Origin of the sequence: Trinickia soli, assembly GCF_002879855.1 — a bacterium.
GTDB classification, from domain to species: domain Bacteria; phylum Pseudomonadota; class Gammaproteobacteria; order Burkholderiales; family Burkholderiaceae; genus Trinickia; species Trinickia soli.
In genome coordinates this window covers 112,626-227,968 of record NZ_PNYB01000004.1, presented here as the reverse complement: position 1 = coordinate 227,968, position 115,343 = coordinate 112,626, and the positions used below count along the sequence as shown (strand labels likewise).

Here is a 115,343-nt window from a genome sequence, read left to right as displayed (position 1 = left end):
TATAAGAGATCTCCCCGGGTGGCAACCGTTTGCAGCGTTCGCAAGGCGACCGCATGTCCAGTCGCCTCTTGCGCGATGAGCCGGGCAATTCTCAGCGCGTTGGCCTGGATCGTTAATGTGGGATTCAATCCGCCGGGATAGGGCATGTAGCTGCCGTCCGCGACGTAAACGTTTTCCAGTGAATGAAGCCGACCGTCCCGATTTACTACCGATGTCCGAGGGTCGTTGCCTGCGCGGCAAGTGCCGTGCAAATGTGTGCTACCCATCGTAAAATTCGAGGCCTCATGTCGGATATCGCGCGCGCCGGCTGCCTTCAGCCAATCGGCAGAGCGTTCCACCATATAGGCCAATCGTGCCAAATCGCGCGAGTCCGCCGTATAGTCGATCATGATCCTCGGCAGCCCCCAAGGATCCTTGCTACTGGAAAGACGCACCCGATTTCCGAGAGACGGATGGTCCGCGAGAATGGTCTCGACGCGTAACACGAGGCCGTCGACTTGCAAAGAGCGCCAGTCATCGTGTTTGGCTTCGTAGATCAGTCCGCCGACACCGTTCGGACAGTGTCCGTCCAGATAGTGGTCGAGCACGCAGACGGTCGAGAACGGGCCGCGATAGCCAACGGGGTGAGCGTCGATTTGATGTCTGTCCACATTGACAATGCCCTGTGAATATTCGCTGAGCTTCATACAAAGGCCTCGGCCGACAACGTCATGATCGTTCCCAAGCCCGCCAGGCGCATACGGCGTAACCGAACGCAGTAGCAACGCGGCCGTCTGAATGGCACTGCAGGCGAGTACGAAACGATGCGCGCGAAAGGAGTGAGTCCGGCCGGTCCCGGCATCCATACATTGCACCGCATGAGCGCGATTGCGCGTCTCCTGCGTCAGCGCTACCGCCTTCACTCCGGTCAGTAGCATCAAATTGGGCGCATCGGCCAGCGGGCCGAGCATGGTGCTTACCACGTCTCGCTTGGCGCCTCGGGTGCATTGTGTCGAGATGCATAGCGAGCAACGGTTGCACAGGGCGCGGTCGACGGCTACGGGGGTTGGGCGAGGCGAAAGGTCGAGTTGGAGCGCGCCTCTCCAGAGGTGCTCCGCCGGCAGGCTCAAAGATCCCGGCGCCGCGGCGGATTCGGACGTGAACGCCGCATGATCGACGCAAAGACGCGATTCCATTTCCTTGTAGAAAGGCGCGAGATCGTCGGCACCGATAGGCCATTTCGTCGGCATGCCATCGACTCGAATGCGCTCGCTCGGATCGAAATCGAATTCGGTGTAACGGAAAGAAGCACCGCCATAGAAGACGGTGCCGCCCCCCAGATTGCGGGTGGTCCATGGCCACCCCTGCTGGTTCCACCCCTGTGTGTCATTGCCTGCGAACGCGGTAATGGCGTCCGTGTCCACTGCCGCATTCGCCGCGTCGGCCTTAAGCCTTGCGCCTTCTTCCAGCAATAGCGTGCGAAGGCCGGCGCGAACGAAGGTCTCTGCAGCGACGGCACCCGCGGCGCCGCTGCCGATGACGATCACATCAAACGGATCCTCCAGCGAAGCGTGTGCTCGAAGTCCGTGCATATGCGACGCGCCAAGGGCGCGCACTTCTACGAATGGCGCGAATGAAGAGGTCATCGGATGGATGGTCCTTTAGCGTCGTTGCATCCCGGCGTGCAGGGGCGAAACGTCGCTGCTGCCGTAATCGAAATGTTCGGCCTGTTGCTACGGCCATGGGCAACACGTGTGTTGCCTGATTCGCGCGATAGCAATCTCCGTCACATCGCTGGCCTAAATCCTAATGAAGTTATTTTGATGGCGAAACGTAAATCAGTCTGAAAATATGCAATTGATGTGCAATTTCGATGATTTGTGGCTGACTATTCGGCACCCCGCTGGTCCTTCGAATTGTAATGGTCGGGAATTCATCGAATGAGTTGGTGGGATTTAATGGTCGATGTACTCGATGTAGTGATGCCATTGAAAAGGTGGAAATGTTCTATGCGCAACTTGCAACTCCGATTCGAAAACGAATGCTGCCCGGTATGGATCGGGGCCCGCTGCGTGGATGACGTTATATTCAAATTGTGCGAGCTCGATGCATCGAGCTATCACGTGGTTACTGACAAGACTGTCTCCCGATTGCACGCGTCGGGACTATTCGAACGGATCGCGGCGAAGGCACCGGCCAGGTTGTGGGTCGCGGACGACGGCGAATCAACAAAGTCCATTGGAATGGTTGAGCACCTCGCCCAGGAAATGGTACGTGCGGGCATCGACCGGCGAGGTGCGATCGTTGCGGTCGGTGGCGGCGTTATCGGGAACCTCGCCGGGTTGACCGCCGCTTTGCTGTTTCGCGGCATCCGCCTCGTGCATGTGCCGACGACGCTGATTGCTGCGGCTGACTCGGTGGCCTCGCTTAAACAGGCGGTGAATCTTCCGCAGGGAAAGAATCTTCTGGGCTGTTTTCACACGCCGACTTCAATACTTATTGATCTCAATTTCCTGCAGACGTTGCCTGTTGCGCAAATGCGGTCGGGCATGTGCGAAATGATCAAGAACGCATTGACCGTGGCGACGGAGAACATCCCTTTACTTGAAGATGGATTGAAGCCGGCCGCGAACTATTCGAATGCAGAGCTGATGTCCATCGTCGAAGCCGGTTTGCTTGCCAAGCAGAAGATCATGGTTGGCGATAAATGCGAACGCGGGCAGGCTATTGTCTTCGAGTACGGCCATACGGTGGGGCACGCCATTGAGCTGGCGGCGAATGGGCGCGTGCCGCATGGCGAAGCGGTCGGTCTCGGGATGATAGTGGCGGCGGAAGTGGCCGGTCGACTTGGGCGGCTGAGCGAGGTCGACGTGCAGCTTCATCATCGGCTGCTGAAGCGCAATGGACTGACAGCTCTGTTGCCGCCGGGCGTCACCGTAGCCGCGGCCATGGCGCTGCTGCGCATGGACAATAAGCGCGGGTATGTATCCGCTTCCCCGGACCAGGTGGCTATGATCTTGTTGGCGGGGCCCGGGATTCCTTGCGGGCCGGCCGATAGACCATTGACGCTGGTCGACCTCTCGCTGGTTCAGTCTTGCATTGAGGCCCATTTGACCGGCGGCGCGAACGTTGCACTTGAGGAAAGCCGCCTGTGACAGCCGAGACCGGGCAGCCGACGCCGATGAGGTCTACCGGGACGATGTGCATCGACGTCGGGCAAATTCTCGGCCGCCTATGCACCGCGGCTGGCCAGAAACCCCTGGACCGATATTTCGTAGCGTGTGCCGCCGTGCAGTTCTGGGCCGACCTCCTTGATGCGCACGAATCGGATGCGGCCGCATCAGCCTCGACGACGGGCCGGATCAGCGAAGCGCTTCGTCTTGCCACGCGTGAGGCCGATCACGCTGGGCAGGTGCTCCTCGGGCAGAGAGCGGTACCGGCGATGGCCGATGTGCCGGCATTGGCGTGCGCCCCGCTCTTCGGGGACTCGAGGGCCGTATCGCTAATCAAGGCGCTTCGCCTGCCGATGCCGGAGTGCTGCGGTTACAACCTTGCGGACATTGAGTTGATTGCTGACGATGCCCGGCAGCTGATCGGGCGGGTCGGCGTTGACCGCCCCATGTTGATCGTCGGGGTACGCACAGGCGGTGTCTATCTCGCGCCGCTCTGGAAGGCAGTGTTGACTGGCTTCGGCGTCGCCGATGCGCACTGGTGCACTGTGCGCCCGCAGGCCGGGCAGGCCGCGTCAGTTGGCCAGGCGACCACTCTTCAGGCCTGGTTCGGGAGCAGGCGTACGTCGGTCGTTGTAGTGGTGGACGACCAGCCGGATACCGGGGTGACGATGGGGCGCGTTGCAGCCCTGTTGCACTCGCCCGGCATTGACTTGTGGTTCGCCAGCGTTGGGAAGCTTTGGCGCGGTCCTGAGCGGTTTCATGCGCCTTCGTACTCGTCATTGTCCGTGGTGTGTGACCGTCGAAACCCACGGCTTTGGGAGTGTCTGTCAGCCAACGAACATCCAAGGTTTATTGAGCGGTTGCAGGAGGCACCGGGTCTACCCGCGATCCCCGAGGACGTTCGATTGCAATTCCGGTGCCCCCAAGGGGAATTGCGGTACGGGTTGGGCTGTGCCTGGTTGCCGTGGAATGACGCACGCGTTATGTCGGGCAGGCGGCCATTGGTCAATCCGCGCAAGACACCGATAGCAGTCTGCGATTCCCGCGGTCAGGCGCTGATGCACTTGCGCTTTATCGGAGAGGGCGTGTTCGGTCGAGCCGAGCTGCAGCGCGTGCAAGAGATGGACTGCACGCGTCCTGCCTGGTTTATTGATGGCTATGCCGTAACCGTCGACATTGGACGCTCACAATCTTTCCGCGAGCAGTTTCACGAATCGAGTCCGTCAACGCGGGCGGACCTGCTGGCACAAACGGCGAACTGGTTGAACGTTCTTGCCGGACAGGTCACCGCGCGCGCACACAACAATTCTGTCGTTACCGCACTCGGCCCCCGATGGGAGTCGGTCTTGGCTGCTATGCAGGCGCGCTGCGGCGAGCGGCCGGCGTTGTCGCGGCAATTGGGAGAGTTTCTGGCGCAGCCCGTGCCGTGGCTGGGACAGACCGGCAGGGCGATTCGTTCGTCATTGCGCTATGCCTGCGGCGACTGGCATTGGCAAGTTGACGAGCAGGGGCGTCTTCATCGTTTCCAGTTGGAGACGAACTGGGGCGATGTCAGCTTCCCCGAGCTTGAACTGGGGGCCTTCCTGGTGGAAAACCGCTTGGCGCGCACGGACGCTCATCACCTCGCGTCGCTGTGCGGTTTGGTCTATTCGAGTGTCCGAGAGAGTTTATCGCTGGCCGCAGTAACGATCGCCGAGGCGCGGCTGCGAAGCGTGAGGACACTTAGCGAGCGCGGCCGCATCGCGTTGCGCCGAGACTTCGACGAGTTGCTTGCAACGGCCTCTGCGTTGGCGGGGTTCGAGACATCTTTGGCAGAATGAAATGGACAGACCGAGCCACATTGTCACCTGTATCTGCACCGCACGGCCGGGGCTACGCGCCGTCAGCTCCAGAGGCGCGAGGGTCACGCTCTCGGATGGGACGCAATACATCGACCTGATGAACGGTAAGGGTTGCATCACGCTTGGGCACCACCATCCCGTGGTGAATGCAGCGATCGCGCGCCACCTCCAGAGTCAAGTGGCTTGCGCGACTTGTTGGAGCGACCAGCACGACGAACTCGCAACCAGGATTATCAAAGACGTTGGTTTGGGCGAGGCGCGTCTGGCCTTTTTTAGCACGGGCACGGAGGCCTGCCGAGCCGCTGTCCAGGTTGCGCGGATGTTTACCGGACGGCGTGTCATTGCCAGCGCCGGCTATCACGGCTGGGGCGACTATTGGGTCAGCCCCGACCGCCTGCTGACTGCTAACGCCAGCGGCATCATCGATTTTTACTTTGTGCCGGAACTGCTTGAACGCGTGCTCGAACGGCACCGGGGGGACGTGGCGCTCGTGATGCTGTCACCGGACTATGTTCACCTGAAACCGGACACGCTGCGTAGGCTGGCAGAGATCGCCAAGCGCGAGGGCGTCCTGCTGTGCTGCGACGATGTCAAACAAGGCTACCGTTCGGTGCGTGCTTCGAGATTTCCCAAGGCTGTCGGCTTTCATGCGGATCTGTACACCTTCGCCAAGGGGCTGGCAAATGGCTTGCGACTCTCATGCCTGATTGGCAGATCCGATGTGATGGCGTCGGCGAAAGACTTCACCTATACCGCCTATTTCGACACGATCCCGATCGTGGCCGCGCTGGCGACGATGGATTACATGGCGGACCAGGACGGTTATCAGCAACTGGTCCGGTGCGGCGCCGCCCTCGCCGCGGAAATGCGAAATGCGGTGCGGCGCACTGAGCTGCCAATCGAGATCTACGGCGACGGCCCGCTGCTGCAGATCGTCTCAGCAAGCGAGCCCATGGACCAAGTCTTGTACTCGAACTGCGCCGCAGCAGGTTTGTTGCTTTATGAAGGTGACAATCAGGCGGTCTCGTTGGCGACAGCAGACGTATTTGACGAACTGATTCACCGCTTTGAGGTTGGCTTGGCCGCCACTTCCCGGCAGCTGGGGCCGACCGAACCCACGTCGGTAAGCCTGCACAGACGCTTCCAGGCAGCCTTCAGCATGATGGACGGCGCCACCGACATCGTTCCCGCCCAGCAAGCAATCGAGTGGATCGCGGAGGAGCGATGCTCTCCTTAACTTTGAACTCGTTGGTCGGGAGGCGGATCCTGTTGCTGTCGCCGCACGCGGATGATGTCGCCTACTCGATCGGCGGCATCGTGGCAAACCTTTCCTTGCGGGCGGACATCCTGCTGATGACGATCTTCGGGCGCAGCGGGTGGGCGCTTGCGTCGAATTTGCGCGAGGCGTCCGTGGATGTCATATCCGCGGTGCGGGAGCAAGAGGACCGGGCCTACTGCGAGCGACGTAGGATCGACTACTCGATTCTTTACTGCCCTGACAGCTTTGTAATGGGCTACGACGAGGCTACGGAGCTCAGCGTTGTACCTGACGATGATCCGAGGACGGCGGACGTCGTAACGCTGATTGGCGACACAGTGGCTCGTCTGGTCCCCGATGTCGTCGTCGCGCCTTGTGGCCTCGGCGGACATGTCGATCATCGGATCGTGCGGACAGCGGCGGACGCACTGCATCAGGCCGATATCTTCTACTACGAGGACATTCCGTACAGCGCGAGCCTGCGGCTGTCCGAACTTGACAAGGAGCTCGCCACCCAGGGCCTCGCGCCAGCTGGGACGGTCGACATCGAACTCGTTGTAAGGAACAAATGCGAGGACATGTGGAGCTACCGTTCTCAGACCAGCGCGCTGACCGTCGCCGAGATGCTGCAGCACGCCGGTCGGATTGGTGCGAGCACCGGGCGTTACGCAGAACGCGTGTGGCGTAGGACAAGTTGAATGTTCATGCCACCACGCATATGTCAAATCTAGCGCTCGACGAGCCTGGCCACGGGTCGGTGCAGGTTCAAGCCTATGTGGACGGGGCTTTGCCAAACATAATCTATGGAGGGATGCAGGGTGGATACGCTTGCAATTCATGGTGGGCGTGCTGTCGTTGATCGGCATTGGCCCAATTGGCCGCAGAATACTGAGAACACACGGCGCAACATTGCTGCCGTGCTGGAAAGCCACCGATGGTCCATCAGCGGGCCATATCGCGGACAGGCATCGTGGGAAGAGCGTTTCGGACAGGCGTTTGCCGCGTACACAGGTGCTGCCTTCTGTGTGCCGTGCGCGACGGGCACTTCCGCTCTGACCATGGCGCTGGAGGCCTGCGAGGTTGGCGCGTACGACGAGGTGATCGTGCCCGGTGTAAGCTGGGTCGCTTCTGCATCAGCGGTACTCGGTGTCAACGCTGTTCCCGTACTGGCCGACGTCGAGGCAGACACCGGCTGCCTCGATCCTGTCGCGCTTGAACGGGCCATTACGCCGCGCACACGGGCCATCACAGTGGTCCATCTGGGATCTGCGGTCGCGGACCTACATCGCATCGTGGCGGTCGCCCACGCGCGGTCGATCCCGTTGATCGAAGATTGCGCCCAAGCGCATGGAGCCCGCTATGCGGGGCGGCATGTCGGGGGCTTTGGCGCGGCGGGTACGTTCTCGATGCAGCACAGCAAGTTGCTGACGAGCGGCGAGGGCGGGGCCGTGATCACAGATGACATCAGGTTGATGCGCCGCTTGGCGCATCTTCGGGCCGATGGTCGCACACTCGCTGCACAGCCGCCCGGGATGGACGAGATGATGCTGGTTGAAACCGCAGAAATCATGGGCAGCAACTACTGCCTCTCGGAATTTCACGCGGCCATCCTGACGGCGCAGCTGGATATGCTCGATGAGCAACGGGCGTTACGCCATCGCAACGCTGTCATCCTGGACAGCTCGCTGATTTCACTTGGGTTTTCACCGCAAGCGACTGCCATAGGTACCACGGCGCGGACGTACTACTCCTACGTGGTTCGACTACCGCAGTCAATCGTCGATGCGGCGGGCGCCGAGCGATTCGCCAGGGCACTGGCCGCCGAGATTCGATTGCCCTGTAAAACGATGTACAGCGCGCTCAATCAGAATCGTTTGTACAAGCCTTTCTCGCGAACGCGGTTCGCGCTGGGTGACGGCTTTGCCGATGCGGTCGATCCGTCCCGTTACCACTTGCCCGCAGCGCAAGCGTTCTCTCGATCCTGTATTGCTCTGCCTCACCGCATGTTGTTAGCCGATGCCGACGCGATGGCGCATGTGGCAGCCGCCTTCGAGAAAGTGGCGCGGTTGGTTGCTCATCTACGTGGCTGACAACGTTTGCGAACCGCCCGTTCATCGCTTGCGCTTGGCAAGCATCTGCGACCTCCGTGTCTGGACGCGCGTGCGGCCAAGGTTGCAGAACGCCTGGGAGACCAATACCTTGTTCAGCTTTTTCGAAAAACGGCTTCACCCGTTTCCCGCGGACGAACCCCCCGTGCCGCCTGAAGGGATCTTCCCTTTCCTTTGGGCTTGCACGCAACGCGTGCGCGGCAAGATTTTGCTGATGGCAATACTTGCCATCCTCATGTCGGCTTTCGAGGCGTTGCTGTTTGCAATGCTAGGGCGCGTGGTCGAATGGCTCAGTATGCAGGCACCATCGCGCCTGTGGGCCGAGCGCGGCAGCTCCCTGGTTTGGCTGGCAGCGCTTCTCGCGAGCAGTGTCGTAGTGCTCGCCTTGCAGACCGTCGTGAAGCATCAGGTACTGACGGTGAATTTTCCGATGCGGCTGCGCTGGAACTTCCACCGGCTGCTGCTGGGCCAAAGCATGGTCTTCTATCAGGATGAGTTCGCCGGCCGCCTTACGACAAAAGTGATGCAAACCGCGGTCGCCGTGCGCGAAGCCATCTTCGTCCTGGTCGACGTTCTCGTTGCCATGGGCGTGTATATGGCAACCATGATCGTCCTGATCGGGGTGCTCGACGCGCAATTGGTTTGGCCGTTCGTGACTTGGCTCGTCTTCTACATCACCTCGCTGCTGTATTTCGTGCCGCGCCTGGGCAAGGTCGGTAGAGCGCAGGCCGATGCTCACGCACAGATGACCGGCCGCGTCAGCGATGCCTACACCAACATCACTACCGTCAAGCTGTTCTCCCACACGCAGCGCGAGGCGGGCTTCGCGCGCGAGGCGATGCGGGAATTTATGCATGCCGGTTACAGCGAGATGCGTCTCGTCAGCGCCTTCGACATCGTCAGCCACATGCTGAGCATGGGACTCACGGCCGGCATGACGGGTATGGCGCTATGGCTGTGGTCACGCGGCGCGGTAGGTGCGGGGGCTGTGGCTGCGGCAATCGCTATTGCGCTGCGGCTGCAAGGGATGTCGCACTGGATCATGTGGGAAATGACGAGTCTGTTCGAGAGTATTGGCACGGTACAGGACGGGATGAAGACGCTGTCGCGACCGCACGCTGTGCTTGATGCGCCGGATGCCACTGAGCTCGATGTACGGCGCGGCGAGGTGTCGTTCTCGCAAGTGAGCTTTCGCTATGCATCTGTCGGTCGCCACGTGATCGACAACCTCGATTTAAACATCGGACCCGGCGAGAAGATCGGCCTCGTTGGCCGATCGGGCGCGGGCAAGTCGACTCTGGTGAACCTGCTGCTGCGCTTTCACGACCTTGAGCGTGGGCGGATTTCAATCGATGGGCAGGATATTGCATCCGTCACGCAGGACTCGCTGCGCAGTCAGATTGGCATGGTCACCCAGGACATCTCACTGATGCACCGCTCTATCGCCGAAAACCTGGCCTACGGGCGCCCGGATGCTACGCCGGAGCAGATAAAGGCGGCAGCGTTGCGCGCCGAGGCGCACGACTTCATTGTCAACCTGAGCGACGCGAGTGGTCGGCGCGGCTACGCGGCACACGTAGGCGAGCGGGGCGTCAAGCTTTCCGGCGGCCAGCGTCAGCGCATTGCTATCGCGCGTGCGATGCTGAAAGACGCACCGATCCTGCTACTCGATGAGGCTACCAGTGCGCTCGACTCCGAGTTGGAAGCTGCGATCCAGCAAAGCCTTTACCGGTTGATGGAAGGTAAGACCGTGATCGCTATCGCGCACCGGCTTTCCACCATCGCAGCGATGGACCGGCTGATCGTGCTCGATGAGGGTCGTATCGTCGAGCAAGGCAGCCATAAAACATTGTTGACACAAGGAGGCCTCTACGCGCGGTTGTGGGCTCACCAGAGCGGCGGAATTCTGCGGGAGGCATCGGACGAGGGGGCACGACCCATCGACGAGGCTGCGCAGAGCGCGCACGTTGACGTCAGATGCGGTGGTGTCGGCATCGGTCCAACAGATCGCCAGGCCTCTCGCGACACCGCGGTGCGTCGTAGTCGCCAACTGTCTTCGCCATTGGAAGCACTGAGACAAACGGGCGAGTAGCTGTACCAGGTCATGCGTTGACCTCTTAAGTTCGACAAACGCAGAGTGATCGAAACGGGCATTCGTCGAACCGGATCTCTACGTCGTTCATTGAAAACTGCTCGCGCTTATCGCGCGGTGTGGTCCCATCTATCAGAGCTCGCAGAGTTCGGATATCCACCCCCTATGTATAGAGACAATCATTCATCGTACGGGCCGAAGTTGGATCGGCTCCTGCGCATTCGCGCAATCGACTCACTGGCCGGACTGGTCCCGCCGATCTTTCCCGTCGCCGCGCTGCCGCTCGTAGTAACGGATGACACGGCGCCGATGGTGAAGATCGAATCGGCGTATGCCGCTTCATTGGCACAAGCGTTTCCCCGGCTTAGGCAGGAGGTGGCGCAGGTCTGCGGTCCGGCGCCGTGGATCGTGCGTAGTGCCGGCATTGAGGATTTCACGGATCACGTCAATGCCGGGGGCTACGAAAGCCTGATCTGCTTTGCGCCGGAAGATCTGCTGCAGCAGATCGCCACCGTAGCTCTGAGCGGATTGACCGAGCACGCTCGGCGACAGTTGACGCTTTCAGGGCGAGCCACCCGTTTCGAAGCCGTCTCGTGCTTTGTGCAGCCGCTGCTAAAGATCGATGTAGCTGGCGATGTTGACCTCGATCACTCCCCCTATCTCGACTCCGCGGTCTTGGACCAATTGGAGGCCGTGTGCGCCGAACTCATGGAGGCGTTCGAGTTCTCCGCCATTGATTGCGAATGGGGTCTCGATACGGCGCTGGGCTTCGTATCCATCACGACCGTCATGCCGCGCGATCGGCGCGTGATGAATGTTGCCCATACGCTCGGCTTCGGCTTCGCCAGCGCTCAGAGCGTCGGCTCGCGGGCAACGACCCTTGTCTTGCGCCCGGCCTCGGCTGACATCAGGCTCTGGCGGGGACGACATCTGCGAGAAACACAGGTGCGACGATTGCATCTCCTGCAGGCGCGGCCGGCACATTTCGATGCCGCTTTTCGTGAGCGAGCGGCGTTGACCGACGATTGCTACGAGGCGCTGAGCCGGCACTACGACGTTGTGGACGGCGAGCTATTGCTGCTAGGCGCGAAGTCCTTCGGTCGCGCGTTGGCGGCGCCCGACCTCATGAGCGCGTGGCGTCAGTATCTTGGCCTGGATGCGCGGGAGCAGGCCGAGGTGGCAATCGTGCTGGTGGACGAGGGTAGCGCAGAGGAACACGCAGGCATCATGTTTCGCCAGCAGAAGATCACTTGTGTAAAAGCGGACACGCCGCGTGTGCCCGCCAGCGCGGATTGCGCTGCGTATGATCGTGGCACCTGTATTCTGGGTGACTCGACGATGCTGCGATCAATTCGGACAGCGGTTCGCCGAGAGCTGGTCTTACCGGACGGCTGCGCCGCCGTCTTTACGGATGAGGTGCTTACTGCCAAAGGTGAACTGGCCGCGCATTGCACCGAGACTCTGTCTGAATTGAATCGGTTGCCGCTGGCCAGAGAGGCCAAAGAGCGATTGCTTGCTCGTACCGAGCAGCCGATGGCGTCGTTGTGGATGCAGCGGGTCGACGACACAGTGGAGTCACCGTCGTTGCTCGCACAGATCGGGCGGTCGCGGTATCCGTCTCCGGGGTACGCTGGCGAACTCTGCGCGCGCACCGGATTCGCCAGAGCCTATGCCCGCGCGATCCAGATTTCGAGAGGCGAGTCGCGGCTCGAGTTGCCCACGCTGTTCGCGTTGTCATCTGCGGTCCGTCTACTCGTGAAGAGTGGCGACCTGCGGCTCATTATCGCTTTGCTGGATTGCGAAGAGGCATCATCGTGGGTACGGCCACCCACGCTGGCTTGCCTGATCGATTCGGCAGCCAGGCAATTGATCGAGCATCAGCGGGATAGTGCCGTGCTGGTGCTCGGCAGCGTATCGCTCGTCAGTGCGGAATGTACTCGGCTGCCGTTTTATGAGGCGGCTGAAATGGCTTCCTACATCGATGCACTGGCGCACGCCTATGAGCGCGGCTTGTCGGCCAGGTCGCTGACGCCCCTACATTCGTTGGGGCTGCCGATTCCGAGTGTCGCCCAATTGGTTCCGCTGGCGCTGACTCACCGCACCGTCCTCGAATCACTGGAGGCCTTCCAGCATGCAATGGTCTCGTTCAGGGGCATCGCCTTCGGCGCGGATGCAGTCGCGCAGCTTTCGGAGCAGGTGAATGACGCCCACGCGAGCTTACAAAGCGCACTGTGCGAAGTGGGAATGGGGAACGTCGCCGAGCAGCTCAAGGGGGCGTTGATCGAGGCTTATGACGCCTCACTGAAAGGACTGCTGGCTCGTGCGGTGGAGCGGGGCGATGCGGACTGCTACCGTCGGTACCTTTTGGTGATGCAGCAATGGATTGCACATCTTCGCAAGGGGTCGCTGTCTCTTCGCGATGATGTGGTGCTACTCCGGTTTCAAGGTTGGATGCACGAGTGGCTCGACGAGGAGATGCCCCGCTCGTTTGAAATCGAGGACCGCAATTGGCGTGCCGAGTTTGATACCGTCGCGGCTGCCCGGCAGGCCGCGCTTCGCTACGAAAACCCCCATGTTCTGCACAATCTGCTGCACCAATGGTCATTGGCATCGCTGTGCCTTGAAACCCGGTCGTTGCCGAAACGCGTGCAGGCCGTTGAGCGCTTTTGCTCGACATTCAGCAGTCGCGCGACGAAGGTCCTGCGCTTTGAGCGAGAGCTACTTGAAATTCAAATCCCGATGGGGACGCACAAGGCCAGCTATGTATTTACGCCCCGCCAGATCACGGTGGAATGGACCGAGCCACCGGATTGCTCCGGTGGCGAGATCGCGCGAGTCCTCGCCTTCGAGGTGTTCCTGGAACGAATCCGCCGGTGGATGTTTCCCGAGTTGGTGATCCGGCGGGAGCAGGTGTTGGGCACCTGGACGCTATTCATTCGGCTCGGTGCGCCGGCGGCGGGCCTTTGGCAACATGAGGATCTCACACGCTTTGTGGCTGCCACACGATTCCTCTTCGATGCCTCCTATGATTTTTCGTATGTCGAGAACGGCGCGATCGATGGTTTTGCTCAGCGCTTTAATGGGCCCGCCTGGAAATCAGTGGTCGCCGCGCTTGTCCAGTACCGCACGGTTCTTGACGATGCGTCGCAGTACGTAGCCTTGCATACCTTGCCGATGTCTTCCACCGTCAGCGCGATCGCGCAGAGCCGTGTCGTACGCGGGCTGATACTGCACTGCCTGCGCGGCGGGGTAGGCCGCTGCTGGTCCCTGATAGACAGGTACGCGCATTGGTTGGCGAACTGTGCGCAGGACGATGCGCGGTGGGGCGACCGCTATGAGTGTCTCAGACAGGCCAGCCTGTTCCTGGCGGCAAACTGGCCCCGTCAGGCGTTGGCGAGGCTCGTCGGGCGGAACGGGTTTCATATCGGTCATGACCTGGTCGCGGCCTGCTTGTGCAAGCGCTCGGATCTGAAAGGTGAACTGCAGGAAATCGCGGCCGCGAGCGGCGCAACGCTGTCCGGCGTCTACGCACTGATTGTGCGACACGCTCCCGAGGTCGCTGTGGCTCACTGCGGCGCCGCGCCACTCTTCGCGTTACTGGTTGACACCGGCGCCCGGTTCCGGCGCGCCAAGCATTTCTTGACGGCTCATTTCGCCGACCAGATCGAGCAGTCCTTACTCGGGCGTTTGCTCCAGGGCATGGACACTGTACCGTGGGGACATAGTGTCGCGGCAGAGCAAGCCATCCAGGCTCATATTTCGACACGCGAGTCCATTTGCCGATTTCGATTGGAGCGAGGTGTCGACTGGACAATGCTGGACTCCTGGACAAGGACGCGTACGTCTTGCCCATGAAGATCGCAGACTATTGCAGGTCTAAGGCAGCACTGTCGCATGTACCCGTCGACGGGCACGTGTGTGCAAAACGCGAACACGTGCGGCACGAGCCTCCTGCAGGCTTACTTCGCCCCTGCGCGCCGGGCCGGCGCGTTGACGAGCACGATGCCCGCCAGAACGAGCCCAGACGCCAGCACGAAACGCGTACTGAACGATTCCCCGAGCAGTGCGACGCCGAATCCGACGCCGAACAGCGGGGTCAAAAACGAGAACACGGACAGGCGCGACGCCATATACCGGGTGAGCAGCCAGAACCACGTCAAATAGCTGACGAATGCGACGGCGACGGCCTGATAAGCGAGACTCGCTACGGCAAGCGGCGTGACATGAACGCGATGCTCCTCGCCGAGGATGAATGCCAAAGCGAGCAGCACGACGGCGGAGACGGCGAGCTGATAGAACAGCGTCTTGCTCGCGCTCGTGTGCGAGAGCGAGGTGGCGCGCACGACGACCGTTGTTGCCGCCCACATCACGCCGCCGAGCACGCCCAGCGCATCGCCGACGATACCCGCGAGCGCAGAAGCGCCAGGGGCCGGGGCGCGCGCGAAGCCGTCGGCGAACGCGAGCGCAATGCCGACGAACGCCACAGCCACGCCGCACCATTGCATGCGGCGCATCTTTTCGCCGGCGACGAACGCGTGCAAGCCGAGCGCCGTGAAACACGGCGCCGTGTAAAGAAAGACGGCCATGCGCGAGGCGCTCGTCAATGTCAGTCCGGCAAAGATACAGACGAATTCGCCGGCGAATAGGACGCCTGCCAGCAGGCCGGGCGCGAGCGTGCCGTCTTGCCGAAAGAGTGGCGTGCCGCGGAGGCGGGCCCAGCCCAACACGAGCACGGCCGCGATCGTCGAGCGCAAGCCGGCTTGAAACATCGGGCCAAGTGCACCATTGGTCGTCTTGATTGCGACCTGCTGGAGTCCCCAGATCGCACAGAGCAGCACCATCAGCGCAATGGCGAACGTATCGGGCGTGCGGCGGGCGGGGACGGGCGCGCCGATTGCAGCGGTAGCGGTGTTCATTCGAAGAATGGTATCGATGCGAGGTTGGGCACGTGCCGGGGGCGACCGTGTACTGTCGTTTGCTGCCGTTGCTGCGGGCGCATCGCAATGGCCGATGGCGCGGCGGTCCACGTACCATACCAAAACGGCGTCCCCCTCTGCGCCCTTCGGGTCAATAACCCTCTTCGCATCAGGGCGAGCGGCTTCGGCGGATTCTTGTTAGATTTCGCTTCCTCGCTTTGTTCGCAACCTTGTAATGGAACCGGAGACTACGATGCGCTTGCTGCACACGATGCTACGAGTCGGTGACCTCGACCGCTCGCTGAAGTTTTACACCGAGTTGCTCGGCATGAAGTTGCTGCGCCGCCAGGACTATCCCGAAGGCCGCTTCACGCTCGCCTTTGTCGGCTATACCGAAGAAAGCGAAGGCGCGGTCATCGAGCTCACGCACAATTGGGACACGAAAACCTACGATCTCGGCGCAGGCTACGGCCATATTGCGATCGAAGTCGAGGATGCCTACGCCGCGTGCGAGAAGATCAAGGCGCAGGGCGGGACGGTCGTGCGAGAGGCGGGGCCGATGAAGCACGGCACGACCGTCATCGCATTCGTCACGGACCCGGACGGCTATAAAGTCGAGTTCGTCGAGCGCAAGACGCGCTAAGTGGCCGCCTCACCTGCTGCGACGGCCGGTGGCCGGTGCAGCATGCAGGCGAAGTACGCCGTCCGCGGGCAACCGCGGATCCCTTGGGGCATGGATGCGCGGCGCGCTCAGAGCGTCGGCAGCAACTCGGGCGGGTGGTGCTTCAGCGTGTGCCGCGCTTCGCGAAATTCGGGGAAGATCGACTCGACCGTTTGCCAGAACCGCGGGCTATGGTTCATTTCGCGCAGATGGGCGAGTTCGTGAGCGACGACGTAATCGACGATCGACAGCGGAAAGTGGATCAGCCGCCAGTTCAGGCGAATGCGCCCGTCGCTCGAACAACTGCCCCAGCGCGTCGCTGCCGACGACAGCGCATAACCCTTGTACGCCACGCCAAGCTTGTCGGCGTAGTAGGCAAGCCGCTCGCCGAACACGCGCCTGGCCTCGGTTTGCAGCCAGCCCTGCACGCGATCCTTGATTTGCTGCGCGTCGGCGTGGGTCGGCAGCGCCAACGCCAGCGCGCCCGCCTGCGCATCGAACGCGAGCGCCGCGCTCGTCGAGGCGAGCCTGATTTGCACGGGCTTGCCGAGGTACGGAATGGATTCGCCCTCGCGCCACTCGATCCGTGGCAGTGCCCGCTGCTCCGTGCGCGTTTGCCATTCGGCTAATTTCGCGAAGATCCAGCGTTCCTTGCCGGCAATCGCCGTTTCGATATCGGCGAGCGTGACCCAGCGTGGCGCTGTGATCGTCAACCCGCTGCCATCGATCGAGAACCCGATCGTACGCCGTGCCGACCGTTTGAGCCCATATTCGAGGGTGCGCCCGCCTAGCGTCAGACGTCGCAGCTTCGCGCCGTTCGGCGTCGGATCGGGCCGCGCCGGCGAGGCCGGAGCGCTCGGCGCGAGTGCTTGTTCGTCGGCTGGCCCGGCAAAGAGCGGCAGATCAAGCTGACGGTTGTCGTGTGAGGTCGCTGAAGGAGGCTTGGCGGATTTGGGCATCGTGCTGTGCATCGATGACGCTAACGTCAGCTGCGCGCGGGATCGGCGCGATCGGATGCGGTTCGCGCACCGGCGGGCTTGCCGGCCCGCAGACCGGCGCCGTTGGCGTCCCCGGCATCGCTATAGGCGTTGGGGTCGATCCGGCGCATCTCCGCTTCGATCCAGGCTTCCACACGCGTATTGAGCTCGTCGGGGGTGAGCCCTGCCGACGCAATCGGCTTGCCGATCGAAACCGTCACTGTGCCTGGGTATTTGATGAACGAATTGCGCGGCCAGACGCGGCCGGCATTGTGCGCGATCGGCACGACGGGCGCACCGGAGTCGATCGCAAAACGCGCGCCGCCCGTCTTGTACTTGCCCTGCGCGCCCACCTTCGTGCGCGTGCCTTCGGGGAACATGATGACCCAGGCGCCTTCGCTCATGCGCTTGCGCCCTTGCCTCACGACCGAGGCGAACGCGTATTTGCCTTCCTTGCGGTCGATATGAACCATCTTCAGCATGCCGAGCGCCCAGCCGAAGAACGGCACGTAAAGCAGTTCTCGCTTGAACACATAGCAGAGCGGGCGCGGCATGATCGCCGGAAACGCGAGCGTTTCCCAGGCCGATTGATGCTTCGAGAGCAGCACGGCCGGGCCTTGCGGCAGGTTCTCGGCGCCTTCGATGCGATAGCGGATGCCGTTCAACCAGCGCACGACGAAGACGGTGCTGCGGCACCAGCCGACGGCCATCCAATAGCGACGGTCGGCGTTCAGGAACGGAAAGGCGATGAAGCAGGCTGTCGCGTACGGGATCGTATAAACGATGAAGTAAATGAACAGCAGCAGCGAGCGGAGGAAGCGGGTGAATGGCATCAGTGTCTTCGGTCAGTTGGCGTCAAGCGCGCAGGCCCGCGCTTACTCGTCCTGGCTCGTAAGGAAGGTCAGCGCGAACGCTTTCAAGTCGTCATGCACCTTCGTGCCGGCCGGCAGGCCGCCGGCCGCCAGCGTCTTCCTGCCTTTGCCGGTCAGCACGAGGTGAGTCGGGAAACCGAGTGCGGCGCCGGCCTGCAGGTCGCGCAGGGCGTCGCCGACCACGGGCGTCACGGCCGGATCGACTTCGAAGCGCTCGATGATCATCTGCAGCAAGCCGGGCTTGGGCTTTCGGCACTCGCATTGGTCTTCGGCCGTGTGCGGGCAGAAGAAGACCGCATCGATACGGCCGCCGACGGCCGCCGCGGCGCGATGCATCTTTTCGTGCATTGCGTTCAACGTCGCCATATCGAACAAACCGCGGCCGATGCCCGATTGGTTCGATGCAATGACCACGCGATAGCCCGCCTGATTCAACCGGGCGATCGCCTCGAGGCTGCCCGGAATCGCCACCCACTCGTCAGGCGATTTGACGAACGCATCGGAGTCGACATTGACGACGCCGTCGCGATCGAGGATGACGAGTTTCTTGCCGAAAGTCATACGTGTCTCTTTCTCGTTCGCTCGTTATGCCGCCAGCTTCGAGATGTCGGCCACGCAATTCATTTGAGCGTGCAACTCGGCCAACAGCGCGAGGCGATTCCTGCGGAGCGCAGCATCTTCGGCATTGACCATCACATCGTTGAAGAACCTATCGACGGGGTCGCGCAACGCTGCCAGCGCCGATAGCGCGCGCGTATAGTCGCGCTGATCGAGCTGCGCCTGAACGGCAGGCGCGACTGTCTTCAATTGCTCGCTCAACGAGCGCTCGGCCGGCTCGACGAGCAGCGCCGATTGCACGGTGAGCGCCGCACCGTTCGCTGTCGAGCCGCCTACGCCTGGCGTCGCCAGATTCGCTTCGGCTTCCGACTTCTTCAGAATATTCGTGATGCGCTTGTTCGCCGCGGCGAGCGCGCTGGCTTCGGGCAGCGCCGAGAACTCGCGCACGGCGTCGAGCCGCGCGACGACATCGTCGAGTTTGCCCGGCTGCAGGCTCAGCACGGCTTCGATTTCGCTGGCCGCGTAGCCGCGCTCGCGCAGCAGGCCACGCAGACGGTCCATGAAGAAGGCGTAGAGCGCTTCGGTGCAGTCGGCTACCTGCGGCGTTGCGCGGAAGCACCCGGCCGCGTCGCGCAGCAACGCGACGAGATCGATCGGCAACTGCTTTTCGATCAGGATGCGCAGCACGCCGAGCGCATGGCGACGCAGCGCGAACGGATCTTTTTCACCGGTGGGCACGAGGCCGATGCCCCAGATGCCGGCCAGCGTTTCCAGCTTGTCGGCGAGCGCGACGGCCGTGCCGATGCGCGTCGCGGGCAGCGCGTCGCCCGAGAAGCGCGGCTGATAGTGCTCGGTGCAGGCGAGCGCCACTTCTTCCGCCTCGCCGTCGTGGCGAGCGTAGTAAGTGCCCATCGTCCCTTGCAGCTCGGGAAACTCGCCGACCATGTCGGTGAGCAGATCGGCCTTCGCGAGCCGGGCCGCGCGCGCGGCGATCGCGGGATCCGCGCCGACGAGCGGGGCCACGATGCGCGCGAGCGCTTCGAGCCGCTCGACGCGCTCGAGCTGCGAGCCGAGCTTGTTGTGATAGACCACGTTGGCAAGCAGCGGGACGCGCTCCGCCAGCGGTTTCTTCTTGTCCTGCTCGAAGAAGAACTTGGCGTCGGCGAGGCGCGGGCGCACGACGCGCTCATTGCCTTCCACGATTTCGCCGGGCGTTTGCGTGGCGATGTTCGAGACGATCAGAAAGCGCGAGCGCAGCTTGCCGGCTTCATCGGTCAGCGCGAAGTACTTTTGGTTCGTTTGCATCGTCAGGATCAGGCATTCCTGCGGCACTTGCAGGAACTGATCGTCGAAGCGGCATTCGTAGACGACAGGCCATTCCACGAGCGCACTCACTTCGTCGAGCAGCGCCTCGGGCATCACGACGCGATCGCCCCGTGCGTGTGCATTCAGTTGCTCGACGATGCTGGCGCGGCGCTGCGCAAAACCGGCCATCACATGGCCCTTGCTGCGCAGCGTCGGCTCGTACTCGTCGGCGTGCAGGATGGCGACGAGCCCGTCCGACAGGAAACGGTGGCCGAGCGTCGTATCGCCGGCATCGATGCCGAATGCCGTCACGGGCACGACTTCCGAACCGTGCAAGACAGTGAGACGCTGCACCGGGCGCACGAACTGAACGCTTGCGCCGTCGGGGCGCTGGTAGGTCATCACCTTCGGAATCGGCAGCTTGCCGAGCGCGAGGACTTCGTCGAGTGCGGCTTGCAGGCCGTCGGCCAGCGTGGCGCCGGGCGCGGCATAGCGCAGGAAGAATGCTTCGGCTTTGCCGTCGGATGCGCGTTCGAGATCGGCGAGCGGAACATCGGGGAAGCCGAGCGCCGCGAGCTTCTTCGCGAGCGGCGCGGTGGGCTGGCCGTTCGCATCGAGTGCCACCGAGACGGGCAGCACCTTCTCGCGCACCTGCTTTTCAGGGGCGAGCACGCGCACGTTGTGCACGACGACTGCGAGACGGCGCGGCGTAGCAAAGCGCTCGAACGAGGGTTCGCCGGCGATCAGATCGCGCGCGGCCAGCCGTTCGACGAGGCTTTCCGCGAAGGCGTCGGACAGCCGCGCGAGCGCCTTCGGCGGCAATTCCTCGGTCAACAGTTCGACGAGCAGTGTGGCTTGGTGAGCTTGAGTCATATTCTTTGGATTCTCGTCATTCCTTGTCGATCGCGCGCTCGACCTTCAGCGGCGGCGCCCACGAGGGCATGGCGGCGTCTTGTTCGTCCGTCGTCAAGCCCGGCACACCGTGCACGGGATTGCCGAGCATCGGGAAACCGAGCTTTTCGCGCGACTCGTAGTACGCCTGCGCGACGAGGCGCGACAACGCACGAATGCGGCCGATGTACGCGGCGCGCTCCGTGACCGAAATGGCGCCGCGCGCATCGAGCAGATTGAACGTGTGCGCGGCCTTGAGCACGAGCTCATAGCCGGGCAGCGCGAGCTGCGTTTCGATCATGCGCTTCGCTTCGGCCTCATAGCTGCTGAAGAGCGTGAACAGCAGGTCGACGTTCGCGTGCTCGAAGTTGTAGGTCGACTGCTCGACTTCGTTCTGATGGTAGACGTCGCCGTAGGTCAGGCGCCGCAGTTCGGGGCCGTTCGGTCCCGCTTCTTCCCACTCGGTCCAAATGAGGTCGTAGACGTTCTCGACCTTTTGCAGGTACATCGCGAGCCGTTCGAGCCCGTAGGTGATTTCGCCGAGCACGGGCTTGCAATCGAGCCCGCCCACTTGTTGGAAGTAAGTAAATTGCGTGACTTCCATGCCGTTGAGCCAGACTTCCCAGCCGAGGCCCCACGCGCCGAGCGTCGGGTTTTCCCAGTCGTCTTCGACGAAGCGCACGTCGTTTTGCTTCAGATCGAAGCCGAGCGCCTGCAGCGAGCCGAGGTAGAGATCGAGGATGTCTTCCGGCGCGGGCTTGAGCACCACCTGGTATTGGTAGTAGTGCTGCAGCCGGTTCGGGTTATCGCCGTAGCGGCCGTCCTTCGGGCGGCGCGAGGGCTGCACGTATGCGGCGCGCCACGGCTCGGGGCCGACCGCGCGCAGGAACGTGTGCACGTGCGAGGTGCCGGCGCCGACTTCCATGTCGATCGGCTGAAGCAGCGCGCAACCCTGTTTGTCCCAATAGGATTGCAGCGTCAGAATGATTTGCTGAAACGTGAGCATGTCGTGCCTTTCGAGGCAGGCGGCGCGTGCGCGCCGCTGCGATGCCGGAAAACGGGCGGAATCGGGGCTCCCGTCGGGCCGGCTGGTGCGCGGGCCGCGGGCGGTCGCCGCCGTCTGCGCGGTGAAAACGCTAGATTTTACCGGATCGGGGCGGCCTTGCGGCCGTTGGGGGCAGGAGGGGTCGCGTGCGGGCTGCGGGCATGAGGTCCGTAGCGGCGGCCCCGCCTGATCATCGGCGACCGCTGTCCTGCCGGCGTCCCCCCGTGCCGCGGCCCGTCCCGAACGCAAAGCCGAAGGCCAGCAGCGCCAGCGAACCCAACAGCACGAGCGTATTGCCTACGGTGATGTAAGGCGTACGGCCTGTCATGGCCTGTACTTTCGCCTCGATTTGCCCCGTCGTAAAAGGCGGCAGACGGTGCGTCACGTGTCCCCGCGCGTCAATGACAGCCGTGGTGCCCGTATTGGTCGCCGCCAGCAACGGCCGGCCCGTTTCCAGCGTGCGCATGCGCGCCATCTGCAAATGCTGATCGAGCGCGATCGTATCGCCGAACCAGGCGAGGTTCGACGCGTTTACGAGCACGCCGGCCGGGTTGGCCGCTTTGCGCAAAGTCCGCGCGATCTCTTCGCCGAAAATATCTTCGTAGCAGATGTCGACGTCGATCGGCTGGCCGCGCACCGTAAAGGCCTGCTGCACCGGCGCCCCGCGCGCGAGATCGCCAAGTGGAATATTCATCAGCTGCACGAACCAATGAAAGCCCCACGGAACGAATTCGCCGAAGGGCACGAGATGGTGCTTGTCATAGCGGTACAGCAGACGCGTATTCGGCGTGATGCCGAAGAAACTGTTGGTTTCGTCGGTGTATCGGCCATCCGGCGTGACCGTCGCGCCAAGCGCCCCGATCAGCAACGAGGAGCCCGTGTTGTCGGCGAACGTGCGCAGCGAACGCGCGAACGTTTCGGGAAATTGCTGCGGCAGCAGCGGAATCGCCGTCTCCGGCGTGACGATCAGATCGGCAGCATGCGCCGTGATCATCTGCTCGTACTCATCGAGCGCAGCGCGCACGCCGGCCTCGTCGAACTTCATCTCTTGCTTGACGTTGCCTTGCAGGATGCGCACCGTCAACGGTGACTGGCTGGGCTGCGTCCACGCCACGCGCGTGAGCAGCAAGCCGGCCGCGATGACGGCAAGCACGACGCAAACCGGCAGCAGCGCCGACATCCGCCGTTGCGCGCGCCACGCATCAGCGCCTTGGACGAGCAGCGCAGCGGCCAGCGCCAGCACCCAGCCCACGCCGTAGACGCCGCCGATCGCCGCGAATCCCGCGAACGGCCCGTCGACTTGCGCATAGCCGCTGGCGAGCCAGGGAAAGCCCGTGAACACGGTGCCGCGCAGCCACTCGCCAAGCGCCCAGGCGCTCGCGAAAGCGAGCGCACCATGCCAGGTGGGCGAGAAGGGTCGATCGTCACGCGCGGCGGCTGCCGCATGGCCTGCGCAGCACGACCACAACGCCGCCGAGAACGCGGGATACAGCGCGAGGTAGAGCGAGAACAAGACCAACGCGGCGATGGCGAGCGGCGCCGCCATTTCGCCGTAGTGATGCATGCTGACGTAGAGCCACCAGACCCCCGTCACGAGATTGCCGAAGCCGAACGCCCCGCCGGTGAGCGCCGCGCTTTTCCAGCCAGTCGTGCGCGTGAGCCACGCGAAAAGCGCAGCGAAAATGGCGAGTTCCAACCAGCCGCCATGCGGCGTTGGCGCGAACGAGAGCGTGTTCAGCGCGCCGAGCGCCAGTGCGGCGACATAGTGCCAACGGGAAAGCGGGGCGCTCACGGCACGGGTTGCCGCGGCGTTGCCGCGCAGACGGGAGGCGATCGATTCGACCATGGATAAATGCCGTAGCAAAACGGTGGGCGTTTGATTCGATGAGGGCCGGCGCGCGTTTGCACGACGCGGGTTCTCGAGCGGCGCCCGCCGGCGCCGCGGGACCAGGCGCCTGACGCCACAGCTCGCGCCTGCGCTTGCGTGCGGCCGCGCCCGGCTTCGAATCAGGTTTGTATGTGCTGCGCCTCGCGCTCGCGCTGACCCGCGAGCGGGTCGCGCCGCACGAGCAGCATATGCACTTGGCGCGCGTCGCCGCGCAGAATCTCGAACAGCAGATCGTCGATGCGCACGCGCTCGCCGCGATGCGGCACGCGGCCGAAATGATGCGTCACGAGGCCGCCGATCGTATCGACCTCCTCATCGGAAAAATCAGTGCCGAACACCTCGTTGAACTGCTCGATTTCGGTCAGCGCGCGCACACGATAACGCCCGTCTGCCGCGGCGATGATGTTGCCGCTTTCCTCGTCGAAGTCGTATTCGTCCTCGATGTCGCCGACGATTTGCTCGAGCACGTCTTCGATCGTGATCAACCCCGCCACGCCGCCGTATTCGTCGACGACGAGCGCGATGTGATTGCGATTCATGCGGAAGTCGTGCAGCAACACGTTCAGGCGCTTCGCCTCGGGAATGAACACGGCCGGGCGCAACATGCCGCGCACGTCGAACGATTCCTCGGCGTAGTAGCGCAGCAGATCCTTGGCGAGCAGCACGCCGATGATGTTGTCGCGGTTGCCCTCGTAGACGGGATAGCGCGAGTGCGCCTTTTCGAGAACGAAAGGGATGAATTCTTCAGGACTGCGCTCGATATCGATGGCATCCATCTGTGCGCGCGGCACCATAATGTCGCGCGCGCACAGTTCGGACACCTGAAACACGCCTTCGATCATCGAAAGCGAATCGGCGTCGATCAGGTTGCGCTCGTGCGCGTCCTGCAGGATTTCGAGCAGTTCGGCCCGCGAATCGGGCTCGGGCGAGATAAAGTCCGTCAATCGCTCGAGCAGCGAGCGTTTCTCGGTTGGCTTGTCGGTATGGCGTCGACTGGGATAGGCGTCGTTCATGGCGATGCGTCCGGCGCGGCTGGACGCGTGGTAATCGGAGAGTAAAGGATACACCACGCAAAAGCGGGGCCATCACTGCGGACGGCGCTCCTGGCAAAGTGCCCGCTGGCAACCCGGATTCGCCATCGTTTTTCTACCTTGTTTGCGCGAAAGAATTATGTCGGAAGAGTTTGAAGTGCGCGGGCCGCACGAAGCAGCGCTCGAACATACGGGCCACCATCACGGGTCCGAGCACGGCGGCGCTCGGTCGAGCCGTTCGCGGGCCGCATCGCCGTCATGACGGCCGTGCTTCGCTCGCGGCCATCACGCTGCTGACGCGCCGCCTCGCGGGCGACGCCAAAGCGCCGGCGTCACAAGCAGCGCTTGAGCAATGCTTCGAGCGCGCGATCGGGCATGCCGCACTCGCGCAGCGCCGCAACGGTGCGGGCGACGTAGTCGAGCGTGGTCCCGTAGCGGCCCTGGGCGCAGTTCAGCACCGCCGTGATGATTTCATCGGGCAATTTGCCCGTGTAGGTCGGCACGTCGCGTCGCATGACGAAGGCGAGCGCCGGCACGCGGCGCCCGTCGGCGAGCCAGCAGGGCAACCAGGCCGGGCGATAGGAGCCCATCGGCATCTCGCGCCGCCACAGCGCTTCCAGGTGCGGCGCCGCGCCATCGCCCGCCAGGCGGAACGCCATGCCTGTGCATGAGCCGCCGCGGTCGAGCGCCAGCACGAGGCCCGGCTGTTCCGGCGTGCCGCGATTCACGCGCGACCACAGGTAGAGGCCGCGATGGTAGCCGCGCACGCGTGCCCGCACCGTTTCGGCCGCGGGCATGCCGGGGTTCCAGATCAGCGATCCATAGCCGAACAGCCAGAGATCGCTGCGGCCGTCCCAGCCTTTCATCGTGTCGGCGAGCGATTGGGCGAGCTCGGCATCGCTGAGCAGCCGCGCCTCGCCGAGCGCGGGCGGGTACCCGCAGCAGGCGGGCGAGAGCGGGGGAGCGGATGGGATCGTTTCGGACATCGCGCGCAAGCGGTCAGTGGGGACGATCTCCGTACGGATCGGCATAGCCGAGCCGGCCCAGGATGTCCGTTTCGAGCGCTTCCATCTCGTGCGCCTCGTCGTCGGTTTCGTGGTCGTAGCCCTGCGCATGAAGCGTGCCGTGCACGATCATGTGCGCGTAATGCGCCTCGAGCGGCTTGCTTTGCTCGGCTGCCTCGTGCTCGATGACGGGGCAGCACAGCACGAGATCGCCCGCGACAGGATCGTCCTCGCTTTCCGCGTAGGCAAACGTGAGGACGTTCGTCGAATAGTCCTTGCCGCGGTAGGTGCGATTGAGCGTGCGGCCTTCCTCTGCGTCGACGAACCGCACGGTCAATTCGCCGTCGGCGAACAGCGCCGCTTTGATCCAGTCGGCCACGCGCGCTCTCGACAGCAGCGCCTTATGCGCGGGGAAGGCTTTCGCCGCGGGAAACTGCAGCGTCAGCTTCAAGTGCGGCGTGCGTGTTTGCATGTTCATTCGATCGCTTCGTATCCGTTTCGGCGCTGTCGACCCCCGGTCAACCCGCCGTTGACGTTATCGTCCGTCGATGTGCGCGGTGTCGTCCTTCTTCGTGTGCTGGTCGTAGGCTTCGACGATGCGGGCAACGAGCGGGTGGCGCACGACATCGGCACTCGTGAAGCGCGTCAGCGCAATACCGCGCACGTTCGCGAGCACTTGTTGCGCTTCGATGAGGCCGCTCTTTGCACCGCGCGGCAAATCGACCTGCGTCGTATCGCCGGTGACCACGGCCTTCGAGCCGAAGCCGATCCGTGTCAGGAACATCTTCATCTGCTCGGGCGTCGTGTTCTGCGCTTCGTCGAGGATGATGAACGCGTGATTGAGCGTGCGCCCGCGCATATAGGCGAGCGGCGCGATTTCGATCATCTGCCGCTCGAACATCTTCGCCGTCTTGTCGAAGCCGAGCAGATCGTAGAGCGCGTCGTAGAGCGGGCGCAGATACGGATCGACCTTCTGCGCGAGATCGCCGGGCAGGAACCCGAGCCGCTCGCCCGCTTCGACGGCCGGGCGCGTGAGCACGATGCGTTTGACCTGATCGCGCTCGAGCGCATCGACGGCGCAAGCGACGGCGAGGTAGGTCTTGCCCGTACCGGCCGGCCCGACCCCGAACGTCACGTCGTGCGCGACGATTTGCTTCAGGTATTCGCGCTGTGCCGGCGTGCGCCCGCGCAGGTCGGCGCGGCGCGTGTAGAGCTTGGGACCGAGTTCTTCGACGCTGACGTCGTCTTCGCCTACCGGCTCGTCAAACGGGTGATCGGGATCATAGCGGCCGGCGTCGCCGTCGTCGGCTCCGGCTTTCGCCCCGCGGTTGCCCGGGTGGCGCGTTTCGACGAGCGCGAGCTGAATGTCGTCGACGGACAGCGGCTCGCGCGCGCGGTTGTAGAAGGTTTCGAGGGCGCCGAGCGCGACTTTCGCGCCGCGTCCGCGGATCGAGATGCGATGGCCGCGCCGCTGCAGCGTCACATCGAGCGCCTGCTCGATCTGCCGCAGATTTTCGTCGAGCGGCCCGCAGAGGTTGGCAAGGCGCGCGTTGTCTTCGCGCGGCGCGGTGAATTCCAGGGACGGGGCGTTCTTCAAGGCGAGGGAGCGTTCCTTAAGCGATGGAATCGGCCTGGTCGACGAGCACGAGCTCGCCGCGCAGCGAATGCGGATAGGCGCGCGTGATGCGAACGTCGATCATCTGACCGATCAGCCGGGCATGCGAAGCCGCCGGCGCCGGGAAGTTCACGACGCGGTTGTTGGCCGTGCGGCCGGCCAGCTCGTTCGGGTCTTTGCGGGCGGGGCGCTCGACGAGGATGCGCTCGACGCTGCCGACCATCGCTTCGCTGATTCGCACGACGTTGGCTTCGATCGTCGCCTGCAGATGTTGCAGGCGGGCGAGCTTGACTTCGCGCGGCGTGTCGTCGTGCAGGTTCGCGGCGGGCGTGCCGGGGCGCGGACTGTAGATGAACGAGAAGCTCGTGTCGTAGCTCATCTCGTGCACGAGCGCCATCGTCTTGTCGAAGTCTTCCTGCGTTTCGCCGGGGAAGCCGACGATGATGTCCGTGGAGAGCGACAGGTCAGGCCGGATCGCACGCAGGCGGCGAATGACCGATTTGTATTCGAGCACCGTATAGCCGCGCTTCATGGCCATGAGGATGCGGTCCGAGCCGTGCTGCACCGGCAGATGCAGGTGCGAGACGAGCTTGTCGACCTTCGCGTAGACATCGATGAGGCGCTGCGTGAATTCTTTCGGATGCGAAGTCGTATAGCGGATGCGCTCGATGCCGGGAATATCGGCGACGTATTCGATCAACGTTGCGAAATCGGCGATCTCGCTCGAACCGGAAGTCAGCGCGCCGCGATAGGCGTTCACGTTTTGGCCGAGCAGCGTGACTTCGCGTACGCCTTGGTCGGCGAGGCCCGCGATTTCGGTGAGGACGTCGTCGAGCGGGCGCGAGACTTCGTCGCCGCGCGTGTAGGGCACGACGCAGTAGCTGCAATACTTGCTGCACCCTTCCATGATCGAAACGAACGCGCTCGGACCGTCGACGCGCGCGGGCGGCAGATGGTCGAATTTTTCGATTTCGGGGAACGAGATATCGACTTGCGCACGACCGCTTTCGCGGCGAGCGTCGATCATTTGCGGCAGCCGATGCAGCGTTTGCGGACCGAACACGAGATCGACGTAGGGCGCACGCGCGACGATCGCCGCGCCTTCCTGGCTCGCGACGCAACCGCCGACACCGATCAGCAGGCCGGGTTTCGCTTCCTTGAGCTCGCGCACGCGCCCCAGATCGGAGAACACCTTTTCTTGCGCCTTCTCGCGCACGGAGCAGGTGTTGAAGAGGATGACGTCAGCGTCTTCCGGGGAATCCGTCTTGACGAGTCCTTCGGCCGCGCCGAGTACGTCGACCATCTTGTCGGAGTCGTACTCGTTCATCTGGCAGCCGAACGTCTTTACATAAACTTTCTTGGTCATGAGGCTCGCCGTTCGCAGTGGTTGACCTGGGGGCGTAGGTAATTCGAGAGAGCCGGCAAAGGGCGTCGCCGTTTGGCCGTTAAGCGGGGCGCAGGCGCCGCCGCATAACCCGTCATTATAGCCGGTCAGCGCATGAGCCCCGGCAACTCCGCCCAGTCCCGCTCGACCTGGGCGAAGCGCTCGATCAGGAAATCGAGCAGCGCACGCACGCGCGGCGGCCGGTATCGGTTCCGATGGAACAGGGCATGCAGCGGCGAATCCCATGCGTAGCGCCAGTCGCGCAGGACGATGCGCAGGCGGCCGGCCCGCAGATCGGCGTCGATGTCCCAGAGCGATTTCAGCGCAATCCCATAGCCGTCCACGGCCCAGATGCGCGTGACGGCGCCGTCGTTGGTCTCGCGCGAGGCGTCGAGCGGCGCCGCGTAATCGATCGTTTCGTCGCCGCGCACGAAACGCCATTCGTTGAGGGGGCCCGACGCGATCGACAAGATAATGCACTGAAACCGCGCCAGATCGGCCGGCGAGGACGGTTCGCCGTGCCGCTCCAGATAGGCCGGCGAGGCGACGAGCACGCGCCGGTTGGTCGCGAGCCGCCGCGCAATCAGCGACGTATCCTCGCGCGGTGCGCCGAAGCGGATCGCCAGATCGAGGTCGTCGTGCAGCAGATTCGAGACCGAATCGGCCAGCGTCAGCGCAAACGTGACGTCGGGGTGGAGCGCGTTGAATTCGTCGAGCCACCCCATCAGCAGATTTCGGCCGAAATCGGACGTCGTTGAAATGCGGATCTTGCCGCTGACGACGGAGCGGCCCGCCTGCAGCGCGGCGTCGCCGTCATCGAGCGCTTGCAGGGCGCGCATGCAGTGCCGCAGGTAGACCCGCCCCTCTTCGGTGAGCCGCAACTGGCGCGTCGTCCGCTCGAACAGCCGCGTGGAAAGCGATGCTTCGAGCTTGGCCAGGCGCGCGCTGGCCGCTGCCGGCGTGACGCCGAGTTTTCTACCCGCCGCCGAGATGCCGCCCAAGCGCGCTGCTTCGACGAACAAGCGGATGTCGCCCAGTCGATCCATGGATTATTCGATTTTGTTTGAAAATAATTCAATCAATGCGGCAATTATCAATCGATTTGATCGGCTCGACAATGCGAACTCCCGCCAGACCCGCTTTCGTTGCCGGAGATTCGACATGCCTATACCCCTGCTCGCGCTTGCGCTGAGCGCTTTCGCCATCGGTACGACCGAGTTCGTCATCATGGGCCTCTTGCCCGATGTCGCACGCGACTTGTCCGTCTCCATTCCGTCGGCCGGTCTGCTCGTTTCGGGCTATGCGCTCGGTGTGGCGGTCGGCGCGCCCGTGCTCGCCGTTCTGACCAGCAAGATGCCGCGCAAGGCGGCGCTGCAGGCGTTGATGATCGTGTTCATCGTCGGCAATGTCCTGTGCGCCGTGGCGGCCGATTATCGGATGCTGATGATCGCGCGCGTCGTCACGTCCTTTGCGCACGGCTCGTTTTTCGGCATCGGCGCCGTAGTCGCCGCTTCCCTCGTCGCTCGTGAAAAGCAGGCCAGCGCGATCGCGCTGATGTTCACGGGGCTCACGCTCGCGAACGTGCTTGGCGTGCCCTTCGGCACGTTCGTCGGTCAGTCGTGGGGCTGGCGCCTGTCGTTTTGGATCGTGGCGGTGCTCGGCGTGCTCTCGCTCGCCGGTATCACGGCCCTCGTGCCGAAGCGACACGATGCCGCTCCGGTCGGACTTGCCCGCGAGGTGCGCGTGCTCAAAGAGCCGCAAGTGTGGCTGGCGCTGGCAATGACCGTGCTCGGCTTCGGCGGCGTATTCGTCGTGTTCACGTACATCGCGCCCATTCTCGAACAGGTCAGCGGCTTTTCGCCGCGCGCCGTCACGCTGATCCTCGTGCTGTTCGGTGCGGGGTTGACCGTCGGCAATGTGGTGGGCGGCAAGTTGGCCGATCGCGCGCTGATGCCGTCGCTTGCGGGCATCCTCGTCGCGCTCGCAATCGTCATGGCGGCGTTCGCGAAGACGAGCCACGCGGCCGTGCCGGCCGCCGTCACCGTGTTCGTGTGGGGCATCGCAGCGTTTGCGACCGTGCCGCCGCTGCAGATGCGGGTCGTCGAGAAGGCAAGTCATGCGCCGCATCTCGCCTCGACGCTGAACATCGGCGCCTTCAACGTGGGCAATGCGGCCGGCGCGTGGCTCGGCGGGTTTGCCCTGACGCAAGGCGCGCGGCTCGATGCCCTGCCGTGGGTGGCCGTGGCCGTGACCATCGCCGCGCTATTCGTGACGATCCTGGCCGGCTACCTCGACGCGCGCCGGACCCGCGCGCCTCGGGCGGCGACGCAATGCGTCTCTTGAACCGACGGCGGACCGATTGCCCGCGCTGAGGCGAGGGCCTTCGCTGCAGGGCGAGGATCGCTCATGTATGCTCTTTCGCGCCGGCCTGGTGCCGGCTGTGTTTATCAGTGCGTCTTCAGGGCGGGGCGAAATTCCCCACCGGCGGTAAGTCGGCCAGCATCGTATGCGGCGCCGGCAAGCCCGCGAGCGCCTGCTCGAACGGCCCGTCTTTCACGGGCCGGCACGCGCAGGGTCAGCAGATCTGGTGCGATGCCAGAGCCGACGGTCAAAGTCCGGATGGAAGAAGATGCGCAGACAGTCACACTCTGTCTATGAGAAGGGAAGGCGTTCGTTCGCCCGCCCCGGCTTGCCCGTTCCTGACGCGGTCATCTTTGCCGCGCCGGGCGCGGTGACGTTCGTGCCTGTTTGCGATGCCCTGAAACGTTTTTCGCCTTTTTTCTCTTGCGGGGAGCGTTTCACATGTCTTTACCTGTTTCTGTATCCGTCTCCACGGCGATCGCCGAACTCCCGTTTCTCAATACCAAGCCGGTTCCGCCGCGCATTGCCCGAGCGCTCGACGCGCTGCGTGCAGGCCGCGCCGTCGTCTTGCTGGACGACCACGACCGCGAGAACGAAGCCGATCTCGTCGTCGCGGCCGATCGCTTGACCGTCGAGACGATGGCGCTGTTGATCCGCGAATGCAGCGGCATCGTGTGTCTATGCCTGCCCGATGAAAAGATCCGCGCACTCGCGTTGCCGCCGATGGTCCCGCACAACGAAAGCCGCTACGGGACGGCGTTCACGGTGTCGATCGAGGCGCGTCATGGCGTCGGCACGGGGGTCTCGGCCGTCGATCGCGTGACGACGATCCGTGCGGCGATCGCCGAGCATGCGCAACCCGACGATATCGTGCGCCCCGGACATGTGTTCCCGCTGCGCGCGCAGGCCGGCGGCGTGCTTGCTCGCCGCGGACATACCGAAGGCTCGGTCGACCTCGCCGTTCTCGCGGGGCTGGCGCCGGCCGGCGTGCTGTGCGAACTCATGAACGAAGACGGCACGATGACGCGCGGCGCCGACATCGAACGTTTCGCCGAGAAGCACGGATTTCCGATCCTGACGATCGAGGAACTCGTCGAATTTCGTCGCACGTTGGCTGCGGCTGTCGCTGCGGCCGCAGCCTCCGGCCCAGCCGTTGCGGCGCATGAGCGCGAGTGCTGTGTCTCGGAGGAAGCGTAACCGCGGCGGATGACGGGTGACGGTTGGCGGTCGACCCTTGGCGGTGGACCGCCGCCCGATGTCCTCTGACGCGACGGCGCGAAGCCTGCTTCGCCGTCTGTCGTCAGGACTGCAATTGCCCGAATTCGCCTCGCAGTCCGGCGGCGATCAGCGCGGGCAATTGCTCCATGTGTTCGACGATGCGGGTCACGCCCAGATTGCGCAGCACCTGGGCGTAGCCTTGGGGCACATGGCTCGCCCCGACGAACGCGATCGTCATCATGCCGGCGGCCCGGGCGGCGGCGAGCCCGGTGACGCTGTCTTCGATAACGAGGCAGCGCTCCGGGGCAACGCCGAGCTCGCGCGCGGCGTGCAGATAGACATCGGGGTGGGGCTTGGGCCGCGCGACTTGTTCCGCGCTGAAGACGCGCGGGCCGAAGATGTCGGCCAGCCCCACGCGCGCGAGCGACGCGGCGATCCGCGTGAGCCGGCTGTTCGAGACGACGGCGGCCGGCAGCGGCACGGCTTCGAGGGCATCGCGCACGCCGGCGACAGGTGCCAGGGAGCGCTTCAGTTCGGCGTCGACCTCGCGTTCGACACCCGCCAGAAAGCCCGCGGGAATCGTGATCCCGAAGCGGGTTTCGAGGTCGGCAAGAAACGTCGAGGTGCGTTGACCGAAAGCGAGGTGGGCCACGGAGTTGAAATCGACGGTGGGAAATGCGGCGGACAGCGCGCGCAGCAGCGTGCGGTCGGCGATGATTTCGCTGTCGACGAGCACGCCGTCGCAGTCGCAGATGAGATGGTCGAACATGAAGAAGATGGCGCACGCTCGGTGGCCGGCCTAACCCCGTGGCGCACTTTGTTGTGTAATGAGTCGCCCATGATACGGATATTGGCGCCGGTGCGCTCTGCTTCTTGCTTCTGTTCGAATCGCAACCGGTGGGCGCCGCGGCCGCTATGCGGTATGGGGCGACGCCCGGCCGGCGCTACGCGGCATCGCGCCGCGCAGGCCGCGCGTTCAGTGCGCGTGGACGTACACCCACGACGCCATGGCGCCGCCGGCCAGCGGACCGAAAACAGGCACCCACGCATAGCGCCAATCGCTGCTGCGCTTGCCGGGGATCGGCAGCAAGGCGTGCATCAGGCGCGGCGCGAGGTCGCGCGCGGGGCTCATCGCATAACCGGTCGGGCCGCCCAGCGAGATGCCGATGCCGAGCACGAGCAGGCCGACGGGCAATGCATCGAGTGCGCCGAGGCCCACCTGCGGCGAAGCGAGGTACAGCACGCCCAGAATCAGCACGAAGGTGCAGATCATCTCCGTCAGCACGTTGTGCGGCACGCTGCGAATGGCCGGCGCCGTGCAGAAGCAGGCGAGCTTGACGTCGGCGTCTTCGGTCGTCGAAAAATGCTGGCGATAGGCGAGCCAGACGAGGAACGCGCCCGCCATGCCCCCGAGCATCTGGGCGGTCACGTAGCCGGCCACCTTGCTCCAGGCGAATTTGCCGGCCAGCGCGAGGCTGACCGTCACGACAGGATTCAAATGCGCGCCGCTGAACGAAGCCGTCACGTAGACGGCCACGAACACGGCCATGGCCCAACCCCAGACGATGACGATAAGATCCGCGCCTTTGCCTTTGGTGCGCGCGAGGAGCACGTTGGCGACGGCGCCGTTGCCGAGCAGCACGAGCAGCGCCGTGCCTAGGAATTCCGCAATCAGGGGCGACATAGTGTTGTCTCCGGAATGGCTATGTAAATTGAGTGCTGAGTTGAGTCAGTTCGTGTGGCGCATGCTGAGCGGCTCGGCCCGCATGCGCTTCATGTTTGCCGGGTTCGATGGCGCGGCCGATCAAACGGCGTCCGCGTCGGCCCATGCTTTGGCGGCCGTGACGGCGCGCTGCCAGCCCGCAATGCATTTGCGCGCGTCGGCCTGCTGCATCGCCGGCGAAAACCGCCTATCGAGCTGCCACTGACTTTCGAGTTCGCCGACGTTGCTCCAGTAGCCCACGGCGAGCCCGGCCAGATAAGCCGCGCCGAGCGCCGTCGTCTCGCTGATGCGCGGGCGCACGGCCGCGACGCCGAGCAGATCAGCCTGAAACTGCATCAGCAGATTGTTGGCGCAAGCGCCGCCGTCGACGCGCAACTCGCCGATCTTGATGCCCGAGTCGGCTTCCATGGCTTTGAGCACGTCGAGCGATTGATAGGCGATCGAATCGAGCGCCGCCCGGGCGATGTGTGCGCTCGTCGTGCCGCGCGTCACGCCGAACAGCGTGCCGCGGGCGCGTGGATTCCAATGCGGTGCGCCGAGGCCGGCGAACGCCGGCACGAGATAGACGCCGTCGCAATGTGCGACGCTGCCGGCCAGTGCTTCGATTTCCGACGCGCTCTTGATGATGCCCAAGCCGTCACGCAGCCATTGCACCACCGCCCCCGCAATGAAAATGCTGCCTTCGAGCGCGTAATTGACTTCGTCGCCGATCTTCCACGCGATGGTCGTGACCAGATTGTTCTTCGATTCGATCGGCTTTTCGCCCGTGTTCATCACGAGGAAGCAGCCCGTGCCGTAGGTGTTCTTGACCATGCCGGACTTCGTACACATCTGTCCGAACAGCGCGGCATGTTGATCGCCGGCGATGCCGCCGATCGGAATCTTCGAGGCGAAGACGGTCGTGACCGTATTGCCGTAGACCTCCGACGACGCGCGCACTTCGGGCAGCATGCTGCGCGGGATGTCGAGCGCTTCGAGCAGGTCGCTGTCCCACTGCATCGTATGGATGTTGAACAGCATCGTGCGCGACGCGTTCGTCACGTCGGTGATGTGCAACTGCTGCTTGGTGAAATTCCAGACGAGCCAGCTGTCGACGGTGCCGAACGCGAGCTTGCCTTGCCTCGCCTTCTCGCGCGCCCCATCGACGTTATCGAGAATCCAGCGGATTTTCGTGGCAGAGAAATACGCGTCGATCGGCAGTCCCGTTTTCGCACGCACTTGCTGTTCGAGGCCCTGTGCTTTGAGTTGGTCGCATAGGTCGGCCGTGCGGCGGTCCTGCCAGACGATCGCGTTGTAGATGGGTTGCCCCGTCTCGCGATCCCAGACGATGGTCGTCTCGCGCTGGTTCGTGATGCCGATGGCGGCGATCGAGGTGCCGTTCACGCCCGCGCGCGTCACGGCCTCGGCTGCGACGCCGGCCTGCGTCGACCAGATCTCCTGCGGATCGTGTTCGACCCAGCCCGGCTGCGGGTAGATCTGGCGGAACTCCTTTTGGGCGACCGACACGATGTTGCCCTTGCGGTCGAACAGCATCGCCCTCGAACTCGTGGTGCCTTGGTCCAGCGCGAGGATGTATTGATCCTGCATTGTCTCTTCTCCATGTGTTGTCGTGATATGCCGCGCGTCGAACGCGCGGGTCCGGCGGGGGGCCGCGGGTCATACGGGTGCTGCGTTGTGCTGCCTTGTTCTGTTTGTGTCGTGGTTCGCTGCGCGTCAGCTGGCGAGCGCGGAAGGCGCGCGCTGCCGGGTGTCGGCCGCCGGATGACGGGCGAACCAGGCGTCGAGCTCATTTGCGACCGGTTGCAAAATGGCGGGCGCCAGATGCAGACCGATCTTCGACCGCCGCCAAAGGACGTCTTGCGCGCAACGCGCCCACTCGACGTCGCGCAAATAGCGCAGTTCCTGTTCGAACAGGCCGGGCGCAAACTCGCGGCCCAGGTCGGACAAAGCTTTGGCCGAACCGATCAGCGCGCGTGCGCGCGTGCCGTAAGCGCGCGCATAGCGCCGGGCCAGATCGGCCGGCAGCCACGAATGTTCGTTTGCGAACTTCGCGGCGAATGGTTCGAACTTCGCGTGGGCCATATCGCCGCCGGGTAGCGGCGCGCCCGCCGTCCATGCGCCTTTGGCGATCGGCATGACCGTGGACAAACGATCCAAGGCTTCTTCGGCAAGCTTGCGAAACGTCGTGATCTTGCCGCCGAAGACCGACAGCAGCGGGGCCTCGCCGCTGTTCGCGTCCAGTTCGAGCCGATAGTCGCGCGTCACGGCGGACGGGTTGTCGGCGCGTTCTTCTTCAAGCAGCGGGCGCACGCCCGAATAGGCCCAGCAGACGTCGGCCGGCGTGATCTTGCGCTTGAAGTAGCGATTGATCGACTCGCATAGATAGCGCGTTTCGTCCTCGGTAATGGCGACATCGGCCGGATCGCCGTGATATTCGACGTCGGTCGTGCCGATCAGCGTGAACTCGCGCTCGTACGGGATGGCAAAAATGATTCGCTTGTCGGGGTTTTGGAAGATGTAGGCGTGATCGTGGTCGAACAGCCGGCGCGTCACGATGTGGCTGCCCTTGACGAGGCGCACGCTGTGATGCGCGCCGCGCCCGAGCGCGTCATGCAGCAGATCCCCGACCCAGGGTCCGGCCGCGTTGGCGATCGCGCCGGCTCTGACTTCGAGCCGTGAGCCATCGGGGCGCTCCAACCGGGCATGCCATTCGCCGCTGGCGCGGACCGCGCCGACGAGTTTCGTGCGCGTGAGCACGGTGGCGCCGCGCTCGAACGCATCGAGCGCGTTGAGCACGACGAGGCGCGCGTCGTCGACCCAGCCGTCCGAATAGACAAAGCCGCGGGTGATCGAATCGACGAGCGGTTCCCCGGCGGCGTGCCGCCGCATGTCGATCCCGCGTGAGCCCGGCAGCAACTCGCGCCGGGCCAGATGATCGTAAAGGAACAAGCCCGCGCGAATGAGCCAGGCGGGCCGCAGGTTCGGCATATGGGGCATCACGAAGCGCAGCGGCCACATGATGTGCGGCGCGGCGCGCAGTAGCGTCTCGCGTTCCTGAAGCGCCTTGCGCACGAGGCCGAACTCCTTGTACTCGAGGTAGCGCAGCCCCCCGTGAATCAGCTTCGTGCTCGAGGACGACGTATGCGAGGCGAGATCGTCCTGCTCGACGAGCAACACGGACAGACCGCGTCCCGCGGCGTCGCGTGCGATACCCGCGCCATTGATCCCGCCACCCACGACGAGCAGATCGTACCGGCTGCCTTGCGTCACTTGCCCTGTCTCCTATGCCCGCCGATGCCCTGCGGCTATCGTCGGAATAAAACGAACCTATCAATGTTCGTTTGCGAAATTTAACGAACATATTCGAAAAAGTAAAGGGCGGTTGTCGGGTTCGTATTCGAACTATTGAGCGGCCGGCGGCGATGCCGCTCCGATATGCGGCTACCATCTGGAAAAACGACGATGAGGTGCGCGATGCGTGGTTCGATGCGTGGATGGGCGATGGGCGCCGCGTATGCGGTGGCGTTGGGGGGGATGGCCTTGGCGGCAGGCTGTGCGCAATGGCCGGGGCTTGGCGGGGCTTCGGGCTCGTCGCGCTTCGCGGCGCTACAAACGATGTGCGGCGCCGAGACCGACTATGGTGCGGACGCGCAGTCGGTCTATTCGGCACTGTTCGACGCCTACGTGGCATACCGCCACGGCAAGCTGGCACAGGCCGACTATTGCGCGTTCGAAAACGGGATCGCCACGCATTACCGCATGCGCATGACGGGCGGCCCGGATGCGCAGCGCGCATGGGCCGACTACTTCAACGCTCAGCGAGTGCAGGCGATCGACTGGCGCGCGCAGGTCGATCCGACCTTGCGCGGAGGCTGAGCGCGCACACACTGCGCCGCGCCGCCCGAAGGCGGCGCGAAGAAGTGAGAGGTAGCTAAGAGAAGCGTTTGATGGCGCGGATTGCCGAGTCGCCGGACTCGGTCAGGCGCCATTGCTGATGCCCCGACCCGAGGCTTTCGAGCCGCACGAGTTGTTGTTCGAGCAGGGCGTCGAGTTCTTCGCGGTCCATTTCGACTTGATTGGGAGCGTCCTTGACGAGTAGCAACGTGGCGAATTCATGCGGACTCAGCATTGTTCTCTCCATGGGCAATTGGATTGCCTCGGCTGCGTTGTTTCGGCTGCCGTGCGCTCGACCTATCGGGAGTAGGAAAGCGATCGCCTCGGCACACGCACTACGTGCGTGCGTCGGGGAACTGGAGTGTAGTCAAGCGATCGTTCATATCCAAATCGTCCCCTGAAAATTTTCCCTTTGACAACGGGGCGCAGTAGAAGCGGTTCGCTCGTCAGCGCAACTTCGCGAATTTACTTGAACTTTCGCGTGCGATGCAGCATGGAATAAGGCGGCCGCAGGGGTGTCGGCGTCGTCATTCGGCGGCTGCAACATACACCTGCGTACCCGCCGCCGCGAGCGTCTCTTGCATCTCCACCGGCGCGGCCTGATCGGTGAACAGTGCGTCGATCTGGTTCAGATGCCCTTGGCGCACGAGGGCGGGGCGGCCGAATTTGGAATGGTCGGCGGCCAAAAAAACCGTCCGCGCATGTTCGATGATCGCCTCCGACACACGGACTTCCCGCGTGTCGAAATCCCGCAGGGTTCCGTCGAGTTCGATGCTCGAGGTGCCAATGATCGCGAAGTCGACCTTGAACTGCCGGATGAAATCGATGGCCAATTCGCCGACGATGCCCTTGTCCCACGGCCGTACGATGCCGCCGGTCACCAGCAGCTCGCATTCGGGATAGCCGCTCATCATATTGGCGACGTTCAGGTTGTTCGTGATGACGCGCAGCCCGCGGTGGCGATTGAGCGCTCGCGCGACTTCCTCGGTGGTCGTGCCCAGATTGATGAAGAGTGAAGCCTGGTCCGGAATGTGGGTGGCGACAAGCGTCGCGATGCGCCGCTTTTCGTCGTGGAACATGCGTTGGCGCGCCGAGTAGGAGACGTTCTCCGAACTCGTCGGCAGGCTCGCGCCGCCGTGATAGCGGCGCAGCAGGTTCATGTCCGCGAGCCAGTTGACGTCGCGGCGGATCGTTTGCGGCGTGACGGCGAAGTGGGACGCCAGGTCGTCGACCGTCACGAAGCCGTCGCGCTGCACCCAATCGAGCAATTCCTGTTGACGGGCGTTCAGGCTCAGGCGGGGGTCTCGGCTCATGGCTTGCGGCAACGGGGCGGTCAAAGTAGCGCTATTGTAAGACCTTCGTGTAACGGCCTTTTTGCGAAAGAATCCTTTTCAGAACGGAAATGCGACATATGAATCGGTTCAATTGGCACAACCCATACCCCACGCCGCGCCTGCCCGTGTTCGCGCGCAACGTCGTATCGACCTCCCATCCCCTGGCGGCCCAGGCGGGCCTGCGGGCGCTGTGGCAGGGCGGCAACGCCGTCGACGCCGCGATTGCAGCCGCAGCGGTCCTGACGGTGGTCGAGCCGGTTTCGTGCGGCCTGGGCGGCGACGCTTTCGCCCTGGTCTGGGACGGCGCGACGCTGCACGGCCTGAATGCGTCGGGCGTGGCGCCGGCGGCATGGAGCGTCGACTATTTCAAGCGGCGCCACGGTGAGGCGGGCGGCCTCGCCATCCAACCCAGGCGTGGCTGGGATACTGCCACGGTACCGGGCGTCGTGGCGGGCTGGGAAGCGCTGCATGCCAGATTCGGCTCGTTGCCGTTCGGCGATTTGATGGCGAGCGCAATCGACATTGCCGAGCGCGGCTACGCGGTGGCGAACATCGTCGCGGCGAAGTGGGCCGCGGCCGTGCCCGAACTGAAGGATCAACCGGGCTTCGCCGCGGCGTTCATGCCGCACGGCCGCGCGCCGCTCGTGAGCGAACTGGTGCGCCTGCCCGGTCATGCAACGACGCTGCGGCTGCTCGCCGCGCAAGGGCCGCGCGCATTTTACGAAGGCGAGCCGGCCGCGCGCATCGCCGCGTTCGCGCGGGAAGGCGGCGGGGCAATGACCGAAGCCGATCTGGGCGATTACCGGCCGATGTGGGTCGAGCCGATTGGCAAAGACTACCGCGGCTACACCGTCCACGAAATTCCGCCGAACAGCCAAGGCATCGCGGCGTTGATCGCGCTGGGCATCCTTGAGCGATTCAATCTGCGCGATTTGCCGCGCGACGGCATCGATTCGCAGCATCTGCAGATCGAGGCGATGAAGCTCGCGTTCGCGGACGTCTACCGCTATGTGGCCGATCCGCGTGCGATGGAAGTCACGCCGGAACAGATGCTTGACGACGCCTACCTCGCGTCGCGCGCGGCGCTGATCGATCCGAAACGAGCGACGCAGTTCGCCTTCGGCATGCCGCGAGCGGGCGGAACGATCTATCTCAGCGCCGCGGACGAGCGCGGCATGATGGTGAGTTTCATTCAATCGAACTACATGGGCTTTGGTTCGGGCGTCGTCGTGCCGGATACGGGCATCGCGCTGCAAAACCGCGGCTGCGGCTTTTCGATGGACCCGCGCTCGCCGAACGTCGTCGAAGGCGGCAAGCGGCCGTTTCACACGATCATCCCGGCCTTTGTGACCGAGCGCGTCGATGGACGGCGGATGCCGGTGATGAGCTTCGGCGTGATGGGGGGCGATATGCAGCCGCAGGGGCATCTGCAATCGATCGTGCGCATGCTCGACTACGGCCAGCAGCCTCAAGCCGCGTGCGATGCACCGCGTTGGAAGGTCAATCGCGATTTCACGCTCGATATCGAATCGACCTTCGACCGCGGGGTGGCCCGTGCGCTCGAGGCGCGTGGGCACAAGATCAAAGCGATTGACGACCCCTATATGGATTTCGGCTCGGGCCAATATATTTGGAAGCTGTCGCATGACGAGCCCGAGCGGGGATATGTGGCCGCGAGCGATACGCGACGAGATGGGCTGGCGGCGGGGTTTTGAGTGCAAGGGCGGCGCGCTGCTATGCGCGCGCCGCGATCTTTTCATAAATGGACGGAATTACCTTATTGAATAACAGGTCGAAAAAAATACCGGACGGTGAAGAATCTGAATTTTGATTGGCGTCCTGCGTTACGGGACTGGAAGCTCGATTAGAATGCACGGCTCAATAATCGAATATAAACGAGGGGCCGTGGCATGGCGTTCACCGTGCTTTTCGATGCATTGTTCTACGGGAATGCGCAACATCATCGCTTGATCAGGCTCGACACGCCGCTTGGCGAAGACTGGCTCGTGCCGTTACACGTCAAGGGCAAGTCTCGACTCGGGCGTGATTATGAATTCATCGTCGATGTCGCTTCCTCGCAGGGCGATCGAATCGAACTGAAGACACTGATTGCGCAGCCGGTGACGTTGTGGGTTGGGCAAGGCGATCGCTCGTATCTGCCCTATCACGGTTATGTGAAAACGTTCTCGCGTTTGGGTAGCGACGGATTTCTCACGTTTTATCAATTGCGGTTTTCTTCGTGGATATGCTTCCTACCGTTGCGTCGTGATATGCGCGATTGGCAAGAGCAGACGGGCGAGCAGATCGTGGCCGACGTGTTCGACGAACATCCTCAGGCGCAAGGCGCTTATCGCTTCGATTTGCGCGAAGCGATGCCGCGGTATTCGAATCGCGTGCAATGGGAAGACGACTGGAACTTCGTGCATCGGAGCCTGGAAGAGGCGGGAGTATTTGGGCGCTTCGAGCAGGCAGAGGACGGCAAGTCGCACACGCTCGTGCTGATGGACGATCTGTACTTCGTGCCGCAACTTGAACAGAGGACGGTGCGCTTCATTCGGACAGGCTTGCGTGAAGAGGTGGACGGCTTCACGCAATGGAAGGAGCAGCAGCAGATTCAAAGCGCGAAACTGACCACGCGTACGTTCGACTACAAGCGGCCCGATTTGCACAAAGAGATCAGGAGCGCGATCAGCCCCCGTGACGATGTTCCGGCGCAGGGGGAAGTGTATGACTACACAGGTGCGTATACGTGGGGCGTTCGGGACCGAGGCGAGCATCAGAATGCGATGCGTGTCGAGGCGTGGGAGTCGCAGATGACGCGGTTTCACGGCACCGGCAGCCTGCGTTCGGCGAGGCCGGGCTATTGGTTCACCTTGGAGGGCCATCCCATACACGACAAAGAACCCGCGCAAGATCGCGAGTTCGCGATTATCGAGACGACCTGGACGATTAGGAACAATCTGCCCGGCATGGATGATGTGGCGGACTTTGCTGAAAGCCTGCAGTCGGAAGTATTGGCGGCTGTGCAGGCGAACGCGGGCGGCGTCAAGGTTCGTCATCCCGACGGCAGCGAAGGGTACTTTCAAGTCGAGATCGAAGCGCAACGGCGTCGGCTACCCTTTCGCAGCCCGTTCGAACATCAAAAACCCGTGATGGCATTGCAGACGGGGATCATTGCCGGCCCAGAGGGCGAAGAGATTTACCTCGATGCGTTGAATCGCGCACGGGTTTGGTTTCCCTGGAATCGCCGCAACGAAGGCGACGAGCGCACCTCGGTACCGATCCGGGCGGCGTTTCCCGACGCAGGTTCAAAGCGCGGCGGTCATTTCCCGCTGCGCAAAGGGGATGAAGTCATTGTCGGCTTCATGGGCGGAGATTGCGACCGGCCCGTGATCCTAAGCCGCATGCACGGCGGGCCGACCCCGCCGGTGTGGCATACGAACGGATTGCTGTCGGGGTATCGATCGAAGGAGTACGGCGGCAGCGGTTTCAACCAGTTGGTGATGGATGACGCGACGGGCCAGAACCGCATTCACCTGTATTCGACGAGCGCCGATTCCCATCTGCACCTGGGGTACTGGGTCGATCACAGCGGCAACACGCGCGGCGCCTATCTGGGCAGCGGCTTCGATTTGAAGTCGAATGCATACGGCGCGATTCGAGCCGGGCAAGGGCTGTATGTGTCGAGCCATCCGACGTCGGTCAAACAACCGATGGACGTTCGGCAAGCGAGCAGCCAACTCGTGAATGCCGAGAGCGTGATCGAAGCGCTCTCGGATGCGAGTACGGCACATCGGGCCGAAAGTTTGAAGGATGGGTACGACGCGTTAAAGGCATTCGCCGATGCAACGCAAAAGAGCGTGGCGGGTGATGCGATGGGGGCCGGCAGAACCGCGGGCGGGGGCACTGGCAATGCCAATGGTTTTGCCGAACCGATCATGCTGATGGCGAGTCCTTCGGGTATTGGACTGTCGACTCAGCAGTCGACCCAGATTGTGGCGGACAAGCACGTCAATATGGTCAGCGGTGCAAGCACGCACATCGCGAGCGGCAAGTCGCTGATTGCTTCGATCGGCGAAAGGCTGAGCCTATTCGTGCAGAACGCGGGGATGAAGTTGTTCGCGGCGAAGGGGAAGGTCGAGGTGCAGGCGCACTCGGAAGGAATCGAACTCATGGCGCATAAAGGCATGAAGGTGATCTCGACCACTGAGGCCGTCGAGATGGCGGGCAAGCGGGAGATCTTGTTGACGTCCGGGGGCGCCTACATTCGCATCAAGGACGGCAACATCGAAATTCACGCACCTGGCTCGGTTGACGTGAAGGGCGCACGCCGTGTCTTTGATGGGCCGACGCATCTTTCCAGGTCAATGCCAGCATTTCCTGGATCGGCAGGCGCGTACGATCAGGCGTTCGTTGCGCATTGGCATGGTACGGACATCCCGGCGGCTCGCGTGCGTTATCAGATCGTCTCGGGTGACCAACTTCTTGCCGAGGGGATAACGAACGAGCAAGGCGAGACGTCGCTCGTGCGCAGCCACGTGCCACAGGACGCACAGATACGGTTCATGGAGGACGAGTAATGGCGGAGCAGGAACAGCATGTCTTGGGCGAGGGCAGTGCAATCCTTACCCCGACAGACCACAAGGTTCGCCCTGCGGTGCAGGTTGGCCGCTGCATCAAAGAGGTGCCGCCGGCCGCGGCGTCCATCATTGGAAAGTGTCCGTACTACTATCAGCCGCTACACGGGGAGTATCTGGAAACGGTTGAGAAGGTGAGCGTTTCGAGTGTCTGGGAAACGGTGAAGGCTTTCGCCACCTCGTGGGATCCTTGGAAAGATAAGGAGGTCGCGCGTCGGCTGCTGCATCGGCGCGAGCAACTGATCGCGCCGGAGAGCACCGATTCCGATTGGTCGCGCCATGGGAACTTCATGATGCGGCATATCGGGTGCGGGCATAAGCCGCCTTCGTATTATGTCAGTTATGGGTATTACTACTGTTCGCATTATGGAGCGGAACTCTTTCCGAATTTGAGCGCAAAAGGTAAGGCATGGCTTGTCTTGGCGCGACGGTATCTGCAGCTAAACTTGGAAGATGGTCTCAGACAAAATATGCGTGGCGACGTCGTCCAGATTGCTAGCCAGAAGCCTGGTAACGGAGCCTTCTCGATGACCGTCCGAAAGCGTGAGCTCGAATTGAATGACGAGACGTTCCAAACCTTCGCGTTCAAGACGCATCCATTAGCCTACCTGGACGGTGGAATTGCGTATCTTCCGCCGGCAGACCTCATCAACATCATCAGGCAACCCAATCTTCAGGAGTGGGGCAGTCAGGGTACATACGAGCAAGCGATCGCGACCGGCACCAGCTCGATAAAGACTCGGGGCCGCGATGCGGCAGATGCAGTTTCTTCCGGAACAGAAGATCTCGTCAATCGAGTACTCGGTTTCCTGGCGGCCAAATGAACGTGCGCAAGTTCACAAGGGTGAAATTTTTTTGGGGCGGCCTGATCCTGCTCGCCGCCGCAAGCTATGGATACCGGGAAATGACGACACCGCAATGGACGACGATCACGACAGACTTTACAAAGACCGACAAGCCCTACGGAGGTGGCGCATTCCGTATTCGCGGCAACGACGTAATGACACTCAAGATCGCCGGCCCAGAGCTTCGTCATCATATCGTTGGACTAGACAAAGGCTATGACGTGGCGCAAGCAGTGCCGGATGAGCCGTGGATGGATAACGTGGATGAGCGCCTTAACCGCAAATCGGTCAGCGTTCTGCGAGGAAGTCTGGGCGGTGCTCTCGTGCGCAATTTCCAGCAGCAGGCACAAGATGCTGCGTGGTGGTACTCGAAAGACTGGAACACCCTCTACGTCGCCACCGACTGGATGGACTACAAGCTTCCAGAACCGAAGAACGGGATGTCGCCGCATATTGCCAAATTGTGGCGCTCCGGGGACGGCGGTAAAACATGGACCCAATTGAAATGGCCGGAAGAGCGCAACATCAATGGCCTATTCTTCCTTGATCCGCAACGAGGCTATGCAATTGGATGGGGGCCGCACGTATGGCGCACGGCCGACGGCGGTCAATCATGGCATGAGATTGAACCGCCTCCGATGGCAATCGATTCGCATGAACCGCGCAAGATTTTCGGCGCAGCGGATCTGGGCCCGGACGGTGTGCTGCGTATTGCCTATTACGTGCCGACGCTCGGCAAGATCCGGTCGTCTAGCGTGGTGTATCGGCTGCGTTGGGACGCGACGCAGTTCGAGCAGGACGCCGTGCTGCCGGATCAAGTAGTCGTTCAGCTCGGTTCGAGCGACGAGCCGCTTGCGACGACCTACTCGATTTACGCCCTGTCGCAGTTGGGCGCGCCGCGGAACTGGGACGACCCCAGCGACAACGGGCATCGAACCGGCGTGATATCGACGTGGACGAACGATGCGCCGCCAAAAGTCGAGCAACTGCATACGTTCGATCAACGCTACAAGCTCGACGGACTTAGCGTTGGCAGGAACGGCGTGCTGCTCGTCTACGCAACGGACGTGAGCCGGCAAGGCGCCCCGCACGACAACACGTTCTACAGCCGGGATTTCGGGCGATCGTGGAGCGACATCGACGACGGCATCGGCCAAGGCGGCTGGTTCGATCGGCAGACCAACACCCAGTACGCGCTCTACGCTTACACGCTCAAAAAGCGTCAGTTCTGAGCGCGGCTGACGAGACGAAATTCAAATGAGGAAGGTCGTTGGCGGCGTTAGATCGTGCGTGCTGGGGCTAACGACCATTCTGGACGTCGCGTGATGTTCGGCTGCACGATCAAGAAATGGCAATGCGGGGTTTGCTACCGTGCTTATCGCGGCCGATCGCGATGGAAGGTCCCGGTGCTTGCGTTACTCGGGGCATGGACGATCGCTGCAGGCGGAACGCCCGTCTTTGCGAACCGCAGGCTGCGATTCCATCACACTGTACCGACTCGAACGAGGAGATCACCAACGATCAAGGCGTGGTTCTGCCAAATATGGTCAACCATTCTGATATTGACGACCCAGTCGGCAAGGCGCTGGGTCGCTTGTTGGCGGAGTGACATGCAAATTTCAAAACGCTGGAGCTTGCTATTGGCAGGCCTCGCATATCTCGCTGCTTAACGTACGGATATGAGAGCATGACGACACGCTGGGAAACGATCGCGACGAATTTTGGCCCGAACGATAAGCCTTACGGGGGCGGGGCATTTCGCGTTAACGGCAATGAGGTCATCAGCCTCAAGCTGGTAGGGCCGCAATTGACGTTCAAGCCTGCAAGCGAACTCAAGGATCCCGAGACTGCCGAGTTCACCGAAGCGTGGATGGATGACGTTTCCAAACGGCTAAATCGGAGGACTGTGGCGTTCCTGACGGGAACGCTACACGGCGGTCTGGTGCGCACGTTCCAGGAGCGCGGCCAAAGTTCTGCATGGTGGTATTCGAAAAATTGGCTCGCCGTCTACATCAGCACGGGATGGATGGACTAGAAAGCACCGAAATCCTCGAATGGGCTGGCGCCGCAGATTACCAAACTCTGGCATTCCAGCGATGGCGGTCGGACATGGTCGCAACTGCATTGGCCCGAGGACGCCGAGATAGACCAATTGTTGTTCCTCGATCCGCAACGCGGCTACGCCATCGGATGGGGTCCTCACGTTTGGCGAACGAGCGACGCCGGACGCTCGTGGCAGGAAGTCAAGCTGCCACCGCTCGCCAATGTCGGCGAGCCCCGTAAAGCGTTTGCCGCGGTCAATCTCGGTCCTGACGGTGTATTGCGCGTCGCCTACTATGTCGACCACTTGGGCGAGATCAAGACGTCGACGCTCGTCTACCGTTTGGCCTGGAGCGAATCGGACTTCGAACAGGACGTCGTGCTGCCGAATCAAATCGTGGTCGATCTTCAATCGTCGCCGCAAACGACGGGAGGATATTCGTTGTATGCGTGGTCGAAGCTCGGCCCGCCACGCGACATCGACAACGTCGCCGACAACGGGCGGCGCACCGGTGCGCTATCGACGTGGGGCAGCGTTCGACACGCCAGCGTCCAGCAGTTGCAGCACACTTTCGATGAACGCCTGCTGTTCGATGGCCCGAGCGTCGGCAAGGACGGTGTGTTATTGGTTTATGCGACAGACGCCTCAGGCGACGGCGCCCCGCGTGATCTCACCTTCCTCAGCAAAAACTTCGGAAAATCCTGGGAAGAACTGAACGACGGCGCGGCGCAAGGCGGATATTTTGATCCCGAGACGAATACGCAATACGCACTGTTCACGTATACGTTGCAGAAACGGCAGTTCTAGCAGGCCGCAAGCGCGACCGGCGACGCGTCAATGGGCGCTGGGCTAATAGATTCACTGCCGTGCACTCCTACATCGATGACCCAGTCGGCAAAGCGCCTGATCGTTTGATGGCGAAGTAAGATGAAAAAATTGACGTACCGGAAGATTCTATTGGGCTGCCTGGCGTTGCTGGCTGTTTTAGCTTACGGGTATCAGGGCACAGCGACGCATTGGGAGACGATTGCGACCAATTTTGGAAGAAACGACAAGCCTTATGGCGGTGGCGCGTTTAGGATTCGCGAAAACCAAGTCATCAGTCTCAAACTTGCCGAGCAACCAATCACGTTCAAACCAGCTAGCGAACTTAAGGATCCCGAGGTGGCGGAGCCAACGGAAGCCTGGATGAACGATTCTTCCGAGCGATTGAATCGTCGGTCTGTTGTGTTTCTCAAAGGTACGCTTAATGGTGGGTTGACGCGCACCTTCCAGCAACGTGGTCAGAATGCCGCCTGGTGGTACTCGAAGGATTGGGGTACGGTTTTTGTCAGCACCGGCTGGATTGACTATAAGGCGCCCAGACCGGCGAATGGAGCGGTACCACAACTCACCAAACTCTGGCATTCCAGCGATGGCGGTCAGACATGGTCGCAACTGCATTGGCCCGAGGATGCCGAGATAGAACAATTGTTGTTCCTCGATCCGCAACGCGGCTATGCCATCGGATGGGGCCCTCACGTTTGGCGAACGACCGACGCCGGGCGATCGTGGCAGGAAGTCAAGCTGCCGCCGCTCGCCAACGTCGGCGAGCCCCATAAGACGTTTGACGCCGTCAATTTCGGTCCCGACGGTGTATTGCGCGTCGCCTACTACGTCGACGAATTGGGCGAGATCAAGACGTCGACGCTCGTCTACCGTTTGGCCTGGGGCGAATCGGACTTCGAACAGGACGTCGTGCTGCCGAATCAAATCGTGGTCGATCTTCAATCGTCGCCGCAAACGACTGGCGGATATTCGTTGTATGCGTTGTCGAAGCTCGGGCCGCCGCGCGACATCGACAACGTCGCCGACAACGGGCGGCGCACCGGTGCGCTATCGACGTGGGGCAGCGTTCGACACGCCAGCGTCCAGCAGTTGCAGCACACCTTCGATGAACGCCTGCTGTTCGACGGCCTGAGTGTCGGCAAGGACGGTGTGTTATTGGTTTATGCGACAGACGCCTCAGGCGACGGCGCCCCGCGTGATCTCACCTTCCTCAGCAAAAACTTCGGAAAATCCTGGGAAGAGCTGAACGACGGCGCGGCGCAAGGGGGATATTTCGATCCCGAGACGAATACGCAATACGCACTGTTCGCGTATACGTTGAAGAAACGGCAGTTCTAGCAGGTCACAAGCGAGACCGGCGACGCGTCAATGGTCGCTGGGCTAGATTCACTGCCGTGCACGCCTACATCGATGACCCGATCGGCAAGGCACTCGGTCGACTGCTAGAAAAATGACATGCGAAAGTTGAGACACTGGAAACCGCTGGCGAGCGGCCTCGCTCTGTTGGCATTGTTAATCTACGGGTATCAAAGCATGGCTACGGGCTGGGAAACGATTACGCACACCTTTTTAAAAAACGACAAGCCATACGGCGGCGGGGCATTTCGTATACGTGACAAGCAGATCATCAGTCTCAAGCTCGCCGATCCGCAAATCACTTTCAAACCGGCGAGCGAGGCGAAGAATCCGGACGTCGCGGAGCCGACCGAGGCGTGGATGAATGATACGGCCGAGTTTTTGAACCGTGGCACCGTAAGTTTCTTGCGCGGCTCGCTTGACACAGGTCTGACACGTACCTTCCAGCAGCGCGGTCAGGATGCCGCTTGGTGGTATTCAAAAGATTGGCACACGGTCTATATCAGTACCGGATGGATGGATTACAAAGTGCCCAAGGCATCGAATGGGCTACGACCACAACTCACCAAACTCTGGCATTCCAGCGATGGCGGTCAGACATGGTCGCAACTGCATTGGCCCGAGGATGCCGAGATAGAACAATTGTTGTTCCTCGATCCGCAACGCGGCTATGCCATCGGATGGGGCCCTCACGTTTGGCGAACGACCGACGCCGGGCGATCGTGGCAGGAAGTCAAGCTGCCGCCGCTCGCCAACGTCGGCGAGCCCCATAAGACGTTTGACGCCGTCAATTTCGGTCCCGACGGTGTATTGCGCGTCGCCTACTACGTCGACGAATTGGGCGAGATCAAGACGTCGACGCTCGTCTACCGTTTGGCCTGGGGCGAATCGGACTTCGAACAGGACGTCGTGCTGCCGAATCAAATCGTGGTCGATCTTCAATCGTCGCCGCAAACGACTGGCGGATATTCGTTGTATGCGTTGTCGAAGCTCGGGCCGCCGCGCGACATCGACAACGTCGCCGACAACGGGCGGCGCACCGGTGCGCTATCGACGTGGGGCAGCGTTCGACACGCCAGCGTCCAGCAGTTGCAGCACACCTTCGATGAACGCCTGCTGTTCGACGGCCTGAGTGTCGGCAAGGACGGCGTGTTGTTGGTATATGCGACCGACGCCTCGGGCGACGGCGCCCCGCGCGATCTCACCTTCCTCAGCAAGAACTTCGGAAAATCCTGGGAAGAGTTGAACGACGGCGCCGCACAAGGCGGATATTTCGATCCCGAGACGAATACGCAATACGCACTGTTCGCGTATACATTGAAGAAACGGCAGTTCTAGCAGGTCACAAGCGAGACCGGCGCGGCGACGCGTCGATGGTCGCCGGCTACGATTGACGGCTGTATCTACGCGCGCTTATCTGCGGCCCGGCTTTTGCCTCATGTCAGATGTATCCGGCTCGCGGCGGAACGCAAACCAGCGAACGCTGGTCGAGAGGCGGGTTATAGGCGAGCCTCACCCGGACGCAGGCGCATCGCTGCTCCGGCACCATTTTCACCGGAAAGGATCGCCCTCACTTGACCCGCGTAATCGCAGAGATTCGCATAACTGGGATTCGTCGTAATTTTCGGTAATTCGAGCCAATCGTCTAACCGTTTGTAATACGGTCTCGCTTCCCGCCTGCACGGTATTCGGAACCGCACTTCGCCTCGACGGTCTGTGCAGGGCGTAGAGCAGTTTCTTGGCACTCCGGCTAAGATCCGGAGGTATAAGCTTTAACAACATTCACCGGCACCGTATTTCAAATTCCGCAACAGTTTCGTGCGCTGGGTGTCCATCGCACTGCGGATCGAAACATACGGTCTTGGGAGCACAAGGCCATGACCATCGACTCCAAACACGTGATGCCTTGGCGCATCGAGGACATCGATCTAACCCGCATCGACCGCCAGCGCGCCGCGGCCAACGAAGATCTGCTGCTTCTGTTGTGCGCGTCTTCGTTCATCGAAAGCGGCACCGATCTCTACACAAGCAACCTGACCGCCTACTTCGACGGCGATCCCGAAGTCTCGGCGTGGCTCAACCGCGAATGGGAGCCGGAAGAACTGCAGCATGGCCGTGCGCTCAAGGCATATATCGCCCACGTTTGGCCCGAATTCGACTGGGATACGGCGTTTCGAAATTTCTTCGACGAATACTCGAAGACATGCTCGCTCGAAGAATTTGAAAAAACGCGTGCGCTAGAAATGGTCGCCCGTTGTGTCGTCGAAACCGGGACGGCCACGTTGTATCGCGCCATCAACGAATGCTCCGATGAGCCCGTGCTCAAGGAGATCACCGACCACATTCGCAGCGACGAAGTACGCCATTACAAGCACTTTTTCAAATACTTCAAGAAGTACAACCTCATCGAAGGCAATGGTCGCCTCGCCGTGCTCGGTGCGCTGATGCGGCGCGTAATGGAAATCAAGAGCGAAGATTCGGAGATCGCGTTACGGCATGTTTTCGCGGTGCGCTATCCCGATCGCGTCCATGATTCGGCCTATAACCGGCAGCGTGCGGCGCGTATCAGTTCGCTCGTGCGCCGGAACCTGTCGGCCGACATGTGCGTGAAGATGCTGCTCAAACCGCTCGACATTCCGGCGCGCATCCAGCCCGGCGTTCATTACCCGCTCGCGAAAGTCGCGGAACATGTCTTCTTCCGTTGAGCGCGACGCGGCGCGTTCGCTGGATCAGCGTCGATTCGACGAATGGCCCGCGTCGCTGCGCGCGCTTTTCGATGGGACGTCGCTCGCGTCGAAGATCGGCTTCAGCGCGTCGCTGATCACCGGCGACGTCGGTGGACATCTGCGGACGTCGTTGCTCGGCATCGGCGAACTCTATGCCCCCGATTCGCGAACGCTGGCCTTCGCGCTCTGGCCCACATCGCGTGCGGCTCGAACGCTTGCGTCGCCGGATCATTCGGTCACGCACGCGGCCGGCTACCCGGTTTCACATGAGGCTCACGCATGGGCGCCGCGCCACGATTACCGCCGGGCGCATGCTGCGCTGACTTTCGTTCATGATGCGGCGTTCTATCAGGTGCAATTGGCCGTCGAGCCTCTGCAGAACGCCGGCGTCGAGGGGCAGGACGCGGCCGAAGCGGGAAGCGGGCTCGCGTTGTTCCTCGCTTCAATCGATGCCGGTGAAATTCAGCAGGTCGGTTACGCGCGCCTGACAGGCGGCATTACCTTCGAATTGTCGGGCGACGCATCCGGGCACAAGCAGGTGCTCGATCGCTGGCAACGGCAACTCGAACGGTTGCGCAAAGCGGCTCACGCGAGGCTTGCCGCCGATGGCGGCGGGGCCGCTTAGGCGGGCGTTGAGCCTGTAGTCAGAGCGACTATCAGGCGGAAGAACGGGGGAAAATCGGCAGGCGACCAAGCTGCCGATGTATCAACCGCCCTTCGTTCGCGGCGCTGTCCGCCGCTGTGCAATACGCGGCGTGTCGCCGCGCACGGCAGGCGATCAGCCGCGATGAACGTTGCGCGAGGGCGCCTTGGCCGGTTTGCCGCCCAGCAATGCGCCAGGGTCGTTGGGCCGGCGACGACGATCGCCTTGCGCTGCGCTCGTACGCGGCGCATCGCCAGCGCTGCGCGGCTGCGCTGGCGGTTTGCCGCGGCCCGTGCCGTTCTCGGCTCGCGGCCCGTGCTCGCCTTGCGGTTTGCGCTGAGCGTCCGGTTTGCCCGGTTGCTGCTGCGCACGGCCCTGGGAACCCTCGGGTTTCGCCGATGCCTGCGGCTTGCCCGCATTGCCCCGCCGGCTTTGCTGCGCGTTTTGCTTCGGCGCCTGCGCTGCCTTTGCGGGTTGCGATTTTTGCGGCTTCGATGGGCGGCCGCCCTGGCCGTTGTCTGCCTTCGTCTGCTGCTCGCGTCGCGGCTCGGGCGCTCGTGACGTCGGTTGCGCGCCCGCGGAACGGGTGTTCTGCCGGGCCGGCTCGCCGCGCGGCTGACGCCCCGCATTGCCCTGGCCGCGACGTTGCAGAATCGGTTCGGGCCTGGCGTTCGGATCGGGCTCGAAGCCGGGAATCACTTCCTGTTCGATCGAGCGCTTGATCAGCTTTTCGATGTCTTTCAGCAGTTGCCATTCGTCGACGCAGACGAGCGAAATCGCTTCGCCCGTCGCGCCCGCACGCCCGGTGCGGCCGATGCGATGGACGTAGTCTTCCGGCACATTCGGCAAATCGTAGTTGACGACGTGCGGAAGTTGATCGATATCGATGCCGCGCGCCGCGATATCGGTCGCGCACAGTACCTGCAGCGTGCCGTCCTTGAATTCGGCGAGCGCGCGCGTACGCGCCGATTGACTCTTGTTGCCGTGGATCGCCAGCGCGCTGATACCGTCCTTGGTCAACTGCTCAGCGAGGCGATTGGCTCCGTGCTTGGTGCGCGTGAAGACCAGTACTTGGAACCACTTATGCTGTTGAATCAGATGCGTGAGCAATTCGCGCTTGCGGTCCCGATCGACGGGATGGACCTTCTGCGCGACGAGTTCAGCCGTCGTGTTGCGGCGTGCGACCTCGATCATCGCGGGCTCGTCGAGCAGGCTGTCGGCGAGCGCCTTGATCTCATCGGCGAACGTTGCCGAGAACAGCAGGTTCTGCCGCTTCGCCGGCAAACGCGCGAGTACGCGCTTGATGTCGTGGATGAAGCCCATGTCGAGCATGCGGTCGGCTTCATCGAGAACGAGGATTTCAAGGCTGGAAACGTCGATCGTCTTCTGCTGCATGTGATCGAGCAAGCGCCCCGGCGTGGCGACGACGATGTCGACGCCGCGCCTGAGCGCTTCGATCTGCGGATTGATGCCGACGCCGCCGAACAACACGGTCGACTTGAGCTTCAGATACTTGCCGTAAGCCCTGACGCTTTCTTCCACCTGCGCGGCCAGCTCGCGCGTGGGGGTGAGGATCAGCGCGCGCACCATGCGCTTGCCCTGCGCGCCGCCTTGGGGCTGGGCCGCACTGAGGCGCTGCAGAATCGGCAGCGTGAAGCCGGCCGTCTTGCCCGTGCCCGTTTGCGCGCCCGCGAGCAGGTCGCCGCCGCCGAGCACGGCGGGTATGGCTTGTTGTTGGATCGGCGTCGGCGTCGTATAGCCGAGCTCATGGACGGCTCGCACCAGCGGTTCGGACAAGCCCAGGGAATCGAATGACATAGAGAATTCTTCGCAATGCGGTGAGGCGGCCGGCTTTCGTGTCGAGCCTTGCGCGTATTCGGCGCTCGTGGCGCCGGCTGGCCGCTTGGGTTCGGCGCGCGGCAGGTTTGCCGGCGCCGGAAATAAGAAAGGCGCGGCCGCGGTTTCCCGCATGGCCGCGCCCCGTTACATCAGGTGCTTAGTCGAGCGGCGCCGAGCGCAGATCGCTCACTTGCTGCGGCGACACCGGCGTACCGTGGTTGCCCCACGACATACGGATGTACGTGACGACAGCGGCCACTTCCTGGTTCGACAGCGATTGCGCGAACGGCGGCATACCGTACGGATGCGGATTGCCTTCCGTGCTCGGCGGATACCCGCCGTTCAGCACCATGCGGATCGGATTGACCGCGGACGGCATCTGAATCGACTGGTTGTTCGCGAGCGGCGGGTACGCCGGCGGCTTGCCCAGGCCGTTGTCCGCGTGGCACTTCACGCAGTTGTCGCCGTAGATCTTCTTGCCCTGCTGCAGCAGCGCGTCGCCGTATTTCTCCGACGTCTCGTACTGCATCTGCTCGGGCGCTTCGCTCTTTTGCGGGATCGTCTTCAGGTACGTCGCCATCGCGCGGACATCTTCGTCCGACATGTACTGCAGGCTGTTGTGGACGACTTCCGCCATCGGGCCGAATACGGCGCCGCGCTCGGACACGCCGTTCTTGAGCAGATCGCTGATGTCCTTCACGTCCCATTCGCCGAGACCCGCTTCCTTGTTCGACGTCAGCGACGGCGCATACCAGTTTTGCAGCGGGATCAGACCGCCCGCAAATGCGGCCGAATTGACCGGGCCACCCATCATGTTGATGGACGTATGGCACATCGTGCAGTGGCCGAGGCCTTCGATCAGGTACGCACCGCGGTTCCATTCGACCGATTTGGTCGGATCGTCTTTGTACGTGCCTTCACGGAAGAACAGCGTACGCCAGCCAATCAGCAGGTTGCGGTTGTTGAACGGGAAGCGCAGTTCGTGCGGACGGCTCGGCACGGACGACGGCGGCACCGAACGCAGGTAGGCGTAGATCGCGTCCGAATCGGCGCGCGTGACCTTCGTGTAGCTCGCGAACGGGAACGCCGGGTACAGCAGGCTGCCGTCCTTGGAGCGGCCCGTGTGCAGAGCGCGATAGAAGTCATCGGACGACCACTTGCCGATGCCGTTCTGATCGTCGGGCGTGATGTTCGGCGTGTAGAGCGTGCCGAACGGCGTGGCCATCGGCAGGCCGCCGGCGAACTGCTGGCCGCCGCGAACCGTGTGACAGGCGATACAGTCGCCGGCGCGGGCGAGGTACTCGCCGCGCTTGATGAGGGCGGCCTGATCGGCCGGCGTGGCGGCTTGCGCCGTGCCGTTGTGAAGGTTGTCGCTACCCGACCAGAGCACGGGCACGAGCGCGGCCGCGGCAAGGACGGCGGCCGAGAGAGCGAACAGGGTCTTGCGTTTCATAGGTGTGTCTCTCCTCGCGCTTACTGCGGTTCGCTACCGCAAGCAAGCGGAGTCTTCATCGAGCGGGCCGGAGCCGGGACCGGGTTGGACGGAGCGGGTTGCGTCGACAGCCATGCGGCGACGGCGGTCACGTCTTCGTCCGTCAGGCGCGAAGCGATTTCATGCATGCAATCGGGCGCGATCGCGTGACGCGTGCCCGAACGCCAGGCGCCGAGCTGCGCGCTGATGTAATCGCTGTGCAAGCCGACGAGACCCGGAATCGCGGGCTCCATACCCGTCAGCGCTTTGCCGTGGCAGGCCGCGCAGGCCGGGATATCCTTCGATTTGTCGCCGTTCAGGACGATCTGCCTGCCGCGCGCGATGACGTCGTCCGACACGGTCGGCTTCGCGGGCGCAGGGTACGGCGGACGCTGCTGCGAGAAGTACGTCGCGATCTGGTGCAGATAGTCGTCCGAAAGGTACGTGACGAGGTAGTTCATCGGCGGGTACTTGCGCCGGCCCGCACGGAAGTTCTCGAGCTGGTTGTACAGGTAGTCGGCCGGCTTGCCCGCGAGGCGCGGGAAGTAGTCGTTGTCGGTACCCTGGCCGTGCGAGCCGTGGCAGGCCGTGCAACCTTGCACGCGCGCTTCCATCGTATCGGGGGCCTTGGGCTGCGTTTGCGCTTGCGCGCTGCTTGCGACGCCGGCACCGCCAATCAACAGAAGGGCGAGTAGCGGGCGGAAAATGCGTCTGGAAGACACGCGTAACTCCATCGTTATTCGGGGTCCTACCGGGCTGCGATCGGCTCGGTATGGGTCTGTGGCTTGGTATTGAGATTCGATGCGCGATGTTGCAGCGGTCGCGGCAAGGCAGTGGCCGGGCAGGTGCTCGAGAACAGCTTGCTGTCACCTCGCTGTTGCCCCGCCAGGCCCCGACCCTAGTCGGCGGCCCAGGCGCTGCGACGCAGCATTCTATCATCGATGCCATATGCGGGCTATTTGCCAGAAGCGCCGCGGATCGGTCGGGAGGCGACCGCGCGACAATTTGCCGCGCGTAATCAAGCCGCGGCGCGGGTTCGGCTGTCCTGGCCCTCTCGAGCACCACTGTCTCCTTTTTGCACAACCGGCCCCTGCGATGCGGCAATCGCAGTCCAATCCACGCACCGATCGGGACGAACCGGGACGCATCGGGACGCATCGGCACTCATGGCGCACCGAGCGGCACCGGTCTCGTGGCACCCCCCGGGGTAGCCCCTGCACGGGCGGTGCGTTTGCGCGGGCGAGCATGGCTGCGCACGCGGCATGCCGCGTCGCAGCGTCGACGCGTTCTTGTTGACGGTCGCGTGTAGCCGCCTTCGCACGTACACTCTCGCCTGCACCGCGGGCGTCGACGCTTCCGTGCGGCCCGCGGCGCCGCTTGGCGGCCGCACAAACGGCGTCGCGCATTTCAATTTCCTTTCGAACAACTTCCAATGACTCATTTTTTCGCGCGGGGCGCACTTGTCGCGTTCGACGGCTTGCACGGAACCCTCGGCCGATGAACGTAACCGGAATCTCGATCGGGCAGGTCGCTTTGGCCGCGCTCATGAATATCGCCTTCGCCTTCACCATCGGCTCCGCGTTGCTCGAACGCTGGCTCGCGTTCGAGGGGCAGACCGCGCGCGACGCCTGGCAGCGCGCGCACGCGTCGCTCGTCGCCGCGACGTTCGCGCTCGTGCTGTCGGACATCCTGTGGCTGCTTTACGAGGCGGCGTCGATGAGCGGCTTGTCGCTCGCGATGGCGCTCGGCGCCGTGCCGACCGTCATCGCGCAGACGCAGGTGGGACATGGGTGGTGCGTCGCGCTCGGCGGGGCGTTGCTGGCGTTGGCGGCCGCGCTCGCCAGTCGTGGCGGCCGTGTGGGGCAAGGTGTGTTCTGGCTGGCCGTGGTGATCATCGCGCTCGGCAAGGCGTCGATCGGTCATGCCGTGGATGCCGGGCCGATTTCCCTCGCAGTGGGCGTGCAAGCGCTGCATCTGCTTGCAACGGGCGTGTGGGGCGGCATCGTCCTTGCGGGCGGATTGCTCGTGCTGCCCGGGCTCGATACGTCGACGACGCGCGGCGTGCTGATTCGCGTCGCGGTACGCGTATCGAGCGTCGCGACGACAGCGTTGCTCGTGGTTCTTGCAACGGGGCTGTTCAACGCGCAGCGCGGGCTGGGAAGATCGCTTGCGCCGCTATCGGATAGCACCTGGGGTCACGTCTTCACGCTGAAAGTGGCGCTCGTCCTGTTTGCCGTGTTGCTCGGCGGACTGAATCGAACCTCCGCGCTGCCGCGCCTGCGCCGCACGGCATCAACCACCGACGCCCATACGTTCAACAACGTCCTGCACATGGAGGCGCTCGTCATGCTGGGCATCTTCGTCGTCGCCGCCGTACTCGCGCATAGTCCGCCCGGCTATTCGATGATGCGGTGAGTGGGCGGGTCACCCGACCGATGACCGCGACGAGCCGACCAGCCGATGAGCCGACCAGCCGATGAGCCGATGAGCCGACCAGCCGACGCCGGTCGTTCCCGCGCACCGCGTGTCTCACGAATGAGACGACCATGGCCGCCAATGGGCGCGAGCGCTGAGGCGCCTTGCGACGAACGCATCGGCCAGCCGTGCTCGGGAAGGGTTGCGGTGCGCGCGACGCCCTTGTCTCGCCCGGGTGCGAGCGCTTGGAGCAGATCCGCGGGGCGCGAGGATGCAGCCGCTGAAACCGATGCGCTTATTCATAGCCGAGCCTCCGACTGAGGATGGGTGCGCAGAACAACGCAACGGCTGCGCCGAGCACCTTGCCTTCGAACTCGGCCGATGCCGCCGGCAGGACATGGGCGTGCGTGAGCAAATCGACCAGTTGCGGCGCGCAGTAGAGCCCGGCCATGCCGATCACGCATTTTTCGACAATGGCGATCGGCCAGCCGCGGCCACCTCCGATGCGTGCGGCCAGTACGCGGACGAGGGCGAACATGACGAATGCCCCCACCGCGGCTTGTTCACGGATCAAGTAGTCCGGTACGAACTCTCCCATGGCCTGTCTCCCCGCGTTGTCGTTTTACGTCAGGGGATTGCAAGAAGCAGGCCAAGGATGCGGACGGGCGGGCGTCGGCGCGGCGGTGAGCCTTGCCGGGCAAGGCTTCCGACTTGAAAAGCGCGTACGCGGGAAGGCGGTTCGGCGAGCGGGCCGGCGTTTGACGCGCGGCTCGCCGCCCAAAACGTTACGTTTTCGAACGTGACGTGTTACGGCCGGCGAATGGACGAGCTTCGACGGCGACGGACGCGAGGCCGCGCCCGCGTGCTTGTCACCACTCGGCGACGCTGCCGTCGGCGTGGCGCCAGACCGGATTGCGCCAGCGGTGACCGGTCTTCGCCATCTCGCGCACCTTCGCTTCGTTGACCTCGATGCCAAGGCCAGCCCCTTGCGGAATGGCGACGAAACCGCCGTCGTACTTGAATACCTCGGGGTTGTGCAGGTAATCGAGCAGGTCGTTGCCCTGGTTGTAGTGGATCCCCAGGCTTTGCTCTTGAATGAACGCGTTATAGCTGACGGCATCGAGCTGCAGACACGCGGCCAGCGCGATCGGTCCCAGCGGGCAATGGAGCGCGAGGCCGACGTCGTAGGCTTCCGCCATTGTCGCAATCTTGCGACACTCGGTGATGCCGCCCGCGTGCGATGCATCGGGCTGAATGATGTCGACGTAGCCTTCGGCGAGAATCGATTTGAAATCCCAGCGCGAGTAGAGCCGCTCGCCAAGCGCGATCGGCGTGTTCGTCTGATTGACGATGTCGCGCAGCGCTTCAACGTTCTCCGACAAGACAGGTTCTTCGATGAACAGCAGCTTGTACGGATCGAGCTCTTTAGCCAGCACCTTAGCCATCGGCTTGTGAATGCGGCCGTGGAAGTCGACGCCGATGCCCACGTGCGGCCCCACCGCTTCGCGCACGGCGGCGACGTTCGCGATCACCTGCTCGACCTTGTCGTAGGTGTCGACGATCTGCACTTCCTCCGAGCCGTTCATCTTGAGGGCCTTGAAGCCGCGTTCGACGACGGCGCGCGCATTATCGGCCACGTCGTGGGGGCGATCGCCGCCGATCCACGAATACACCTTGATGCGGTCGCGCACGGCGCCGCCCAGCAACGCATGGACGGGCACGCCGTGATGCTTGCCGAGAATGTCCCAGAGCGCCTGGTCGATGCCCGCGATCGCGCTCATGAGGACCGGGCCGCCGCGATAGAAGCCCGCGCGGTACATCACCTGCCAGTGGTCTTCGATATGGCGCGGATCTTTGCCGACGAGATAGTCGGCCAATTCGTGGACGGCTGCCTCGACCGTATGCGCGCGGCCTTCGACCACCGGTTCGCCCCAGCCGACGATGCCTTCATCCGTTTCAATCTTGAGAAACAGCCACCGGGGCGGCACGACGAAAGTCTCGAGCTTCGTGATCTTCATGGGCGCAATCTCCTCCTGTTCAACGATAACGACCGTGCGGTGCGACGGCGACCGGTTCAGGCGATTGCGCGTCGATGGACGCATGGTACAACAACTTTCTGTGAAGTACTATTAATAGTATTAATGAAATTGCGCGCCCGCCTTTTGGGGAGCGCGGGGACGGCCTACTTGCGCTTTGCCGGGCGGCCGCGATAATCGCCCCATCGCGTGCGGCTCGTGCGCGAACCGGACCGATGAATGGCCGTAGCCGGGAATCTGCCGCTCGATGGCACGCCTTCGCTCGGACCGACACCACAGGGAGAACAATGATTCAACGCGATCTGCACGGGCGTGTCGCCTATATGCTGGCGACGGCCATCTTGCGTGGCGACTATGCACCCGGCGCCTTGTTGCCGCGCGAGGCGGAATTGATGGGGACGTTCGGCGTCAGCCGCACTGTTTTGCGCGAGGCGCTTCGGACGTTGACGTCGAAAGGGCTCGTCGAATCCCGGCCGAAAGTGGGAACGAAGGTGCGGCGCCGCAGCGCATGGAATCTGCTCGATGCCGATTTGCTGGAGTGGTATTCGCAGGTCGCGCCGCAGCTCGAGTTCGCGTTGAAGCTACAAGAGGTCCGCGAAATGGTCGAGCCCTATGCGGCCGGACTGGCGGCGCAATCGCACACGCCCGAATCGATCGACGCACTGGAGCAGGCGCACGCGGCCATGGTGGCGGCGCGCAACATCGACGAATGGGTGCGCGCCGATTTGCGTTTTCATCTGGGCCTGCTGGCGGCGTGCAACAACGAGTTGTTGATGCCGCTGGGATCGCTGATCGAACGCACGCTCGAAGCGCAGTTGCGGCTCAATGCGAAGCGCGCCGACATATTCAATGCGGCGCTGCAGCAACATACGGCAGTGTTCGAGGCGATTTGCGCGCGGCAGCCCGAGGCGGCGCGCTCGTCGATGGCCGAATTGCTGGGCGTGACACGCAAGCGGATCGAGGCCTAGGGGCAGGCGGGTCGGGGAACGGGCCAGGCGAAAGATCGGTCGAGCGCGCTTGCGCCAAAGGGCGCGAGCGGCCGTCTTCGCCGGACTATCTGTCGCGACACAACTGCTTGCGCTATCGCCGGCTCGGCGAGCGCGTCGTGTGGAGCTGCAGTCGGCCGGACGGCGGCGACACGTTCGACTTTGCGCCGGATCGCGGGGCTGCTGGGCTGACGTGCCAGATCGACGCCGTACTACAATACGCGCGATTCAAGCCACGTTTCAGCCACGTCACAGCCCCTAAGCCGCCGCTAGTCGGCCGCATCAAGCGCGATGCTCGCAGAACAACGTCACCAACACATCTTGTCGCGTCTCGCCGCCGACGGCGCGCTGTCCATCGCCGAACTCGTGCGCGAGCTCGATGTCTCGCGCGAGACAATCCGCCGGGACCTGCGCGTGCTCGCGGAGCGCGGGCTCATTGTCACGACCCACGGCGGTGCACTGTCGGCCGATCGGCGCGAGCCCGATCTCGATGTCAGAGAAGGCGAGCATGCGTCCGCCAAGCGCGCGATCGGCTTGCGTGCGGCTCAACTCGTGCCGGACGGCGCGTCTGTCGTGATCGACTCGGGCAGTACGACGCAAGCGGTCGCGCGCGCTCTGTTGAGCCATCGGCGGCTGTCGATCTATACCAACGATTGGCGTATCGCGTTGCTGCTCGGTCGACGCAATGAAAATCGCGTGACGCTGCTCGGCGGCGAATTGTCCGATGGCGAAGATGCCGTGTTCGGTCTCGACACGATTCAACAACTGAGCCAATACCACGCGGACTTCGCGTTCGTCGGCGCGGGCGGCATATCGGCCGACGGCGCATTGACCGATTACACGCGCATGGTGGCCGAGGTGCGCGCGCGGATGCTGCGTGCCGCGAGCACCGCTGTCGTCGTGGCCGATCATTCGAAGTTCGGGCGTGTTACGCCGGTACGCATCGACGGCTTCGAACTGGCGCGCTACCTGATCACCGAGCGGATGCCGGCGCGACCGATCGCGAAAGCGATCGCGGCGCGCGGTCCGAAGATCGTCGCGGCTTGAGAAACGGAAGGCGGTGAGGGGGGTGCCCCTATGTGTTTCGTCAAGCGTTAGGTGCGGCTTTCGGTTGGTAAAAAGTGCCGTCGCGCAGCATGGCGAATAGCACATCGCATCGGCGCCTCGCGAGAGCGATGAGGGCCTGATTGTGGCGCTTGCCTTGCTGGATTTTGCGAGCGTAGTAGTCCCTGGAGATCGGATCTCGTAACGCGGCGAAGGCGGACAGGAACAGCGCTCTCTTTAGTACTTTGTTGCCGCGTCTTGACGGGTGCTCGCCGCGAATGGACGAACCCGAGCGTCTGGTGACTGGCGCGAGGCCGGCGTAAGCGGCAAGATGCGCGGCCGACGCGAAGGCTTTGTGTGCGACTTCGGTAAGGAGTCTGGCGGCGGTCCTGACGCCGACTCCCGGCATGCTGGTCAGGACCGGCCAAAGAGGGTGAGCAAGTACCAGTCGTTCGACTTCGGCGGCGACCTCGTCACGCTGTTTGCGCAAGGCGGCAAGTTGCTGCGCCAAGCGGGGCATGACGATGGTTGCTGCTTGAGTGCCGGGTACGGTCACGGCCTGTTCGCTCAACGCCTGAACGATTTCGGCCGCGAGGCTCTTGCCCATACGTGGCGCGAGCTTGGTCAGGCGATTGGCAAGCGTCTTCTCGCTGGCTGCGGCAAGCGAGGCGGGCGACGGATAGCGCTCGAGCAGATCGAGCACGGCCGGATGATCGAGGCGTGGCCCGAGAACCCGCTCGAGTGCAGGATGGATCTGAGTGAGCAAACCGCGAATGCGATTGCTCGTTTGCGTGACTTGGGCAGCTAGATCGTCGTCGAAGCCGCAAAGCATGGTGAGTTCGGCGAGTTGTTCATCGGCCAACCGGAGTGAGCGCAACGTGTGCGGCATCGAGCGGGCAGCTTCGGCAATGATGGCGGCATCGCGGGCGTCGGTCTTGGCTTCGCCGGCATGCAGGTCGGCAATGCGACGCATTGCCAGCCCGGGCAGGTAGGCAACAAGCACGCCTTCATCGCGGGCGACAGCAACCGGTAGCGCGCCGATGGTGGAAGGCTGATCGACGACGAACAGGAGCTGGCCGTGAGTCTTGAGTTCGGCGATAAGGGCACGCAGCTTGGCTTCATCGTTGGGCAGCCCCTTGTTGTACAGGCGCTTGCCGTTTCGATCGAGCGCGACGGCATGATGCTGGCCTTTACCGACATCCACGCCGACGAAGACGTCGACGGCGTCATGTTGTTGAGTGTCTTGCATCGCGGTATGTGCAGAGTGAACGGATTGGCCTGCAACAACGGTGGCAAGTCTCGGCATCCACGTTACGGACGGCGTCGGGATATCCCGGCCAAACCCCTATCAGCGATCACCAGCCACCCACCAGGCCCGGCGACAACACCCCCCGGATCATGGACGACTGGGGGCAGGAATCATACCGGGCCTGGCTGGCCAAAGCCCCGATTATCGGGGCATGAAGATAGTAACGGGGGCGTTGCGGCGCCTATACCGACTTCGCCCTCGGCCGCTACAGCGACAAAGGCGACAAAGGCCCAAAAAGGCGAAGAACTCCTTGCCCCTCAACGCCCACCTACACCCCCCGAATACCGAGCTGCTCGACGACATCGCCGATCGCCGCCACCGCGCGGCGCATGTCTTCTTCGTCGATCGCGCCAATGCATCCCACCCGAAACGTCTCCACCCGGGTCAACTTGCCGGGATAAAGGATATAGCCGGCTTCCCGCACGGCGGCATAGACATCGGCGAACCGCCAGGCCGGATCGCGCGGTGCATGAAATGTGACGATGATGTGCGATTGCACGGCCGGCGGTAGGAACGACGTGAAGCCGAGCGCCTTCATGCCATCGAGCAGCGCCGTGCAGTTGCGCGCATAGCGCAGGGCGCGCGCCGGTTGGCCCCCTTGCGCGATGAATTGATCGAGCGCGCAGCGCAGCGCGGCGACGACATGCGTGGGCGGCGTGAAGCGCCACTGCGTCGTCTTCTCCATATAGGTCCACTGATCGTGCAGGTCGAGCGCAAGCGATGGCGAGCGCCCGGCACATTGCGCGAGCAGCGTTCGCCGCACGATCACGAAACCCATGCCGGGCGCCCCTTCGAGACACTTGCCGCTGGCCGAGACCAGGGCGTCGATGCCCGATCGGCGCAGATCGATCGGCACGGCGCCGAACGAGCTCATCGCATCGACGATCAACCGTTTGTCGTGCCGCGCGCATACCGCGGCGATTTCATCGAGCGGGTTCAGCAAACCGGCGCTCGTTTCCAAATGCACCTGAGCGACATGCGTGATGCGCGGCTCGTCGACGAACGCGGCTTCGACCGCAGCGGCGCTGGCCGGCTCGTCGTCGGCCAACGGCAGCGTGACGCAAGGGATGCCCACGCGTTCGAGAATGCGAATGATGCGCGCGCAATAGGCGCCGTTGTCCGGCACGAGCACGCAGCCGTCGCGCGGGACGAGCGTGCCGAGCGCCGCTTCGACCGCAAACGTGCCGCTGCCTTGCATCGGCACGCAGACGTACTCGCCTTCGCCATGCACGATGCCGAGCAAATCGGCGCACACCGCGGACGTCATGCGGTTGAACTCTCCGTCCCACGAGCCCCAGTCGCGCAGCATGGCTTCGCGCGTGGCGGCGGCGGTCGTGAGCGGGCCCGGCGTGAGCAGGATCGGGGAAGCAGCGGACATCGGCAGGTCTCCATCAATGGCGGGTTGGCGTGCAAGCGATCGGACGAAGGGGCCGACCTGCAAACGGACCGGCGGCCCCCATCAAGCTGAACGAGAGCGGAATACGGTTGCGTAGTTTATTGGCAAAATGTGTCAAAACGTCGCATTTAGATCGTGTGTCATCGCTCTGTCACCAAAGCCTGTGAATCTTCGGGGGCCCGGCGCGAAAGACCGGGGCACCCGACAACATTCTTCCCGCCTCACACCTTTGGAGATCGACATGACACTGAGCCATTGCGCCCGCACCAAGGCAGGCCTTGGCCGCCTGCTCGCGCTAGTCGCGGCGGCCGCTTTGTTCGAAGGGCTCGCGGCGCCGGCCCACGCCGCCGGCGCGGTCGTGCTGTACACGGCCGACGGCCTCGAGAATCTGTACAAGGACGTGTTGCCCGCCTTTGAAAAGCAGGAGGGCGTGAAGGTCAATATCGTCACGGCCGGCAGCGGCGAAGTCGTGAACCGCGCAACGATCGAAAAGGATGCGCCGAAGGCTGACGTCATCGTCACGCTGCCGCCGTTCATTCAACAAGCCGACCAAAACGGCCTGCTGCAGCCGTATCAAAGCGTGCAGTACAAGAACGTGCCGGCGATCGCTAAGGCTCAGAACGGCGCGTGGGCGACTTTCGTCAACAACTACTTCTCGTTCGCGATCAATCCCGACGTCGTCAAAAGCCAGCCGAAGACCTTCGAGGACCTGCTGCACGCCGACTACAGCGGCAAGATCGCTTATTCGAATCCGGCCACGGCCGGCGACGGCATGGCCGTCATCATCCTGACGACGTCGTTGATGGGCGAAGACAAGGCGTTCGACTATCTGAAGAAGCTCGAACAAAGCGCCAAATTCCATACGAAGGGCACGGGCTATCTCGATGTGCTGCTCTCGCGCAACGAGATCTCGGTGGCCAACGGCGACTTGCAGATGGATCTGGACGACGCGGCGAACGGCGGCCTGACGCTCAAGCCGATCTTCCTGACCGAGAAAGCGGGCGGCCAGCCGACGACATTCCAGCTTCCGTATGCGATCGGCCTCGTCAAGAACGGCCCGAATCAAACCGAAGGCAAGAAGCTGATCGACTATCTGATGTCGACCACGGTCCAGGCCAAGGTGCCCGATATTTTCGGCATTCCCGGTCGCAGCGACGTCAAGCTCACGGGCAAGAATGGCGAAGCCGTCCAGCAGGCGATCGCCGGCGTTCGTTTGATTCCGGTCGACTGGAACGCCGTGATGGCGAAGAAGGCCGCATGGACGGCGCGCTGGAAGAGCGATGTGATCGGCGGGTCGGGTAGAGAGACCGAAGTCGTCAAGCCGAAGCAGTAATCGTTGGTCGATCATCGAAGAAAGGACGAGCCAGGTGAATACGGCAGGAGTCGCTGACGAAGCTGCTCACGACGCCGCTTGCGCGCGCGGGCAGGTGGCGTGCGCGCAAGCGGACGGGGTCGACATCGAGGGATTGACCGTGCGATACGGTGTGCGCACGGTGCTCGACGATTTGTCGTTGTCGATCGCGCGCGGCGAGTTCTTGACCGTGCTCGGCCGCAGCGGCTGCGGTAAGACCACGCTGCTGCGATTCATTGCCGGGTTCGTCAAAGCCGATTTCGTCACGGGCCGGTTGCGGGTGGCCGGCCGTGACCTCACGCACGAGAGCGCGCATCGTCGCAATCTCGGGCTGCTGTTTCAGAACTATGCGTTGTTTCCGCACCTGAGCGTGTTCGAGAACGTCGCGTTCGGCTTGCGCGCGCGACGCACGAATGCGGCGGAGATCGCGCGGCGCGTGGCCGATGCGCTCAAGCTCGTGCAACTTGCCGATGCGGGCCACGTCATGCCGGCGCAACTGTCGGGCGGCATGCAGCAGCGCGTGGCGCTCGCGCGTGCGCTCGTGATCGAACCCGACGTCTTGCTGCTCGACGAGCCGCTTTCGGCGCTCGACGCGAATCTGCGCGCGTCGGTGCGCTCGGAGCTGAAGGCGCTGCACGAGCGGCTGCCGAATCTGACGATCGTTTGCGTGACGCACGATCAAGACGATGCACTCGTGCTGTCGGACCGCACATTGCTGATGCGCGACGGCCGTATCGCACAGATCGGCACGCCGCAAGCGCTCTATGACGCCCCGGCCGATGCGTTCGTCGCGCGCTATCTCGGCGCGGCGAATCTGTTGCCGCCGCGCGTCGCGTTTCCGATCGGCGATGCGCGTTACGGCGAGCGCGAGCGGCTCGCCTGCCTGCGACCCGAAAGCCTGCGCCTCGCACCGCTTGGCAAAGGGCATCTGCACGGCACGATCACGTCGGTCGATTGGTACGGCCCGGCGCTGTCGGTATCGGTCGAACTCGATGCGATGCGCGAGACGCCTGTCTTCGTCATGACCGCACGTGGGCAGGGCATGACACCGGAAAAGGGCGCCCGCGTGTCGCTCGGTTATGAGGCGGATCATGTCGTCCTCGTCGCACCTTGACGTCGCGCCCGTCGTGCTTGGGGCGACGGCGCGGGCGCGCGCACATGCACCTGCACCAGCCGAAGCGGATCCGCAGATCGCGGCGGATGGCGCGCGGACATTTGCCGCTGACGACGCTGACGACGTTACCGTCGCTGCGGCATACGCGAGCGCGCACAAACGCCGCGAGTGGCATGTGCGCCTGCATCTGCTGTTCATCGCCGTGGTCGTGCTCGGTCCGCTCGTAATTTATCCGCTGGCACGGCTCGTCATGTTGAGCTTGATGGAGCCCCACGGCCGGGTGGGTTTCCATGCGTATGCGACGTTCTTTTCGAATCCGGACACGAGCGGCGTTATCGGCACGACGGTTGCGATCGTCTTCGCGAGTGGGAGCATCGCGGCCGTGCTCGGCGTCGCGCTCGCGGCCCTGTTGTTTTTCCGGCCCTTTCCGGGCGCGGCTGTCGTCACGCGCTTTCTCGAATTGTTCGTGGCCTTTCCGTCTTTCCTCGTCGCCTTCACGCTGATCTTTCTGTACGGCTCACAAGGCTCGGTCAGCATCGCGCTGCAGCGGCTCCTCCATGGCAGCGTGCCGCCGCTCGATTTTCTGTTCGGGGCGGGCGGGATCGTATTGGCCGAAGTCGTCTTCTACGCGCCGTTCGTCGTGCGGCCCACGCTCGCTTCGTTCTCGACGATCGACATGCGTCTCGTCGAAGCCGCGCGCAGTCTCGGCGCGAACGGCTTCATGGTGGCGCTGCGCGTGGTGGCGCCGCTCGCCTGGCCCGGCATCGCAGCCGGCACGATCCTGTGCTTTCTGCTGACGCTCAACGAATTCGGCATCTTGCTCGTGCTCGGCAGCGCGCATCTCGTGACGCTGCCCGTTGCGATCTACAGCGCCGCGACGGTCGACCTCGATTTGCCGACGGCCGCCGCCGGCGCCGTCGTCATGCTCGCCATGTCGCTTTCGCTGTATGCGCTCTACCGCAGCGTCGATCGCCGACAGGCGATGGGAGCGCGGTGATGGCCGCGCACGCACAAGGCAATGCGCCGGCGCGCGGGCGCTCGCCGCGCCGGCTCGCCGCACGCGCCGCGGGCGTCGCCGTCACGGCCATCGCCGCGCTGCTGTGCGTGTGGCTGTTCGTGCTGCCTGTCGTCGTCGTGGCGCTGTCGAGCGTCGCCTCGCACTGGTCGGGCACGATCCTGCCGGACGGCTTCAGCACGCGCTGGTTTGAGCGTCTGGGATCGAGCGATTTCGACGCCGTCGTAGCGAGCCTCGAAGTCGGCTTCGGCGTAGCCGTGTCGGGCACAGCGCTCGGCTTATGGCTTGCGCTGGCGCTCGAAGGGCGCACGCGTCGCGGGCTCGGCGCGCTCCTCGATACGATAGCGATGATGCCCAATGGCGTGCCGAGCGTCGTGCTCGGTTTGGGCGTATTGATCGCTTATCACAAGGCGCCGCTCGATTTGTCGAGCTCGCCGGCCATCGTCGTGCTGGTGCAACTCGCACTTGTGCTGCCGTTCAGCTATCGATGCGCCGCCGCGGCACTGCGGCCTGAGCTGACGACCCTGCGCGAAGCGGCGGCGAGCCTCGGCGCACCGCCCGCGATGGTGCTGCGGCGCGTCGTGCTGCCGCAACTCGTGCCGGCGATTCGCGCGAGCCTCGCGTTGGGCTTCGCGCTTTCGCTGGGCGAACTCGGGGCGACGCTGACCGTCTATCCGCCCGGCTTCGCAACGGTGCCGATCGTCGTCGTCGGACAGGTCGAACGCGGTTATTACCTGCCGGCTTCGGCGCTTGCGCTGATCTTGCTGCTCGCCTCGCTCGCAGCGCTTTCGTTGATCGCCGCACGCGCACCGAAGCGCCGGCTCGACCAGGGTACAAGCATTCCTCCGACGATCTGAGTCGCCTGTCAATCTTGGAACAGGGCCGTGCAAGTTCGCTTGCGAATGTGGCAAAATGTGGCGAAATGACGTTTAAGTTGCGAAGAGGGTACGATGCGGCAAATAAGTGAGCGGTCGAACGATGAGTACGGTGAGAACGTTGAGCACGATGAGCACGATCAGGCGATCGTTGCGATCAACGGGCGCCGCTATGACGTGAGCGGGCTGGCCGCCAAGCCGGCTGTTGTCGTTTGCGTCGACGGTTGCGAGTTCGCGTACCTGGAAGCGGCGGCGCAGGCCGGCGTCGCGCCGTTCGTCGCGCGGCTATTGGACGATTCGAGCGCCACGGCCGTGCGGGCCGATTGCGTGATGCCCTCGTTCACGAACCCGAACAACCTCTCGATCGTCTGCGGTGTCCCGCCTTCGGTGCATGGCATCTGCGGCAATTACTTCTGGGATCCGCGTGCGAACGACGGACAAGGCGCCGAAGTGATGATGAACGACCCGGCCTACCTGCGCGTCGGCACGCTGCTGGCCGCGGCCGCGCAACATGGCGCGCGCGTGGCCGTGGTAACGGCCAAAGACAAGCTGCGCCGCCTGCTCGGTTGGCAACTGAAGGGCATCTGCTTTTCCGCCGAGAAAGCCGATTGCACGACACTGGCCGAAAACGGCATCGACGATGCCTGTGCGCTGACGGGGCTGCCCGTACCCGATGTCTACAGCGCAGCGTTATCCGAGTTCGTATTCGCAGCCGGCGTACGTTTGGCCGAGCGCGGCGATATCGATCTGATGTACCTGTCGACGACCGACTATGTCCAACACAAGTACGCGCCGGGAAGCGAAGGCGCCAACGCGTTCTACGCGATGATGGACCGCTATCTCGCGCGACTCGATGCGCTCGGTTGGACGATCGGCCTCACAGCGGACCACGGCATGAACGCGAAGCACGATCCGAAGACGGGCGAGCCCAACGTCGTCTATCTGCAAGACGTGTTGGACGATTGGCTTGGGCCGGGGCACGCCCGCGTCGTGTTGCCGATCACCGACCCTTACGTCGTCCATCACGGCGCGCTCGGTTCGTTCGCCACGGTGTACCTGGACGACGCAATGCAGGTCGCGTCCACCGTTGCCCGCATCGGTGAACTCGACGGCATCGAACTCGTGCTCGACAATGCCCGCGCATGCGCGCGCTTCGAACTGATGCCCGAACGTATTGGCGATATCGTCGTCGTCTCGCGCCGCGATGTCGCTATCGGATCGCGCCGCACCGCGCATGACCTCTCCGGCTTGACCGTGCCGTTGCGTTCGCATGGCGGGCTCTCCGAGCAGACCGTGCCGCTCGTCTTCAATCGCCGCATCGAGCAGATCGAAGCGCTATACGGCGGCCGCCGCTTGCGCAACTTCGACGTCTTCGACATCGCACTGAATCACGCGAGGTTTGTATGAGCGCCATCGTCAAGCCCGCGGTTCGTGATCACGCGGCCTTTCGCATCGAGAGCCTGCGTCTTTGCGGCGGGCGCGCGGCGCGATCGCGCACGTTCGACATCTTCGATCCTTACACGCAACTGCGTGTTGGAGCGGCGCCGCTTGCGACCGTCGAGGACGTGACCGCGGCGCTCGAGTACGCCGCCGCCTATCGGCCGCGGCTGACGCGTTTCGAGCGCTCGCAAATCCTCGAACGCGCGGCGACGTTGCTGCGTGAGCGCGCCGAAGCTGCCTCGGATCTGATCACCCTCGAATCGGGCTTGTCGAAGGAAGATTCGCGCTACGAGATCGGGCGCGTGGCCGATGTGTTGAAGTTCGCTGCGATGGAAGCGCTGCGCGACGACGGCCAGAGCTTTTCGTGCGATCTGACGCCGCACGGCAAAAGGCGCCGCGTGTTTACGCAACGCGAGCCGCTCGCCGGTGTGATCGTCGCGATCACACCGTTCAATCACCCGATGAACCAGGTCGCGCACAAGATCGCACCCGCGATCGCGACGAACAATCGCGTCGTGCTGAAGCCTTCCGAGAAAGTGCCGCTGTCCGCGCTGTGGCTCGCCGATCTGCTTTACGAAGCGGGCCTGCCTGAGCCGATGCTGCAGGTGCTGACGGGCGATCCGCGCGAGATCGCCGACACGCTCGTTACCCATCCGCTCGTCGAGCTCGTTACATTCACCGGTGGCGTGGCGATCGGCAAGCGGATCGCCGAGCGCGCCGGCTACCGGCGCTGCGTGCTCGAGTTGGGCGGCAACGATCCGCTGATCGTGGCCGAGGATGCTGATGTCGAACGCGCGGCCGTGCTCGCCGTGCAGGGCTCGTATCGCAATTCGGGGCAACGATGCACGGCGGTCAAGCGGTTGCTCGTCGACAAGCGCATCGCGGCATCCTTCACCGAGTGCGTAGTCGAACTCACGCGCGCATGGACCTACGGCGATCCGTTCGATGCGGCCAACCGTATGGGCACCGTCATCGACGAACAGGCGGCGCGTACGTTCGAAGCTCGCGTGAACGAAGCGCAGGCGCTGGGCGCGCGCGTGCTCGCCGGGCATCGCCGCGAGGGCGCCCTTTACGCGCCGACGGTGGTCGAACGCGTCGATCCGGCGATGACGCTCGTGCGCGAGGAAACGTTCGGCCCCGTTTCGCCGATCATCACATTCGATTCGATCGACGAAGCCATCGCGCTCGCTAACGGCACCGCGTACGGTTTGTCGTCGGGTATCTGCACCAATCGCCAAGACCTGATCGCACGGTTCGTCAATGAATTGCAGATGGGAACGGTGAATGTCTGGGAAGTGCCCGGCTACCGCATCGAGTTGACGCCGTTCGGCGGCATCAAGGATTCGGGCCTCGGCTACAAGGAAGGCGTACAGGAAGCCATGAAAAGCTTCACGAATCTGAAGACCTTTTCGCTGCCGTGGGAGTGAGACGATGGCATTGAGCCTCGACGACATTCGCTTTCTGTTCGAGCGTCACGGCGCAATCGCTTACAGCGGCGAGCCCGTCACACAGTTGCAGCACGCCTTGCAAAGCGGCGCGCTTGCGCAAGAAGCGGGTGCCGACGACACGCTCGTCGCCGCCGCGTTCCTTCACGATCTCGGCCATCTGTTGAACCTGCAAGGCGAGAGCCCGACCGAGCGCGGCATCGACGATCGCCATCAATATTTCGCGTTGCCGTTCCTGCGGCCCGTGATGCCCGCAAGCGTGCTCGAACCGATTCGCCTGCACGTCGATGCGAAGCGCTACTTATGCGCCGTCGATGCAGGCTACCGTGAGCGGCTGTCCGCCGACTCGATACGCAGCCTCGCGCTGCAAGGCGGAATATTCGACGATGACGAGGCTCGTGTCTTCGCCGGGCTGCCCTTCGCGCAGGACGCGATCCGGTTGCGTCGTTGGGACGATAGGGCCAAGGACGCGAATCAGTCCACGCCAGGGCTCGAGCACTTTCTCGATGTGATCGAGCGGGTCATGGGTGCAAAGGCGAGTACATAAACAAAAGCAAAGACCAAAACAAAAACGGGCGCGCCCGCATGACAGACCGCGCCCGTCACTGGCTCAACAATCAGGGCGCGGCGAACACGTCGGTCGGGTTCGCTGTGTTGCCTGAGTTCGTTTGCACGAAGAACGGCAGGAAGGCTGTCCCGCGCGCATCGAGCCCTTCGTAGTCGCCGACGAAGTAGCCCTCCGCATAGGGCGCCGTCTTCAAATCGAACGATCCGGCCAGATGCGTCTCGTTGCCGAACGTCTTGCCGCCATCGGTCGATGTCGTCATCCAATAGTCGGTCGGCAGCGTGGCCGTGTTACCGGCGGCGAGGTTGCGGATGTCGTAATACGTCACCGCGACTGCACCCGCGCCATTCACATGGACCGATGGATTGAAGGCCAGGCGTCCCGTCGGCTTGTTCACGCGAGCCGGCGTACTCCAGGTCTTGCCGCCGTCGGTGGAGGTGGACATCGCGATCTCGTCGTAACTGCCGCCGTTGAAGCGCGCATCCTGCCATACGACATAAAGCTGGCCCGTGGCCGGGTCGATGGCCGGCTCGGGGATGATGTCGCCTGTGCGCAGCGCTTCGCCGGTATTCGGATCGACGACGGATACGGTGTCCAAATCGGCGATGGTCTGCGGCGAAGTCCAGGTGGCGCCGCCATCAGTCGATTTGATGAACGCCACTTTGTACGGTGACGGTTTTTGCGGCGGCGTGATCAGATCGAAGAAGTCATAGAGCGTGCCGTCTTGCCGATTGACGACGATCTGATTGCCGATCGTTTGTTGGCGCGAGGGCACCGTGACGATCTGAACCGGCGCGCTCCAGGTCTTGCCGCCGTCAATCGTCTTCGAAAAATAGCTCGGCCCGCGATAGGCCTGAGCGTGGAGATTGGCATACGGATTCGAGTTCGGCTCTTCGAGGCGATCCCACACGGCATAGGCGACGCCGGCTTTGACGGGGTCGGCCGTTACCGACTCTTTGTCATTGAAAAACTGCGTCGACGGTTCGTTGTCCGCGATCAGCACGCTCAGGTTGGTCCAACTCTGCCCGCCGTCGTTGGAGACGGCCGCCGCCACGGCGTTGCTGTTGTTCGATTGATTGAACGAGATCGATACGCTGTAAGCCGTGCCGTCCGGCCCGATCGACACCCACGGGTCCGACGCGCGTTCATAACCCAGGCCGCCCGCGCACGCGCTGAACGGAAGGTTCGTCTGGCGCCACGTTTGCCCGCCGTCGAACGAGTAGCCTGCGACGAGGCCGTGCGCGCCGCCGTTCGACCAGCGGTCCTGCTGCCAGGCGCCGATCACGTTTGACGGATTGGCCGGGTTGACGGCAACCCAGGGCTCGACTTCCGCGTTCAAGAAGTTCGTGCCGGGGCCGCCGATCGTGCAAGTCGCGAACGGGCTCGGACCGGATACGCGGATCGGCGCGGCCCAAGCCGTGACGGCAGACGACAACGCAAGCACCGCCAGAGCGGAGCGGGTGAGACTGAATCGAGGCGTGATATGGCGTCGCATGGAAGACCCTCTCGTTGGAAGTTTTACGGTCCACAGCGCGGTCGCGCGACGCCGTCGGCAAAGCCGTACTGCGCGTTCGCCGAAGGTTGGCTCGTGACGAAGGCCGGCGCCGTAGGCGCTGGTTGCCGCCAGCGCGGCGGTCAGACTGCATCGACGACTGCATGCCGACCCGGGAGAGAACTCCATGATCGGCGCGAATGCTAAGGGGAATGGAAATGCAATGTAGGTAATGCGTGCGCATTCCGCTGGAGATTTTTGTAACAGGCCGCAATGTCCCGCGAACGTTCGTAGCTTCGGGCCAAGAAACTGGCGGAGAAAGGGCGAAGGAACCTCCCGCGATAAAATTGTAACGAGAACTTGTCACGATCGTTTCATCGCGCTAGGATCGTTGCAAGCCCACCCTCATGGCGTGCTCTGTTTTGCACTGCGCTTTTCCCATGTCCGACGCTTCGACGCATTCGATCGTTTTACCGCACGGCCTCGCGTTTCCGCTCGATGGGCGCAACCGTGGCGTCCCATTCGACGCCGCGTGGATCGAAGGGCTGCGCATCAACCAGTCCGCTGTCGAGCGCCGCACGGCGACGCTGCCCGCGCGGCGCTCGGTCAAAAAGGACGCGCAAGCGGCGTGGCTGCTCAAGGCGGTGACCTGCATCGATCTGACCACGCTCAACGGGGACGACACGGAGGGCCGCGTGCGGCGCCTATGCGCCAAAGCGCGCCGTCCCATCCGGGGCGATCTGCTGCAGGCGCTCGGTTTCGATCCCGATTCGATCGCGACGGGCGCGGTCTGCGTTTATCACCGCTTCGTGGCCGCCGCGGTCGACGCGTTGCGCGGCACCGACATCGCCGTGGCCGCCGTTTCGACGGGGTTTCCTGCGGGGTTGAACCCCCATCCGCTCAAGCTCAAAGAGATCGAAGCATCGGTGGCGGCTGGGGCGTCGGAAATCGACATCGTGGTCACGCGCGAGCACATCCTGACGGGCAATTGGCGCGCGCTCTACGACGAAGTACGCGAGTTTCGTGCCGCATGCGGCGCAGCCCATGTCAAAGCGATTCTCGCGACGGGCGATATCCGCACGCTGACGAACGTGGCGAAAGCCTCGATGGTCTGCATGATGGCCGGTGCCGATTTCATCAAGACTTCGACGGGCAAGGAAGGCGTCAACGCCACGCTCGATGTTTCGCTTGTCATGGTGCGGATGATCCGTGAATTTCGTGAGCGCACCGGCATGCGCGTCGGTTTCAAGCCGGCGGGCGGCGTCTCGACGGCCAAGTCGGTGCTGGCCTACCAGGTGCTGATGAAGGAAGAGCTCGGTCGCCCGTGGCTCGAGCCTTCGCTCTTGCGCATCGGTGCATCGAGTCTGCTCGCGGATATCGAGCGCCAGCTCGAGCACCACGTCACCGGCCGCTATTCGGCTTTCAACCGTCACCCCGTAGCGTGAGCACAGTCGCGATGAGCGTTGCCGAATACTTTCAAACGATGGATTACGCGCCTGCCCCCGAAGACGACAAAGCCGCGCGCGCCTGGCTGTTGCAGCACGCTGGGACGTTCGATCATTTCATCGACGGCCAATGGCGTGCAGGTGCGTCGGGCGAGCGTTTCGCCGTACGCGCGCCGGCGACAGGCGAAGTGCTGGCCGAAGTGGCGCAGGGGGGCGCAGCCGATATCGATGCGGCAGTGGCGGCAGCCCGCGCGGCACAGCCTGGCTGGCTGGCGGCCGGCGGCGCGCACCGTGCGCGGCATCTGTACGCACTTGCTCGGATGGTGCAGCGGCACAGCCGCTTGTTCGCCGTGCTCGAAGCGCTCGACAACGGCAAGCCGATCCGCGAGACGCGCGATATCGACGTGCCGCTCGTCGCCCGGCATTTTCTGCATTACGCGGGCTGGGCTCAGTTGCAGGAAACGGAGTTTGCCGGGTGGGCGCCGCTTGGCGTCATCGGCCAGATCGTGCCGTGGAATTTTCCGCTGCTGATGCTGGCCTGGAAGGTCGCGCCGGCCATCGCGCTCGGCAACTGCGTCGTTCTGAAGCCGGCAGAATACACGCCGCTCACGGCGTTGCTGTTCGCGCAGTTGGCGGCGCAGGCAGGCTTGCCCGCCGGCGTGCTCAACGTTGTGACCGGCGATGGCCGCACGGGCGCGGAGCTCGTCGAGCATCGCGACGTCGACAAGATCGCGTTCACGGGTTCGACCGAAGTCGGCCGCTCGATTCGTGCGGCCACGGCCGGCTCGGGAAAATCGCTGACGCTCGAACTGGGCGGTAAGTCGCCCTTCATCGTGTTCGACGATGCCGATCTCGACGGTGCCGTGGAAGGCGTCGTCGACGCCATCTGGTTCAACCAGGGCCAGGTCTGCTGCGCCGGATCGCGCCTGCTCGTGCAGGAAGGCGTCGAAGCGCGCTTTGTCGACAAGCTCAAGCACCGCATGGCGCAGCTGCGCGTGGGGCCTTCGCTCGACAAAACGATAGACATGGGCGCGATCGTCGATCCCGTGCAACTCACGCGCATCGAGGCACTGATCGAAACGGGGCGGCGCGAAGGGTGCGAGATCTGGCAACCGCACGAAGTGGCCATGCCGGCCGCGGGCGGTTCCTACTATCCGCCGACGCTCGTCACCAACGTGGCGCCGTCCTGCACGCTCGCGCAAGAGGAAATCTTCGGGCCCGTGCTGACGACGATGAGCTTTCGCACGCCCGACGAAGCGGTCGCGCTCGCGAACAACACGCGCTACGGCTTGGCGGCCAGCGTCTGGAGCGAGACAATCGGCCGGGCGCTCGATATCGCGCCGCGTCTCGCCTGCGGCGTCGTCTGGGTCAACGCGACGAACCTGTTCGATGCGAGCGTCGGCTTCGGCGGCTATCGCGAGTCGGGCTACGGCCGCGAAGGCGGGCGAGAGGGGGTGTACGAGTATCTGAAGCCGATCGGCTGGGGCAAGGGCGCGGTGCGCGACGCTGCGCCGGCTTCGGCGGGGCCGCAACGTGCGGCCGATCGCATCGGCTCGGCAAGCGGCGTTACGCCGCTCGATCGCGGCGCCGGCGGCGACTTCATCGATCGCTCGGCGAAGCTTTTCATCGGGGGAAGGCAAGCCCGCGCCGACGGCGGCGATTCGCGCGCAGTCCATGCGCCGAGTGGCGCGTTCGTTGGCGAGGTGGCCGACGGCAATCGTAAGGACGTGCGCGACGCAGTGGCCGCCGCGCGCAGCGCGACCAAGTGGTCGACGATGAGCGGGCACGCGCGCGCACAGGTGCTCTATTTCCTGGCTGAAAACCTGTCGGCGCGGGGCGACGAATTCGCGCGCCAACTCGTGCGGCGCACCGAATGCGACGCCGACGCAGCCCGGCGAGAGGTCGAGGCGTCGATCACACGGCTTTGCACCTACGCGGCATGGGCCGACAAGTTCGACGGCGCCGTGCATACGCCGCCGCTGCGCGGCGTCGCGCTGGCCATGCACGAACCGCTGGGCGTGATCGGCATCGCATGTCCCGACGAAGCGCCGTTGCTCGCGCTGATTTCGCTCGTCGCGCCTGCGCTGGCCTTGGGCAATCGTGTCGTGGTATTGCCGAGCGAAGCCTGCCCGCTCGCCGCCACCGATCTCTACCAGGTCGTCGAAACCTCGGACGTGCCGGCCGGTGCGCTGAACATCGTGACCGGCGCGCGCGACGCCTTGCTCCCCACGCTGGCGAAGCACGATGATGTCGATGCACTATGGTGCTTCGGCCGCGCGGACGAGTCGGAGCACGTCGAGCGCGAATCGATCGGCAACCTCAAACGCACGTTCGTCGATTACGGTTGCCGGATCGACTGGTTCGATCGCGCGAGTGAGGGCATTACCTTCTTGCGTCAGGCGGCGCAAGTGAAGAATATCTGGATTCCGTACGGCGACTGAGCGGTATCGCCCAGCGCGGCGCGGACCCCCACAACGAAAATTGGAGACAACGTGCTGAAGAACCTCGACCCGCTGCTGAACGCAGACATCCTCCATGCGTTGCGCGCGATGGGGCACGGCGATGAAATCGTGGTTTGCGACGCCAACTTCCCGGCCGAATCGGTCGCGCGCGCAACCGTGCTCGGCAAATTGTTGCGCATGGACGGCGTCGACTCGGCCCGCGCCGTGCGCGCGGTGCTGTCGGTGCTGCCGCTCGACACGTTCGTCGAATCGCCCGCGATGCGGATGGAAGTCGTCGGCGACCCGCAGGCGCTGCCCAACGTCCAACGCGAGGCGCAGGTCGAAGTCGATCATGCCGAAGGCCGCGAGGTGCGGTTTGCGCCGATCGAACGGCATGCTTTCTATGCCCGCGCGCGCAACGCCTACTGCGTCATCGCCACGGGAGAGACGCGCGGCTATGGGTGCTTCATCTTCAAGAAGGGCGTCATCCTCGCCCCCGATGCGCCGCTCGGCGTGCATGGCGGAGCCTGAGCGATGAGCGGGCGCGTCGTCATCCTCGGCATCTTCGTGACCGATCTTGCGTTCCGCGCGGAGCGCATGCCGCTGATCGGCGAGACGATCGCCGGTTCGTCGTTTGCGATGGGGCCGGGCGGCAAGGGCTCGAACCAGGCGGTCGCGGCCGCGCGCGCGGGCGCCGACGTCGTGTTCTGCACGCGTCTGGGCGATGACGCGTTCGGCGCGATCGCGCGAGAGACCTGGCAGGCCGAAGGCATCACGGCGCGCGCCACCATCGTAGAAGGCGTCGCCACCGGTGCGGCGCACATCTTCGTCGATGCGGCGACGGGCTCGAACGCCATCATCGTTGCCGCGGGTGCGGCCGCGACGCTCGGCCCGGCCGACGCCGAAGCGATCGAAGCGGACATCGCCGCCGCCCAGGTTTTCGTCACACAATTGGAGCAGCCGGTGGCCGCGGCGCGCCGGGGCCTCGAGCTTGCGCGCAAGCATGGCGTAACGACCGTGTTGAACCCGGCGCCGGCGTTGCCGCTGCCCGACGACATCTTCCCGCTGTGCGACTACCTCACGCCGAACGAAACCGAAGCCGCGGCGCTGACGGGCATCGACATCGCTTCGCCCGACGATGCTCGCCGCGCAGCCGACGTATTGCTCGACAAAGGCGTGGGCGCGGTCATCGTCACACTCGGCGAAGCGGGCGCGTTGCTGCATTCGCGCACGCAATCGACGCTCGTGCCGGCGTTTCGCTGCGGGCCCGTCGTCGAGACGGCCGGCGCGGGCGACGGCTTCACGGGCGGCTTTGCCGCGGCGCTCGCGCGCGGTGAAGCGCCGCTCGCAGCGGTGCGTTTCGGCAGCGCGCTGGCCGGCCTCTCGGTCACGCGCGCCGGGACCGCGCCGTCGATGCCGCGTTTGAGCGAAATCCGGGCGCTGATCGGCGCGGCGTCCGAAGTATCGGCATAAAGGCGGCGGGCGCGCGGCGAGATCCATCGCAGCGCGCCCGCCTCGACACGTCATGAAAAGGGCATGGGATATGCAAGAGAAAGGCGGGTTCGTTCTCGGCAACTGGTTCGGCGACCGGCAGTTGAACTTCCTGCTCGGCGTGAACGTGCTCGTCGTGGTGGTGGCCGTCTGGCTGTCGCACGGCCAGTTCGTCTCGCTCGACAATCTGCAATCGATGGGCTCGCAACTGCCCGAAGTCGGTTTGCTCGCGCTTGGCATCATGCTGTCGATGCTCTCAGGTAACGGCGGCATCGACCTTTCGGGCGTGGGGCTCGCGAACCTGTCGGGGATGATCGCCGCGCTCGTCGTGCCGAAGTGGGTCAGCGGCGACGATGCGCCGGTGCTCTACACGACGCTCTTTTGTGCGATCGTCGTGACGTTGGGCTTCATCGGCGGATTGCTGAACGGGCTCATCATCGCCCGGCTGCGTCTCACGCCGATCCTTTGCACGCTCGGCACCCAGCTCCTCTTCACGGGCTTCGCCGTCGCACTCAGCAACGGCGCATCGGTGCATGTCGATTACGTCGAACCGCTGGCCGATATCGGCAACGGTACAGTCTTCGCGGTGCCGATCTCGTTCTGCCTCTTCATCGCCGCCGTGCTCGTCCTCGGCTGGCTCTTGAAGTACACGCCGTTCGGCCTGCGGCTCTATTTGATGGGCACCAACCAGCGCGCCGCGTTTTATGCGGGCATCGGGCGCGAGCGCATGCTGATCGCCACCTACGCGATGTGCGGCGTGCTCGCCTCGCTCGCGGGGCTCGTCAGCGTCTCGCACACGCTCAGCGCGAAATGGGATTACGGCAATTCGTATCTGTTGATCGCGATCCTGATCGCGGTCATGGGCGGCGTCAATCCGGCCGGCGGCTACGGACGTATCGTTTGCGTGTTCTTCGCCGCCACGGTGCTCCAATTGCTATCGAGCCTGTTCAACCTGCTCAACGTGTCGCAGTTCTTCGGCGATTGCACGTGGGGCTTCCTGCTGCTCGTCTCGCTCGCGTTCGCGGACGGCGATCACGTGCGGGCGATCTTCGGCCTGAAGCGCGCGGTTCTGCCTCAGGGCGCGTCGACCGACAAGCGCGACAGGCACGGATGACAGCGGCGAAATAGCGGGTTCTGCAGTCGGCGGACATCTGGCCTCGGGTGACCGTCAGCACAAACGAGGCGCGTCGGGAACAGGAAGGAGACAGAGAAGATGAAGCTGAAACGAACGAGCCTCGCGCTCGCGGCTTGCGCGCTCGGCGCGGGCGTCATTTTTGCCGCGCAGGCGGCAACCAACGAAACGATCGTCACGGTCGTCAAAGTAACCGGCATCAGCTGGTTCAATCGGATGGAAGAAGGCGTCAAGCAATTCGCCAAAGACAATCCGGGCATCACGACCTATCAGACGGGTCCTGGCCAGGCCGACGCCGCGCAGCAGCTGAAGATCATCGAGGACTTGATCGCGAAGAAGGTCAGCGCGATCGCGGTCGTGCCGTATGACCCGCCGACGCTCGAACCCGCGCTGAAGAAGGCGATGGATCGCGGCATCAAGGTCGTCACGCACGAGGCCGACAACGAGAAGAACACGATGATCGACGTCGAAGCGTTCGACAACACCGCGTATGGCGCGGCGCTCAACGATCGCCTTGCGACCTGTATGCATCAGGACGGCAAATGGGCGACGTTCGTCGGTTCGCTCGGCAGCCGCTCGCAGGTGCAGTGGGCCGACGGCGGCATCGAGAACGCGAAGAAGAAGTACCCGAAGATGCAGCTCGTCGAGACGAACATCGAAACGAACAACGACGGCGAGCACGCTTACGAACAGGCCAAGCAGGTACTGCGCAAACACCCCGACATCAAGGGGTTCCAGGGCTCGTCCTCGCTCGACGTGCTCGGCATCGGCCGCGCTGTCGAGGAAGCGGGGCTCGTAGGCAAGGTCTGCGTCTACGGTACCGGCTTGCCGACCGAAGCGGGCAAGTTCCTCGAAAGCGGGGCCATCAACGGCATCGCGTTCTGGGATCCGAAGCTCGCCGGAGAGGCGATGAACAAGCTGGCGAAGATGCTGCTCGACGGCAAGACCGTGCAGAACGGTGCGAACCTCGGCTTGCCCGGTTATGAAAAAGTGACCGTGACAAAGGGGCCCGGCAAGGGCGTCATCGTGCGTGGACAAGGCTGGGTCAACGTCGACAAGTCGAACTACAAGCAGTACAACTTCTGATTCCGGGGAGCGGGCGGCGGAAGCGGCTTCGGGCGGCTTCGGGCGCCTTCGGAGCGCTTGACGCCAAAGCGCCGCCCCGCTCCGGATCTTCAGCAACCGAAGAGCATGACGATGAGTGACGGAAACGAATCGGAGGCCCTGCTGCAAGTGGTCGACGTGCATAAACGCTTCACGGGCGTCTATGCATTGCGCGGCGTGAGCCTGACGTTCGCGCGAGGGCAGATCTATCACCTGCTCGGCGAAAACGGCTGCGGCAAGAGCACGCTGATCAAGATCATCTCCGGTGCGCAGCCGCCCGATGTCGGCGAACTTGTCATCGACGGCAAGCGTCATGCGCACCTCACGCCGCTCGAAGCGCTCGCGGCCGGCATCGAGACCGTCTATCAGGATCTCTCGCTGCTGCCGAACATGAGCGTGCGCGAGAACGTCGCACTGACCTCCGAGCTGGCCGAGCACGGTGGCCGTCTCGCGCGGGTCTTCGATCGTCGCGCATTGGCGGATCGCGCCGGGCGCGCGCTCGCAGCGGTCGGTTTGCCTGCGGACGCCGATTTCCAGGCGACGTTGATCGAAGCCCTGCCGCTCGCCACCCGGCAACTCGTCGCGATCGCACGGGCGATTGCGAGCGAGGCCAAATTCGTCATCATGGACGAGCCGACCACGTCGCTCACGCAAAAAGAAGTGGCGAACCTGATCGCCGTGTTGACCGCATTGCGCGGGCAGGGCGTGACGGTGCTGTTCGTGAGCCACAAGCTCGATGAATGCTATGCGATCGGTGGCGAAGTCATCGTGCTGCGCGACGGTCAGACGGTCGCGCAAGGGCCGATCGCCGATTACACGAAGGCGCAACTGAGCGAGCTGATGACGGGGCGCGAGCTGGCACATGCCCGCTACCGCACGCAGGCGCACAGTGCGCCGCAAGTCGTGCTCGATGTGCGCGGGCTCGGCCACAGGCGCCAGTTTCGCGACGTATCGTTCGCCCTGCATCGCGGCGAGATCCTCGGCGTAACGGGCCTGCTCGATTCGGGCCGCAACGAATTGGCGCGCGCGCTGGCCGGCGTCGCGCCGGCCGACGCCGGCTCGATCGCGCTCGACGGTGTGCCAATCATCCTCTCGACGCCGGCCGATGCGAAGCGGCACCGGATCGGCTATGTTCCGGAAGACCGCTTGAGTGAGGGGCTTTTCCTCGATAAGTCGATTCGCGACAACGTCGTGACGGCGATGATTTCGAGCCTGCGCGGCCGCTTCGGCCAGCTCGACCGCAAACGGGCCCGTGCGCTGGCGCAGCAAAGCGTGAAAGACCTGCAGATCGCGACGCCCGACATCGACAAGCCCGTTCAATCGCTGTCGGGCGGTAACCAGCAGCGCGTGTTGATCGGACGTTGGCTTGCGATCGACCCGCGCGTGCTGATCCTGCACGGCCCCACGGTCGGCGTCGACGTGGGCTCGAAGGACATCATCTACCGCATCATGCAGGGGCTGTCCGAACGCGGCATCGGCATCGTGCTGATCAGCGACGACCTGCCCGAGCTGCTGCAGAACTGCGATCGGATCATGATGATGAGCAAGGGCCGCATGACGGGCGAGTATCGCGCCGACGAACTGACCGAAGCCGAGCTTTATCGCGCCTTGCTTGCGCAAGCGGCGTGAAGGGCGGGCCGGGCCTGACGCAAGCACCAGCCGGGCGTTCATGCAAACGAATGACGAGTCACGACCAGCGAAGATGAATCAGACGATGAGTTCCACCGATACTGCCGAAATCACCGAGCCGCGCCGCGGGCCCGATTGGCGCGCGAAGTTGGCGCGTCGCCCCGAATGGCTGCCCGCCGGCTTGATCGTGCTGTGCTGCATCGTCGTTGCGGCGATCAATCCGCGCTTCCTGCAGTGGGCGACATTGTTCGACCTGCTGCATTCGGCGACGACTACGACGCTGTTCGCGCTCGGCACGCTCGTCGTGCTTGCATCGGGCGGCATCGACGTGTCGTTCACGGCCATCGGGGCGTTGACGATGTATTCGATCACGAAGGCCGTATTCGCCTGGTGGCCCGCGGCGCCGTTCTGGCTGATACTCGTTGTCGGCGCCGTGGGCGGCCTCGTGCTCGGCGTCGTCAACGGCCTGCTCGTCCATCGACTGAAAGCGCCCTCGCTGATCGTCACGATCGGCACGCAATATCTGTATCGCGGCCTGTTGCTGACGTTCGTCGGTACGACGTTCTTCATGAACATCCCGCACAGCATGGACCACTTCGGCCGCATTCCGCTGCTGGCATATCGCACTGTCGACGGGCTCGACGCCGTGCTGCCGGTTTCCGTGCTCGCGTTGTTCGCGGCGGCGGCCCTGACCTGGTGGCTGCTGAACCGGACGATGATGGGGCGGGCCGTCTACGCCATGGGCGGCAGCCTCACGATTGCCGAGCGGCTCGGCTATAACGTGCGGGCCGTGCATCTGTTCGTGTTCGGCTATACGGGAATGCTCGCGGGCATAGCGGGCATCCTGCACGTCGCCAACAATCGGCTCGCCAATCCGTTCGATCTCGTCGGCTCCGAACTCGACGTGATTGCGGCCGTCATCCTGGGCGGCGCACGCATCACGGGCGGCAGCGGCACGGTGCTCGGGACGCTGCTGGGCGTCGCGCTCGTGACGCTCGTCGACAACACGCTGATTCTCATCGGCGTGCCGAGCACATGGCAGAAGGTGATCGTCGGCGCGTTCATCCTCGTCGCGGGCGTGCTGTTCGTGCTGCGCCGACGCAACGGAGATCGGGGGTAAACCGCGCGAGCGGGGTTCAAGCGCTGCGCTTGCGCGGCTCGCGCCCTTTCTCCGTGATGATCGAATCGAATTCGTCGATTTGCGAGAAGCGCACGGCTTTGACGATGCCGAACTTGCTCGTATCGGCGACGAGATGGCGCTCGACGGCGCTGGCCATGGCGGCTTGCTTGATCTCCACCTCGTGAAAATTCCAGCAGGTGACGCCGCGCAGCGCGTCGATGCCGCCCGCCGAGATGAACGCCTTGTTGATGCCCATACGCCGCAGCATTTCAAGGCTTTCGTCGCCGCTGAACGAATCGGATGACGGCACATAGACGCCGCCAAGCAGAATCATCCTCACGTTCGGCATGCGCCGCAGAATCTCCGCGATATTGAGCGAGTAACAGAGGACGGTCAGTTGAATGTCGGCCGGAATGAGGCGCGCGAGCGTTGTCAGCGTCGTGCCGCAATCGATGAAGATCGTTTCGTTATCGACGAGCAGTTGCGCCGCGTACGCCGACGCTTGCGCCTTCGCTTCCCCGAAATGATCCTGCTCCTGTTCGAGCGAATAGCCTGCCGCATTGGGCACGTTCGCCGCGCTGACGATATAGCCGCCGAGATACGTGAAGCGCTCGGGATTGGCGGCGATATCGCGTCGCACCGTCATCTCCGACACGCCGAGCAAAGCGGCGGCATCGCGCAGACGCATGACGTTGTGCTTGGCGAGCGCATCGGCGAGCGCATGCAGGCGATCGGTCTTGACCATGGTTGCTCAGAAGAAATGCCGCGCAAGAGGGAGGGAAACGGTGAGCCGGAACGTTATGTTTCTAGCGCATTGATGATCGAATTATAACAAGCCAAGTCAGGGCGGCGCAAAGCGTTCTGCATCCTCCGCTTGATGTTTGCAGGCAATGACAGCCTCCGTTCGCGGTATGCTGCAAGCCGCTGCGGCCCGCACCGGGCGTGCAGCGCGTTCGTTCTTCGAGGAGTTGCCCGCATGCCGCGCTTTGCCGCGAACCTGACGATGATGTACCCCGAGCACGCGTTCGCCGATCGCTTCGCTGCGGCGGCGAGAGACGGGTTCGAGGCCGTAGAGTGCCTGTTTCCCTACGCGTTGCCTACGTCCACGATCGCAACGCTGCTGCGCGAGCACGGCCTGGCGTTGGCGCTGTTCAACGCGCCGCCCGGCGACTGGAACAACGGCGAACGCGGCATTGCCTCGCTGCCCGGACGGGACGATGAATTTCGGCGCGGGATCGACCAGGCGCTCGAATACGCCACGGCGCTCGGCACGCGCAAGCTTCACGTCATGGCCGGCCTTGCGCAGGAGGGCGTGGCGCACGAACGGCAACAGGACTCTTATCTGCGCAACCTGGAATGGGCGGCGAGCGCCGCGCGCGGGGCCGAAGTCACGATTCTGATCGAGCCGATCAATCCGCGCGACATGCCGCGCTACTGGCTCAATCGCCAGGACGAGGCACAGGCCGTTCGGGCCGTGCTCGGCGCTGCGAACGTGGCGGTGCAGTTCGACTGTTATCACTGCCAGATCGTCGAAGGCGACATTGCGACAAAACTCGCGCGCGACATCGGCGGTATCGGCCACATTCAAATCGCAGGTGTCCCCGAGCGGCACGAACCCGACACGGGCGAATTGAACTATCCGTATCTGTTCGAACTGATCGACTCGCTCGGCTACGCCGGATGGATCGGCTGCGAGTACCGGCCCCGTGGCGATACATCGGCCGGACTTGGGTGGGCGCGGGCGTACCTGCGTCGATAACGAACGACTCATTTGAGGCGTAGGCGGATCGAGCAGATGCGTCCCTAAATAAAAACCGCCGCACATGATCGACTACAAATATTCTCCAATGATCCGCGACGAAATCAAACGTTTTCGCTTACGTTTGCCCAATCTGTAATCGATTTTTGCGTTGGGGTTTATGAGTACTTCAGATCCCATCGGGCCGGCCGTTATACCGGACGTGGTTATAAGGAACTGCCGAAATGGGATTGCCTGTACTGGTGGTGGACGACTCGACGCTCGCCCGCCGACTGCTGATCAACGCTTTGCCGGAAGCGTGGGACGTCGAAATTACGCAAGCCGCGAATGGGCCGGACGCGCTGGCCGCTTACCGGGCGGGGCAGGCGTCGGTCATGTTTCTCGACCTGACGATGCCCGGCATGACCGGTTTCGACGTGCTTGAAACCGTGCGCTCGGAAGGACTCGACAGCTTCGTGATTGTGGTGTCGGCCGACATTCAGCCCGAGGCCAAGGCGCGTGTCAAAGCGCTGGGTGCCGTTGCTTTCATCGACAAGCCGGTGACGAGCGCGAAGCTGGTGCCTATCCTGAAAGAGTACGGATTGTATGAGTGAGCCTATCCTCACCGAAGACCAGCGCGATGCGCTACAGGAGATCGCGAACATTGGCATGGGCCAGGCGGGCGCGCGTCTCGCTGCGCTGCTGGGACGGTTCGTGCATCTCTCCGTGCCGCGCATCCGCATGGTCGATACCGACACGCTGCCGTCGGCCGTACGCGACATGCTCGATTTCTCCGAACCGGTGACCGCGCTGCGCCAGAGTTTTCGATGCGAGATCGCCGGCGAGGCGATTTCGCTGTTCGACAGCCGCAGCGCCGCGCATATGAAATTCGTGTTCCGCTCGCAGGAATCGGCTGCTGAAGCGAACGACGAGGAGATGTCGGACGCCGAAGTGTTGTCCGATGTGGCGAATCTGATTGCGGGCGCGTGTTTGACGGGCCTGTTCGAACAACTCGAGCAGTCGCCGACGTTCACGCCGCCGCGGCTGATCGGCGTGCAGCTGGACCTCGAAGACGTCTTGCATCCGTCGAAGCTGCCTTGGGACAGAGCGTTGTTGCTCGAGGTGAACCTGCAGACCGAAGACGGCGTTTTCGGTTCGCATTTGTTGACGCTGATGACGGCCAAAGCAGTGCAGTCGCTCGTGTCCGCGATCGACGGCTTTCTCGCGAATCTTTGAACTGATAGAAGTTGCAGATGGATATCCCAGGCACCGCCCGCTTGAGCGAGCTCGCGCTGGAGCGCGTCGGGCTCGGCATTTTCGCTGTGGATCGCGATTACCGCATCGTGCTGTGGAATCGATTCATGGATGAGCACAGCGGCTTGGCCGCCGCGCAAGCGATCGGCCGCAGCTTCTTCGATTGTTTTCCGGACGCGCCGCGCGCCTGGCTCAAGCGCAAATTCGACACCGTGTTTCTGCTCCACAGCGGCTCGTTTTCGTCGTGGCAGCATCGCCCGTGGCTCTTGCCGTTCGAGCACGATTGCCCGATCACGGGCTCGCTCGACCTGATGCAGCAGGACTGCGCGTTCATGCCGCTGATCGAGAACGGCGAAGTGGTGGCGGTGTGCGTCACGATCGCCGATGTGACCGAACTGGCTGTCGCATGGAAAGAGCGTGAAGTCGCGCTCGATGCATTGCGCGATTCATCGGAACGCGATGCATTGACGGGCCTTTATAACCGTCGCCATATCGATGGCCGCCTGGAGTCGGAATACAACAGCTGGACGCGGCACCATGAAACGTTCGCCGTCCTCTTGTTCGACATCGACCACTTCAAGCGCGTCAACGATACCTACGGTCACCCGACAGGCGATGCCGTGCTGCGTAACATCGCGGCGATCGTATCGCCGCAATTGCGCAGCAGCGATATCCTGGCCCGTTACGGCGGCGAGGAATTCATCGTGGTGCTGCCGCATTGTGACGAGGCCGGCGCTGCCGTGGTGGCCGAAAAGATTCGCGCCGCGATCGAGAACGACGCACTCGAAGCATCGACGGGCGCGTTGAAGGTCACAGTGAGCGTCGGCGGCTGCGTCAGCACCGACGGATTGACCAGCGTGGCCGCGCTCGTGGCGCAGGCCGATCAGGCGCTATACGACGCCAAGCACGGCGGCCGCAACCGCGTGTGCCTGTTTCATCCCCATCCCGCTTGAGCGCATGCGTTGCCGGCCGCGCAATCCCGCGGTCCGGCCATCCGGCCAACGCGCCAGCCGCGCAACATCGATCGCGTTTGCTCAGTGCTTCTCGGAGCGCGCGGCGATCCAGTCCATCGAGGCGAACAGCACGCCGGACACGATAAAGGTCAGATGCAGGATCACGAGCCAGCGCAGGCGCGGCTCGTCGAGCGAGATGTCTTTTTCCGTCAGGCTCATGAACGCGCGCAGCAGCGAAATGGCTGAGATGGCGACGATCGAGCCGATCAGCTTCATCTTCAAACCGGAAAAATCGAGCGTCCCCATCCAACTCGGCCGATCTTCGCTATCGCCCGTATCGATCTTCGAAATGAAATTCTCGTAGCCGGAAAAAATCACGATGACGACGAGACTGGCCGCAAGCGAAAGATCGATAAGGCCAAGCGCCGTGAGGATGATCTGTTCGGGCGTCGCGTGCCAGATACCTTGCAGCCCATGGGCGAGTTCGCCGACGAAGGCCACGAGCAACATCACGAGCGCGAGCACGAGGCCGACGTAGAACGGCGCCAGCAGCCAGCGCGATTTGAACAGGAAGAATTCGAGCAGTTTTTCTAGGGGATGGCGTTGGTGCATGAAATGTCGTTCCTTTTGTGAGCCGGGCAAGGGACGCGCGTTGTCCGTTGCCGGGCGGAGCGGCAATTTTACAGTTTGCTTATGACGGCCCTTTTAATCTGGCGTGCGATGAGGTGTGTGGGCGCCAGCCTCTTCCGAAGCGTTTCGGTCGCGTCGCGGTCCGCCTATTGCAACAACCCGAACACCGCCACGCCGTTCGTCGCGCCGACGTAAACATGTCCATGCGCGATCATCGGCGTGATGAACTTGTTGCCGGCGCCGAACGTATCGCGGGCGCCCGATTGATTGCTGTTGTAGAGCTCCTGCGAGAGATTGCTTGCGTTGAATGCGTGTAACGCGCCCACGCTGCCGTTCTCCGCGGCCCAGACGATCGCGTTCTGCGTGCCGTTGGCCGAGATGCTCGGCGTCGCACCGGGATAAGCGAAGGTTTCGGGGCTTTTTGAACCTGGCGTGGCGGCTAGCCGGGCCGATGCGATCGGAAACGCTTTGAGGTTGTCGCCCACCGCGCCGTAATAGACCACGTTGGCAAAGTACGCCGGCATGCCGAATACCCCGCCGCCCAGTTGCCCGTCGATCTCCTGCCAGATCGCATTGCGCGTGCTGTTGAACCTGCCCATTGCGTCGCGATCGACGACGTAGATCTTGTTGGCCTTGCCCGCGCCCACCGCGAGATGTCGGGTCTTACCGTTTGCATCGACGAGATCGGGCAAGACGAGCGCGCCGCCCGAACCCAGGTCGACGTCCTGGTTCGATTGCGTCACCGTGTCGAACGGCGCGAAGTAATCGCTGACGGCAAGTTTCGGCGAGATCGCCAGCTTGAGGAACGTGTTGCCGTAATCGCCGTGCGACGGTAGGCCGCTGCTCGTCAGCGTGGTGTCGAACGTACCGTTGGCGTCGAGCAAATACAGCGACGTGCTATCGGAGGCCATCCCTGCGCCGCTCATCCATATGGAGCCTTCGCTGCCGTTCGGCGTCACGTTCAGAACGCTCGTTTGCGCCAGCGTATCGGCGCTGTACGCCATCACCCAGCCGCCGTATGCGCCTTGGTCGCAGTGCGAGGTCCAGGCGAGATAGACATTGCCGTTGATCAGCGTCAGGGCTTGCCGTTCGGCGTATTGCTTCGGATCGAACGAGGTGATGCCGTTCGTGCTGTTTGCGCCGTTGCCGGGAAACGTGGCGGAGATATCGGTCGGCCCCCCGAGCACCTCGGCGCCCGTTGATAGATCGAGCGCATGCAGGCGTTGGTGATAGTTGCCACTTGCATCCTTGCTCATTGCAACGGCATAGAGCACCCCATGCGCGCCACGAGAGCGATCGATGACCGGCGTCGACGTGATGCCGATCTCGGGCGTGATCTGAGTGCAGCCGCGGTTGTCGCTCGTGCTTTCACCGCTGCCGAGCAGCGAGCGTTGCCAAAGTACCGCGTTGCTGTCGGCGTCGAACGCATAGAGGCTCGCATGTTCGGTCACGACGTAGACGACGTTGTGCGTCGCGCCGTTGACGGGCTCGTTGCTTACATACAGCGGTTGTGCGTCGACTTTGCCGTCGGTGGAGAGGAATGCGACCTTGCCGAAATGGGCCGCGTTGACGTTCGCGGGCGTGAGCGTCGTTTCCGCCAGGTACTGACCTGTTCGAGCGATGTCGTTGTGATAGGTGAGGACATCGGTGGCGGATGCGGTGCTTCCAGTTCCAGTTCCAGTTCCAGTTCCGCTGCCGGCACCGCTGCCGGCACCGCCCGCGCTGCCGGCGGGGGCGCCATTGGCGGAGCTGCCGCCGCTGCACGACGTGAAGATGAGTGCGAGAAGACAGGCAAATGCGCTGCGCCGAACGCTTGCAGACGCGAAGAAGCGGCGATCGCTGCAGGGCATGACCTTCTCCTGGTAGGGGCCACGACAGGCGCACGAGCATTTTTCATACCCTCCCTGCGCTGTCGGGCCGATGCGTGGGATTCCGATGTCTCGCGCCGCGGGCCATCGCTGCACGGATTCTGCGCCGTTCGTGATGCGGCCGTCAGACAGAATCTCCGGGCAAACCCGCCAGTGAGTGGAATAGAGGGGCTGCTATTTACGTTTTTGTATTGATGGCCTCTTCGCATTACCTTGCACTGCGATCGTCTTGTGAGCCCAATGCTTATTTCTCGAAGCCGCGTTTACGCACGGGTGGGAGGTGTGCGATGTCGTCGAATCGATGTTTCAAACTGCTATCGATCATGGGCGTCTTGCTCATGGTTGCCGCGTGTTCGCAGATGAGCGGGGCTACCGCACCAGCCGATCAAACCGTCACCGTCAAATCGGCGGGCGGTGCCTGCCAAAGCGCAGATGGGCCCGTTGCGGACGGTACGATTGCTTCCAGATGCGCCATGCCGGGACAGGGAATAACGAACTGTCCGCGATATGTATGTAGCAGATGCACCAATGGCACGTGGGGCGGTGAATATACGTGTCAGTTGCACTGAAACGAATACGTGAGAGTAGGACGTTCCATCATGAACGCTTTCTTACGACGTGGCCGCGCGCGGTAACGCCGGGATCCATTTCTGGCTGACCGACGATAAGAAACCCGCTCAGCATTCGACGTGTTACGTCAGGGGTGACGATATCGACGCGCTGCATGGGGAATCGCCCGATTCAGCAGAGCGCCGCGGCGATCCACTGCGCGCAGCGCGCGCTCGCGCGCTTTGCGGCAGCCGATGCGAGCCCCATGCGCGCGAAGCCATGAATGAGTCCTGCTTCGCGCCATAGCGTCACCGTCACGCCCGCATCAAGCAGCCGATGCGCAAACGCCTCGCCTTCGTCGCGCAGCGGATCGAACTCCGCGGTCTGCACGAGGGTCGGCGGCAACCGCGACAAATCCGGCGCGCGCAACGGCGACGCATGCGGATGCAGTGCGTGCTCAGCTTTTTCGAGGTAGTCGCCCCAGAAGCGGATCATCGCCGCGCGCGTCAGCGAGTAGCCTGTCCCATTCTCGATGTACGAGCCCGTGGCCGGCGTGTGATAGTCGGTGACCGGATAGATGAGCGCCTGGGCGCGCACGGTGGGCCCCCCCTCGTCACGCAGCCGCAGCGACGTCACGGTGGCGAGATTGCCGCCCGCGCTATCGCCGACCAGCACGATCCGCATCGGGTCGAAGCCAAGCGATGCGGCATGCTCGCCCACCCAGCGCGTTGCGTTCAGACAGTCGTCAGCCGGCAGCGGAAAGCGATGCTCGGGCGCGAGCCGGTACTCGATGGCGAGCAACGCGCATCCCGCGCCCACGCATAGATCGCGGCACACGTGATCGTGTGTCTCCAGGTTGCCGAACACGAAGCCGCCGCCGTGAAAAAACACCATCAGACCTCGGCTGCGCGGCTCGGCGGGCCGATAAAGACGCGCGCGCAACGCATGGTCTTGTGCGGGGACCGTCAGTTCTTCGACGCTGCCGACCGGCGTGCGGCTCTCGAGCGGCGGATAGGCGATGCTCGTGCGCAGCACGTCGACGGGCAGGCTCTCCATCGGTGGTGCGCCTTCAAGCGCCTGCAACACCTGCACAATTTCCTGATCCAGCGGCATGAACTCTCCTACGTCGATGGGCGCGATGGGCTCAAATACGTGTAGCCGCGATCGTTAGACGAAAACGCCCGAGCCATACTCGGGCGTCTTACTTCCGGCGCCACTCACTCGCCGGTGCGGTCCCTGTTCTCAGTAGGTATCCAGTTTTGCCTCGCCTGGTGTGCTGATTCCAGAGAGCTTCGGCTCGGTGTCGAGTGCGCCGGGCGACAGTACGAACTCGCCCGATTCCATCGCTTTTGACTCCGGCAGCAAAATGAAGCCGGCCAACAGGCACAGATAAATCAACACCGACGATTGGATCGCGCGTTCAAGACCGACGTAGTGCGCGAGCAGTTCGGTCACTGCCGGCGCGGCGATCGAGATGATCCGCCCAATGCCGAGCGACCAGCCGAACGCCGACGCGCGGATCTCGGTCGGGAAAATTTCGCACAGCACGATCAGCGCGATGGTCCATTCGAAGCCGATGAAAGTCGAGCCGAGAAACTCGAGCGTGCCGAACCAATGCAGCGACAAATTGCCCTGCCACCACAGGAAGGTCACGATCATGCCGATCACGCCGGCGACCAGCGCCGACTTGCGGCGTCCGAAACGATTCGCGGCGAGCACCGCGAGCGGGATCCCGAACATGTCACCGGCGACGAACAGCATCGTGAACCAGCCGGCGTTGGTCGGTGTCATGTTGTAAGTGTGGACCACGAACGCCGACAAGTAGAAAGCGAGCGCGTAGTAGCCGTAGGTGATCGCGGTCGCGATCAGGATCGCGGCGATCAACCGGCGCCGGTACGTCGGCACGCGCCACGCTTGGCCGAGTGTGGTCTTTTTCGCATTGAGCTTCTTCAACTCATCGAGTACGTGGACGAAGCGGGGCGACTCTTCGAGGCGCAGCCGTGCGATCAGAATCAACGCCGTGGGGATCAGCGCGAAGAAGTACGAAGCGCGCCAGCCGAACCGCGGCACCAGCGTCTCGAACACGAAAATGGTGAAGAAATAGCCGAGCCCCCAGAACGCGTAGGTCAATCCGATCGCGCGCGCCATTTTCTTGCGTGACCAGACTTCCGACACGTACGGGAAGCCGACCGAGAACTCGCCTGCCCCGCCGATGCCAGTCACGCAGCGCAGGCCGCCGAGTGCCAGCATACTGCTCGACAGCCCGGTGAGCGCCGTCGCGACGCCATAGCCGACGATCGAGATCCCGAGCGTCAAGCGCCTGCCGAGCCGATCGGCAAGCACGCCGAACAGGATCGTGCCGAAGGTATAGCCGACGAGAAACACTGAGCCGAAGGTGCCGGCCAACACGTGCGTCGAGACGTGGAACTCCTTGGCCACCAGCGGCACCGTGACCGTATAGATGACCGAAGCGAATGCGTCGAAGAATAAGCCGAAGCCGGCCGCGAACGTGATCAGCCAGGACGCAGCAGTCGTCAGCGTCATTGGCGACGATAAAGATGTGTGATTCGATTGCATGGTTCAGTGTCTCCTCTCTGGTTCTGAACGGACCGCGAAGATGATGGGCGGGACAGCCGGCTTTCGATCAGTGCATGTAGAGGCCCCCATTCACATCGACTACGGTGCCCGAGACATAGCTCGCGTCGCGGCTGCACAGAAAGCGCATCGCGTGCGCGACTTCCTTCGGTTCGGCGAGCCGGCCGAGGGGGAACCGGCCGAGATCGTGATGTGCGCCGTGCGTCATCGGCGTGACGACCGGTCCCGGCGCGACGCCGTTCACGCAGACCCCGTGCGCCACCGCCTGCTGCGCAAACCAGCGCACCAGCGCATGAATGCCCCCCTTGCTGGCGACATAGTGCGGGCCGGACATCAGTCCGCCGGCCCATCCGGCAATCGATCCGCACAGCACGATCCTGCCGTAGCGCCGCTCGATCATCCCAGGCATGAACGCGCGCACCAGATTGATCGGCCCACGCACGTTGACATCCATCACGCGATCAAACGCTTCATCCCAGTCGGGCTACATCCAGTCGTCGTGCGGCCAGATTCCGGCTGCGTCGATCAGCACGTCTACCGCGCCGATCTGCGCGGCGATAGCGTCGACCTCGGCGCGTCGCGCGACGTTGCACCGATGCACCGACGCGATGCGGGCGCACGCTGTGCTCACCGCGCGAGTCTCATCGGGGTGACGAATGTCGAGCAAATGCAGTGTCGCGCCGGCATCGGCGAGCAGCGCAGCGATCTGCTGGCCGATCCCCCCGGCCGCGCCGGCGATCACAATCTGCTGGTTGATGAAGTCCCTCATACCGTCTCCCGAGATGGATGAGTCGTCGCGTATTGGTCCGGCGCGTCGCGCGGTATGCGCGGAAAGCCGCCGTATGGCGCCCAGCCGGAACCAGCGACGTAACCGCCGTCGCAGGTGATGGTCGAGCCGGTCACCGCACTGGCGGCCGGCGACAGGAGAAACAGGATCACCTCGGCGATCTCGGCCGCATCGAGCAGACGGCCTTGCGGCGTGGCATCGAGGATCGAGCGGAATTCCTTGTCGGATCGGCCCTTGCGGCGCACGAACGGCGTGTCCGTCCAGCCGGGGGCGACTGCGTTGACACGCACTTGGCGGGCCGCCCAATGCGCCGCCAACGCCTCGGTCATGCTGATGACGCCGCTCTTCGCTGCACCGTATGCGAGCACCGGCCCCGGGCGATGCGCGAGCACTGACGCAACGTTGACGATCGATCCGGGCGCGCCAGATTGAGCGAATGCGGCGCCGAACACCTTGCATGCGATGTAGCTGCCGGTGAGGTGCGACTCGAGCACACGCGACCACTGCTCGACAGGGCAGTCCTCGATCGGCGTCGGAATGGGTGCAATTCCAGCGCAATTGACGAGGCCGTTCAGCGGCACTTCGGCCTCCCGCGACGCGAGTTCGAGGATCTCCCGTAGCCGTGCCTCATCGGTCACGCTGCCCGCGAAGCGCTGTAACCGCCGCGGGTACTGCCGCGCGAGTTCGTCGGCGCCCGTCACGTCCAGATCGACGACCACCACGCTCCCGCCACGTTCCAGGAGCAACTGCACGGTCGCGAGGCCAATGCCGCGGCCACCACCCGTCACAACGACAGAAAGCGGGATCGAAACGGAATTCGCGTTCATGAAGAACCATTCCTCCGGCACAGCCGGACGTCGCACACCGCGCTTGCCCGGCGCGCTGCGCACAGGACTCGGGTGTGGTGCCGCCTCAGGCCTTGGTTTGTCGATTAACTATGTAGTAAGCGGTAGAGCCATCTGGCCGGATCGCACCCCTTTGTGCCAGCTTGGATGCGCCCCTTTCCCCGCTTAGAACGTTGCACCAGTGTTGCTCTACGACGGGCTGCGGAGAATCGGGGAAAACACTAGCGTTGCTTTTGGTGTGCCTCAATTACTATGTAGTAATGCTTCAGATGTCACACTATTACGCAACCGAACATGGAGAGAGGTCATGAGTAACACGCTAGCCGCCAACGCCGAGTCGGCTCGTCGATACGACGCCATCATCGTCGGCGCCGGATTCTCCGGCCTGTACCAGCTTCATATGCTGCGCGATCGTCTCGGGCTTGATGTGCGGCTGCTGGAAGCCGGTGAGGGCGTTGGCGGGACCTGGCACTGGAATCGTTATCCAGGCGCTCGCTGCGACTCCGAGAGTTACTACTATTGCTACACGTTCTCCGACGAGTTGCAGGACCAATGGCAGTGGAGCGAGCGCTACCCGGATCACAACGAGATTCGCCGGTATCTGAATCACGTTGCCGACCGGCTCGAGCTGCGGTCACATATTCAGTTGGGCACCAAGGTGACCCGTGCTACCTACGACGAGCATAAAAATAGCTGGCTCATCTCGACCGCTGACGGCGAGCGTTTCGAGGCTCGGTTTCTGGTGACAGCGGTCGGCTGTCTGTCCACGGCGAACATGCCGTCGATTCCCGGACTCGAAACCTTCGCGGGCGAGCACTACCACACGGGACGTTGGCCGGCTGAAGGGGTGGATTTCAGCGGCAAGCGCGTCGGGCTGATCGGCACCGGCTCCACGGGCATTCAGGCGACACCGGTCATCGCGCAGCAGGCCGGGAAGCTGACGGTGTTCCAGAGAACCGCGAACTACAGCGTTCCGGCGCGTAACCGCCCGATTGGACAGGGCTTCCGCGACTGGGTGAGCGCAAATCGCGAGGCGATCCGTGCGAAAGCGCGCAGCTCGACGAACGGCCATCCATTTGACGTGTCAGATCAGTCCGCGCTGGAGGTGTCTGACCGGGAGCGCGAACAGGCTTACGAAGCGGCCTGGGAGCGAGGCGGGCTGCGTTTCAGGGCGACGTTCAACGATTTGCTGACCAACGAGGCCGCGAACGAGACGGCGTCACAGTTCATTCGCGACAAAATCCGCACGATCGTCAAGGATCCCGCGACCGCGGAAAAACTGACTCCCCGCGATCATTTGTATGCGACCAAGCGGCCACCGATCGACACCGATTACTTCGAGACGTTCAATCGGGACAACGTCGAGTTGGTGGATGTCAAGGCTACGCCGATCGTCGAGATCGTGCCGGAAGGGATTCGAACCAGCGATGCCCTCATTCCGCTCGACGTCATCGTGTTCGCCACGGGTTTCGACGCGTTGACGGGGCCTCTTCTCGCGCTGAATATCGAGGGGCGCGGCGGGCTGAAGCTCAAGGATGCGTGGGCTCACGGGCCGCGGACGTATCTGGGAATTCAGTCGCCGGGCTTTCCCAACCTGTTCACGATCACAGGGCCGGGCAGTCCTTCTGTACTGACGAATATGCCGATCGCAATCGAGCAGCACGTCGAATGGATCACGCGATGTATCACGGAGATGCGCAACAAGGGCGCTACGCGCATCGAGCCGACGCCCGATGCCGCCGAGAAGTGGGTTCAGCATGTCAACGAGGCCGCGCAAGCGACGTTGCTGCCGATGGCGAGTTCGTCGTGGTATCTCGGTGCAAACATACCTGGCAAGCCGCGGACATTCATGCCGTATGCCGGTGGAATGGCCCGTTACGCAAAAATCTGCGACGAAGTGGCGAGCAACGGATACGAAGGGTTCGTGATGAACTGAGTTGTGGACGAATCGAGCCGTAACCCGTAACGCCCTCGATGCCGAGGTGTCACAGGTAGATGCGTGGGCCGCCGGCCGGCAGGTACAGTTGCTGATAGAACACCGGCTCGCCGGCCGCGCTGCTGCCCATGATCTCGATGTGCGAGCCGTAGGTTTTCTGCGGCAGATTCAACGCGTCCGCCACGGAACGGGGCAGCGGCGCAGTGCGCACCGTGTGCATGATTCGCGACGGTGAGACCTGGTAGATCTCCTTGATCAGCTTCACGAAGTTCTCGCTGCGCAACGTGTCGAACGGCGCGTCGTTGAAATGCGGGAAGCGCGACGCATCGACGTAGAAAAAACTGACGAACCGGTAGTCCTCGGCGGTGATGATGCGGTCGAGGCGCACGATGCGCCGGTCCTCAATGTCGCCGCACAGCCAGCGGGCCCATGCCGCATCCGACTCCACCTCGACACGCCGCGACACCGAGCTGGTCATCGGGATGAAGCGGTCGCCGTCGGCCGACAGAATCTGGAATATCCACGGCTCTCCCAGGCGCTTCTCCCTCGGAATGATGAAGGTGCCGCGGCCACGCTTGCGTTGCACATAGCCTTCGCTGACCAGCGAGCCGACAGCCTTCTGGACCGTGCCCAGACTGAACGGCGTGATCGCGGCCAGCTCCTGTTCGGTCGGCAGCTTGTCCCCGTCGCGCCAGTGGCCGTCTTCGATGGCCGCGATTATCACGGCCTTCAGGTACTCGTGCTTGAGCGGATTGTCGGCAGCGGTGGATTGATAGAGTTGGAAGAAGTTGTCGGTGGTCATGTCGTCAGGCTTTCGGCGGCGTGCGAGCTTCCGGTCGCGCGCGGGCGAGGCGGACGGAGCTGACGGGGACGGCCCGTCCTCCGGACTCAAAAAGGTGAAGGGTGCCACGTCGTTCGGCATGCGGCCAGTCAAATGCGAAGATTTGTGCACCAACCATCTTTCCTTCGGGCGGCGCACGGAGCCGATCGGCGGCTGTCGGATTTGCCAGGGTGCGAATTTGTACCATCGCGTGTTACGAAAGCAGCGATCTGATTTGCAGCCACCGCTTTGTCGCGACATCCGGCAGTGCCCTGGACGTTCCCAAACGCGTCAACAGTCGCGATAGGCCGGTTCTCTCACGTTCAAGGTAAGCCCGTATCTCTTTCACGACCGTGTCTTGTGCCCACCCTTCCATCTCGGGGACGGCAAGCGCAGAAAGATTGCTGCGAAAAACCGGCGCGACCTCTTCGCGCAGTACCTTTTCGAGTTCGTCGACCGAATAACCGGACAGGCGCAGCGTCTTGGCAATGCCGGCGTAATCGTAGTCCTGGAGTTCCTTTCCGACGAACAGTTCCGAGAGCGCCTCCCAGACGGGCGCGCGGCGTTCGAAGTTCAACGCTTCCGTCACGATGATCACCTGGTCGGGCGAGGATACAAAGAGCCGGAACTGGCTTCGGCGCCGTAGGTTGCGAGCAAGCCCCTTCGCAAGAATCTCCCGCCGCTCGTCGAACTGCGCCCGTATGGCTTCCTGGGCATCGAGGCCCCTTTTGATGGGTAACGGTTTGCTCTTAAGAGCGCCCTGATTCCGAATCCGTGACGGAGATCATTGCCAGGCGCGGGCATGAGCGCCTCCGGTCAGCGGGGAGCGACGACCGGCGGGATGCCTTCGTCGTATTGCGGCCGACCATCGTCGATCGATAGCCAGGCTTGTTTGCGGGACGTCCAGATATGCTCCGTCGGCTCGAATCTGTCCGGTTCATCGAGCGAGCCCAGCGCGATCCCTACGGTTCCCGCCGAAGGGCGAGCCGAGAACAGAGTCGAACCACATTGCGAGCAGAAGCCGCGACGCAAACCGCTTTCGGCGTCGTACCAGGACACCGGCCCGCTCACATGAAGACCGTCGAGCGGCATGATCACGCGCGCGTAAAACGCGGAGCCTGTGGCCTTTTGGCATTGACGACAGTGGCATGCGCGCACGTTGAGCGGCGTGCCGTCAGACGTGTATCGGCACGCTCCGCACAAGCACCCGCCCGTGATGCGAGGTTCGTGAGTCATGGCTCCCCTTGTGGATGACTCGATCGCAGGCTGCGCCGGATCGCGCCTGCTCGTGCAGGAAGGCGTCGAAGTGCGGCGGGCAAGACAAAGCGCAAATGGTAGACGCCGTACGGCGAGCGATGCAGAGGGGAGGGCAGACGGAGACACGGCATGGATTCGAACTCCAAGTGTGTCGTTTCTTGGAGTTGCTCCCCGGGCGCCCAAAATGAGAAAAGCCTCGCAGATCGATGATCTACAAGGCTTTTCGAGACTTGGTGGCGAATCAGGGATTCGAACCCCGGACCTGCGGATTATGATTCCGTCGCTCTAACCGACTGAGCTAATTCGCCGAAAGAAGACGGATTATGGTGATATCGGGCGGCGCTGTCAACCCCCTGATGCGGCTCCGTTCATGCCAGACCCGTGCCACGCCGCGTGCGGGACCGCGAGACCGCCCAGCGACCCCGCACCCCCGCCCCGTCACGCTTTCCCTCACCCCATCAATCCCTCGAATAGATATTCGAGTCCTTGGTCTCCTTCACGAACAACATCCCGATCACGAACGTCAACATCGCAACCACGACCGGATACCACAACCCCGAGTAGATATTGCCTTGCGCCGCCACGATCGCGAACGCCGTGGCCGGCAGGAAGCCGCCGAACCAGCCGTTGCCGATGTGATACGGTAACGACATCGACGTGTACCGGATTCGCGTCGGGAACATCTCGACCAACATGGCCGCAATCGGCCCGTACACCATCGTCACGTAGATCACGAGCAGTGTCAGGATCGCCACCGTCATCGGCCAATTCAATTGCGCTGGATCGGCCTTCGCCGGATAACCCGCGCTCTTGAGTGTCCCGGCCAGCGTCTTGTCGAACGTCTTCGCCTTATCCTTCGCGTCGGAGGCCTTGCCGTCGTAGGTGTCGATCACCGTGTCGCCCACTTTGATCTGCGCCTGCGTGCCGGCCGGCGCCGCCACGTTCGCGTAGTTCAAGCCCGATTTGGCGAGCGCGCTCTTGGCAATGTCGCACGAACTCGTAAACTTCGCCGTACCCACCGGGTTGAACTGGAACGAGCACTCGTCGGGATTGGCCACGACGACGATCGGCGCCCGTTGCTCAGCCGCTTCGAGCGCCGGGTTCGCATAGTGCGTGAGCGCCTTGAACAGGGGGAAGTAGGTCAGGGCGGCGATCAGGCAGCCCGCCATGATCACGGGCTTGCGGCCGATTCGATCCGACAGCGACCCGAAGAACACGAAGAACGGCGTACCGATCAACAGCCCCAACGCGATCAGAATGTTCGCGCTCGTGCCATCGACCTTCAGCGTTTGCGTCAGGAAGAACAGCGCATAGAACTGGCCCGTGTACCACACCACGGCTTGACCAGCCGTCAAGCCGATCAGCGCCAGAATCACGATCTTCAGGTTGCCCCAGTGGCCGAAGGCTTCGGTCAGCGGCGCCTTCGACGTCTTGCCCTCAGCCTTGATCCGCTCGAATGCCGGCGATTCGGACAATTGCAGGCGAATCCAGACCGAAACACCCAGGAGGATCAGCGACGCGATGAACGGAATGCGCCAACCCCACGCGCCGAACGCTTGCTCGCCCATCAGCGTGCGCACGCCGAGGATGACGAGAAGCGACAGGAACAGGCCCAGCGTCGCCGTCGTTTGAATCCACGAGGTGTAGTAGCCGCGACGATTGGCCGGCGCATGTTCGGCGACGTAAGTCGCCGCGCCGCCGTATTCGCCCCCGAGCGCGAGACCCTGCAGCAAGCGCATGGCGATGAAGATCACCGGGGAGGCGAACCCGATCGTGGCGTAGCCCGGCAAGAAGCCGACGACGAAGGTCGACAGGCCCATGATCACGATCGTGATCAGGAACGTATGCTTGCGGCCCACCATGTCGCCGAGCCGCCCGAACACCAGCGCGCCGAACGGCCGCACGGCAAACCCGGCCGCAAAGCCGAGCAACGTGAAGATGAAGGCGGCCGTGGGGTTGATGCCGGAGAAGAAGCTCTTGCTGATGTAAACCGCGAGCGAACCCGCCAGATAGAAGTCGTACCACTCGAAAACGGTGCCGAGCGAAGACGCGAAGATCACCCGCTTCTCGTCGCTCGTCATCGGCGCGTGCGAAATTTGCCCGCCAACGGTTGCCATGAGTCGTCTCCAAACAATTTTGATAATAAGTTCGCAGGCAGCCGCTCCCGGCGCATGCTCGTCGACGATTATTGGAAGGCAAACTTACGGCGTACTGACGCCGCGGCGGGTTTCGTCGCCTGTCCGTCAGGAAGGCATCTGTTTCTATCTTTCGAATTTTTCTGTCTAAAACACGCCAAACCGCGTTCAAATTGCCGCTATCACCGTTTTTCGGTCATCGGATGGCTTACTACTGCGAACGCGTCTCAGGGTAACTCCGGGGTGCTGGGCGAGATCGGAAGACTGACACGGACGAGCGTGCCGGTCAGGCGTGGAGCGGTTTGATAGACGTGATCGTCGAGCGTCAGCGTGCCGCCGTGCATCGCGGCGATTTCTCTGACGATAGCGAGGCCCAGGCCGCTGCCATCGCCCTCGCGTCCGAGGATGCGATAAAACCGTTCGACTACCTTCGGCCGCTCCGCCAGGGCGATGCCCGGCCCCGTGTCTTCCACTTCGATATGCACTTGGCCGCCTGCACGGTCGACCTCGCGCTGAGCCGACAGGCGCACGGTGATGCGCCCGCCTGTGGGGGTATAGCGAATCGCGTTGTCGATGATGTTCGACAACATCTCGCGCAGCATGACCGGGTTGCCGTCGACGTACACAGGCTCGGTAGGGCCTTCGTAGCCGAGATCCATTTGTTTGACCAGCGCTGCGCGCACCCAGTCACGCACCGCGAGACGCGCCAGTTGCACGACCTCGACGTGCGTGAATATCTGCCCCGACATGCGGTTCTCGGCCCGCGCGAGCGCGAGCAATTGCGTGACGAGGCGCGCGGCCTGATCGGCGCCCGTCGCAATCTGCTCCAGCGAACGGCGCACTTCGGGCGAGGCGTCCTCGCGTAACGCGAGCTCGGCCTGCATGTGCAAGCCGGCCAGCGGCGTTTTCATCTGATGTGCGGCGTCGGCAATGAAGCGCTTTTGCAGATCGATGTTTTGCGCGAGCCGGGTCAGCAATTCGTTGAACGAAGTGACGAGCGGCTCGATCTCGGGCGGCGCGCTCGATGCTTCGAGCGGCGAGAGGTCGTCGGGGCGGCGTGCGCGCAGGTTGTCCTGCAGAGCGGTCAACGGTGCGAGCCCGCGCGAGAGCCCGAACCAGACGAGCACGATCGCCAACGGCAGAATCACGAACTGCGGCAGGATCACGCCTTTGATGATGTCGTTGGCCAGCGCGCTGCGCTTGTCGAGCGTCTCGGCCACCTGCACGAGCGGCGCCTGCCCGTTCGCGCCGGACATCTCGACCGTCGTATAGGCGATGCGGATGTCGTTCCCATGCAGCGTGGCATCGCGGAATGCGACGAGGCCCGGTTGCGGGCGGTCGTCCTCGGGCGGTAGCGGCATGTCGGCCACACCGGCCACGAGTTCGCCGCGCGTGCCAAGGACCTGATAGAAGACTTTGTCGACGTTGTCGCCGCTCAAAAAATCGCGGGCGGCGTCGGGCAGCGTCAGCGTCGCCACGCCGTTGATCGGATGAATCTGCCGCGCAAGCACGTACGCGTCGGTTTCCAGACCGCGATCGAACGGCCCGTTCGCGATCGTCTTGGCGACGAGATAGGTGACGGCGATGCTCATCGGCCACAGCAGCAAGAGCGGCGCAAGCATCCAATCGAGAATTTCGCCGAACAGCGACCGCGGGCGACGCAACGCGGCCGCTTCGCGTTCATCGGGCGGGGCGAAGGGGTTGATCTCGGCGGCGTCGCGCGTCTCGTCCGCCCGCTCGTGCGAGCGCTGGACGGGAACGGACGCGTCGGCCGCGCGCTTTGCGCCGTCGTTCGCTGGGACGGGCGAAGCCACGCTGAGCCTACTTGGGGCGGATGTGCGGGGTGGCGTCGGCGGGCGTCGTGGCGGCAGCGGCATGCACGCGCGCGGCCTGCGCTGCGCTTGCGCCGGCCGGGTCCGGCGTGGGTGTAGCGCTCGTTGCCGCGCCTGCTGTCGTCGCTGTCGTCGTTGTCGCCCCGGCGCACGTCGCGGCGGGCTTTTCCAGGCAGTAGCCGAGGCCGCGGACGGTGATGATGCGCACGCCGCTCGGCTCGATCTTCTTGCGCAGCCGGTGAACGTAGACTTCGATGGCGTTGTTGCTGACTTCCTCGCCCCATTCGCAGAGATGATCGACGAGTTGCTCCTTCGAAACGAGCCGCCCGATTCGCTGCAGCAGCACTTCGAGCACGCCGAGTTCGCGTGCCGACAGTTCGAGCACCTGCTCGCCCACCGACGCGACGCGCCCCACCTGATCGTAGGTCAGCGAGCCGTGGCGCACGACGGCGGGACCGCCGCCGCTGCCGCGCCGTGTCAGCGCCCGCACGCGGGCTTCGAGTTCGTTCAGATGAAACGGTTTGGACATGTAATCGTCAGCGCCCAGATCGAGCCCTTTGACGCGTTCGTCGACGCCGTCGGCCGCAGTCAGGATGAGGACAGGCAGGCTCGAATTGCGCGCGCGCAAGCGGCGCAGCACTTCGAGGCCGGACATGCGCGGCAGCCCGAGATCGAGGATCAGGAGGTCGAACGTCTGCATCGAAAGGGCGGCGTCGGCCTCGCTTCCGCCTTTGACGTGATCGACGGCATAGCCCGATTGGCGGAGTGATCGGACGAGGCCGTCCGCGAGTATGCTGTCGTCTTCGGCAATGAGTATTCGCATGGTGCGCCGTGCGGCCGGCTGGTGCTTGCGCGCCGGCTCCGGGCCGCTGTCTCCGATTGGTCTTGTATCGATCTGGCGTGGGGCGGTTCGCCGTCCCCGCATCGTTGCTTCGTTGCCGCAACGCAAATCCGCCCGTATCGAGGGTGCAAGGCGGGCTTGCAAAGAACCCTGTTTTTTTATACAGTGTCTGCGTTTCGTGCGCCAGCCGGAAGATGTGTCGCGAATGTGTCGCGAGCGCGCCACCTGCCCAGGGTGTGAGCGCCTCTTCACCCGGCCCGCCCGGCTCAGACGCCCGCTCATCATAGCAAAGGACGATTCATGGAAGAAAGCAAGAAAGGCTCGGCTGGACTGACGGCTGAAAAGAGCAAGGCGCTCGCCGCCGCGCTCGCGCAGATCGAAAAGCAGTTCGGCAAAGGGTCGGTCATGCGGCTCGGCGACGGCGAAGTGGCCGAGGACATCCAGGTGGTGTCGACGGGCTCGCTCGGCCTCGATATCGCGCTTGGCGTCGGCGGTTTGCCGCGTGGGCGCGTGGTCGAGATCTACGGGCCGGAATCGTCCGGTAAGACCACGCTGACGCTGCAGGTCATCGCCGAAATGCAAAAGCTCGGCGGCACCGCGGCGTTTATCGATGCCGAGCACGCGCTCGACATCCAATACGCGGGGAAGCTCGGCGTCAATGTCAACGATCTGCTCGTTTCGCAACCCGATACGGGCGAGCAGGCGCTCGAAATCGCCGATGCGCTGGTGCGTTCGGGCTCGATCGACATGATCGTGATCGACTCCGTGGCGGCGCTCGTGCCCAAGGCCGAAATCGAAGGCGAAATGGGCGATTCGCTGCCGGGCTTGCAGGCGCGTCTGATGTCGCAGGCGCTGCGTAAGCTGACGGGCACGATCAAGCGCACGAACTGCCTCGTCATCTTCATCAACCAGATCCGGATGAAGATCGGCGTCATGTTCGGCAACCCGGAAACCACGACGGGCGGCAACGCGCTGAAGTTCTACGCGTCGGTGCGGCTCGATATCCGCCGGATCGGCTCGATCAAGAAGAACGACGAAGTGATCGGCAACGAAACGCGCGTGAAGGTCGTCAAGAACAAGGTGTCTCCGCCGTTCCGCGAAGCGATCTTCGATATCCTCTACGGCGAAGGCATTTCGCGCCAGGGCGAAATCATCGATCTCGGCGTGCAAGCGAAGATCGTCGACAAGGCCGGTGCCTGGTACAGCTACAGCGGCGAGCGAATCGGTCAAGGCAAGGACAACGCACGCGAATTCCTGCGTGAGAATCCCGATATCGCGCGCGAGATCGAAAACCGGATTCGCGAATCGCTCGGCGTCAATGCAATGCCCGCAAGCGGTGGCGACGTCGAAGTAGCCGGCGAAGAAGAGTAAGCCCCGCGTGATACGGAAAGGGCGGGCGGCGCCGGAGGCGTCGTCACCGAAGCCTGATTTCGAGTCTGGTTTGGAGCCTGGTTTCGAGTCTGATTCCGGGCTTGATTCCGGGCCGGAGTCGACCGGTCGCGCGCGCCGGCCGGTTCGCTCGCTCAAAGCGCGAGCGATCGACTACCTCTCGCGGCGCGAATACAGCCGCGCCGAGCTGACTCGTAAATTGGCGCCGTTCGTCGAAGAAGGCGATGCGCTCGATCCGCTTCTCGATTCCCTCGAACGCGAAGGCTGGCTGTCCGATGTGCGCTTTGCCGAGAGCCTGATGAACCGGCGCTCTGCGCGCATGGGTGCGAGCCGCATCGTCAGCGAACTGCGTCAGCACGGGCTCGACCAGAGCCTTATCGAATCGGTCGGCTCACAGTTACGCGATACCGAGCGCGCCCGCGCACTAGCCGTGTGGCGCAAGAAGTTCGGGCAGTTGCCGCAGTCGCCGGCGGATCGGGCCAGGCAGGCGCGCTTTCTTGCCATGCGCGGGTTCTCGCACACCACGATCGCCCAGGTCCTCAAAGCGGGCGACGAAGATTGGAGCGACGAGTGAGTCGTTGCCAAACGCAACGCGAACTCCAGACAAACCGCACGCGAGCTACTACGAAATGGGATGCCGGCGTCTCAAATACTCAGTATGGTAAAATCGCCAGGTTTTCCTCTGCAGCCGTTCCCCCCGCATGCCGCTTCCGCCGCCCGTCTCCCGCCAGTTGCGCCATCGCCGCGCAATCCGAGCGGAAGCTTACGAGCGTGACGACGGCCTGTGGGATATCGAGGCGTGTCTGACCGATCACAAGCCGCGCGATGTCGCATTGGCGCCCGGTGTCCGGCCGAAAGGCCTACCGATCCATGAACTCTGGCTCCGCATTACTATCGACCGTGCCCTCACTATCGTCGACGCCGAAGCGTCGTCGGAATGGGTGCCCTATCCCGGTCACTGCGAAGCTGCCAATCCCGCCTACCGCGCTCTCATCGGTCTCAACCTCCTCCAGGATTTCCGCCGCCACGCACGGCGCTTGCTCGCCGGAACGGCAGGCTGCACGCATCTCACCGAACTTTGCTCCGTTTTGCCGACCGCCGCGATTCAGGCATTCGCCGGCGACGTCTGGAGCACGCGCGACAGCGCAACGGACACGCCGGAGCGCGAGTCCGCCAGCGAGCGAACGCATCGCGAACCGCCGTTTCAACTCGACCGCTGCCATGCGCTGCGGTTCGACGGCGAAGCGGTACGGCGCTTCTATCCGCGCTGGTACGGTCACGTACCGCGCAGCCTGGCACATGGGGCATCGGCCTCCGATGGGCCCATACACGTGGCCCGAACGGAGGCCTCCGCTGCGGTCGGCTCGCAGGCGTTAAACGATAACGATCACGAAGTTCAATCCAACTCTCAGACTGAAGGGAATCACGCATGAAGATTCACGAGTACCAGGGTAAGGAAATCCTGCGGAAATTCGGCGTCGCGGTACCGCGCGGCAAGCCGGTGTTTTCGGTGGATGACGCGGTCAAGGCCGCTGAAGAGCTCGGCGGCCCGGTCTGGGTCGTGAAGGCGCAGATCCACGCAGGCGGCCGCGGCAAGGGCGGTGGCGTGAAGGTGGCCAAGTCGCTCGAGCAGGTTCGCGAGTACGCGAACCAGATCCTCGGCATGCAGCTCGTCACGCACCAGACGGGTCCCGAAGGCCAGAAGGTCAACCGCCTGCTGATCGAAGAAGGCGCGGACATCAAGAAGGAACTGTATGTCGGCCTCGTGATCGATCGCGTGTCGCAGAAGGTCGTCGTGATGGCGTCGAGCGAAGGCGGGATGGACATCGAAGAAGTTGCTGCGAAGACGCCGGAAGCGATCCACAAGGTGGCCGTCGATCCGTCGAAGGGTCTGCTCGATTCGGAAGCCGACGATCTCGCCCGCAAGATCGGCGTGCCCGACGCTTCGATTCCGCAAGCGCGCGCGATTCTGCAAGGCCTCTACAAGGCCACGTGGGAAACGGACGCATCGCTGGCCGAAATCAACCCGCTGATTCTGACGGGCGACGGCAAGGTGATCGCGCTCGACGCCAAGTTCAACTTCGATTCGAACGCGCTGTTCCGTCATCCGGAAATCGTCGCGTACCGAGATCTGGACGAAGAAGATCCGGCGGAAATCGAAGCATCGAAGTTCGACCTCGCGTACATCTCGCTCGACGGCAACATCGGCTGTCTCGTGAACGGTGCGGGCCTCGCCATGGCGACGATGGACACGATCAAGCTGTTCGGCGGCGAGCCGGCGAACTTCCTCGACGTCGGTGGCGGCGCCACGACCGAGAAGGTCACCGAAGCGTTCAAGCTCATGCTGAAGAACCCGGGCCTGAAGGCGATCCTCGTCAACATCTTCGGCGGCATCATGCGCTGCGACGTGATCGCGGAAGGCGTGATCGCCGGCTCAAAGGCCGTGAACCTGAACGTGCCGCTCGTCGTGCGTATGAAGGGCACCAACGAAGATCTGGGCAAGAAGATGCTCGCCGAATCCGGCCTGCCGATCATCTCGGCGGACAGCATGGAAGAAGCGGCCCAGAAGGTCGTCGCGGCTGCCGCGGGCAAGTAAGGGCGCTCCATGAAAACGCCGGGCCGTCCCAGGTTTTCATGACCCCTTCGGGGGGCTGACGCATCGCGTCAGGTTGGGGGGCCCTTAAGGGATACGTATGGCGGCGCGATTGCGTCCCAGCTTGTGCGAGATCGCACGGGCGGGCGCAGCGCGACGCCGAACGAACAGAGGTCATACATGTCGATTCTGATCAACAAAGACACGAAGGTCATCACGCAGGGCATCACCGGCAAGACCGGCCAGTTCCATACGCGCGCATGCCGCGAATACGCGAACGGCCGTGAAGCATTCGTCGCGGGCGTCAATCCGAAGAAGGCCGGCGAAGATTTCGAAGGCATTCCCATTTATGCCAGCGTGAAGGAAGCGAAGGCCGAAACGGGCGCAACCGTGTCGGTCATCTATGTGCCGCCGGCAGGCGCGGCTGCGGCGATCTGGGAAGCGGTCGAAGCCGACCTCGACCTGGCAATCTGCATCACCGAAGGCATCCCCGTTCGCGACATGATCGAAGTGCGCGATCGCATGCGTCGTGAAAACCGCAAGACGCTGCTGCTCGGGCCGAACTGCCCGGGCACGATCACGCCCGACGAACTGAAGATCGGCATCATGCCGGGCCACATCCACCGCAAGGGCCGCATCGGCGTCGTGTCGCGTTCGGGCACGCTGACGTATGAAGCCGTGGCGCAGTTGACGGCGCTGGGCCTCGGCCAATCGTCGGCGGTCGGTATCGGCGGCGACCCGATCAACGGTCTGAAGCACATCGACGTCATGAAGATGTTCAACGACGATCCCGAAACGGACGCCGTCATCATGATCGGCGAGATCGGCGGTCCGGACGAAGCCAACGCGGCTTACTGGATCAAGGACAACATGACGAAGCCCGTCGTCGGCTTCATCGCCGGTGTCACGGCGCCTCCGGGCAAGCGTATGGGCCATGCCGGTGCGCTCATCTCGGGCGGTGCCGATACGGCTGACGCGAAGCTCGAAATCATGGACGGCTGCGGCATCAAGGTGACGCGCAACCCGTCGGAAATGGGGCGTCTGCTGAAGTCGATTCTGTAAAAGGCGCATGCCGAAGTCTTCGGCAGGCGTTTTTGGTATCCTTCCGAAACTCTTTCGTAAGGCTGCCGACAGACGAAAAGAAGCGAGGGAGCGATACGTTGCTTCCTCGTTTTTTTTATCGGTGCCGCCCATTTGCCAGGAACGCTGATTGCCCTCATGCTCCACGCCATGCTCGAATTCTTCTCGACGCTTCACTGGGGGGCGGTCTTCCAGATCGTCATCATCGATATCCTGCTTGGCGGCGACAATGCCGTCGTGATCGCGCTTGCCTGCCGTAAGTTGCCGGCGGCCCAGCGCATACGGGGCGTGCTGTGGGGGACGGTAGGCGCGATCGTTCTGCGTGTCGTTCTGATTGCCTTTGCCGTTGCGCTGCTCGACGTTCCGTTCTTGAAGTTCGGCGGCGGTTTGCTGCTGTTGTGGATCGGCGTGAAGTTGATGGCGCCGAGCCATGACGCGCATGAAAACATCAAGCCCGCGGACAAGCTGATGGCGGCGATCAAGACCATCATCATCGCCGACGCCGTCATGAGCCTGGATAACGTCATCGCCATCGCGGGCGCGGCCGAATCGGCCGATCCCGACCATCGCATCGCACTCGTCATATTCGGGCTCGTCGTAAGCATTCCATTGATCGTCTGGGGCAGCACGCTCGTGCTGCGGATGCTCGACCGGTTCCCCGTCATCGTCACGTTGGGCGCGGCCTTGCTCGGTTGGATCGCGGGCGGGCTCATCGTCAACGACCCCGCCGGCGATCGCTGGCCGCTGCTCGATACGACGGCCGCCGAATACGGGGCGCAGATCGCCGGCGCCTTGTTCGTCGTGCTCCTCGGCTATTGGCTCAAGCGGCGCGCACAGCGGCGCGAGGCCGCGGCGGGTTCGCACCCGCGACCATAGTCGCTGACGGGTAACCGGATCGGCGCGCCTCGCGCCGCCGCGGACATCCTAACCATTCGGCCGACTGCCCTCTGACCGCGCACGTCGGTACGCTTTGAATCCGTTGCCCGCCCCTTCGTTGGCGGGCCGTCGTTCGAGGAGCGTACCTGCCGATGCCTGCCGTTGCTGTTTCTTTTCTCCATTTGCTTCTGGGCCGCGTCGCCGCGCACCGGTTGGAACCGCCTGCGCCGGACCATGCGTGCACGTCGTTCGCGTTATCCGCGTGCGGAGCACACGAAACCGGCAGACGCGGCTTTACGCTGATCGAGCTCATGATCGTGCTGGCTATCGTCGGCGTGGTCGCCGCTTACGCGGTGCCGGCCTATCAGGACTATCTGGCGCGCAGCCGCGTCGGCGAGGGGCTTGCGCTGGCGTCGGGCGCGCGCCTTGCGGTGGCGGAAAACGCCGCCGGTGGCAATGTGTTTGGCAGCGGGTACGTTGCGCCGCCCGGCACGCGCAACGTCGAGTCGATCGAAATCGACGACGCGACCGGAGAAATCGCGATCCGCTATACCTCGCGAGTGGCGCCGGCCGGCAGTGAGACGCTCGTGCTTGTGCCGTCGTTGCCCGACGCGTCGGATCCGCCAACCTCGCGCATTGCGCTCGAGTCGGGCGCCGCGCTGGGCGGGGCATTGACCTGGGAGTGTTTCGCGTCGGGCAAGCTGTCGTCCTCGCTGCCCGCGCCGGGGCCCGGGCCGAGCCCGGTCGCCGGTGCGACGTTGCCGGGCAAGCTTGCGCCGCCCGAATGCCGTGCGTGAATGCGTGCGGCAAGCAAATGGGCGCGCACACTGAAAGAAAACTTTTGTATAGTGCGCCGGTTGCCGACGGTCCATACCCTCATGACCTTTCCATTTGCTCGCTATCTATCATTCACGTCGCTGGCTTTCGCGTTGGTGCTGCCGTATGCGGTAACGAACCATACGTATCCGATACCGACCTTCTACGCCGAATACACGGCGCTGTCGCTTTACCTGCTCGTCGGCGCGTCCGTCTTGCTGTTGTCGGTCACGGCACGGCCGCGCATTCCCTACGCGCTGCCAGCCGTTGCGCTCGTCCCGTTTGCGTTTGGTGCTTTACTGGTCCTGCAGACGTTTGTCCTGCCGCTCGCGCAGCCTTCGATGGCGTGGCTCGGCGCCGGCTTCTTGCTGGCCGCCGTGATGGCGACGCAGGCCGGCTATGGGCTTGCTCGCGCGGGCGCCGCCGAGTGCGCCCTGCGCTGGGCGGCGGGCGGCTTGATCGTCGGCGGGCTGTTTGCCGTGTTTTGCCAGATCGTCCAGCTGTTTCACGCGGAAACGCGATTCGCCCCGTTTGTCGTGGCGTACAACGTGACGAACGAGCGTCGGCCGTTCGGCAACATGGCACAAGCGAACCATCTTGCGACGGTCATTGCTTTCGCCCTTGCGGCCGCCATGTATCTCGTGCAGAAGCGCCGTCTGAACGTGCTCGTCTGGGCTGTCGTTTCGGCGGTCTGCATTCTGGGGCAGGCGTTGACGGTCTCGCGCGGGCCCTGGCTACAGACGGCCGTCATCGTCGTGGCCGGGTTTTGGATGGCGCTCGTGGCGCCGCGCGAAGGGGCATACGGAGGACGGCGTCGCAGCCTGCGCGCCTGGATGATTCCAGTCGGGCTCGTCGTTCTGTTTTTCGCGGTGAACGTTGCCGTGCGCTGGGCGAACGCACGCTTCGATTTCGGTTTGGATGTCTCGGCGGCGCACCGCTTCCAGGATAAAAGCCAGTTTGTCTTGCGCCTGGCGATGTGGAAGTACGGCTGGACGATGTTCACGCAGCATCCACTCCTTGGCGTTGGTTGGGGCGAATTTCCGCGTTTCGAGTACGAACTCGTGAAGCGGCTCGGCGATGTCGAGATAGCCAACAATTCGCACGATATCGTGGTCGATTTGCTGGCGAAGACGGGTATCGTGGGTCTGGCCATCGTGTTGTTGGGATTGCTGGCCTGGCTCTGGCGCGTGTTGCGCGCGCAACATACGGCGGACCGCGTGTTCGGCTTGGCGTTGATCGGCGTGCTGCTGATGCACGCGCTCGTCGAGTATCCGCAGCAGTACATGTTCTTCCTGCTGCCCGCCATGTTCGTCTTTGGCATTCTGGAGACGAAGCCGCTCACGTTCGTGCCGCCACGCGTGGCGTTGGGATGGCAGCTACTGCTCGTCGCCGGCGGATTCGCCGCGCTGCATCCGATTTACCGCGACTATTCGCGGGCCGAGGTGCTGTACTACGGCGCCCATCCCGCTGACGAGTATCGGGCGGCGCCGTCGGTGCTGTTCGGCGCGTGGGGCGAATACGGCATGGCGACGCTGCTGCCGATCGATGGCACCGATTTGCCGACGAAGCTTGCCATGCATGAGAAGGCGTTGGCGCTGCTGCCGGGCGAGACGGTGCTGCGACGCTACGCGGTGTTGCTCGCGCTCGACGGCAAACAGGACGAGGCTTTCGATACCGTGGAGCGGCTGAAGATCTTTGCCGGCGTGCTGCACGATTGGCCGGCGCAGTTGGCCGCGCTGTACGAGTTGTGCGACAACGAGCCGAAGCTTGCAGCGTTCAAGGCGGAACTCGTAAAGCGCTACGGGCCAGCGCCGAAGGGCGCCGGCGACGAAGACGAAAGCGACGACTGAGTCGCGATGCGGCCGGTGCGGCATCCGCCCGGGAATTGGATCGGATCACTCGGGCAAATCATGGCGGCTCGTTCACCGAAAGACCCAGCGACGCCGAGCTTCTGGCGCGATGCGGCGTTGCCGTTCATCGAAGTGCGCGAAGTGAAGGACGGTCGCAAGGTTTGCTATGCGCGACACACGCATGAATCGTTCTCGATCGGTGCGATTACGGGCGGACGCAGCGGCTACCTGAACGGCAATGGTTGGGAACGCGTTGGCGCGCGTATGGTTGTCGTCATCAACCCCGGCGATGTGCACGCCTGCAACCCGATCGACCATGAGCCCTGGTCGTATCGGATGTTCTACGTCGATACCGGCTGGTTGACCGATCTTCAGCATGCACTCGGGTTTCGAGAAAGCCTGGGTTTTCAGGCATTTTCCACACGTGCGACGAGCGACGCCCGGCTGTATGCCGGGTTGAATCAGCTCTATGCCACGTTGACTGACGATCACGCCGATCATCTGAAGAAGGAATGCGCCGCGGTTGACTACTTCGCCGATGCGCAGCAGATTCTGAATCCGGCGCCGTCTGTAGCGAAAGAGGGGAATCGCAAGCTCGCTTATGTCGCCGACTACATCAGGGCGAATTGCACGCAGTCGTTAAAGCTCAAAGAAATCTGCGCGGCGGGCAATCTCTCGGAGTCTTATTTGATTCGGGCATTCAAGGAAAGATACGGGATGACGCCGCATACCTACCAGGTCAACTGCCGTATCGAATACTGCAAAGCGCAGTTGAAACGGCGGCGGCCGATCGCCGATGTTGCCGTCGAAGCGGGCTTCGCAGATCAAGCGCATTTGCAGCGCGTATTCAAGCAATTCGTCGCCGCGACGCCGGGACAGTACCGCGGGTAACCGGTTCGAGCGATTTATGCGTGCAGCAGGTACGCGGCGCTACCGGCAAGCATGATCGCCATCGTCCGGTTCAACATCCGCACCGTTGCCGGCGATTGCAGATGCCGCCGTAACAGCAATCCCGCTGCGGCCCAGCACGAGATCGACGCGTAGCAGACCACGAAATAGATCGCAGCGAATCGCCAAACGACATGCGAGTCGCCGTTTGCAGCGTAGGCGCCCATGCCGGCGACCGATGCGATCCATGCTTTGGGGTTCAGCCACTGCATGGCAGCCCCTTTCATGAGCGAAGGGCCGCTCGCCGTGTTGCGCAGGCCGATGCGGCCATCGTCGACGGCCAGCTTATAAGCCAGATAAAGCAGAAACGCGACGCCGGCCCATTGGATGAACCGGGTCAAGCCTGGCAACAGCGTCAACAATTCGCGCAGGCCGAAGCCCGTCAGCAGCAGTAGCAGCGTGAAGCCGAAGGTGGCGCCTGTGACATGGCGCATGCTGGCGCCCAATCCGTACTGAAGGGCGCTGCCTAGTGCGACGAGATTCACGGGGCCAGGGGTGATCGACGAGGCGAGCGCGAACGCCGCCATAGAGAGAAAGATGTCCATCGCACGCCGTTGGGTTGTCTGGTTGGGGAAACCAAACGATAGAGGCGGCGCTGGGGGCGGGTATTGAAGAAAACTGCCCAGATGCGGGTTGCCGGATTCGATCCGGCTTTTTGGCTGATGAAGCGGATCGTCACCCGCGTTCGCATGGGAGCGGGGCGGCCTCACCGATCCAGTGCGACACGCGGGAACGAGAGTCGGGTGCGGCGCTTGGAACCTTAACAACGCCAATGACGTTGTCACCTCATAAGCCAGGCGACGGGAACGGTCCTCTGGGGGCAGCGTCGAGCGAGCCCAGGCTCAACCGGTCGTCCCCGGCGCGTGCCAATCCCCCGACTTCCCACCGCGTTTCTCCTGCACGCCCACATCGGTGATGACCATCCCACGATCGACTGCCTTGCACATGTCGTAGACGGTCAGCAGTCCCACCTGCACGGCCGTCAGCGCTTCCATCTCGACGCCGGTGCGGCCGAGCGTTTCAACCTGCGCCGTGCAATGCACGCCCGGAAGCGTTTCGTCCAACTCGAATTCGATCGCGACGCGCGTCAGCGCGAGGGGGTGACAGAGCGGAATCAAATCGGCCGTGCGCTTCGCGCCTTGAATCGCGGCGATGCGCGCAACGCCCAAGACGTCGCCTTTTTTTGCATGACCGTCGCGGATCAGCGCAAGCGTTTCGGCCTTCATCCGAATCGAGCCGCGTGCAACGGCGATTCGCTTCGTTTCGTCCTTGCCGCCGACGTCGACCATATGCGCTTGGCCGGCCGCGTCGAAATGGGTCAATTCAGGCATCTCATCCTCCTTCGAATTGCGGCTATGTTAGCAGTCGCCTGCCGGCCGCCCGTCGCTGACC

The 115,343-nt window shown here is 63.3% G+C and carries 94 protein-coding genes, 1 tRNA gene, 2 pseudogenes and 1 riboswitch (1 of these 98 only partly in view); of the genes and pseudogenes, 53 read left to right on the top strand and 44 right to left on the bottom strand.

The annotated features are described in order from the left end of the window. Window positions 1-1,526 carry the 5' portion of a GMC oxidoreductase gene (locus C0Z19_RS06865; RefSeq protein ID WP_158242947.1) on the bottom strand. The gene continues 1 nt to the left of window position 1, outside the view, so the window shows 1,526 of its 1,527 coding nt (coding positions 1-1,526); the start codon lies at window positions 1,524-1,526; only part of the stop codon is in view: it crosses the left edge, with 2 bases visible at window positions 1-2. A gap of 393 nt (window positions 1,527-1,919) precedes the next feature. On the opposite strand from C0Z19_RS06865, the gene C0Z19_RS06860 reads away from it, so the two are divergent. From C0Z19_RS06860 to C0Z19_RS06830, 7 genes are all read left to right on the top strand, one after another. Continuing rightward, window positions 1,920-3,134: a 2-deoxy-scyllo-inosose synthase gene (locus C0Z19_RS06860; RefSeq protein ID WP_102609037.1), complete on the top strand. Its 1,215-nt coding sequence runs from the start codon at window positions 1,920-1,922 to the stop codon at window positions 3,132-3,134. Continuing rightward, window positions 3,131-4,972, top strand: coding sequence for a hypothetical protein (locus tag C0Z19_RS06855; protein ID WP_102609036.1), 1,842 nt, complete (start codon window positions 3,131-3,133; stop codon window positions 4,970-4,972). Before C0Z19_RS06860 ends, C0Z19_RS06855 begins: the two co-directional genes overlap by 4 nt. A gap of 1 nt (window position 4,973) precedes the next feature. After that, window positions 4,974-6,230, top strand: a complete 1,257-nt coding sequence (locus C0Z19_RS06850; RefSeq protein WP_102609035.1) for an aminotransferase class III-fold pyridoxal phosphate-dependent enzyme — start codon at window positions 4,974-4,976, stop codon at window positions 6,228-6,230. A gap of 32 nt (window positions 6,231-6,262) precedes the next feature. Beyond that, window positions 6,263-6,949, top strand: coding sequence for a PIG-L deacetylase family protein (locus tag C0Z19_RS06845; RefSeq protein ID WP_158242946.1), 687 nt, complete (start codon window positions 6,263-6,265; stop codon window positions 6,947-6,949). 120 nt (window positions 6,950-7,069) lie between these two features. Beyond that, window positions 7,070-8,341: a DegT/DnrJ/EryC1/StrS family aminotransferase gene (locus C0Z19_RS06840; protein ID WP_199180762.1), complete on the top strand. Its 1,272-nt coding sequence runs from the start codon at window positions 7,070-7,072 to the stop codon at window positions 8,339-8,341. Window positions 8,342-8,450: 109 nt separating this feature from the next. Next, window positions 8,451-10,451, top strand: a complete 2,001-nt coding sequence (locus C0Z19_RS06835; RefSeq protein WP_269844810.1) for an ABC transporter ATP-binding protein — start codon at window positions 8,451-8,453, stop codon at window positions 10,449-10,451. Between the two features lie 165 nt (window positions 10,452-10,616). Further along, window positions 10,617-14,306, top strand: coding sequence for a hypothetical protein (locus C0Z19_RS06830; RefSeq protein WP_102609032.1), 3,690 nt, complete (start codon window positions 10,617-10,619; stop codon window positions 14,304-14,306). A gap of 104 nt (window positions 14,307-14,410) precedes the next feature. Here the strand turns inward: C0Z19_RS06830 and C0Z19_RS06825 are convergent, their stop codons facing one another. Next, complete coding sequence (locus C0Z19_RS06825; RefSeq protein WP_102609031.1) at window positions 14,411-15,367, bottom strand: DMT family transporter; 957 nt, start codon at window positions 15,365-15,367, stop codon at window positions 14,411-14,413. Window positions 15,368-15,620: 253 nt separating this feature from the next. Between C0Z19_RS06825 and gloA the strand changes: the two genes are divergently transcribed. Then, window positions 15,621-16,010: a lactoylglutathione lyase gene (gene gloA, locus C0Z19_RS06820; protein WP_102609146.1), complete on the top strand. Its 390-nt coding sequence runs from the start codon at window positions 15,621-15,623 to the stop codon at window positions 16,008-16,010. Between the two features lie 107 nt (window positions 16,011-16,117). On the opposite strand, the gene C0Z19_RS06815 is transcribed toward gloA, so the two are convergent. From C0Z19_RS06815 to C0Z19_RS06760, 12 genes are all read right to left on the bottom strand, one after another. Continuing rightward, window positions 16,118-16,987 (bottom strand): M48 family metallopeptidase, encoded by an 870-nt coding sequence (locus C0Z19_RS06815; RefSeq protein WP_102609030.1) that lies wholly within the window; start codon window positions 16,985-16,987, stop codon window positions 16,118-16,120. A 26-nt stretch (window positions 16,988-17,013) separates the two neighbouring features. Continuing rightward, window positions 17,014-17,838, bottom strand: coding sequence for a lysophospholipid acyltransferase family protein (locus C0Z19_RS06810; RefSeq protein WP_102609029.1), 825 nt, complete (start codon window positions 17,836-17,838; stop codon window positions 17,014-17,016). A gap of 42 nt (window positions 17,839-17,880) precedes the next feature. After that, the gene (gene gmhB, locus C0Z19_RS06805) at window positions 17,881-18,438 is read right to left on the bottom strand and encodes a D-glycero-beta-D-manno-heptose 1,7-bisphosphate 7-phosphatase (RefSeq protein ID WP_102609028.1); all 558 of its coding nucleotides are present in this window, start codon (window positions 18,436-18,438) and stop codon (window positions 17,881-17,883) included. 24 nt (window positions 18,439-18,462) lie between these two features. Then, on the bottom strand, window positions 18,463-20,613 hold the full coding sequence (gene glyS / locus C0Z19_RS06800; protein WP_102609027.1) for a glycine--tRNA ligase subunit beta: 2,151 nt from the start codon (window positions 20,611-20,613) through the stop codon (window positions 18,463-18,465). Window positions 20,614-20,629: 16 nt separating this feature from the next. Next, window positions 20,630-21,637, bottom strand: a complete 1,008-nt coding sequence (gene glyQ / locus C0Z19_RS06795; protein ID WP_102609026.1) for a glycine--tRNA ligase subunit alpha — start codon at window positions 21,635-21,637, stop codon at window positions 20,630-20,632. A gap of 229 nt (window positions 21,638-21,866) precedes the next feature. Then, window positions 21,867-23,522, bottom strand: a complete 1,656-nt coding sequence (lnt, locus tag C0Z19_RS06790) for an apolipoprotein N-acyltransferase (RefSeq protein WP_102609025.1) — start codon at window positions 23,520-23,522, stop codon at window positions 21,867-21,869. A gap of 161 nt (window positions 23,523-23,683) precedes the next feature. Continuing rightward, window positions 23,684-24,577, bottom strand: coding sequence for a CorC family transporter (locus C0Z19_RS06785; RefSeq protein WP_102609024.1), 894 nt, complete (start codon window positions 24,575-24,577; stop codon window positions 23,684-23,686). A gap of 350 nt (window positions 24,578-24,927) precedes the next feature. Continuing rightward, a complete protein-coding gene (locus tag C0Z19_RS06780; RefSeq protein ID WP_102609023.1) occupies window positions 24,928-25,581 on the bottom strand; it encodes a gamma-glutamylcyclotransferase in 654 nt (217 codons plus the stop codon). 13 nt (window positions 25,582-25,594) lie between these two features. Continuing rightward, complete coding sequence (gene ybeY / locus C0Z19_RS06775; protein ID WP_102609145.1) at window positions 25,595-26,071, bottom strand: rRNA maturation RNase YbeY; 477 nt, start codon at window positions 26,069-26,071, stop codon at window positions 25,595-25,597. 63 nt (window positions 26,072-26,134) lie between these two features. Continuing rightward, window positions 26,135-27,196, bottom strand: a complete 1,062-nt coding sequence (locus tag C0Z19_RS06770; protein ID WP_102609022.1) for a PhoH family protein — start codon at window positions 27,194-27,196, stop codon at window positions 26,135-26,137. Window positions 27,197-27,212: 16 nt separating this feature from the next. After that, on the bottom strand, window positions 27,213-28,580 hold the full coding sequence (miaB, locus tag C0Z19_RS06765; RefSeq protein ID WP_102609021.1) for a tRNA (N6-isopentenyl adenosine(37)-C2)-methylthiotransferase MiaB: 1,368 nt from the start codon (window positions 28,578-28,580) through the stop codon (window positions 27,213-27,215). 125 nt (window positions 28,581-28,705) lie between these two features. Further along, window positions 28,706-29,644: a LysR family transcriptional regulator gene (locus C0Z19_RS06760; protein ID WP_102609020.1), complete on the bottom strand. Its 939-nt coding sequence runs from the start codon at window positions 29,642-29,644 to the stop codon at window positions 28,706-28,708. 115 nt (window positions 29,645-29,759) lie between these two features. Here C0Z19_RS06760 and C0Z19_RS06755 point away from each other — a divergent pair, with 115 nt between their 5' ends. Beyond that, window positions 29,760-30,941, top strand: coding sequence for an MFS transporter (locus tag C0Z19_RS06755; protein ID WP_102609144.1), 1,182 nt, complete (start codon window positions 29,760-29,762; stop codon window positions 30,939-30,941). Window positions 30,942-31,048: 107 nt separating this feature from the next. After that, window positions 31,049-31,233, top strand: a riboswitch (FMN riboswitch). A gap of 167 nt (window positions 31,234-31,400) precedes the next feature. Next, window positions 31,401-32,156, top strand: coding sequence for a 3,4-dihydroxy-2-butanone-4-phosphate synthase (gene ribB, locus C0Z19_RS06750; RefSeq protein WP_102609019.1), 756 nt, complete (start codon window positions 31,401-31,403; stop codon window positions 32,154-32,156). 103 nt (window positions 32,157-32,259) lie between these two features. Here ribB and C0Z19_RS06745 read toward each other — a convergent pair whose 3' ends face one another. The 4 genes from C0Z19_RS06745 to glpD form a co-directional block, all read right to left on the bottom strand. Beyond that, window positions 32,260-32,946, bottom strand: a complete 687-nt coding sequence (locus C0Z19_RS06745) for an HAD family hydrolase (RefSeq protein WP_102609018.1) — start codon at window positions 32,944-32,946, stop codon at window positions 32,260-32,262. A 207-nt stretch (window positions 32,947-33,153) separates the two neighbouring features. Next, window positions 33,154-33,861 carry an MIP/aquaporin family protein gene (locus C0Z19_RS06740; protein ID WP_102609017.1) on the bottom strand — a complete coding sequence of 236 codons (708 nt, stop codon included), beginning with the start codon at window positions 33,859-33,861 and terminating at the stop codon, window positions 33,154-33,156. 120 nt (window positions 33,862-33,981) lie between these two features. After that, window positions 33,982-35,487, bottom strand: coding sequence for a glycerol kinase GlpK (gene glpK / locus C0Z19_RS06735; protein ID WP_102609016.1), 1,506 nt, complete (start codon window positions 35,485-35,487; stop codon window positions 33,982-33,984). Window positions 35,488-35,613: 126 nt separating this feature from the next. Beyond that, the gene (gene glpD / locus C0Z19_RS06730) at window positions 35,614-37,170 is read right to left on the bottom strand and encodes a glycerol-3-phosphate dehydrogenase (protein ID WP_102609015.1); all 1,557 of its coding nucleotides are present in this window, start codon (window positions 37,168-37,170) and stop codon (window positions 35,614-35,616) included. A gap of 204 nt (window positions 37,171-37,374) precedes the next feature. Between glpD and C0Z19_RS06725 the strand changes: the two genes are divergently transcribed. Next, complete coding sequence (locus C0Z19_RS06725; RefSeq protein ID WP_233196031.1) at window positions 37,375-37,776, top strand: hypothetical protein; 402 nt, start codon at window positions 37,375-37,377, stop codon at window positions 37,774-37,776. Between the two features lie 55 nt (window positions 37,777-37,831). Here the strand turns inward: C0Z19_RS06725 and C0Z19_RS06720 are convergent, their stop codons facing one another. Then, complete coding sequence (locus C0Z19_RS06720) at window positions 37,832-38,029, bottom strand: hypothetical protein (protein ID WP_102609014.1); 198 nt, start codon at window positions 38,027-38,029, stop codon at window positions 37,832-37,834. Window positions 38,030-38,321: 292 nt separating this feature from the next. Next, window positions 38,322-39,107 carry a DeoR/GlpR family DNA-binding transcription regulator gene (locus C0Z19_RS06715; RefSeq protein ID WP_102609013.1) on the bottom strand — a complete coding sequence of 262 codons (786 nt, stop codon included), beginning with the start codon at window positions 39,105-39,107 and terminating at the stop codon, window positions 38,322-38,324. Between the two features lie 98 nt (window positions 39,108-39,205). Between C0Z19_RS06715 and C0Z19_RS06710 the strand changes: the two genes are divergently transcribed. The 10 genes from C0Z19_RS06710 to C0Z19_RS06670 all read left to right on the top strand — a co-directional run bounded on the left by C0Z19_RS06710 (window position 39,206) and on the right by C0Z19_RS06670 (window position 52,186). Beyond that, window positions 39,206-40,843, top strand: a complete 1,638-nt coding sequence (locus C0Z19_RS06710) for a gamma-glutamyltransferase family protein (protein WP_102609012.1) — start codon at window positions 39,206-39,208, stop codon at window positions 40,841-40,843. Between the two features lie 195 nt (window positions 40,844-41,038). Further along, window positions 41,039-43,708 carry a type VI secretion system Vgr family protein gene (locus tag C0Z19_RS06705; RefSeq protein WP_102609011.1) on the top strand — a complete coding sequence of 890 codons (2,670 nt, stop codon included), beginning with the start codon at window positions 41,039-41,041 and terminating at the stop codon, window positions 43,706-43,708. Next, the gene (locus C0Z19_RS06700) at window positions 43,708-44,589 is read left to right on the top strand and encodes a hypothetical protein (protein ID WP_102609010.1); all 882 of its coding nucleotides are present in this window, start codon (window positions 43,708-43,710) and stop codon (window positions 44,587-44,589) included. Before C0Z19_RS06705 ends, C0Z19_RS06700 begins: the two co-directional genes overlap by 1 nt. Beyond that, on the top strand, window positions 44,586-45,842 hold the full coding sequence (locus tag C0Z19_RS06695) for a WD40/YVTN/BNR-like repeat-containing protein (RefSeq protein ID WP_332882205.1): 1,257 nt from the start codon (window positions 44,586-44,588) through the stop codon (window positions 45,840-45,842). The genes C0Z19_RS06700 and C0Z19_RS06695 overlap by 4 nt, the downstream gene beginning before the upstream one ends. Window positions 45,843-46,297: 455 nt before the next feature. Beyond that, window positions 46,298-46,645, top strand: a complete 348-nt coding sequence (locus C0Z19_RS28620) for a hypothetical protein (protein ID WP_233196030.1) — start codon at window positions 46,298-46,300, stop codon at window positions 46,643-46,645. A 117-nt stretch (window positions 46,646-46,762) separates the two neighbouring features. Then, a complete protein-coding gene (locus tag C0Z19_RS28615) occupies window positions 46,763-47,458 on the top strand; it encodes a beta propeller repeat protein (protein ID WP_233196029.1) in 696 nt (231 codons plus the stop codon). A 120-nt stretch (window positions 47,459-47,578) separates the two neighbouring features. Next, window positions 47,579-48,817: a WD40/YVTN/BNR-like repeat-containing protein gene (locus tag C0Z19_RS06685; RefSeq protein ID WP_233196028.1), complete on the top strand. Its 1,239-nt coding sequence runs from the start codon at window positions 47,579-47,581 to the stop codon at window positions 48,815-48,817. 195 nt (window positions 48,818-49,012) lie between these two features. After that, on the top strand, window positions 49,013-50,173 hold the full coding sequence (locus C0Z19_RS06680; RefSeq protein WP_102609009.1) for a WD40/YVTN/BNR-like repeat-containing protein: 1,161 nt from the start codon (window positions 49,013-49,015) through the stop codon (window positions 50,171-50,173). Between the two features lie 563 nt (window positions 50,174-50,736). Further along, entirely contained in the window at window positions 50,737-51,540 is an 804-nt protein-coding gene (locus tag C0Z19_RS06675; protein ID WP_425330281.1) for a ferritin-like domain-containing protein, read from the top strand. Further along, complete coding sequence (locus C0Z19_RS06670) at window positions 51,524-52,186, top strand: hypothetical protein (RefSeq protein ID WP_102609007.1); 663 nt, start codon at window positions 51,524-51,526, stop codon at window positions 52,184-52,186. The genes C0Z19_RS06675 and C0Z19_RS06670 overlap by 17 nt, the downstream gene beginning before the upstream one ends. Before the next feature lie 153 nt (window positions 52,187-52,339). Here C0Z19_RS06670 and C0Z19_RS06665 read toward each other — a convergent pair whose 3' ends face one another. The 3 genes from C0Z19_RS06665 to C0Z19_RS06655 all read right to left on the bottom strand — a co-directional run bounded on the left by C0Z19_RS06665 (window position 52,340) and on the right by C0Z19_RS06655 (window position 56,248). Beyond that, window positions 52,340-54,022, bottom strand: coding sequence for a DEAD/DEAH box helicase (locus C0Z19_RS06665; protein ID WP_102609140.1), 1,683 nt, complete (start codon window positions 54,020-54,022; stop codon window positions 52,340-52,342). 178 nt (window positions 54,023-54,200) lie between these two features. Further along, window positions 54,201-55,496 (bottom strand): c-type cytochrome, encoded by a 1,296-nt coding sequence (locus tag C0Z19_RS06660; RefSeq protein ID WP_102609006.1) that lies wholly within the window; start codon window positions 55,494-55,496, stop codon window positions 54,201-54,203. A 20-nt stretch (window positions 55,497-55,516) separates the two neighbouring features. After that, window positions 55,517-56,248 carry a c-type cytochrome gene (locus C0Z19_RS06655; RefSeq protein ID WP_102609005.1) on the bottom strand — a complete coding sequence of 244 codons (732 nt, stop codon included), beginning with the start codon at window positions 56,246-56,248 and terminating at the stop codon, window positions 55,517-55,519. A 763-nt stretch (window positions 56,249-57,011) separates the two neighbouring features. On the opposite strand from C0Z19_RS06655, the gene C0Z19_RS06650 reads away from it, so the two are divergent. Continuing rightward, on the top strand, window positions 57,012-57,929 hold the full coding sequence (locus tag C0Z19_RS06650) for a CopD family protein (protein WP_102609004.1): 918 nt from the start codon (window positions 57,012-57,014) through the stop codon (window positions 57,927-57,929). 295 nt (window positions 57,930-58,224) lie between these two features. Here the strand turns inward: C0Z19_RS06650 and C0Z19_RS06645 are convergent, their stop codons facing one another. Both C0Z19_RS06645 and dgoD read right to left on the bottom strand, forming a co-directional pair. Then, window positions 58,225-58,527, bottom strand: coding sequence for a hypothetical protein (locus C0Z19_RS06645; protein ID WP_102609003.1), 303 nt, complete (start codon window positions 58,525-58,527; stop codon window positions 58,225-58,227). Window positions 58,528-58,798: 271 nt separating this feature from the next. Next, window positions 58,799-60,031: a galactonate dehydratase gene (dgoD, locus tag C0Z19_RS06640; RefSeq protein WP_146012011.1), complete on the bottom strand. Its 1,233-nt coding sequence runs from the start codon at window positions 60,029-60,031 to the stop codon at window positions 58,799-58,801. Window positions 60,032-60,252: 221 nt separating this feature from the next. On the opposite strand from dgoD, the gene C0Z19_RS06635 reads away from it, so the two are divergent. Further along, the gene (locus C0Z19_RS06635) at window positions 60,253-60,933 is read left to right on the top strand and encodes a FadR/GntR family transcriptional regulator (RefSeq protein ID WP_102609002.1); all 681 of its coding nucleotides are present in this window, start codon (window positions 60,253-60,255) and stop codon (window positions 60,931-60,933) included. 309 nt (window positions 60,934-61,242) lie between these two features. Further along, a complete protein-coding gene (locus C0Z19_RS06630) occupies window positions 61,243-61,998 on the top strand; it encodes a DeoR/GlpR family DNA-binding transcription regulator (RefSeq protein WP_102609001.1) in 756 nt (251 codons plus the stop codon). 40 nt (window positions 61,999-62,038) lie between these two features. Here C0Z19_RS06630 and C0Z19_RS06625 read toward each other — a convergent pair whose 3' ends face one another. Together C0Z19_RS06625 and C0Z19_RS06620 are read right to left on the bottom strand one after the other, a co-directional pair. Then, window positions 62,039-63,244 (bottom strand): IS110 family RNA-guided transposase, encoded by a 1,206-nt coding sequence (locus C0Z19_RS06625; RefSeq protein WP_175084034.1) that lies wholly within the window; start codon window positions 63,242-63,244, stop codon window positions 62,039-62,041. Between the two features lie 328 nt (window positions 63,245-63,572). Continuing rightward, window positions 63,573-64,682, bottom strand: coding sequence for a 2-aminoethylphosphonate--pyruvate transaminase (locus tag C0Z19_RS06620; protein ID WP_102608999.1), 1,110 nt, complete (start codon window positions 64,680-64,682; stop codon window positions 63,573-63,575). 259 nt (window positions 64,683-64,941) lie between these two features. Here C0Z19_RS06620 and phnS point away from each other — a divergent pair, with 259 nt between their 5' ends. The 7 genes from phnS to C0Z19_RS06585 all read left to right on the top strand — a co-directional run bounded on the left by phnS (window position 64,942) and on the right by C0Z19_RS06585 (window position 72,487). Beyond that, entirely contained in the window at window positions 64,942-66,033 is a 1,092-nt protein-coding gene (gene phnS / locus C0Z19_RS06615) for a 2-aminoethylphosphonate ABC transporter substrate-binding protein (RefSeq protein WP_102608998.1), read from the top strand. Window positions 66,034-66,067: 34 nt separating this feature from the next. After that, entirely contained in the window at window positions 66,068-67,165 is a 1,098-nt protein-coding gene (locus tag C0Z19_RS06610; RefSeq protein WP_102608997.1) for an ATP-binding cassette domain-containing protein, read from the top strand. Further along, window positions 67,143-68,162: a 2-aminoethylphosphonate ABC transporter permease subunit gene (locus tag C0Z19_RS06605; RefSeq protein WP_102608996.1), complete on the top strand. Its 1,020-nt coding sequence runs from the start codon at window positions 67,143-67,145 to the stop codon at window positions 68,160-68,162. Before C0Z19_RS06610 ends, C0Z19_RS06605 begins: the two co-directional genes overlap by 23 nt. Beyond that, the gene (phnV, locus tag C0Z19_RS06600; protein WP_102608995.1) at window positions 68,162-69,037 is read left to right on the top strand and encodes a 2-aminoethylphosphonate ABC transport system, membrane component PhnV; all 876 of its coding nucleotides are present in this window, start codon (window positions 68,162-68,164) and stop codon (window positions 69,035-69,037) included. The genes C0Z19_RS06605 and phnV overlap by 1 nt, the downstream gene beginning before the upstream one ends. A gap of 93 nt (window positions 69,038-69,130) precedes the next feature. After that, window positions 69,131-70,462, top strand: coding sequence for a phosphonoacetate hydrolase (phnA, locus tag C0Z19_RS06595; protein ID WP_102608994.1), 1,332 nt, complete (start codon window positions 69,131-69,133; stop codon window positions 70,460-70,462). Next, a complete protein-coding gene (phnY, locus tag C0Z19_RS06590) occupies window positions 70,459-71,922 on the top strand; it encodes a phosphonoacetaldehyde dehydrogenase (RefSeq protein WP_102608993.1) in 1,464 nt (487 codons plus the stop codon). The genes phnA and phnY overlap by 4 nt, the downstream gene beginning before the upstream one ends. A gap of 4 nt (window positions 71,923-71,926) precedes the next feature. Continuing rightward, window positions 71,927-72,487: a phosphonate degradation HD-domain oxygenase gene (locus C0Z19_RS06585; RefSeq protein WP_102608992.1), complete on the top strand. Its 561-nt coding sequence runs from the start codon at window positions 71,927-71,929 to the stop codon at window positions 72,485-72,487. A gap of 70 nt (window positions 72,488-72,557) precedes the next feature. On the opposite strand, the gene C0Z19_RS06580 is transcribed toward C0Z19_RS06585, so the two are convergent. After that, on the bottom strand, window positions 72,558-74,000 hold the full coding sequence (locus C0Z19_RS06580) for a sialidase family protein (RefSeq protein ID WP_102608991.1): 1,443 nt from the start codon (window positions 73,998-74,000) through the stop codon (window positions 72,558-72,560). Window positions 74,001-74,437: 437 nt separating this feature from the next. On the opposite strand from C0Z19_RS06580, the gene deoC reads away from it, so the two are divergent. The 8 genes from deoC (at window position 74,438) to C0Z19_RS06540 (ending at window position 84,359) form a co-directional block, all read left to right on the top strand. Beyond that, on the top strand, window positions 74,438-75,442 hold the full coding sequence (gene deoC, locus C0Z19_RS06575; RefSeq protein WP_102608990.1) for a deoxyribose-phosphate aldolase: 1,005 nt from the start codon (window positions 74,438-74,440) through the stop codon (window positions 75,440-75,442). 11 nt (window positions 75,443-75,453) lie between these two features. Continuing rightward, window positions 75,454-77,883, top strand: coding sequence for an aldehyde dehydrogenase family protein (locus C0Z19_RS06570; RefSeq protein WP_102608989.1), 2,430 nt, complete (start codon window positions 75,454-75,456; stop codon window positions 77,881-77,883). Window positions 77,884-77,934: 51 nt separating this feature from the next. Next, window positions 77,935-78,414 carry an RbsD/FucU family protein gene (locus tag C0Z19_RS06565; RefSeq protein WP_102608988.1) on the top strand — a complete coding sequence of 160 codons (480 nt, stop codon included), beginning with the start codon at window positions 77,935-77,937 and terminating at the stop codon, window positions 78,412-78,414. 3 nt (window positions 78,415-78,417) lie between these two features. Further along, the gene (gene rbsK, locus C0Z19_RS06560) at window positions 78,418-79,356 is read left to right on the top strand and encodes a ribokinase (protein WP_102608987.1); all 939 of its coding nucleotides are present in this window, start codon (window positions 78,418-78,420) and stop codon (window positions 79,354-79,356) included. Window positions 79,357-79,408: 52 nt separating this feature from the next. Next, complete coding sequence (locus tag C0Z19_RS06555; protein WP_233196027.1) at window positions 79,409-80,488, top strand: ABC transporter permease; 1,080 nt, start codon at window positions 79,409-79,411, stop codon at window positions 80,486-80,488. 99 nt (window positions 80,489-80,587) lie between these two features. Beyond that, window positions 80,588-81,592: an autoinducer 2 ABC transporter substrate-binding protein gene (locus tag C0Z19_RS06550; RefSeq protein WP_102608986.1), complete on the top strand. Its 1,005-nt coding sequence runs from the start codon at window positions 80,588-80,590 to the stop codon at window positions 81,590-81,592. Window positions 81,593-81,703: 111 nt separating this feature from the next. Beyond that, on the top strand, window positions 81,704-83,239 hold the full coding sequence (locus C0Z19_RS06545; protein ID WP_102609137.1) for a sugar ABC transporter ATP-binding protein: 1,536 nt from the start codon (window positions 81,704-81,706) through the stop codon (window positions 83,237-83,239). An 85-nt stretch (window positions 83,240-83,324) separates the two neighbouring features. After that, on the top strand, window positions 83,325-84,359 hold the full coding sequence (locus C0Z19_RS06540) for an ABC transporter permease (protein WP_233196026.1): 1,035 nt from the start codon (window positions 83,325-83,327) through the stop codon (window positions 84,357-84,359). A 16-nt stretch (window positions 84,360-84,375) separates the two neighbouring features. Here C0Z19_RS06540 and C0Z19_RS06535 read toward each other — a convergent pair whose 3' ends face one another. Beyond that, a complete protein-coding gene (locus C0Z19_RS06535) occupies window positions 84,376-85,104 on the bottom strand; it encodes a DeoR/GlpR family DNA-binding transcription regulator (protein ID WP_102608985.1) in 729 nt (242 codons plus the stop codon). Window positions 85,105-85,335: 231 nt separating this feature from the next. On the opposite strand from C0Z19_RS06535, the gene otnI reads away from it, so the two are divergent. From otnI to C0Z19_RS06515, 4 genes are all read left to right on the top strand, one after another. After that, window positions 85,336-86,118, top strand: coding sequence for a 2-oxo-tetronate isomerase (gene otnI, locus C0Z19_RS06530; protein WP_102608984.1), 783 nt, complete (start codon window positions 85,336-85,338; stop codon window positions 86,116-86,118). A 224-nt stretch (window positions 86,119-86,342) separates the two neighbouring features. Then, a complete protein-coding gene (locus C0Z19_RS06525; RefSeq protein ID WP_102608983.1) occupies window positions 86,343-86,711 on the top strand; it encodes a response regulator in 369 nt (122 codons plus the stop codon). After that, window positions 86,704-87,333, top strand: coding sequence for a chemotaxis protein CheC (locus C0Z19_RS06520; RefSeq protein WP_102608982.1), 630 nt, complete (start codon window positions 86,704-86,706; stop codon window positions 87,331-87,333). The genes C0Z19_RS06525 and C0Z19_RS06520 overlap by 8 nt, the downstream gene beginning before the upstream one ends. A 17-nt stretch (window positions 87,334-87,350) precedes the next feature. After that, complete coding sequence (locus C0Z19_RS06515) at window positions 87,351-88,304, top strand: sensor domain-containing diguanylate cyclase (protein WP_102608981.1); 954 nt, start codon at window positions 87,351-87,353, stop codon at window positions 88,302-88,304. Window positions 88,305-88,385: 81 nt separating this feature from the next. On the opposite strand, the gene C0Z19_RS06510 is transcribed toward C0Z19_RS06515, so the two are convergent. From C0Z19_RS06510 to C0Z19_RS06480, 6 genes and pseudogenes are all read right to left on the bottom strand, one after another. Then, the gene (locus tag C0Z19_RS06510) at window positions 88,386-88,916 is read right to left on the bottom strand and encodes a TIGR00645 family protein (protein ID WP_102608980.1); all 531 of its coding nucleotides are present in this window, start codon (window positions 88,914-88,916) and stop codon (window positions 88,386-88,388) included. Window positions 88,917-89,080: 164 nt separating this feature from the next. Beyond that, the gene (locus C0Z19_RS06505) at window positions 89,081-90,784 is read right to left on the bottom strand and encodes a pyrrolo-quinoline quinone (protein WP_102608979.1); all 1,704 of its coding nucleotides are present in this window, start codon (window positions 90,782-90,784) and stop codon (window positions 89,081-89,083) included. 759 nt (window positions 90,785-91,543) lie between these two features. Continuing rightward, entirely contained in the window at window positions 91,544-92,464 is a 921-nt protein-coding gene (locus tag C0Z19_RS06500) for an alpha/beta hydrolase (RefSeq protein ID WP_102608978.1), read from the bottom strand. A 129-nt stretch (window positions 92,465-92,593) separates the two neighbouring features. After that, window positions 92,594-93,928 (bottom strand): MFS transporter, encoded by a 1,335-nt coding sequence (locus C0Z19_RS06495; protein WP_102608977.1) that lies wholly within the window; start codon window positions 93,926-93,928, stop codon window positions 92,594-92,596. Between the two features lie 67 nt (window positions 93,929-93,995). Then, window positions 93,996-94,715: pseudogene (locus C0Z19_RS28610) on the bottom strand (SDR family NAD(P)-dependent oxidoreductase). Further along, window positions 94,712-95,560, bottom strand: coding sequence for an SDR family NAD(P)-dependent oxidoreductase (locus C0Z19_RS06480; protein WP_102609135.1), 849 nt, complete (start codon window positions 95,558-95,560; stop codon window positions 94,712-94,714). Before C0Z19_RS06480 ends, C0Z19_RS28610 begins: the two are co-directional and overlap by 4 nt. A 199-nt stretch (window positions 95,561-95,759) precedes the next feature. Here C0Z19_RS06480 and C0Z19_RS06475 point away from each other — a divergent pair, with 199 nt between their 5' ends. After that, window positions 95,760-97,514: a flavin-containing monooxygenase gene (locus C0Z19_RS06475; protein WP_332882204.1), complete on the top strand. Its 1,755-nt coding sequence runs from the start codon at window positions 95,760-95,762 to the stop codon at window positions 97,512-97,514. Window positions 97,515-97,563: 49 nt separating this feature from the next. Here the strand turns inward: C0Z19_RS06475 and C0Z19_RS06470 are convergent, their stop codons facing one another. From C0Z19_RS06470 to C0Z19_RS06440, 7 genes are all read right to left on the bottom strand, one after another. Continuing rightward, window positions 97,564-98,316, bottom strand: a complete 753-nt coding sequence (locus C0Z19_RS06470) for a GntR family transcriptional regulator (RefSeq protein ID WP_158242945.1) — start codon at window positions 98,314-98,316, stop codon at window positions 97,564-97,566. 232 nt (window positions 98,317-98,548) lie between these two features. Beyond that, complete coding sequence (locus tag C0Z19_RS06465; RefSeq protein ID WP_146012010.1) at window positions 98,549-98,923, bottom strand: DUF7079 family protein; 375 nt, start codon at window positions 98,921-98,923, stop codon at window positions 98,549-98,551. Window positions 98,924-99,150: 227 nt separating this feature from the next. Then, window positions 99,151-99,570: a GFA family protein gene (locus tag C0Z19_RS06460; RefSeq protein WP_102608971.1), complete on the bottom strand. Its 420-nt coding sequence runs from the start codon at window positions 99,568-99,570 to the stop codon at window positions 99,151-99,153. A 252-nt stretch (window positions 99,571-99,822) separates the two neighbouring features. Further along, a tRNA-Met gene (locus tag C0Z19_RS06455) sits at window positions 99,823-99,899 on the bottom strand. A gap of 150 nt (window positions 99,900-100,049) precedes the next feature. Next, window positions 100,050-101,708 carry an MFS transporter gene (locus C0Z19_RS06450; protein ID WP_102608970.1) on the bottom strand — a complete coding sequence of 553 codons (1,659 nt, stop codon included), beginning with the start codon at window positions 101,706-101,708 and terminating at the stop codon, window positions 100,050-100,052. A gap of 245 nt (window positions 101,709-101,953) precedes the next feature. Beyond that, the gene (locus C0Z19_RS06445; RefSeq protein WP_102608969.1) at window positions 101,954-103,540 is read right to left on the bottom strand and encodes a sensor histidine kinase; all 1,587 of its coding nucleotides are present in this window, start codon (window positions 103,538-103,540) and stop codon (window positions 101,954-101,956) included. A gap of 7 nt (window positions 103,541-103,547) precedes the next feature. Continuing rightward, on the bottom strand, window positions 103,548-104,381 hold the full coding sequence (locus tag C0Z19_RS06440) for a response regulator transcription factor (protein ID WP_102609134.1): 834 nt from the start codon (window positions 104,379-104,381) through the stop codon (window positions 103,548-103,550). Between the two features lie 318 nt (window positions 104,382-104,699). Between C0Z19_RS06440 and recA the strand changes: the two genes are divergently transcribed. From recA to C0Z19_RS06395, 9 genes and pseudogenes are all read left to right on the top strand, one after another. Next, window positions 104,700-105,770: a recombinase RecA gene (gene recA, locus C0Z19_RS06435; protein ID WP_102608968.1), complete on the top strand. Its 1,071-nt coding sequence runs from the start codon at window positions 104,700-104,702 to the stop codon at window positions 105,768-105,770. Window positions 105,771-105,897: 127 nt separating this feature from the next. Then, window positions 105,898-106,362 (top strand): annotated as a pseudogene (recX, locus tag C0Z19_RS06430) (recombination regulator RecX); the annotation flags it as partial. 127 nt (window positions 106,363-106,489) lie between these two features. After that, window positions 106,490-107,221, top strand: coding sequence for a DUF2889 domain-containing protein (locus tag C0Z19_RS06425; protein WP_102608966.1), 732 nt, complete (start codon window positions 106,490-106,492; stop codon window positions 107,219-107,221). After that, complete coding sequence (gene sucC / locus C0Z19_RS06420; RefSeq protein ID WP_102608965.1) at window positions 107,218-108,384, top strand: ADP-forming succinate--CoA ligase subunit beta; 1,167 nt, start codon at window positions 107,218-107,220, stop codon at window positions 108,382-108,384. The genes C0Z19_RS06425 and sucC overlap by 4 nt, the downstream gene beginning before the upstream one ends. A 177-nt stretch (window positions 108,385-108,561) precedes the next feature. Next, a complete protein-coding gene (gene sucD / locus C0Z19_RS06415; RefSeq protein ID WP_102608964.1) occupies window positions 108,562-109,443 on the top strand; it encodes a succinate--CoA ligase subunit alpha in 882 nt (293 codons plus the stop codon). A gap of 168 nt (window positions 109,444-109,611) precedes the next feature. Then, on the top strand, window positions 109,612-110,337 hold the full coding sequence (locus C0Z19_RS06410; protein WP_102609133.1) for a TerC family protein: 726 nt from the start codon (window positions 109,612-109,614) through the stop codon (window positions 110,335-110,337). Between the two features lie 152 nt (window positions 110,338-110,489). Next, entirely contained in the window at window positions 110,490-111,134 is a 645-nt protein-coding gene (locus C0Z19_RS06405; protein WP_102608963.1) for a pilin, read from the top strand. Window positions 111,135-111,215: 81 nt separating this feature from the next. Continuing rightward, window positions 111,216-113,003, top strand: coding sequence for a Wzy polymerase domain-containing protein (locus C0Z19_RS06400; RefSeq protein WP_102608962.1), 1,788 nt, complete (start codon window positions 111,216-111,218; stop codon window positions 113,001-113,003). Between the two features lie 60 nt (window positions 113,004-113,063). Further along, window positions 113,064-113,894, top strand: a complete 831-nt coding sequence (locus C0Z19_RS06395; RefSeq protein ID WP_102609132.1) for an AraC family transcriptional regulator — start codon at window positions 113,064-113,066, stop codon at window positions 113,892-113,894. Window positions 113,895-113,908: 14 nt separating this feature from the next. Here C0Z19_RS06395 and C0Z19_RS06390 read toward each other — a convergent pair whose 3' ends face one another. Both C0Z19_RS06390 and moaC read right to left on the bottom strand, forming a co-directional pair. Beyond that, a complete protein-coding gene (locus tag C0Z19_RS06390; protein ID WP_102608961.1) occupies window positions 113,909-114,496 on the bottom strand; it encodes a LysE family translocator in 588 nt (195 codons plus the stop codon). A 297-nt stretch (window positions 114,497-114,793) separates the two neighbouring features. Beyond that, the gene (moaC, locus tag C0Z19_RS06385) at window positions 114,794-115,282 is read right to left on the bottom strand and encodes a cyclic pyranopterin monophosphate synthase MoaC (RefSeq protein WP_102608960.1); all 489 of its coding nucleotides are present in this window, start codon (window positions 115,280-115,282) and stop codon (window positions 114,794-114,796) included. Window positions 115,283-115,343 lie beyond the last annotated feature (61 nt).

Bases quoted from the DNA above. Each gene is read 5' to 3' on its own strand.
- C0Z19_RS06860 (WP_102609037.1), top strand. From the start codon at position 1,920: ATGAGTTGGTGGGATTTAATGGTCGATGTACTCGATGTAGTGATGCCA.
- C0Z19_RS06850 (WP_102609035.1), top strand. From the start codon at position 4,974: ATGGACAGACCGAGCCACATTGTCACCTGTATCTGCACCGCACGGCCG.
- C0Z19_RS06830 (WP_102609032.1), top strand. From the start codon at position 10,617: ATGTATAGAGACAATCATTCATCGTACGGGCCGAAGTTGGATCGGCTC.
- C0Z19_RS06825 (WP_102609031.1), bottom strand. From the start codon at position 15,367: ATGAACACCGCTACCGCTGCAATCGGCGCGCCCGTCCCCGCCCGCCGC.
- gloA (WP_102609146.1), top strand. From the start codon at position 15,621: ATGCGCTTGCTGCACACGATGCTACGAGTCGGTGACCTCGACCGCTCG.
- C0Z19_RS06815 (WP_102609030.1), bottom strand. From the start codon at position 16,987: ATGCCCAAATCCGCCAAGCCTCCTTCAGCGACCTCACACGACAACCGT.
- C0Z19_RS06810 (WP_102609029.1), bottom strand. From the start codon at position 17,838: ATGCCATTCACCCGCTTCCTCCGCTCGCTGCTGCTGTTCATTTACTTC.
- gmhB (WP_102609028.1), bottom strand. From the start codon at position 18,438: ATGACTTTCGGCAAGAAACTCGTCATCCTCGATCGCGACGGCGTCGTC.
- glyS (WP_102609027.1), bottom strand. From the start codon at position 20,613: ATGACTCAAGCTCACCAAGCCACACTGCTCGTCGAACTGTTGACCGAG.
- glyQ (WP_102609026.1), bottom strand. From the start codon at position 21,637: ATGCTCACGTTTCAGCAAATCATTCTGACGCTGCAATCCTATTGGGAC.
- lnt (WP_102609025.1), bottom strand. From the start codon at position 23,522: ATGGTCGAATCGATCGCCTCCCGTCTGCGCGGCAACGCCGCGGCAACC.
- C0Z19_RS06785 (WP_102609024.1), bottom strand. From the start codon at position 24,577: ATGAACGACGCCTATCCCAGTCGACGCCATACCGACAAGCCAACCGAG.
- C0Z19_RS06780 (WP_102609023.1), bottom strand. From the start codon at position 25,581: ATGTCCGAAACGATCCCATCCGCTCCCCCGCTCTCGCCCGCCTGCTGC.
- ybeY (WP_102609145.1), bottom strand. From the start codon at position 26,071: ATGCAAACACGCACGCCGCACTTGAAGCTGACGCTGCAGTTTCCCGCG.
- miaB (WP_102609021.1), bottom strand. From the start codon at position 28,580: ATGACCAAGAAAGTTTATGTAAAGACGTTCGGCTGCCAGATGAACGAG.
- C0Z19_RS06760 (WP_102609020.1), bottom strand. From the start codon at position 29,644: ATGGATCGACTGGGCGACATCCGCTTGTTCGTCGAAGCAGCGCGCTTG.
- C0Z19_RS06755 (WP_102609144.1), top strand. From the start codon at position 29,760: ATGCCTATACCCCTGCTCGCGCTTGCGCTGAGCGCTTTCGCCATCGGT.
- ribB (WP_102609019.1), top strand. From the start codon at position 31,401: ATGTCTTTACCTGTTTCTGTATCCGTCTCCACGGCGATCGCCGAACTC.
- C0Z19_RS06745 (WP_102609018.1), bottom strand. From the start codon at position 32,946: ATGTTCGACCATCTCATCTGCGACTGCGACGGCGTGCTCGTCGACAGC.
- C0Z19_RS06740 (WP_102609017.1), bottom strand. From the start codon at position 33,861: ATGTCGCCCCTGATTGCGGAATTCCTAGGCACGGCGCTGCTCGTGCTG.
- glpK (WP_102609016.1), bottom strand. From the start codon at position 35,487: ATGCAGGATCAATACATCCTCGCGCTGGACCAAGGCACCACGAGTTCG.
- C0Z19_RS06725 (WP_233196031.1), top strand. From the start codon at position 37,375: ATGCGTGGTTCGATGCGTGGATGGGCGATGGGCGCCGCGTATGCGGTG.
- C0Z19_RS06720 (WP_102609014.1), bottom strand. From the start codon at position 38,029: ATGCTGAGTCCGCATGAATTCGCCACGTTGCTACTCGTCAAGGACGCT.
- C0Z19_RS06715 (WP_102609013.1), bottom strand. From the start codon at position 39,107: ATGAGCCGAGACCCCCGCCTGAGCCTGAACGCCCGTCAACAGGAATTG.
- C0Z19_RS06710 (WP_102609012.1), top strand. From the start codon at position 39,206: ATGAATCGGTTCAATTGGCACAACCCATACCCCACGCCGCGCCTGCCC.
- C0Z19_RS06705 (WP_102609011.1), top strand. From the start codon at position 41,039: ATGGCGTTCACCGTGCTTTTCGATGCATTGTTCTACGGGAATGCGCAA.
- C0Z19_RS06700 (WP_102609010.1), top strand. From the start codon at position 43,708: ATGGCGGAGCAGGAACAGCATGTCTTGGGCGAGGGCAGTGCAATCCTT.
- C0Z19_RS06695 (WP_332882205.1), top strand. From the start codon at position 44,586: ATGAACGTGCGCAAGTTCACAAGGGTGAAATTTTTTTGGGGCGGCCTG.
- C0Z19_RS28620 (WP_233196030.1), top strand. From the start codon at position 46,298: ATGACGACACGCTGGGAAACGATCGCGACGAATTTTGGCCCGAACGAT.
- C0Z19_RS06685 (WP_233196028.1), top strand. From the start codon at position 47,579: ATGAAAAAATTGACGTACCGGAAGATTCTATTGGGCTGCCTGGCGTTG.
- C0Z19_RS06680 (WP_102609009.1), top strand. From the start codon at position 49,013: ATGGCTACGGGCTGGGAAACGATTACGCACACCTTTTTAAAAAACGAC.
- C0Z19_RS06675 (WP_425330281.1), top strand. From the start codon at position 50,737: ATGCCTTGGCGCATCGAGGACATCGATCTAACCCGCATCGACCGCCAG.
- C0Z19_RS06670 (WP_102609007.1), top strand. From the start codon at position 51,524: ATGTCTTCTTCCGTTGAGCGCGACGCGGCGCGTTCGCTGGATCAGCGT.
- C0Z19_RS06665 (WP_102609140.1), bottom strand. From the start codon at position 54,022: ATGTCATTCGATTCCCTGGGCTTGTCCGAACCGCTGGTGCGAGCCGTC.
- C0Z19_RS06660 (WP_102609006.1), bottom strand. From the start codon at position 55,496: ATGAAACGCAAGACCCTGTTCGCTCTCTCGGCCGCCGTCCTTGCCGCG.
- C0Z19_RS06655 (WP_102609005.1), bottom strand. From the start codon at position 56,248: ATGGAGTTACGCGTGTCTTCCAGACGCATTTTCCGCCCGCTACTCGCC.
- C0Z19_RS06650 (WP_102609004.1), top strand. From the start codon at position 57,012: ATGAACGTAACCGGAATCTCGATCGGGCAGGTCGCTTTGGCCGCGCTC.
- C0Z19_RS06645 (WP_102609003.1), bottom strand. From the start codon at position 58,527: ATGGGAGAGTTCGTACCGGACTACTTGATCCGTGAACAAGCCGCGGTG.
- dgoD (WP_146012011.1), bottom strand. From the start codon at position 60,031: ATGCGTCCATCGACGCGCAATCGCCTGAACCGGTCGCCGTCGCACCGC.
- C0Z19_RS06635 (WP_102609002.1), top strand. From the start codon at position 60,253: ATGATTCAACGCGATCTGCACGGGCGTGTCGCCTATATGCTGGCGACG.
- C0Z19_RS06630 (WP_102609001.1), top strand. From the start codon at position 61,243: ATGCTCGCAGAACAACGTCACCAACACATCTTGTCGCGTCTCGCCGCC.
- C0Z19_RS06625 (WP_175084034.1), bottom strand. From the start codon at position 63,244: ATGCAAGACACTCAACAACATGACGCCGTCGACGTCTTCGTCGGCGTG.
- C0Z19_RS06620 (WP_102608999.1), bottom strand. From the start codon at position 64,682: ATGTCCGCTGCTTCCCCGATCCTGCTCACGCCGGGCCCGCTCACGACC.
- phnS (WP_102608998.1), top strand. From the start codon at position 64,942: ATGACACTGAGCCATTGCGCCCGCACCAAGGCAGGCCTTGGCCGCCTG.
- C0Z19_RS06605 (WP_102608996.1), top strand. From the start codon at position 67,143: ATGTCGTCCTCGTCGCACCTTGACGTCGCGCCCGTCGTGCTTGGGGCG.
- phnV (WP_102608995.1), top strand. From the start codon at position 68,162: ATGGCCGCGCACGCACAAGGCAATGCGCCGGCGCGCGGGCGCTCGCCG.
- phnA (WP_102608994.1), top strand. From the start codon at position 69,131: ATGCGGCAAATAAGTGAGCGGTCGAACGATGAGTACGGTGAGAACGTT.
- phnY (WP_102608993.1), top strand. From the start codon at position 70,459: ATGAGCGCCATCGTCAAGCCCGCGGTTCGTGATCACGCGGCCTTTCGC.
- C0Z19_RS06585 (WP_102608992.1), top strand. From the start codon at position 71,927: ATGGCATTGAGCCTCGACGACATTCGCTTTCTGTTCGAGCGTCACGGC.
- C0Z19_RS06580 (WP_102608991.1), bottom strand. From the start codon at position 74,000: ATGCGACGCCATATCACGCCTCGATTCAGTCTCACCCGCTCCGCTCTG.
- deoC (WP_102608990.1), top strand. From the start codon at position 74,438: ATGTCCGACGCTTCGACGCATTCGATCGTTTTACCGCACGGCCTCGCG.
- C0Z19_RS06570 (WP_102608989.1), top strand. From the start codon at position 75,454: ATGAGCGTTGCCGAATACTTTCAAACGATGGATTACGCGCCTGCCCCC.
- rbsK (WP_102608987.1), top strand. From the start codon at position 78,418: ATGAGCGGGCGCGTCGTCATCCTCGGCATCTTCGTGACCGATCTTGCG.
- C0Z19_RS06555 (WP_233196027.1), top strand. From the start codon at position 79,409: ATGAAAAGGGCATGGGATATGCAAGAGAAAGGCGGGTTCGTTCTCGGC.
- C0Z19_RS06550 (WP_102608986.1), top strand. From the start codon at position 80,588: ATGAAGCTGAAACGAACGAGCCTCGCGCTCGCGGCTTGCGCGCTCGGC.
- C0Z19_RS06545 (WP_102609137.1), top strand. From the start codon at position 81,704: ATGAGTGACGGAAACGAATCGGAGGCCCTGCTGCAAGTGGTCGACGTG.
- C0Z19_RS06540 (WP_233196026.1), top strand. From the start codon at position 83,325: ATGAGTTCCACCGATACTGCCGAAATCACCGAGCCGCGCCGCGGGCCC.
- C0Z19_RS06535 (WP_102608985.1), bottom strand. From the start codon at position 85,104: ATGGTCAAGACCGATCGCCTGCATGCGCTCGCCGATGCGCTCGCCAAG.
- otnI (WP_102608984.1), top strand. From the start codon at position 85,336: ATGCCGCGCTTTGCCGCGAACCTGACGATGATGTACCCCGAGCACGCG.
- C0Z19_RS06525 (WP_102608983.1), top strand. From the start codon at position 86,343: ATGGGATTGCCTGTACTGGTGGTGGACGACTCGACGCTCGCCCGCCGA.
- C0Z19_RS06520 (WP_102608982.1), top strand. From the start codon at position 86,704: ATGAGTGAGCCTATCCTCACCGAAGACCAGCGCGATGCGCTACAGGAG.
- C0Z19_RS06515 (WP_102608981.1), top strand. From the start codon at position 87,351: ATGGATATCCCAGGCACCGCCCGCTTGAGCGAGCTCGCGCTGGAGCGC.
- C0Z19_RS06510 (WP_102608980.1), bottom strand. From the start codon at position 88,916: ATGCACCAACGCCATCCCCTAGAAAAACTGCTCGAATTCTTCCTGTTC.
- C0Z19_RS06505 (WP_102608979.1), bottom strand. From the start codon at position 90,784: ATGCCCTGCAGCGATCGCCGCTTCTTCGCGTCTGCAAGCGTTCGGCGC.
- C0Z19_RS06500 (WP_102608978.1), bottom strand. From the start codon at position 92,464: ATGCCGCTGGATCAGGAAATTGTGCAGGTGTTGCAGGCGCTTGAAGGC.
- C0Z19_RS06495 (WP_102608977.1), bottom strand. From the start codon at position 93,928: ATGCAATCGAATCACACATCTTTATCGTCGCCAATGACGCTGACGACT.
- C0Z19_RS06480 (WP_102609135.1), bottom strand. From the start codon at position 95,560: ATGAACGCGAATTCCGTTTCGATCCCGCTTTCTGTCGTTGTGACGGGT.
- C0Z19_RS06470 (WP_158242945.1), bottom strand. From the start codon at position 98,316: ATGACCACCGACAACTTCTTCCAACTCTATCAATCCACCGCTGCCGAC.
- C0Z19_RS06460 (WP_102608971.1), bottom strand. From the start codon at position 99,570: ATGACTCACGAACCTCGCATCACGGGCGGGTGCTTGTGCGGAGCGTGC.
- C0Z19_RS06450 (WP_102608970.1), bottom strand. From the start codon at position 101,708: ATGGCAACCGTTGGCGGGCAAATTTCGCACGCGCCGATGACGAGCGAC.
- C0Z19_RS06440 (WP_102609134.1), bottom strand. From the start codon at position 104,381: ATGCGAATACTCATTGCCGAAGACGACAGCATACTCGCGGACGGCCTC.
- recA (WP_102608968.1), top strand. From the start codon at position 104,700: ATGGAAGAAAGCAAGAAAGGCTCGGCTGGACTGACGGCTGAAAAGAGC.
- C0Z19_RS06425 (WP_102608966.1), top strand. From the start codon at position 106,490: ATGCCGCTTCCGCCGCCCGTCTCCCGCCAGTTGCGCCATCGCCGCGCA.
- sucC (WP_102608965.1), top strand. From the start codon at position 107,218: ATGAAGATTCACGAGTACCAGGGTAAGGAAATCCTGCGGAAATTCGGC.
- sucD (WP_102608964.1), top strand. From the start codon at position 108,562: ATGTCGATTCTGATCAACAAAGACACGAAGGTCATCACGCAGGGCATC.
- C0Z19_RS06410 (WP_102609133.1), top strand. From the start codon at position 109,612: ATGCTCGAATTCTTCTCGACGCTTCACTGGGGGGCGGTCTTCCAGATC.
- C0Z19_RS06405 (WP_102608963.1), top strand. From the start codon at position 110,490: ATGCCTGCCGTTGCTGTTTCTTTTCTCCATTTGCTTCTGGGCCGCGTC.
- C0Z19_RS06400 (WP_102608962.1), top strand. From the start codon at position 111,216: ATGACCTTTCCATTTGCTCGCTATCTATCATTCACGTCGCTGGCTTTC.
- C0Z19_RS06395 (WP_102609132.1), top strand. From the start codon at position 113,064: ATGGCGGCTCGTTCACCGAAAGACCCAGCGACGCCGAGCTTCTGGCGC.
- C0Z19_RS06390 (WP_102608961.1), bottom strand. From the start codon at position 114,496: ATGGACATCTTTCTCTCTATGGCGGCGTTCGCGCTCGCCTCGTCGATC.
- moaC (WP_102608960.1), bottom strand. From the start codon at position 115,282: ATGCCTGAATTGACCCATTTCGACGCGGCCGGCCAAGCGCATATGGTC.